This is a genomic window from Sphingomonas agri, assembly GCF_038148795.1.
Lineage (GTDB): Bacteria > Pseudomonadota > Alphaproteobacteria > Sphingomonadales > Sphingomonadaceae > Sphingomicrobium > Sphingomicrobium agri.
Genome location: NZ_JBAPEU010000001.1, coordinates 820,723 through 933,673 on the forward strand (window position 1 = coordinate 820,723; position 112,951 = coordinate 933,673).

General features: G+C 62.6%; 108 protein-coding genes, 1 tRNA gene and 1 pseudogene (2 of these 110 running past the window's edge). 37 read left to right on the forward strand and 73 right to left on the reverse strand.

Annotated elements, in window-relative coordinates:
• From V8192_RS04060 to V8192_RS04080, 5 genes are all read right to left on the reverse strand, one after another.
• Positions 1-491 carry the start of an efflux RND transporter periplasmic adaptor subunit gene (locus V8192_RS04060; protein ID WP_341631764.1) on the reverse strand. Its footprint begins 655 nt before the window's first position, so only the first 491 of its 1,146 coding nucleotides appear in the window; the start codon lies at positions 489-491; the stop codon falls past the left edge of the window.
• Positions 481-1,971: an efflux transporter outer membrane subunit gene (locus tag V8192_RS04065; RefSeq protein ID WP_341631765.1), complete on the reverse strand. Its 1,491-nt coding sequence runs from the start codon at positions 1,969-1,971 to the stop codon at positions 481-483. Before V8192_RS04065 ends, V8192_RS04060 begins: the two co-directional genes overlap by 11 nt.
• A gap of 274 nt (positions 1,972-2,245) precedes the next feature.
• Positions 2,246-2,839: a cytochrome b gene (locus V8192_RS04070; RefSeq protein WP_341631766.1), complete on the reverse strand. Its 594-nt coding sequence runs from the start codon at positions 2,837-2,839 to the stop codon at positions 2,246-2,248.
• A gap of 103 nt (positions 2,840-2,942) precedes the next feature.
• Positions 2,943-3,884 (reverse strand): CHAD domain-containing protein, encoded by a 942-nt coding sequence (locus tag V8192_RS04075; protein ID WP_341631767.1) that lies wholly within the window; start codon positions 3,882-3,884, stop codon positions 2,943-2,945.
• 135 nt (positions 3,885-4,019) lie between these two features.
• A complete protein-coding gene (locus tag V8192_RS04080; protein ID WP_341631768.1) occupies positions 4,020-4,772 on the reverse strand; it encodes a proteasome-type protease in 753 nt (250 codons plus the stop codon).
• 135 nt (positions 4,773-4,907) lie between these two features.
• Here V8192_RS04080 and V8192_RS04085 point away from each other — a divergent pair, with 135 nt between their 5' ends.
• Positions 4,908-5,066 carry a hypothetical protein gene (locus V8192_RS04085; RefSeq protein ID WP_341631769.1) on the forward strand — a complete coding sequence of 53 codons (159 nt, stop codon included), beginning with the start codon at positions 4,908-4,910 and terminating at the stop codon, positions 5,064-5,066.
• 86 nt (positions 5,067-5,152) lie between these two features.
• Here the strand turns inward: V8192_RS04085 and V8192_RS04090 are convergent, their stop codons facing one another.
• The 4 genes from V8192_RS04090 to lptF form a co-directional block, all read right to left on the reverse strand.
• Positions 5,153-5,581: a hypothetical protein gene (locus V8192_RS04090; protein ID WP_341631770.1), complete on the reverse strand. Its 429-nt coding sequence runs from the start codon at positions 5,579-5,581 to the stop codon at positions 5,153-5,155.
• A 239-nt stretch (positions 5,582-5,820) separates the two neighbouring features.
• On the reverse strand, positions 5,821-5,976 hold the full coding sequence (locus V8192_RS04095; RefSeq protein ID WP_341631771.1) for a hypothetical protein: 156 nt from the start codon (positions 5,974-5,976) through the stop codon (positions 5,821-5,823).
• Positions 5,977-6,094: 118 nt separating this feature from the next.
• A complete protein-coding gene (gene lptG, locus V8192_RS04100) occupies positions 6,095-7,192 on the reverse strand; it encodes an LPS export ABC transporter permease LptG (RefSeq protein ID WP_341631772.1) in 1,098 nt (365 codons plus the stop codon).
• Complete coding sequence (gene lptF, locus V8192_RS04105; protein ID WP_341631773.1) at positions 7,189-8,412, reverse strand: LPS export ABC transporter permease LptF; 1,224 nt, start codon at positions 8,410-8,412, stop codon at positions 7,189-7,191. Before lptF ends, lptG begins: the two co-directional genes overlap by 4 nt.
• Positions 8,413-8,526: 114 nt before the next feature.
• Here lptF and V8192_RS04110 point away from each other — a divergent pair, with 114 nt between their 5' ends.
• Entirely contained in the window at positions 8,527-9,582 is a 1,056-nt protein-coding gene (locus V8192_RS04110; RefSeq protein ID WP_341631774.1) for a diacylglycerol/lipid kinase family protein, read from the forward strand.
• Between the two features lie 223 nt (positions 9,583-9,805).
• Positions 9,806-10,666 (forward strand): hypothetical protein, encoded by an 861-nt coding sequence (locus V8192_RS04115; RefSeq protein WP_341631775.1) that lies wholly within the window; start codon positions 9,806-9,808, stop codon positions 10,664-10,666.
• Here the strand turns inward: V8192_RS04115 and V8192_RS04120 are convergent.
• From V8192_RS04120 to V8192_RS04180, 13 genes are all read right to left on the reverse strand, one after another.
• The gene (locus tag V8192_RS04120; RefSeq protein WP_341631776.1) at positions 10,623-12,602 is read right to left on the reverse strand and encodes an ATP-binding protein; all 1,980 of its coding nucleotides are present in this window, start codon (positions 12,600-12,602) and stop codon (positions 10,623-10,625) included. The two genes, V8192_RS04115 and V8192_RS04120, sit on opposite strands and share 44 nt — an antisense overlap.
• A 67-nt stretch (positions 12,603-12,669) precedes the next feature.
• Complete coding sequence (spt, locus tag V8192_RS04125; protein ID WP_341631777.1) at positions 12,670-13,872, reverse strand: serine palmitoyltransferase; 1,203 nt, start codon at positions 13,870-13,872, stop codon at positions 12,670-12,672.
• Entirely contained in the window at positions 13,869-14,111 is a 243-nt protein-coding gene (locus tag V8192_RS04130) for an acyl carrier protein (RefSeq protein WP_341631778.1), read from the reverse strand. Before V8192_RS04130 ends, spt begins: the two co-directional genes overlap by 4 nt.
• 179 nt (positions 14,112-14,290) lie before the next feature.
• Positions 14,291-14,536, reverse strand: coding sequence for a hypothetical protein (locus tag V8192_RS04135; RefSeq protein WP_341631779.1), 246 nt, complete (start codon positions 14,534-14,536; stop codon positions 14,291-14,293).
• Positions 14,537-14,604: 68 nt separating this feature from the next.
• The gene (gene cyoD, locus V8192_RS04140; protein ID WP_341631780.1) at positions 14,605-14,994 is read right to left on the reverse strand and encodes a cytochrome o ubiquinol oxidase subunit IV; all 390 of its coding nucleotides are present in this window, start codon (positions 14,992-14,994) and stop codon (positions 14,605-14,607) included.
• Positions 14,991-15,629, reverse strand: a complete 639-nt coding sequence (gene cyoC / locus V8192_RS04145; RefSeq protein WP_341631781.1) for a cytochrome o ubiquinol oxidase subunit III — start codon at positions 15,627-15,629, stop codon at positions 14,991-14,993. Before cyoC ends, cyoD begins: the two co-directional genes overlap by 4 nt.
• Positions 15,626-17,632, reverse strand: coding sequence for a cytochrome o ubiquinol oxidase subunit I (cyoB, locus tag V8192_RS04150; RefSeq protein ID WP_373276313.1), 2,007 nt, complete (start codon positions 17,630-17,632; stop codon positions 15,626-15,628). The genes cyoC and cyoB overlap by 4 nt, the downstream gene beginning before the upstream one ends.
• A 2-nt stretch (positions 17,633-17,634) precedes the next feature.
• On the reverse strand, positions 17,635-18,528 hold the full coding sequence (gene cyoA, locus V8192_RS04155; protein WP_341631782.1) for a ubiquinol oxidase subunit II: 894 nt from the start codon (positions 18,526-18,528) through the stop codon (positions 17,635-17,637).
• A 136-nt stretch (positions 18,529-18,664) separates the two neighbouring features.
• Positions 18,665-19,570, reverse strand: coding sequence for an NAD-dependent epimerase/dehydratase family protein (locus tag V8192_RS04160; protein ID WP_341631783.1), 906 nt, complete (start codon positions 19,568-19,570; stop codon positions 18,665-18,667).
• A gap of 13 nt (positions 19,571-19,583) precedes the next feature.
• Positions 19,584-20,624 (reverse strand): GTPase ObgE, encoded by a 1,041-nt coding sequence (gene obgE / locus V8192_RS04165; RefSeq protein WP_341631784.1) that lies wholly within the window; start codon positions 20,622-20,624, stop codon positions 19,584-19,586.
• A gap of 89 nt (positions 20,625-20,713) precedes the next feature.
• A complete protein-coding gene (locus V8192_RS04170) occupies positions 20,714-21,046 on the reverse strand; it encodes a VOC family protein (RefSeq protein ID WP_341631785.1) in 333 nt (110 codons plus the stop codon).
• Between the two features lie 36 nt (positions 21,047-21,082).
• Positions 21,083-21,730 (reverse strand): hypothetical protein, encoded by a 648-nt coding sequence (locus V8192_RS04175; protein WP_341631786.1) that lies wholly within the window; start codon positions 21,728-21,730, stop codon positions 21,083-21,085.
• 302 nt (positions 21,731-22,032) lie between these two features.
• A complete protein-coding gene (locus V8192_RS04180; protein WP_341631787.1) occupies positions 22,033-22,650 on the reverse strand; it encodes a retropepsin-like aspartic protease family protein in 618 nt (205 codons plus the stop codon).
• A gap of 125 nt (positions 22,651-22,775) precedes the next feature.
• Here V8192_RS04180 and V8192_RS04185 point away from each other — a divergent pair, with 125 nt between their 5' ends.
• The gene (locus V8192_RS04185; protein WP_341631788.1) at positions 22,776-22,952 is read left to right on the forward strand and encodes a hypothetical protein; all 177 of its coding nucleotides are present in this window, start codon (positions 22,776-22,778) and stop codon (positions 22,950-22,952) included.
• On the opposite strand, the gene V8192_RS04190 is transcribed toward V8192_RS04185, so the two are convergent.
• A complete protein-coding gene (locus V8192_RS04190; protein ID WP_341631789.1) occupies positions 22,953-23,366 on the reverse strand; it encodes a low affinity iron permease family protein in 414 nt (137 codons plus the stop codon).
• 45 nt (positions 23,367-23,411) lie between these two features.
• Entirely contained in the window at positions 23,412-23,999 is a 588-nt protein-coding gene (locus V8192_RS04195) for a TetR family transcriptional regulator (protein ID WP_341631790.1), read from the reverse strand.
• Positions 24,000-24,027: 28 nt separating this feature from the next.
• On the opposite strand from V8192_RS04195, the gene V8192_RS04200 reads away from it, so the two are divergent.
• Positions 24,028-24,900: a metal-dependent hydrolase gene (locus V8192_RS04200; protein ID WP_341631791.1), complete on the forward strand. Its 873-nt coding sequence runs from the start codon at positions 24,028-24,030 to the stop codon at positions 24,898-24,900.
• On the opposite strand, the gene V8192_RS04205 is transcribed toward V8192_RS04200, so the two are convergent.
• From V8192_RS04205 to rplU, 3 genes and pseudogenes are all read right to left on the reverse strand, one after another.
• Positions 24,897-25,454, reverse strand: a complete 558-nt coding sequence (locus V8192_RS04205; protein ID WP_341631792.1) for a GNAT family N-acetyltransferase — start codon at positions 25,452-25,454, stop codon at positions 24,897-24,899. The genes V8192_RS04200 and V8192_RS04205 overlap by 4 nt on opposite strands.
• Before the next feature lie 172 nt (positions 25,455-25,626).
• Positions 25,627-25,896, reverse strand: coding sequence for a 50S ribosomal protein L27 (gene rpmA / locus V8192_RS04210; protein WP_341631793.1), 270 nt, complete (start codon positions 25,894-25,896; stop codon positions 25,627-25,629).
• A gap of 309 nt (positions 25,897-26,205) precedes the next feature.
• Positions 26,206-26,538, reverse strand: a pseudogene (gene rplU, locus V8192_RS04215) (50S ribosomal protein L21); the annotation flags it as partial.
• A 260-nt stretch (positions 26,539-26,798) separates the two neighbouring features.
• Here rplU and V8192_RS04220 point away from each other — a divergent pair.
• On the forward strand, positions 26,799-29,645 hold the full coding sequence (locus V8192_RS04220) for a TonB-dependent receptor plug domain-containing protein (protein WP_341631794.1): 2,847 nt from the start codon (positions 26,799-26,801) through the stop codon (positions 29,643-29,645).
• 45 nt (positions 29,646-29,690) lie between these two features.
• Here the strand turns inward: V8192_RS04220 and hspQ are convergent, their stop codons facing one another.
• Positions 29,691-30,029 carry a heat shock protein HspQ gene (gene hspQ / locus V8192_RS04225; protein WP_341631795.1) on the reverse strand — a complete coding sequence of 113 codons (339 nt, stop codon included), beginning with the start codon at positions 30,027-30,029 and terminating at the stop codon, positions 29,691-29,693.
• Positions 30,030-30,166: 137 nt separating this feature from the next.
• On the opposite strand from hspQ, the gene V8192_RS04230 reads away from it, so the two are divergent.
• Positions 30,167-30,256 (forward strand) — tRNA-Ser (locus V8192_RS04230).
• A gap of 320 nt (positions 30,257-30,576) precedes the next feature.
• Here the strand turns inward: V8192_RS04230 and V8192_RS04235 are convergent.
• From V8192_RS04235 to V8192_RS04250, 4 genes are all read right to left on the reverse strand, one after another.
• Entirely contained in the window at positions 30,577-32,709 is a 2,133-nt protein-coding gene (locus tag V8192_RS04235; RefSeq protein WP_341631796.1) for a peptidase domain-containing ABC transporter, read from the reverse strand.
• Positions 32,710-32,711: 2 nt separating this feature from the next.
• Positions 32,712-33,512, reverse strand: a complete 801-nt coding sequence (locus tag V8192_RS04240; protein WP_341631797.1) for a hypothetical protein — start codon at positions 33,510-33,512, stop codon at positions 32,712-32,714.
• A gap of 82 nt (positions 33,513-33,594) precedes the next feature.
• Positions 33,595-34,194, reverse strand: a complete 600-nt coding sequence (locus tag V8192_RS04245) for a hypothetical protein (RefSeq protein WP_341631798.1) — start codon at positions 34,192-34,194, stop codon at positions 33,595-33,597.
• Between the two features lie 81 nt (positions 34,195-34,275).
• A complete protein-coding gene (locus tag V8192_RS04250; RefSeq protein WP_341631799.1) occupies positions 34,276-35,529 on the reverse strand; it encodes an HlyD family secretion protein in 1,254 nt (417 codons plus the stop codon).
• A 1,065-nt stretch (positions 35,530-36,594) separates the two neighbouring features.
• Between V8192_RS04250 and V8192_RS04255 the strand changes: the two genes are divergently transcribed.
• Positions 36,595-37,608 (forward strand): medium chain dehydrogenase/reductase family protein, encoded by a 1,014-nt coding sequence (locus V8192_RS04255; RefSeq protein ID WP_341631800.1) that lies wholly within the window; start codon positions 36,595-36,597, stop codon positions 37,606-37,608.
• 72 nt (positions 37,609-37,680) lie between these two features.
• Here V8192_RS04255 and pdxR read toward each other — a convergent pair whose 3' ends face one another.
• The gene (gene pdxR, locus V8192_RS04260; RefSeq protein WP_341631801.1) at positions 37,681-39,162 is read right to left on the reverse strand and encodes a MocR-like pyridoxine biosynthesis transcription factor PdxR; all 1,482 of its coding nucleotides are present in this window, start codon (positions 39,160-39,162) and stop codon (positions 37,681-37,683) included.
• Between the two features lie 112 nt (positions 39,163-39,274).
• Between pdxR and V8192_RS04265 the strand changes: the two genes are divergently transcribed.
• A complete protein-coding gene (locus V8192_RS04265) occupies positions 39,275-39,820 on the forward strand; it encodes a hypothetical protein (protein ID WP_341631802.1) in 546 nt (181 codons plus the stop codon).
• 392 nt (positions 39,821-40,212) lie between these two features.
• Positions 40,213-41,223 (forward strand): aldo/keto reductase, encoded by a 1,011-nt coding sequence (locus tag V8192_RS04270; protein WP_341631803.1) that lies wholly within the window; start codon positions 40,213-40,215, stop codon positions 41,221-41,223.
• A 141-nt stretch (positions 41,224-41,364) separates the two neighbouring features.
• Here the strand turns inward: V8192_RS04270 and V8192_RS04275 are convergent, their stop codons facing one another.
• The 5 genes from V8192_RS04275 to V8192_RS04295 all read right to left on the reverse strand — a co-directional run bounded on the left by V8192_RS04275 (position 41,365) and on the right by V8192_RS04295 (position 45,726).
• Positions 41,365-42,309 (reverse strand): hypothetical protein, encoded by a 945-nt coding sequence (locus tag V8192_RS04275; protein ID WP_341631804.1) that lies wholly within the window; start codon positions 42,307-42,309, stop codon positions 41,365-41,367.
• 203 nt (positions 42,310-42,512) lie between these two features.
• A complete protein-coding gene (locus V8192_RS04280; RefSeq protein WP_341631805.1) occupies positions 42,513-43,121 on the reverse strand; it encodes a hypothetical protein in 609 nt (202 codons plus the stop codon).
• 438 nt (positions 43,122-43,559) lie between these two features.
• The gene (locus V8192_RS04285; protein WP_341631806.1) at positions 43,560-44,174 is read right to left on the reverse strand and encodes a response regulator transcription factor; all 615 of its coding nucleotides are present in this window, start codon (positions 44,172-44,174) and stop codon (positions 43,560-43,562) included.
• Positions 44,164-45,327, reverse strand: coding sequence for a two-component system sensor histidine kinase NtrB (locus V8192_RS04290; protein ID WP_341631807.1), 1,164 nt, complete (start codon positions 45,325-45,327; stop codon positions 44,164-44,166). The genes V8192_RS04285 and V8192_RS04290 overlap by 11 nt, the downstream gene beginning before the upstream one ends.
• Positions 45,328-45,375: 48 nt before the next feature.
• On the reverse strand, positions 45,376-45,726 hold the full coding sequence (locus tag V8192_RS04295; RefSeq protein ID WP_341631808.1) for a hypothetical protein: 351 nt from the start codon (positions 45,724-45,726) through the stop codon (positions 45,376-45,378).
• A 352-nt stretch (positions 45,727-46,078) separates the two neighbouring features.
• On the opposite strand from V8192_RS04295, the gene V8192_RS04300 reads away from it, so the two are divergent.
• The 10 genes from V8192_RS04300 (at position 46,079) to V8192_RS04345 (ending at position 57,993) form a co-directional block, all read left to right on the forward strand.
• A complete protein-coding gene (locus V8192_RS04300; RefSeq protein ID WP_341631809.1) occupies positions 46,079-48,016 on the forward strand; it encodes a methyl-accepting chemotaxis protein in 1,938 nt (645 codons plus the stop codon).
• Positions 48,003-49,445: a chemotaxis protein CheW gene (locus V8192_RS04305; protein WP_341631810.1), complete on the forward strand. Its 1,443-nt coding sequence runs from the start codon at positions 48,003-48,005 to the stop codon at positions 49,443-49,445. Before V8192_RS04300 ends, V8192_RS04305 begins: the two co-directional genes overlap by 14 nt.
• The gene (gene cheB / locus V8192_RS04310; protein WP_341631811.1) at positions 49,442-50,542 is read left to right on the forward strand and encodes a chemotaxis-specific protein-glutamate methyltransferase CheB; all 1,101 of its coding nucleotides are present in this window, start codon (positions 49,442-49,444) and stop codon (positions 50,540-50,542) included. The genes V8192_RS04305 and cheB overlap by 4 nt, the downstream gene beginning before the upstream one ends.
• The gene (locus tag V8192_RS04315) at positions 50,533-51,381 is read left to right on the forward strand and encodes a CheR family methyltransferase (protein WP_341631812.1); all 849 of its coding nucleotides are present in this window, start codon (positions 50,533-50,535) and stop codon (positions 51,379-51,381) included. The genes cheB and V8192_RS04315 overlap by 10 nt, the downstream gene beginning before the upstream one ends.
• Complete coding sequence (locus V8192_RS04320) at positions 51,381-53,342, forward strand: chemotaxis protein CheA (protein WP_341631813.1); 1,962 nt, start codon at positions 51,381-51,383, stop codon at positions 53,340-53,342. The genes V8192_RS04315 and V8192_RS04320 overlap by 1 nt, the downstream gene beginning before the upstream one ends.
• Positions 53,339-53,581, forward strand: coding sequence for a hypothetical protein (locus tag V8192_RS04325; protein ID WP_341631814.1), 243 nt, complete (start codon positions 53,339-53,341; stop codon positions 53,579-53,581). The genes V8192_RS04320 and V8192_RS04325 overlap by 4 nt, the downstream gene beginning before the upstream one ends.
• A gap of 94 nt (positions 53,582-53,675) precedes the next feature.
• Positions 53,676-54,056: a response regulator transcription factor gene (locus tag V8192_RS04330; RefSeq protein WP_341631815.1), complete on the forward strand. Its 381-nt coding sequence runs from the start codon at positions 53,676-53,678 to the stop codon at positions 54,054-54,056.
• Positions 54,056-54,694, forward strand: coding sequence for a chemotaxis protein CheX (locus V8192_RS04335; RefSeq protein WP_341631816.1), 639 nt, complete (start codon positions 54,056-54,058; stop codon positions 54,692-54,694). Before V8192_RS04330 ends, V8192_RS04335 begins: the two co-directional genes overlap by 1 nt.
• Before the next feature lie 46 nt (positions 54,695-54,740).
• Positions 54,741-56,774 carry an ATP-binding protein gene (locus V8192_RS04340; RefSeq protein ID WP_341631817.1) on the forward strand — a complete coding sequence of 678 codons (2,034 nt, stop codon included), beginning with the start codon at positions 54,741-54,743 and terminating at the stop codon, positions 56,772-56,774.
• Positions 56,775-56,940: 166 nt separating this feature from the next.
• A complete protein-coding gene (locus tag V8192_RS04345) occupies positions 56,941-57,993 on the forward strand; it encodes an extracellular catalytic domain type 1 short-chain-length polyhydroxyalkanoate depolymerase (protein ID WP_444529431.1) in 1,053 nt (350 codons plus the stop codon).
• A 19-nt stretch (positions 57,994-58,012) separates the two neighbouring features.
• Here V8192_RS04345 and V8192_RS04350 read toward each other — a convergent pair whose 3' ends face one another.
• The 7 genes from V8192_RS04350 to V8192_RS04380 form a co-directional block, all read right to left on the reverse strand.
• Positions 58,013-58,555, reverse strand: coding sequence for a DUF1003 domain-containing protein (locus tag V8192_RS04350; RefSeq protein WP_341631819.1), 543 nt, complete (start codon positions 58,553-58,555; stop codon positions 58,013-58,015).
• A 191-nt stretch (positions 58,556-58,746) separates the two neighbouring features.
• Positions 58,747-59,529, reverse strand: a complete 783-nt coding sequence (locus tag V8192_RS04355) for an SIMPL domain-containing protein (RefSeq protein WP_341631820.1) — start codon at positions 59,527-59,529, stop codon at positions 58,747-58,749.
• A gap of 206 nt (positions 59,530-59,735) precedes the next feature.
• The gene (locus tag V8192_RS04360) at positions 59,736-60,623 is read right to left on the reverse strand and encodes a c-type cytochrome (protein ID WP_341631821.1); all 888 of its coding nucleotides are present in this window, start codon (positions 60,621-60,623) and stop codon (positions 59,736-59,738) included.
• Position 60,624: 1 nt separating this feature from the next.
• Positions 60,625-62,301, reverse strand: coding sequence for a cbb3-type cytochrome c oxidase subunit I (locus V8192_RS04365; protein ID WP_341631822.1), 1,677 nt, complete (start codon positions 62,299-62,301; stop codon positions 60,625-60,627).
• On the reverse strand, positions 62,285-62,830 hold the full coding sequence (locus tag V8192_RS04370) for a cupredoxin domain-containing protein (protein WP_341631823.1): 546 nt from the start codon (positions 62,828-62,830) through the stop codon (positions 62,285-62,287). The genes V8192_RS04365 and V8192_RS04370 overlap by 17 nt, the downstream gene beginning before the upstream one ends.
• Positions 62,830-63,024, reverse strand: coding sequence for a cytochrome c oxidase subunit 2A (locus tag V8192_RS04375; protein ID WP_341631824.1), 195 nt, complete (start codon positions 63,022-63,024; stop codon positions 62,830-62,832). The genes V8192_RS04370 and V8192_RS04375 overlap by 1 nt, the downstream gene beginning before the upstream one ends.
• A gap of 36 nt (positions 63,025-63,060) precedes the next feature.
• On the reverse strand, positions 63,061-64,446 hold the full coding sequence (locus V8192_RS04380; protein WP_341631825.1) for a hypothetical protein: 1,386 nt from the start codon (positions 64,444-64,446) through the stop codon (positions 63,061-63,063).
• Positions 64,447-64,573: 127 nt separating this feature from the next.
• Between V8192_RS04380 and V8192_RS04385 the strand changes: the two genes are divergently transcribed.
• A complete protein-coding gene (locus tag V8192_RS04385) occupies positions 64,574-64,849 on the forward strand; it encodes a high-potential iron-sulfur protein (protein WP_341631826.1) in 276 nt (91 codons plus the stop codon).
• A gap of 145 nt (positions 64,850-64,994) precedes the next feature.
• Here the strand turns inward: V8192_RS04385 and V8192_RS04390 are convergent, their stop codons facing one another.
• The 6 genes from V8192_RS04390 to infA form a co-directional block, all read right to left on the reverse strand.
• Positions 64,995-65,621, reverse strand: a complete 627-nt coding sequence (locus tag V8192_RS04390; RefSeq protein ID WP_341631827.1) for a TMEM175 family protein — start codon at positions 65,619-65,621, stop codon at positions 64,995-64,997.
• Entirely contained in the window at positions 65,618-66,007 is a 390-nt protein-coding gene (locus V8192_RS04395) for a cupin domain-containing protein (RefSeq protein ID WP_341631828.1), read from the reverse strand. Before V8192_RS04395 ends, V8192_RS04390 begins: the two co-directional genes overlap by 4 nt.
• A gap of 12 nt (positions 66,008-66,019) precedes the next feature.
• Entirely contained in the window at positions 66,020-67,285 is a 1,266-nt protein-coding gene (locus V8192_RS04400) for an epoxide hydrolase family protein (protein ID WP_341631829.1), read from the reverse strand.
• Between the two features lie 61 nt (positions 67,286-67,346).
• Positions 67,347-68,633: an epoxide hydrolase family protein gene (locus V8192_RS04405; RefSeq protein WP_341631830.1), complete on the reverse strand. Its 1,287-nt coding sequence runs from the start codon at positions 68,631-68,633 to the stop codon at positions 67,347-67,349.
• Between the two features lie 150 nt (positions 68,634-68,783).
• On the reverse strand, positions 68,784-69,845 hold the full coding sequence (locus V8192_RS04410; RefSeq protein ID WP_341631831.1) for a fatty acid desaturase family protein: 1,062 nt from the start codon (positions 69,843-69,845) through the stop codon (positions 68,784-68,786).
• A gap of 71 nt (positions 69,846-69,916) precedes the next feature.
• On the reverse strand, positions 69,917-70,180 hold the full coding sequence (infA, locus tag V8192_RS04415; protein ID WP_341631832.1) for a translation initiation factor IF-1: 264 nt from the start codon (positions 70,178-70,180) through the stop codon (positions 69,917-69,919).
• A gap of 306 nt (positions 70,181-70,486) precedes the next feature.
• Between infA and V8192_RS04420 the strand changes: the two genes are divergently transcribed.
• The 4 genes from V8192_RS04420 (at position 70,487) to V8192_RS04435 (ending at position 73,785) form a co-directional block, all read left to right on the forward strand.
• A complete protein-coding gene (locus tag V8192_RS04420; protein WP_341631833.1) occupies positions 70,487-71,479 on the forward strand; it encodes a YncE family protein in 993 nt (330 codons plus the stop codon).
• A gap of 112 nt (positions 71,480-71,591) precedes the next feature.
• On the forward strand, positions 71,592-72,128 hold the full coding sequence (moaB, locus tag V8192_RS04425) for a molybdenum cofactor biosynthesis protein B (protein WP_341631834.1): 537 nt from the start codon (positions 71,592-71,594) through the stop codon (positions 72,126-72,128).
• Entirely contained in the window at positions 72,125-72,601 is a 477-nt protein-coding gene (gene moaC / locus V8192_RS04430) for a cyclic pyranopterin monophosphate synthase MoaC (protein WP_341631835.1), read from the forward strand. Before moaB ends, moaC begins: the two co-directional genes overlap by 4 nt.
• Entirely contained in the window at positions 72,598-73,785 is a 1,188-nt protein-coding gene (locus V8192_RS04435; RefSeq protein ID WP_341631836.1) for a molybdopterin molybdotransferase MoeA, read from the forward strand. The genes moaC and V8192_RS04435 overlap by 4 nt, the downstream gene beginning before the upstream one ends.
• 51 nt (positions 73,786-73,836) lie before the next feature.
• Here the strand turns inward: V8192_RS04435 and V8192_RS04440 are convergent, their stop codons facing one another.
• From V8192_RS04440 to V8192_RS04455, 4 genes are all read right to left on the reverse strand, one after another.
• A complete protein-coding gene (locus V8192_RS04440; protein WP_341631837.1) occupies positions 73,837-74,577 on the reverse strand; it encodes a sulfite exporter TauE/SafE family protein in 741 nt (246 codons plus the stop codon).
• 46 nt (positions 74,578-74,623) lie between these two features.
• A complete protein-coding gene (moaA, locus tag V8192_RS04445; RefSeq protein WP_341631838.1) occupies positions 74,624-75,634 on the reverse strand; it encodes a GTP 3',8-cyclase MoaA in 1,011 nt (336 codons plus the stop codon).
• 174 nt (positions 75,635-75,808) lie between these two features.
• Positions 75,809-76,303, reverse strand: a complete 495-nt coding sequence (locus V8192_RS04450; protein WP_341631839.1) for a Pycsar system effector family protein — start codon at positions 76,301-76,303, stop codon at positions 75,809-75,811.
• A 123-nt stretch (positions 76,304-76,426) separates the two neighbouring features.
• Positions 76,427-76,855 carry a PilZ domain-containing protein gene (locus tag V8192_RS04455; RefSeq protein ID WP_341631840.1) on the reverse strand — a complete coding sequence of 143 codons (429 nt, stop codon included), beginning with the start codon at positions 76,853-76,855 and terminating at the stop codon, positions 76,427-76,429.
• Between the two features lie 272 nt (positions 76,856-77,127).
• Between V8192_RS04455 and V8192_RS04460 the strand changes: the two genes are divergently transcribed.
• Positions 77,128-77,376, forward strand: a complete 249-nt coding sequence (locus V8192_RS04460) for a hypothetical protein (RefSeq protein WP_341631841.1) — start codon at positions 77,128-77,130, stop codon at positions 77,374-77,376.
• Between the two features lie 3 nt (positions 77,377-77,379).
• On the opposite strand, the gene V8192_RS04465 is transcribed toward V8192_RS04460, so the two are convergent.
• The 3 genes from V8192_RS04465 to V8192_RS04475 are packed head-to-tail and all read right to left on the reverse strand — an operon-like array spanning position 77,380 to position 83,146.
• Positions 77,380-78,432, reverse strand: a complete 1,053-nt coding sequence (locus V8192_RS04465) for a PrsW family glutamic-type intramembrane protease (protein WP_341631842.1) — start codon at positions 78,430-78,432, stop codon at positions 77,380-77,382.
• A 4-nt stretch (positions 78,433-78,436) separates the two neighbouring features.
• The gene (locus tag V8192_RS04470; protein WP_341631843.1) at positions 78,437-81,598 is read right to left on the reverse strand and encodes a WD40 repeat domain-containing protein; all 3,162 of its coding nucleotides are present in this window, start codon (positions 81,596-81,598) and stop codon (positions 78,437-78,439) included.
• Positions 81,599-81,616: 18 nt separating this feature from the next.
• The gene (locus V8192_RS04475) at positions 81,617-83,146 is read right to left on the reverse strand and encodes a hypothetical protein (protein WP_341631844.1); all 1,530 of its coding nucleotides are present in this window, start codon (positions 83,144-83,146) and stop codon (positions 81,617-81,619) included.
• A gap of 270 nt (positions 83,147-83,416) precedes the next feature.
• On the opposite strand from V8192_RS04475, the gene V8192_RS04480 reads away from it, so the two are divergent.
• Positions 83,417-83,677, forward strand: coding sequence for a hypothetical protein (locus V8192_RS04480; protein ID WP_341631845.1), 261 nt, complete (start codon positions 83,417-83,419; stop codon positions 83,675-83,677).
• A gap of 9 nt (positions 83,678-83,686) precedes the next feature.
• Here the strand turns inward: V8192_RS04480 and V8192_RS04485 are convergent, their stop codons facing one another.
• From V8192_RS04485 to V8192_RS04495, 3 genes are read right to left on the reverse strand one after another with little or no spacing between them, the layout of a single operon-like run.
• Positions 83,687-86,773 (reverse strand): CHAT domain-containing protein, encoded by a 3,087-nt coding sequence (locus V8192_RS04485; protein ID WP_341631846.1) that lies wholly within the window; start codon positions 86,771-86,773, stop codon positions 83,687-83,689.
• A 12-nt stretch (positions 86,774-86,785) separates the two neighbouring features.
• Positions 86,786-90,181, reverse strand: a complete 3,396-nt coding sequence (locus V8192_RS04490; protein ID WP_341631847.1) for a DVUA0089 family protein — start codon at positions 90,179-90,181, stop codon at positions 86,786-86,788.
• Positions 90,181-91,983, reverse strand: a complete 1,803-nt coding sequence (locus tag V8192_RS04495) for a ShlB/FhaC/HecB family hemolysin secretion/activation protein (RefSeq protein ID WP_341631848.1) — start codon at positions 91,981-91,983, stop codon at positions 90,181-90,183. Before V8192_RS04495 ends, V8192_RS04490 begins: the two co-directional genes overlap by 1 nt.
• 310 nt (positions 91,984-92,293) lie before the next feature.
• On the opposite strand from V8192_RS04495, the gene V8192_RS04500 reads away from it, so the two are divergent.
• From V8192_RS04500 to V8192_RS04510, 3 genes are read left to right on the forward strand one after another with little or no spacing between them, the layout of a single operon-like run.
• Positions 92,294-94,291, forward strand: coding sequence for a TonB-dependent receptor (locus V8192_RS04500; RefSeq protein ID WP_341631849.1), 1,998 nt, complete (start codon positions 92,294-92,296; stop codon positions 94,289-94,291).
• A 10-nt stretch (positions 94,292-94,301) separates the two neighbouring features.
• Positions 94,302-95,126, forward strand: a complete 825-nt coding sequence (locus tag V8192_RS04505; RefSeq protein WP_341631850.1) for a COG4705 family protein — start codon at positions 94,302-94,304, stop codon at positions 95,124-95,126.
• Positions 95,123-95,851: a hypothetical protein gene (locus V8192_RS04510; protein WP_341631851.1), complete on the forward strand. Its 729-nt coding sequence runs from the start codon at positions 95,123-95,125 to the stop codon at positions 95,849-95,851. Before V8192_RS04505 ends, V8192_RS04510 begins: the two co-directional genes overlap by 4 nt.
• Positions 95,852-95,856: 5 nt before the next feature.
• On the opposite strand, the gene V8192_RS04515 is transcribed toward V8192_RS04510, so the two are convergent.
• The 8 genes from V8192_RS04515 to V8192_RS04550 are packed head-to-tail and all read right to left on the reverse strand — an operon-like array spanning position 95,857 to position 103,440.
• Entirely contained in the window at positions 95,857-96,273 is a 417-nt protein-coding gene (locus tag V8192_RS04515) for a c-type cytochrome (RefSeq protein ID WP_341631852.1), read from the reverse strand.
• Positions 96,254-97,135, reverse strand: coding sequence for a cytochrome c oxidase assembly protein (locus tag V8192_RS04520; protein WP_341631853.1), 882 nt, complete (start codon positions 97,133-97,135; stop codon positions 96,254-96,256). The genes V8192_RS04515 and V8192_RS04520 overlap by 20 nt, the downstream gene beginning before the upstream one ends.
• The gene (locus V8192_RS04525; RefSeq protein ID WP_341631854.1) at positions 97,123-97,455 is read right to left on the reverse strand and encodes a hypothetical protein; all 333 of its coding nucleotides are present in this window, start codon (positions 97,453-97,455) and stop codon (positions 97,123-97,125) included. The genes V8192_RS04520 and V8192_RS04525 overlap by 13 nt, the downstream gene beginning before the upstream one ends.
• Positions 97,452-98,063, reverse strand: a complete 612-nt coding sequence (locus V8192_RS04530; RefSeq protein WP_341631855.1) for a cytochrome c oxidase subunit 3 — start codon at positions 98,061-98,063, stop codon at positions 97,452-97,454. Before V8192_RS04530 ends, V8192_RS04525 begins: the two co-directional genes overlap by 4 nt.
• Positions 98,060-100,024, reverse strand: coding sequence for a cytochrome c oxidase subunit I (ctaD, locus tag V8192_RS04535; protein ID WP_341631856.1), 1,965 nt, complete (start codon positions 100,022-100,024; stop codon positions 98,060-98,062). The genes V8192_RS04530 and ctaD overlap by 4 nt, the downstream gene beginning before the upstream one ends.
• Positions 100,021-101,046, reverse strand: coding sequence for a cytochrome c oxidase subunit II (coxB, locus tag V8192_RS04540; RefSeq protein WP_341631857.1), 1,026 nt, complete (start codon positions 101,044-101,046; stop codon positions 100,021-100,023). The genes ctaD and coxB overlap by 4 nt, the downstream gene beginning before the upstream one ends.
• Positions 101,043-101,606 (reverse strand): c-type cytochrome, encoded by a 564-nt coding sequence (locus V8192_RS04545; protein WP_341631858.1) that lies wholly within the window; start codon positions 101,604-101,606, stop codon positions 101,043-101,045. Before V8192_RS04545 ends, coxB begins: the two co-directional genes overlap by 4 nt.
• The gene (locus tag V8192_RS04550) at positions 101,584-103,440 is read right to left on the reverse strand and encodes a methanol/ethanol family PQQ-dependent dehydrogenase (protein ID WP_341631859.1); all 1,857 of its coding nucleotides are present in this window, start codon (positions 103,438-103,440) and stop codon (positions 101,584-101,586) included. The genes V8192_RS04545 and V8192_RS04550 overlap by 23 nt, the downstream gene beginning before the upstream one ends.
• A gap of 195 nt (positions 103,441-103,635) precedes the next feature.
• Here V8192_RS04550 and V8192_RS04555 point away from each other — a divergent pair, with 195 nt between their 5' ends.
• The 3 genes from V8192_RS04555 to pgl all read left to right on the forward strand — a co-directional run bounded on the left by V8192_RS04555 (position 103,636) and on the right by pgl (position 105,349).
• Entirely contained in the window at positions 103,636-103,764 is a 129-nt protein-coding gene (locus V8192_RS04555; RefSeq protein WP_341631860.1) for a KGG domain-containing protein, read from the forward strand.
• A gap of 123 nt (positions 103,765-103,887) precedes the next feature.
• On the forward strand, positions 103,888-104,622 hold the full coding sequence (locus tag V8192_RS04560; protein ID WP_341631861.1) for a hypothetical protein: 735 nt from the start codon (positions 103,888-103,890) through the stop codon (positions 104,620-104,622).
• Positions 104,623-104,638: 16 nt separating this feature from the next.
• A complete protein-coding gene (pgl, locus tag V8192_RS04565) occupies positions 104,639-105,349 on the forward strand; it encodes a 6-phosphogluconolactonase (RefSeq protein WP_341631862.1) in 711 nt (236 codons plus the stop codon).
• On the opposite strand, the gene V8192_RS04570 is transcribed toward pgl, so the two are convergent.
• The gene (locus V8192_RS04570) at positions 105,346-107,001 is read right to left on the reverse strand and encodes an MFS transporter (RefSeq protein WP_341631863.1); all 1,656 of its coding nucleotides are present in this window, start codon (positions 106,999-107,001) and stop codon (positions 105,346-105,348) included. The two genes, pgl and V8192_RS04570, sit on opposite strands and share 4 nt — an antisense overlap.
• Positions 107,002-107,144: 143 nt before the next feature.
• Between V8192_RS04570 and V8192_RS04575 the strand changes: the two genes are divergently transcribed.
• From V8192_RS04575 to V8192_RS04590, 4 genes are read left to right on the forward strand one after another with little or no spacing between them, the layout of a single operon-like run.
• Positions 107,145-108,080, forward strand: a complete 936-nt coding sequence (locus V8192_RS04575; RefSeq protein ID WP_341631864.1) for a metallophosphoesterase family protein — start codon at positions 107,145-107,147, stop codon at positions 108,078-108,080.
• 23 nt (positions 108,081-108,103) lie between these two features.
• The gene (locus V8192_RS04580) at positions 108,104-108,466 is read left to right on the forward strand and encodes a cupredoxin domain-containing protein (RefSeq protein ID WP_341631865.1); all 363 of its coding nucleotides are present in this window, start codon (positions 108,104-108,106) and stop codon (positions 108,464-108,466) included.
• A 28-nt stretch (positions 108,467-108,494) separates the two neighbouring features.
• A complete protein-coding gene (locus V8192_RS04585) occupies positions 108,495-109,127 on the forward strand; it encodes a sigma-70 family RNA polymerase sigma factor (protein WP_341631866.1) in 633 nt (210 codons plus the stop codon).
• Between the two features lies 1 nt (position 109,128).
• On the forward strand, positions 109,129-109,869 hold the full coding sequence (locus V8192_RS04590) for an anti-sigma factor family protein (RefSeq protein ID WP_341631867.1): 741 nt from the start codon (positions 109,129-109,131) through the stop codon (positions 109,867-109,869).
• 8 nt (positions 109,870-109,877) lie between these two features.
• Here V8192_RS04590 and V8192_RS04595 read toward each other — a convergent pair whose 3' ends face one another.
• The 3 genes in view from V8192_RS04595 to V8192_RS04605 are tightly spaced (each overlapping or abutting the next) and all read right to left on the reverse strand, a layout consistent with a single transcriptional unit that may run on beyond the window.
• Positions 109,878-110,366 (reverse strand): DUF3833 family protein, encoded by a 489-nt coding sequence (locus V8192_RS04595; RefSeq protein ID WP_341631868.1) that lies wholly within the window; start codon positions 110,364-110,366, stop codon positions 109,878-109,880.
• Positions 110,363-112,279: an acetate--CoA ligase gene (acs, locus tag V8192_RS04600; protein ID WP_341631869.1), complete on the reverse strand. Its 1,917-nt coding sequence runs from the start codon at positions 112,277-112,279 to the stop codon at positions 110,363-110,365. The genes V8192_RS04595 and acs overlap by 4 nt, the downstream gene beginning before the upstream one ends.
• Positions 112,276-112,951, reverse strand: partial view of an NAD(P)-dependent alcohol dehydrogenase gene (locus V8192_RS04605; protein WP_341631870.1) — the 3' portion only. It continues 425 nt past the right edge of the window; 676 of the gene's 1,101 nt are visible here — the last part of the coding sequence; its start codon lies beyond the right edge, outside the window; its stop codon occupies positions 112,276-112,278. The genes acs and V8192_RS04605 overlap by 4 nt, the downstream gene beginning before the upstream one ends.

The window sequence follows — 112,951 nt, forward strand, 5'->3', positions numbered from 1 at the left end:
TCGGCCTCGGCATTTGCGGCGTCGGTCCGGGCCTGAGCGGCCTCGCGCTCGGAAATGCCGTTGTGCGCGGCAAGGTCCCGGTCGGCCGCTGCAAGCCGCCGAGCGTTGGCGGACGTGACGACGGCCTTCCTATAGGCCGCGACCGCCGCCGCGTAGTCGGCCGACTGGACCGCAGCGAGCGGCTGGCCCTTGGAGACGGGCTGGCCGAGCGCCACGAAGATATGGGTGACGGGGCCTGTGAAGGGCGAAACGACGGCAGTCGACTGATCGTTGTCGAAGTCGACCACGCCCGGGGCATCGATGGTCTGCCGATAGGCAACCGGAACGACCGTGTAGAGGTGAATATGCGCCCGCTGCGCTTTCGTGAGGCGGACATTGCTGACCGCGGCGGCAGCAGTGCCATTGTCGTCGGGCGAGGACGAACAGCCGCACAGGCTCGCGAGCGCAAGCGCCAGAATAGCCAGCGCCGGGTAAGCCGGCCTAGCGCGCACTTGCCTCGACCATGAGTTCAGGCCGGTGCCACCAGCCGCCACCAAGGGCCTGGAAGAGAGCAGCGGTGTCAGTAAAGCGTGACGCCTGTGCCTGGACAAGGCTCAGCCTCGCCTGCTGGTAGGCCTGGTCGGCGTTGAGGACGGCAAGGTAGCTCGAATATCCGTCCCGGTACTGAAGACGCGCAAGATCGAGGCTGGTTTTTGCCGCATCGGCTGCCGCGGCAGTGGCCTTGAGCGTTTCCGCATCATGCTCGAGTGCCGCGAGGGTATCGGCGACGTTCTGGAAAGCCGTCAGGACCGTACCGCGGTATTGGGCGGCTGTTTGCTGGTAGGCCGCCCGGGCACCCCGTTCCTGGTGAAGCCGCGTTCCGCCGTCGAAAATGGGGGCGAGGAGGGCCGCTCCGATACTCCAGAAACCGGTCCCCGCACCAAAGATCTGGCCGATCGCAAGAGCGTTGCTGCCGGCGTTTGCAGTGAGTGTGATGTTCGGGAGCCGGTTTGCCGCCGCCACTCCGATTTGCGCGCTAGCCGCGTGCATGTTGGCTTCGGCCTGAAGGACGTCGGGCCGCTGTTCGACGAGCAGCGAGGGAAGGCTGAGCGGCAATTGCGAGGGCAGGGTCAAGCTCGCGAGGGTGAACCTCTGGTTGGGGGTCTGGTTCGGATATCGGCCGGTGAGGACGGCGATGAGGTCATTCTGCTGATCCCGCTGCTTGAGCAGCGGGGGAAGCGAGGCTTCGAGCTGGGCAAGCTGCGTCTGCTGCGCAGCGATGTCCGTCCCGGCCACATATCCCTTCGATTTCTGGTATTGGAGGAGGCTGAGGATCTGCCGGTTGATGCCGATGAGCTCGGTCGTCGTCGCGATCTGGTCTTCGAGTGAGGCTTCCTGGACGGCGGCCTGGACGACGTTCGACGTCAAGGTGATATCGACCGCGATCATCTGGTAGCGGCTGGCCTGCTCCTGCGCCGCTGCAGCTTCCACGGTCCGCTTGTTCAGGCCGAAAACGTCAGGAACGTAGGAAAGACTAAGCTGGGGCGTGATGAGGGTATAGCTCGAAGCATTGTTCGCGGGCACAGGAGCGAGCGTCGCGGACGGATCCTTCTGGCGGGTGATGCTTGCTCCGGCGCTGAGCTGCGGGGCGTAGGCGCCGCGCTGCGCCCTTACATTTTCGTGCGCGACAAGCAGCGCCGCCTGCGCCGCCTTGAGGTCAGGACTGTTGGCGAGCGCCTGCTCGATGAGTGCGTTCAGCGATCTTGAATGAAACAGCGTCCACCAGTCGGCGGGAATGTCTGCGCCGCTGAAGAAATGCTGCGCTTCGCCTGCGTGAACGTCCGGAGTTGCAGCGGTCGTCGAAGGTGCCTTCTGCGTGTATCGGGAGACGGGAGGCGGAGCAGGAGACTTGAAATTCGGGCCAACGACGCAGCCGCTGGCCAGAATTGCCAACCCCAATACCGCGAGCCGATGCGAGGGCACGAAATCCATTCTCCCAACAGCGCTTGAGGCGATGAAACGCCCCGGACGACCTGTTCGGGGCGCGATAGTATCACATCACAAGGCTGGTTGCGGCTTCAAGCGAAACTCGGCGCGGGGCAAATTACATCTGGGTAATACTTGGCGGGCCAAGGACGCGGAACGCCGCTGAAGGCGGCTCCACGTCGTTTGGCTTCCAGCGTTTCCTGTCCGCGAGCGGGACGCTCTTCCTTCCCGTAGAGACTCTGGCGAACAGTCCTGACCTCGTCTCCGTTGCAACCTAGACCTACCTGATGGCTGCAGACTCCTCCGTGCGGGGCTGGAAAGGTGGCATTCGGTAGGCAACGCCGGCCCTCGCTGCGAACTGCTCGTACAACGCCGCGCTGACATGAAGGACGAGAAGGGTAATCGTCGTCCAGACAAGAACGACGTGAATGTCACCCGAGACCTCACCGCCATGCTCCGTCACTCCAGGCACCGTCGGTAGCGGAACGCCACCTACGAGCGGTGTGGTTGCGTGACCGCTGCCCGAGACCGCCACAAGGCCCGTCAGCGGAAGGGCGATGAGGAAGAAGTACAGGAACCGGTGGGTCCACACGGCCGCATTGCGGCGCCACTCGGGCATCTCGCGGGGATAGGGGGGCGGCGGATTCGTCAGGCGATAAGCGAGCCGGATGAGCGTCAGCACGAGAATCGTCGCGCCGACCGTCTTGTGCCAGGTGAAGAAGTCGGTGCGGTGAGGGCCTTTTGGCATATCGGCGAAGGTGAAGCCGAGCCAGACTTGAACGAGCAGCAGCACAACGATCAGCCAGTGAAGCGTCACTGCAACGTTGGAGTATCTGAGCGGCTCTCGAACGCTGCCGGCAGTTTCTATTGCCATCGACACTCCTCCCGCGAGATTGGTTCAGGGACAACGGAGAACTTCCGACTTCTGCATTGGATGCAGGTGACGCGCATTGGTTCCGCGGTCAGCAGCTGAGTGCTCATGCACGCTGACGCCTTTTTTCATGCCAGTAGGGACCGGTTTTACGAAGATGGGAGATGGCACGGTCTGCGTCGCGGACCAAGTGTTTCTGCTGCCTTGCCGAGGGCTGCTTGGTGGCGAGGCATGGGTTCAGAATCATCATCGAACCTGCGGTGACGATGTCTTGCAAGGCGCCGAGCGACTGCTGCGCCTCCCTCAGCGCCTTGCCGACCCTTCTCTTGCGGCGAGGTCGACGAGAGTGCAGCCCTTCGGTGAACTCCAGCGCATAGCGCAGCTTCTTCACCCGGATCCTCAGGTGGTGACGACGATGGTCGTTCATTCGTGAAATGGTCCCTGAACCTAAAACCTTCTCCCAAAGGCGATCGATGCGGCGGTCGATGAACGGGTCAAGCATCTTGCGCGCGTTCGAACCGGTGCGCCACTTGCCCTCTCGCATCCAAGCAAGGAGATCGAGGAAGAGCAGCCGAGATCTCAACGACGTGATTGCCTCTGCGGCTCGATCATAGGCATCCTCGCGGCGCTCCTGTGCGAAGCAGCGCTGGTCCTCCAAGAGATCGCGTTCAAGATAAACGTCGAAGTCTCTTGCATCGCCAAACTCGCTGACGAGCCAGCGCAGCTCGTTCTTGATCGGAGTGAGCTGTCGGCCCGCCGTCAGCGGCGCGAACATTGCCAGCGCTGATCGGAGGCGCCGTATTGCGACGCGTGCCTGATGGAGCGCCTCCGCGTTTCTCCGATCAACGACCAGGGCCAGATTAAGTTGAAGATGGCAAAGGCACGAGGCGATGATTGCCTCAAATCCCTGTACGATGGTGAGGCCTCTGTGCAGTCCGACGGGCCCGGCCCTGGCCGGAACCTGGTTCTTGCGGTGAGGTGCAGGAGAACGCCGCCGATGGATCCGGGGCGCTTCTGCTTCGCCGATGAGCCCGGCCTTGCCGCTCATTGAGGTGCTCTATCGCAATTGTCGCACCCCGGCGAACATTCTTGCTGCCCTGTCCGTTCCCTTCGGGGAGCATGACTTAACAGCAGCGAGAAGAGGGGGGCCGCAAGGTCGCGCCCGCGGAATTCCCGGCTAGCCTTAAGGCAACTGGGTCAGCCAGGGAGGGTCAGGAAGGCTGGTCACGCCGTCGTTGAGGATCCTTGCCCATCTTCGCTTTGTCTCGAGGAAATAGGAATCCTCTTCCTCGATCCGGTGTTTGAACGACGATTTGGCAGGATCCTTCGGCATCACGATGAGATCGATCGGCTGAGCAACGCCAAGGTTCGATTCCATCGTGCTGTCGAACGACAGGAGCCCGATCTTGGCTGCCTCGGCAAGGGATGTGCCGTAACCAAGCGCGCGGTCGAGGATCGGCCGCCCGTATTTGGTCTCCCCGATCTGGAGGAACGGCACGTCCGGCGTGCATTCGATGAAATTGCCGATCGTGTAGACGAGAAAGAGCTTGATCGGTCCGTCTCCGATGCGGCCCCCAACGAGCATCTCGATGGAATTATCGATATGTTCGCGCGCGAGTGCTGCTCCGATCGTTGCGCCGACCTTTTCGACCGTTTCGCCGACGATTTGCGCGACGCGGAACATGTTTTCGGCCTTGTCGAGGCTGCGGCTGTTCGCCGCGCTTCCCCTTTGGCGCTTGCGTTCGTTGAGGAAGCCGATCGCCGACTGGCTGAGCGAAAGATTGCCCGCCGTCGCCGCATAGACTTCTCTGCCGGGCTCATCGAGGAGCACGTGCAGCTTCCTGAAGGTCGAGAAGTTGTCCACGCCCGCATTGGTCCGCGTGTCCGCCATGAGGACAAGCCCGGCATCCAGCAGCATCCCAAGACAATAGGTCACGTTCCTCGCTCGCCGTTGACAGCTCGACTGGTCGCTTCAGCAGGGCATGCCGCCCCCAACGAAGAAACAGCGAATGCCGCCAACCGTTCCTATCGAGTGTGCTCGGATGAGCGCGCGAGTTCAGGAGGTTCCAAAATGAAAGACCGTAAGAGCAACAATCGCCAGCAGGGCGACACCGGCCGCCAGAACCAGTGGCAGCAGTCCCAGGAGCTGACCCGGGACGATCGCAAGCACAAGTCAAGCGAGCGAACACACAAGAGCCAGACCGGTCCGCACCGGACTCAGCAGCGCTGAATTTTCTCCCGATCAATTCAGCCCGGGGCCACCAACGTTGGTGGCCCCTTTTTTGTGACCCGAAGAGCTGACCGGCCCGTCCTCAACTAGCGTCGATAGCGAAGACCATCGCCGCGGGCCTCGCCGCCACCCTGCGCATGTTTTTGCTGGTGCTCGACCGACGCTGCGGAACGACTGCCATGCCAACCCGTCTTGACGAACTTATAGCCCGGGTTCGCATTGATGAGGACTCCGATATAGTCCTCGGCAAAGAAGCGCGTCTCCTGCTTGTTGCAGTCGAGGACTGCCGCGTGAGAGTCGAGCGAGGACTGGACGAACTGCCGGAAGCCGCTGCCGAAGGCGCCGGCTCTGAACGCCCGGAAAGCATCGGGTCCGTCGTCGATCTCGACGATGTCGCTGAGATAATTCTGGTACTTGTCGCCGTTCACCTGGCACCAGGCGAAGCTCTTCGCTTGCGCTGCACCGGCGAGCGGCAACAGCAGAGTGAGCGCGGCTACGCACTTTGCTGCGTTCATAACTTCCCTTCCCTCGGGGGCCGAGATTCAACGAACTACGGCCGCCGTGCAACGGGAGAGGGGCGAGGGCGCCGATGTTCACGGCGAGCCGAGTCATAATGTCGACGAATTGACAGGGGGTCGCGAAACGGCAGGTTCACCCTTCCGCTTCGCTCAGCCTCGCAAAGGACTGCGACTTGATACGTGCAGGACCCGCTGCGCCCTCATTAGCCGTGAGCGCCGACGGGGAACGATGGTCCTCAGGGCTGGGTTGCCGCCTGCATCGCCTCCGCGCGCTGGCGATAATCTTCGGCAAGTGCGAGATGGCGGGCCCTTGCAGCCTCCGTCAGCGCACGCATCGCGGCAAGCTTTTCGCGCGCGGCCTGTCGCGTAAAGAAATGAATGCTGGGGTACACCCTCGACCTCCCCGGTAGCCCGGCACCAATCGACTCCTAAACGGGCTATCATGCAAGCTTTATTGTGAGTTGAATCCCGGCCGGAAAATCCTCCGTAAATGAACTGCTTAGCGCCTGGTCATTCCTCGGTCCGAATGAGGACCGTCTCGCCGATTAGCAGGAACAGAAGGAAGGGCGCCCAGGCCGCGATAAGCGGGGGATAGGTCCCGGCATTGCCCATCGCGAGGCTGAAATTGTCCACCATGAAATAGGCAAATCCGAGCGCCATCCCGATGACCGCGCGCAGGAGCACCTGACCCGAGCGGGCGAGTCCGAATGCGGCCACGGCCGCGAGCAGAGGCATGAGCAGGATCGAGAGAGGCTGCGAAATCTTGTGGGCAAGGCCCGCACGCGCTTCGTCTACGGGACGTCCGGCGGCTTCGAGTTCGGCGGTGCGGCGCCGGAGGGTCCAATAGTCGAGCTCTGTGGGATCGACCTTGGCAAGTGTCAGCTGGGTTGGCGTGACACCTTGCATGCCGGCCATCTCGGGAACACGTCGGACGACGTTCATGTTGGCATTGTAGATGCGGACGTCCTGAAGCACCCAGTCGCCCTGGGCCGGCCGCGGCAATGCGCGCGCCGCACTGATCTCGCGCTGGAGGATCCCGCCGGAGCGGTCGAAGATCGTCACTCCATGCGCCGTAAAGGGCCTGCCGCCGACCGTGCTCGCGCGGATCAGGTCGTCGCCGTCCAGAACCCAGACGTTGCCGAGGATCCCGCTCGCGGGGGGCACTGGCTTATAATCATTGTCGGTCCATGCGCTGACCCTGCGGGTCGAATTGACGACCACGCCCTCGTTGAAGGCAAATAAGGCGGCGGCGATCGCGATACTCGCCACGATGAGTGGAGCAAGGATCTGGTGCGCCGACAGGCCCGCAGCCTTCATCGCGACGACTTCGCTGTTCTGGTTGAGCCCCACGAACGCGATCAGGGTCCCGAGAAGCACCGAAAAAGGGAGGAAGCGGGAGATGAGGATCGGCACCCGAAGCACGACATATTGCCAAAGGTCCGCATCGCTGTTGCCCGGAACAGCGAGGATCTTCCCGGATTCTCCCAGGAGATCGAGCGTCATCAAAATGAGGACGAGAGCGACAAGCACCGCAAGGCTGCGCGTCAGGAACAGCCGCACCATGTAGAGAGCGAGACGCCTCGAGGGAAAGAAGCCGAGGTTGATCATGCTTCACGAGGCTTTGGAAAAAGACCGCGGATCCACTTGGCGGCGAGCGCGAAGAACCGTTCGAGGGCGCCGATCGGCTGCCCCCCGGGCCGGTCGGCAAGCACGTGGTACATCCACAGGATCAGAACGCACAGCAGCGCGAAGGGCAGCCATAGCCCGAGGGTAGGATCGATGTCGCCGCGCGTCGCAGCCGCGGCGGCATATTGGTTTATCTTGTGATAGGCGACCACGACCAGGATGGAAACGAAGATGCCGAGGCTCGATGAGCTGCGCTTCGGCGGCACCGCAAGCGCCACTGCGAGCAGCGGAAGCATCAGCATCATCAGCACTTCGACCATCCGGAAGTTGAAGTCGGCCTTCGCCGCGATCTGGTCCGCGTGCGTCTTGGCAGCCCCGCCGTAGCCAAGGCGCCAGAGCTCATGGAGGTAGAGCTCGTCGGTCTCGCCTGCTGCCCGCCCCCGGAACTGCCCGATGATCGGCAGGCTGACCGGAAGATCGTAGGTGTCGAAGGCGAGCGTCCTTGGCGTCGGGAAGCGCGGGCTGTCCTGGACCAGCCGGCCCTTGGTCAGCCGGAACAGGATCTTGTCGGGATCGTCGGTCGCAAGGAACCGGCCCTGCTGCGCGGTCGCCGCGATCGTCATTCCCTTGCCGTCATCGCTGTGAACGAAAATACCGTGCAGCTGCGTGCCCTTCTTCTCGCTGCGGTCGATCCGAAGGGTTAGCCGACGCCCAAGCTGGTTGAACTCGCCGACCTTGATGGCAGCGCCGAGCGCGCCGGACTTGAGGTCGAAGCGAAGGCCCTCGTAGCGATAATGGGTGTAGGGCTCGAGATATCCAACGATGAAGAGATTGATGAGAGCGAGCGGGATTGCATAGGAATAGGGTATGCGCAGCAACCGCGTGTAGCCGATGCCGATCCCTCGAAGCGCATCCAGCTCGGACGAGAGGGCAAGCTTCCTGAAGGCCAGCAGGATGCCCATCATGAGGCCGATCGGAATGCCCAGGGACAGATATTCGGGAAGAAGATTGGCAAGCATTCGCCAGACAACGCTGACCGGGCCGCCGGCATCGACGACATATTGGAAGAGCCGCAGCATCTTGTCGAGGACGAGGAGCATCGCTGCGAGAATCAGCGATCCCACCAGCGGGACCGCGATGGAACGCGCAAGATAGCGATCAATCAGTCCAACTCGGGGCAAATTTGGTCGTCCCAGCACCATGATTTGGCCGCAAAGGCAGCCGAGATTCCATCGTGGATGGGTGAACCCGCACTTCGGGAGCCTCCATCCGCTTTGAGGCCCTATAGCGAAACGGTCAGCGGATTCATGCCGGAAATGCTGCGACAAGCCGATGATGCTGCCGCCCCGGTGGGGGAGGAGAGCTCATGCGCGTCCGCGGCATGCCCCAACAGGTCCCGAGTCAGGATCGCGCTGCTCTCCAATCCCAGGTCGACAGGCAATATCGCGCAGTTGCCGAGAATCCGCGAATATTGCGCGGACCACCCGGACGTCTTCCACTATGAGGTCGAGCACGCCCACCAGATCGGCGAGGCGATGAAGTCGATCGCCAGGGTCCGGCCCAAGGTGCTCGCCATCAATGGGGGCGATGGCACTGTCCAGGCAGTGTTGACGGAACTCACCAACGGTGGTCATTTTGGCGATAGTCCGCCCCCGGTCGCGGTCCTTCCGAGCGGCAAGACCAATCTCATTGCCCTTGATCTTGGCGCCCGCGGTGATCCGGTGACGACGCTCGAGCGCTTGATCGCGCTCGCGCGAACCGAGGATCTTCCTGACTATACCGTGGCGCGCGAGCTGATCGCGCTTCGCAGGCCCGGCGGGGAAGACCGGCCCGTCATCGGCATGTTCCTGGGAGGTGCAGGCCTTGCCGATACGATGCTTTACTGCCGCGACAAGATCTATCCTCTGGGACTGCCCAACGGACTTTCTCACGGGATCACGGCCTTTGCGCTGCTGCTGAAAACGATGCTGAAGATGAAGGCAGGTTTCCTGCCGCCCGATCCGCAGCCACTAAGCGTGTCGCTTAGGGAAGAGGGCCACAACATCACCGGGCGTTTTTCGCTGCTCGCTGTTACGACGCTCGAGAGGCTTCTCCTTGCAAGCGAACTTGGCGGACGCCGCTCGGGAGTCCTGAAGCTTCTCGCCGTCGAAGAACGGCCAAGTTCGATCCTGCGTGGTATCGTAGCGAGCCTGCTCGGCAAGCTCGGGCGTGAGAAAGTGCGCGGGGTTCATTTCGAAGAGGCAAAGGAGATCACCATCGAAGGCGAGAATTCGAACATTATCCTCGATGGCGAGACATTCCGCGCAGAGCGCGGCAGCCCGATCAACCTCAGGCCAGCCCAGCCCCTCGCGTTTGTAAAGCTGGCCGCCTAACCTCCCGCCACTCTTCTGCAGCCTCTGAGGCAAGACGGTAAACCTTCCAGAAAGTTCTGGTGGACAATCGCTTCCGCCGGATTCACCACTTCCCTCGAGGAGCGCCATTGCGGCAGGAATTTCGGGATATGCTTCAGTCTGGCGATCAAATGCTGCTCGGTCCTGTCCGGGGCACCCGCAGACAGCGAGTGCGCGCATGTCGCAGACGATAGAAAATTAGCCCGTGTCTGACTTGCAGGCCCTCGTTGCTGAGGAACTCAACCTTCCCGTCGATCCGCGCGTCAGCGCGCTCGCCGCGGGCATCGCGCAAAAGCATGGCGCGGCATCGCGCGCCGTTCTCTTCTACGGCTCATGCCTGCGCGAGAAGCAGCTCGCCGGGCTGATGCTCGATTTCTACCTCATCGTCTCGGATTATCGTTCGGCTTATGGGAAGCACTGGCTTGCTGCCGCCAACCGTCTGATCCCGCCCAACGTCTTCTATTTCGAATATGACGGGCTGGTCGCGAAATATGCGGTGCTGAGCGAACCGGACTTTGCGCGTCTGGTAGGTCCCGAAACCCGCAACGTCTCGGTCTGGGCACGCTTTTCCCAGCCCTCGCGTCTCGTCTGGGCATCGAGCCTCGAGGCGGGCGAACGTGCGATCGAAGCTGTTGCCCGCGCTGCTCCAACCCTTCTTGCCGCTGCGCGAGCCAAGTCCTCCGAAAAGCCGCTGGCGCTTTGGCGCCGCGCCTTCGCCCTCACCTACGGCGCCGAGCTTCGGGCGGAGCGAAAGGCTCGCGCATCGTCGGTAGTCGAGCTCGATCCAGAGCGTTACCTGCGCTTCACCGGGCCTGCCCTCGAGGCCGCGCGATCGTTGCGGCCCAGCGGGAGCTGGACCCGGCGCCGCATCGAGGGGAAGGCGCTGTCGATCCTTCGCCTTGCCAAGGCCAGCCTCACCTTCGCCGGAGGCGCCGATTATATCGCCTGGAAGATCAACCGGCATGCCGGTACCGATATCCGGCTCAAGCCTTGGCAGCGACGGCACCCGCTCCTTGCCGGGCTCAGCCTCTTGCCCCGCCTGCTGAAGAGCGGGGCGGTTCGCTAGTTCGTGCAAGCGCCGAGGCGACGGCGCTCGCGAGGGCACCCACGGTGAACGGCTTGCGCAGCAGCTCATAGCCGCGCAGGTCGTCGGTCTCGCCTTCGCCGACATAGCCGGTCACGAACAGCACGGCGAAATCCCGGTCTTCATTCGCCTTGAGAAAACGGATCAGCTCGGGGCCGGTCATTTCCGGCATGATGACGTCGGTGATGACGAGGTCGAATTGCTGAGCTCTGAAGATCTCGATCGCCTCGGCTCCGCTGCTGCAGGAGACCGGGTCGTAATCGAGGTCTTCGAGTGCGTCGACGGTTGCAGTCCGCACTCTGGGATCGTCCTCGACGAGAAGGATGCGTGCACCTGGAACATGAACGTCCTCCGACCGCTGGAGCGCCGGGTGAAGCCGTACGGTCTCGGCGACTTCGGTTCGCGGGAGATAAATCGAGACGACCGTTCCTTTGCCTACCTCGCTCTCGATCCCCACTTCTCCGCCCGACTGGTGGGCAAAGCCGAAGATCTGGCTAAGTCCAAGGCCGGTGCCCTTGCCCACGGGCTTGGTCGTGAAAAAGGGCTCGAACGCGCGCTCGAGCACCTCCGCCGACATTCCGCATCCAGTATCGGAGACGCTGATCCTCACATATTCGCCCGCGCGGACATCCCCGACCTCGTTTGCGCCAAGGGTCGCATTTTCCGTCGCGATGCGCATCTGCCCGTCCCCTTCCATCGCGTCGCGCGCGTTGACTGCGAGGTTGACGATCGCGTTCTCGAGCTGGTGGGGGTCAACGTAGATCGGCCAGCTGCCGGCAGCGACGTCGACGTCGATCCGGATTCGCTCGCCGAGCGTGCGGTCGAGAAGGTCGGACATGCCCTCGATCAGCCCCGCAGGATCCACCCGTTCGGGGAGAAGGGGTTCCGACCTCGCAAAGGATAGAAGACGGCGGGTGAGGGCGGCTGCCCGAGTTGCGCCTTCCATCGCGTTGTTGAGGTGCATCATCACCTCGCGGCGCGGCCCGTTCAGACGGCGCAGCGCGAGATCGATGCCGCCCACGACGACGGCGAGCATATTGTTGAAATCGTGGGCGATACCCCCGGTGAGCTGACCCACCGCCTCCATCTTCTGTACCTGTCGAAGCTGGGCTTCGGCGGCCTCGCGCTCGAAGGCCTCGGCCTTCAGTGCCTGGTTGGTATCCCAGAGTTCCTGCGTGCGGTCACGGACCGCCTGTTCGAGCTGCTCGGCCCGTTCGGCCTCGCTTGCTGCCTCGCGCCTCGCCTGCGCGTTCTGGCGAAGCGCTTGGAAGGCGAACACGCCGAGGAAAATCGCTCCGATACCGACCAGCAGTCCAAGCCAGCTGAGATAATCGGTGAACTGATCCGCCTGGGCGGAGAAGATCTGACTTTGCTGTATCCGGTCGGCCTGCGACTGCCGCTCGGCACGAATGATCTCTTCAAGCTTGTCGTCGAGAGCCTTGCCCGTGCCGGTCGTTGCCGCCCTGTAGAAATAGCTGATGCCGGTGTCGCCCTGCTTCGCGAGGGCGGCCTGGGCCGCAAGGGCGAGTTCGCCGCCGCGCTTGTCGTAGAGCCGCTCGACGTCGGCGACGCGTCCGCGCTGTTCGGGGTTGCTCCGCTCGAGAGCCTTCAGCTGGCCGATCTGGTAGCCGGCGAGTTGCCAGTCACTTGCATAGACGTTGCCACTGGTTTCGACCTTTTCATCGAGGACGAAGCGCGCGAGTGCAGCTTCGGCGCGCGAGACATTGGCGCTGACGTTGCGAACGACGAGCGCGACCTGATTGGACTGCCGTTCGGCCGAAAGGGCCTGTTCGCGAGCGTCGTTGGCGAACTTGACCGCGAAGACCATGACCAAAAGGACGAGGGCCGCAACGAGGCCGACGGCCGCAGCACCGCCACGACCCCAGTCGAACCGGACGTCCTCCCCGTCGCCCATCATCCCGGCAATGTAATCGTGTTAACTTTTGGGGGAAACCCACGAAAGACTGCGGTTCCGCGCGGATTCCTCAGCTGATGCAACCTGTTGCACGGCCCGCCGCAGCAAACATGCCGAGGATCTCGCCGACCTGCTCGTCGGAGTGGAGAGCGCATAGCGAGCAGCGCAGCAAAGTCATGCCGGCAGGCGTTGCGGGCGGCCGTGCGAGATTGACGTACAGGCCCTCGTTGAGAAGCGCCTCCCACATTGCGGCCCCTTTTTCGAGGTCGGGCATGATAACGGCGATGATCGCCGACTGTGGCTCCTGGGTGCCGAGGGTGAAACCGAGCTGGCGAAGGCCGGCGTGGAGGCGCTTGGAATTCTCCCACAGGTGAGCGCGCTTGCCCGCGCTGTCCATTAGCTTGCGTATCGAGGTTGCAGCAGTGGCAACGACGCTGGGCGGGAGCGAAGCGGTAAAGACATAGGGCCGGCAGACCAGCCGCAGGATTTCGAATTTGGGATGGTTGGACACGCAAAAGCCGCCGACGGTGCCGACCGACTTGGAAAAGGTGCCGATGATGAAATCGACGTCGTCGATGACGCCTTGTGCCTCGGCCACGCCCCGCCCATGCTCGCCGATGAAACCCATGGAATGCGCTTCGTCGACGAGGACCATAGCCCCGTTTTCCTTGGAAACAGCGACCATTTCCCTGAGCGGTGCGACATCGCCCAGCATCGAATAGACGCCTTCGAGAACAACCAGTTTGCCGGCGCCTTCAGGAATGCGCTTCAGGCGCTTCTCGAGCGCTTCGATGTCATTGTGGCGGAAGGGTACGATCTGCGCATTTCCCATTGCGCAGCCGTCATAGATCGAGGCGTGGCTGTCGATGTCGAGGACGATGTAATCGTCCTTGCCGGCGATGGTGGAAATGACGCCCAGGTTCGCCTGGTAGCCGGTCGAGAAGACCATGGCATGGTCCATGGCGTAAAAATCCATGAGCGCCTGCTCGACGGCCTTGTGCCCGGCGTAAGTGCCGTTGAGGACACGGCTTCCTGTCGTCCCCGACCCGAACTCCCGAAGCGCCTTCTCGCCGGCAGCGATCACGTCCGGATCGAAGGTCATGCCCATGTAATTATAGGTGCCAAGGAGGATCGTCCGGCGGCCATTGCAAATGGCGACCGTGGGACTTTCGACACTTTCCATCGTGAGATTGAAGGGGTCGGTCACCCCGCCCGCGAGGAGTTCTTCGCGCTGCTTTATCAGCGGATCAAACTTGGAGAAGAGGTCCGTCACGCCTTGAGCTTCTCCAGTGCATCGGCCAGCTGGCCGACAGTTTCGATCTCGGCCTGCATATTCATCGAGATGATGACGTCGAACTCGTCCTCGACGTTGGCCACGAAATCGAGGACCGTCAGGCTGTCCCACTCGAGGTCCTGGGCGAAGCGGGTGCTCTCCGTCACTGGAATAGCCTTCTTGTTGAAGGGCTCGATCAGCTCGAGAATTTTGGCGAGGGTTTGCTGGCGGTTGGACATGGCGGGCTCGTTAGTCGGCGACCGGCGGTTTCGCAACGCAATGGGGCGCGAATGCGGCGCTGATCCGACACGGAAGCGACGGCGCTCCCGATCGTTCGGGATCCGGCGCCGGTGGACATGCCGCTCGAGCGGCGATGCCGATCAGTCACCTTGGCGGGAGATCGGGCTCGCGCCTCAATTCATTGCTGGGCGTCGAGCACGTCGTCGTTTGCCGTGGGCCAGCCCTCGAAGAGCGATGCGCGGTTGAGCTTGATGAGGCGCTTCATTTCCCTGCCGCAGGCGTCGAGATCGTCCTTTAGCAACTGGATCGCGCCGTCGACTTCATCGTCGTCCTCGCAATTGGCGGTGAGCTGGTGGGTCCTGGTGAGGACCCGCACGCCGTGAATGCCATGTTCAACGTGGAACTTGTCGAGAATGCCGGTCATGCCCGCCTCCATGTCTGCGCGGGAGCATAACATGGTTAACGCCGTCCCCAAACCGGGCGCCTGCCAAGTCAGCCGCGCTGCGTCGCGAGGTTCATCATGTCGGGCGAAACGGTCATGTTCGCGTTCATGTGCGCCATGATCCAGATGGTACCGATCATTACGAGGAAGACGATGAGCACACCAAAGGCCAGGGCAAGGACGTTGTTGGTATTGTCGGGCCCGGTCGTGATGTGGAGGAAAAAGACGAGGTGGATCCCCATCTGGGCGATCGCGAGAACGACAAGGCCGGTTGCAACGCCCGGTCCCCAGAGAACCGCGGTCGAAGCCACCCAGAACGATATTCCGGTAAGGATCAGTGCAAGCCCAAGACCGATGACGTAAGCGATGGTCTCGCTAAGGATATTGCTGTGAGGTTGGCCTGGCGCGACGTCCAGCAGTTCGCTTTCGTCTTCGGTCATGGCAGTGTTCCGATCAGATAGACGATCGTGAAGATCGCGACCCAGATGATGTCGAGCGCGTGCCAGAAGATGCTGAAGCACAGGAGGCGCCGCATGATGTGCGGCTGGAAGCCCTTGGTCCAGATCTGCGCCATCATCGTGCCGAGCCACAGGAGGCCGGCCGTGACATGCCCGCCGTGGCACCCGACGAGCGTGAAAAATGAGGAGAGGTACGCGCTGCGGCGGGGACCTGCTCCTTCCGCGATCATGTTCGCAAATTCGCTGAGCTCGATTGCCAGAAATACGAGGCCCAGCAATCCCGTGAGCACCAGCCAGATCTGCACCAATGGCATGTTGCGCCGCTTGGCGGCGATCATTGCTAGCCCGCACACGAAGCTGGAAAGCAGGAGCGCCACTGTTTCGATCGCGACGAGGGTTCGATTGTAGAGCTCGTTTGTCGACGGCCCACCGTCCGTCGCGTGAACGAGCGTCGCATAAGTGGCAAACAGCGCCGAGAACAGCACCATGTCGGAGAGGACGAAGAGCCAGAATCCATAGGGGACGACGATGCTCTTTGACTGAGGCCCCCGTTGCCCAAGGCCCGTATCCTCGGAGCCCCCGTGGGTGAGGCCGATTGCTGCCGCTTCGGTGGTCATGTGGACTGGCTCAGCTTGTGGAGATGTTCCTTGCGGATGCGGCGCCGCTCGCGTGCGTTCGCTCTCACCTCCTCGACGGGTATGATATGTTCATTCTCGTCGCGCCAGGCATACCAGACGAAGATTGCAAAAGCGCCGATCAGACCCAGGATTGCCAGCCACCATATGTACCAGATGATCGCAAAGCCGCAGAGGGAGGCGAAGAAGGCGACAATCACTCCCGTGGGAGTGTTCACGGGCATCTCGATCGGCTGATAGTCTGGTTCCTTGATGAGCTCGTCCATCTTGATCGCCGTCTGCTTGCGCGTCCAATAGGCCTCTTCGCCATGGACGTCGGGAAGCACGGCGAAATTATAGTGCGGCGGGGGCGACAGGGTCAGCCACTCGAGCGTTCTGCCGTCCCAGGGATCGCCGGTCACGTCGCGGCGCTGGTCGCGCGTCCTGATTGAATAAAGGAGCTGCACGACCGTCAGCACGATCCCAAGGCCGATGATCACGGCGCCCACGAACGCGACATTGAGCAGCGGAGCCCATGTGGGATCCGGGATGTGCTGCATCCGCCGCGTCGCTCCCCAGAACCCGAGCACGTAGAGCGGCATGAAGGCAAGGTGAAAGCCGATGAACCAGCACCAGAAGACGGCCTTGCCGAGGCGCTCGTCGAGCGTGAAGCCGAAGGCCTTGGGAAACCAGTAGGTGTAGCCCGCCATGATCGCGAACACGACGCCGCCGATGATCACCTGATGGAAGTGAGCAACGAGAAACAGGCTGTTGTGCACCACGAAATCAACGGGCGGAATGGCGAGCAGGACCCCGGTCAATCCCCCGATCATGAACGTGAGCATGAACCCGATCAGGTAATAAATGGGCACGTTGAAACGGACGCGACCCCCATACATGGTGAAGAGCCAGTTGTAGATCTTCACGCCCGTCGGGATGCCGATGATCATGCTGGCGATGCCGAATACGGCATTGACGTCCGCACCTGCCCCCATGGTGAAGAAATGGTGCAGCCAGACGCAGAACGAGATGATGCAGATGGCGAGCGTCGCGAACACCATCGACCGGTAGCCAAAGAGCGGCTTGCCCGAGAAGGTCGATGCCACCTCCGAATAAATGCCGAACGCCGGCAGGACGAGGATGTAGACTTCGGGATGCCCCCAAACCCAGATGAGGTTCATGTAGAGCATCGAATTTCCGCCACCGTCATTGGTGAAGAAATGAAAGCCGAGGTAACGGTCGAGCATCAACAGCGCCAGGGTCACCGTCAGCACCGGGAATGCCGCGATGATTAGGAGGTTGGAGGCAAGGGCGGTCCAGCAGAAGACCGGCATCCGCAAATAGCTCATCCCGGGTGCCCGGATCTTGAGGATCGTCGTCACGAAATTGACGCCTGTAAGCAGAGTCCCGACGCCTGATATCTGGAGTGCGACCAAGTAATAATCGACGCCGACGCCGGGCGAGAACGCCTTTTCGCTCAAAGGCGGAAAACCCAGCCATCCAGTGCGAGCAAATTCGCCGAGGAAGAGGCTGAGATTGACGAGCAGGGCACCCGATGCGGTGAGCCAGAAACTCACATTGTTGAGCGTCGGAAAGGCAACGTCGCGTACGCCCAGCTGAAGCGGCACCACGAAATTCATGAAGCCGATGACGAGCGGCATCGCCACGAAGAAGATCATGATCGTGCCGTGCGCCGAGAAGATCTGGTTGTAATGCTCGGGCGGAAGATAGCCCTGCGAGCTTCCGATCGCGAGTGACTGCTGAGCGCGCATCATGATCGCGTCGGCAAAGCCACGAACAAGCATGACCAGGCCCAGGACGATGTACATGACGCCGATGCGTTTATGGTCCGGCGAGGTGATGTACTCGTTCCAGAGATAGGGCCACCAGCCGTTTTTCGTGATCCAAATCGCGATTGCCGCCACCGCTAGCAGCACCACGAGCGAAGTGATGAGCGGGATGGGCTGGTTGAAGGGGATCGCTTCCCACGTCAGTCTTCCCAGCATCGTCAGGCCCTCGAACCCGGAACCGGTTGGTTATGGACCGGTACCGGGACCGGATTGGGCGGCGCGCGGTCGGCAACGATGGCGTCGAACAGGCCGGGCACGACCGTTCCATAGGTCATGGGGTTCACGTAGCTGCTGGGCTTGGAGAGCTGCTGGTAGCCACTGGCATCAAGAGCAGCGCCGCTCCCCCGTGCCGATTGGGCCCACATTGCGAACTGATCGGGCGGAAGCGAGTGAACCTGGAACTGCATTCCAGGGAAGCCGTCGCCGCTGAAGTGCGAAGAGAGGCCGGGGAACGTTCCCTGCCTGTCAGCCTGAAGGTTCAGGCGCGTTGTCATCCGGGGCATGGTGTAGATCATCGTTCCCATCTGCGGCACGAAGAAGCTGTTCCACACGGTCGCCGAAGTCAGCCGGAAGCTGACCGGGGTCCCTGCAGGAACGACAAGCTGGTTGACCGTGGCGATGCCCTGGTCCGGGTAGATGAAGAGCCATTTCCAATCGAGCGAGACGACTTCGACCTTAAGCGGCGGGACGGAGGATTTGAGCGGCTTGCTCGGCTCAAGGTCGTGGCTTCCGATCCAGGCAATGCCGCCAAGAAGCATGATGGTGAGTGCCGGGATCGACCAGACGACGAGCTCGACGGCACCGGAATATTCCCAGTCGGGACGATAATCAGCCTTGGCATTGCCGCGCCTGAACCACCAGGCGAACGCGATCGTCGCGATCATGGTGGGAATGATGATGGCGAGCATGATCGCGGTCGAATTGATGAGAATGGTCTTTTCGGCGGCGCCAACCGGCCCGACCGGATCGAGAATGCCGCGATTGCAGCCAGCGAGGAGGACGAGAGGTGCAAGGAGGACCGCCTGCACCCGGCGGGAGCAGCCCTGGTCCACGTCCCCTTTCCAGCGGATTGAGTTCACGCGCCCCCGTTCGAGTCGAGTCCCCAGAAGGAAAGCGCTTACGCCCGTTGAGGTTCCAACAACAGGCTGGGGATTTCACATTCTAAAGGAAGCGCGGCTCTGCAGTGGATCAAAGCCAACCCTGCGCACGGTACCAGGCGGCAGTTTCCACGAGGCCTTGGGACGTATCGACTTGCGGTCGCCACAGGGCCCTTGGTGCCGAGCGCTTCGGTTCGACCACCCAGTTGCGGTGCGAGAAATAGGCGGCGCGGTCGATCGTGAGCTTGGCCTTTTCGCCGCGCAGCAGCTGGTCGGCCCGGGCAGCCAGGCGAAGGAGGAGCCCCGGCGAGGAAATGACTGCGGCCTTGGTTCCAACGGCGTGGGCAAGAGCGCGCGCGAACTCGCGGTGCGTCCAGCCGCCGGGTTTGCCGTCGTCAGGCTCGATGAGGCAGCTCGTAGGCGCTTGGGGGCTCGTCAGTGCGAGGAGCAGCCGCGCAAGATCGCTGACGTGGATCACCGACACCCTTCCCTTGGGCGGCATCAGCATCAGTCCGATCTTTGCCATCCGAAAGAGCTCGAGCGTCTCCTTGTCTCCCGGCCCATAGACCGCGGGAGGGCGAACGATCGCCCAATCGAGGCCGGAACCATGGACCAGCTCCTCCGCGCGCGCTTTTGAGCCTCCGTAGAGCGAAAGCTTGGGTTCTCGCGCAGCGAGCGATGAGACGTGGACGAAGCGATGGATGCCGCCCGCGGTTGCTGCCGCGAGCATTGCGAGCGTCCCCGCAACGTTGCCGATCTCGAAGGCTGCCGCGCTCTGTCCGCTGATTGTCCCTGCGACGTGAATGACGGCGTCCACTCCGTCCACCAGCTTCTCGAGCGCATCGCGGCTGGAAAGATCGCCCGAGATCCAGGTGAGCCCTTCCCTTTCCGGCTGGTCCCGTCGCGTCAGAGCATTGATCTGATAACCGGCGGCAAGTGCGGCATTGAGGAGGTGAGAACCGACGAAGCCGGTGCCGCCGGTGACCGCCAGTCTCATCGCAGCGCAATCTTCAAAGAGGTGACCATGACCGCTCGTCCACGGCATCATCTGGCCCTCTGGCGCTGGTGCCGAGCCGTTCGATGATGGTGTCGAGAAGCGGATCCATGCCTTCCTCAAGCGGTGCAGAGATCGGGAATACCTTCGAGCCGGTCTCCTTCTCCAGCGCCTTGACCATCTTCTCCCGTTTCTTTTCGTCGATGAGATCAGCCTTGGTGAGCGCGATCACCTCGCTCTTGTCGGCCAGTCCCGCGCCATATTCGTCGAGTTCCCCACGCACGATCCGCCAGTTCTCGATGGGATCGCTGCCGGAAGCATCGATCAAATGAAGCAGCAGCCGCGTGCGCTCGACGTGGCCGAGGAAGCGATCACCGATCCCGGCTCCATCCGCTGCGCCTTCGATCAGTCCCGGGATGTCGGCCACGACGAATTCGCGGCCCTTGTGGCGGACGACGCCGAGTTGGGGGCGCAACGTCGTGAATGGATAGTCACCGACCTTTGCAGAGGCGTTGCTGACGGAGTTGAGGAAGGTCGACTTACCGGCATTGGGAAGACCCAGGAGGCCAACATCGGCCAGAAGCTTGAGGCGCAGCCAGACCCACATTTCCCCGCCTGCTTCCCCTGTCTGGTGCTGGCGCGGGGCGCGGTTGGTCGAGGTCTTGTAACTGGCGTTGCCGCGGCCCCCCATGCCTCCCTTGAGGAATGCGACGCGCTGCCCGACCTTCGTGAGGTCGGCAAGAAGCGTACGCTCTTCGTCGTCGGCAAGGATCTGCGTGCCGACGGGAACCTTGACCACCAGGTCGCTGCCGCCGGCACCGGTCTTGTTGGAGCCCGCTCCCCCCTTGCCCCGCGGCGCACGGAAGTGCTGGGTGTAACGAAAGTCGATGAGGGTGTTGAGGCCGGGCACGGCTTCGAAGACGATATCTCCGCCCTTTCCGCCGTCGCCGCCATCGGGCCCGCCGAACTCGACGAACTTCTCGCGGCGGAAGCTTACTGCTCCCGGGCCGCCAGCGCCCGAGCGCACGAAGATTTTGGCCTGGTCCAGAAAATGCATGACGGTGTCGCCCGTTAGGCGATGGCGGCGGCGAGAGAAAGCCCGCCCCGGGCGGAACTCTCGGCCGGTCCCTGTCTATGAACCGGCTGCTAGATGCCGCTCACGGAGATTTCGGCGCCATCGACGTCCCGGAGACGGGCAACGCGCGTCCCGTGGATGTCGGTGGGCGGGCTGGTGAAGACCAGCCCCTCCGCCTGGCCGGAAGCATAGAAATTGTCGATGTCGGTCGTCCCGAGGCCGAGCTGCACGCTGCCTGCCGGGTTCTCCTCCGATGCCGGATGAAGGGCGAGCGTCGTCTCGCCCGTCTCGAATTCACTCCAGAAGGGCGACTGAAAACGGGGGGTCAGACCGAGGGCGTCCCGGTAGAAGGCAATCGCCTCTTCCATGTCGCTGACGAACTTGATTGCATAGTTGAGGCGCATTGGCTCATCTCCGCTTGAGGCGGGGAAAAGGGCGGATCAGCACTGACCCACGCCTTCGCCTTTGCACCGCGTCTGCTGCGCCCTCTCAACTTCCTCACGATTGCGTCGCCGCTGCTCGGCCCATTCCGCGCGGGTCATGCAGACCCGCTTGGCGGAAAGCCTCGTGCCGATGTCCTCGACCTTCTCGCAAATGGTCTGCGTAGGATCGCTTGCAGCACTGGCGACGGCGGCATTGGGCGGCCGCGCAATGCCGGGGTCGCGCGCTGAGTCGCCCGCAAAGCTGAACGCGAGGCCGCCCTTGTACCAGCCCGCCGGGCTCTTTCCGTTGGGCGAATAGTCGCCCCCCTGCATCATCTCGAGCACTGCGCCTCCAACGATGCTCTCGGCTTCCGCACAATTGAGCTGGGGGAGCACGATGCGCTGCAGCGAGCCGTCGGGCGCATATTGGGTGGCGAAGGTCAGGTTGAAGTCGAGGCGCCCCTGCCTGAGCACGAATGATGGGCAGTGCTGGGACTGGGCGATCTCGAAGAGCTTCGCCTGCATCTTCTCGTTCAAGTGGTTGTAGCCGCGCTGGCTGAGATTGGGGAGATTGCTCCAGTCACCGTTGGCGGTTTCGACGGTCACTGCAAAAGCAGGGACGGAAATCGCTGCAAGCAGCAATGCGGCAGTGGATAGACGCACCATCTTCATCTCCCTGTTGAAATTCGGCAGGAATTGTCACCCCTGTTCTTTGTCCAGGGTATGGCCGCAGGCTTGCTCCCCACTTCATGTGGGTGACGGGCCGGGTCCGCCCTCAACCGACGTGGTCGATTTTTCCGCAAATGAGGCGGTTCGAATGGCCGGCTGTGCTGGAGGCTATGGTTCCGGCCGGCACCCAAGGGGCTGCTCGCAGGCAAAGCAACGGTAGAAAGACGCATCACGTTCGCTTCCCGCTCCAATGCCTCCAAGATTACTCCTGGTGCCGGATCGAGTCCACGAGCGGCGGGTCAGCGGTGTTCTAAAGGATGATGGGGAACGAGGATCAGCGTACGATCCTCGACGCGCCAGGACTGAAGCTTCGAGAGGAAGTTCATGCCGAGCACGTCGAGGCGCCCAAGGCCCTGCGAACTGACGACGCGGAGATTTCGTGCAACGATGTTGCCGACCTTGAGCTCATCGATCTTGCCGGTCTTCGCGCGCGCCGTCCCATTGGCCGTCTGGAGGACGACGGGGACAAGGCCGGTTCCCGTTTGAATTCCGGCTTCTTGCGCCGTCGATGGAGCAAGCGCCGTCAGCGTCGCGCCGCTATCGACAAGCATTCGGCGAGGAACGCCATTGATCGAGGCGGTGACCCAAAAATGCCCATCCGGGGCCATGGCCACGCGAAGCTCCTTGCCCGCGACCTGCTGGTCATCAAGACCCAGCTTGTCGGTGAGACGGGCAAGCTCGGGCTGGTAGGGCGCCTGGCTCAACACAAGGAAGATGAGGAAGGCGAGGAGACCAAGCGAAAAGGCGAAGCGGACAATGCGACCCACGAAAGGGATCCGCTGGAGGAACATGATGAAAAGTGCCGCGCCGAGGGCAATAAGGCCCAGATGCTGCCATTCAGAAACGGTCGCTGGCATGGGCCGGATGTCGGTCCGAACAGCCACCCGTTCAAGCAGCAGAACGATTCTCAGGTGAAACGCTAGGCACTTCGGCCAAAGGCAAGCGTTCTCTAACTCAAATCAGGCTTGCGGAGCGCAGGAACATGCAGGAGCGCATCGTGGCCGTTGGCTTGCTCACCGGACACGACCTTAGTCTACTTGGCCCAACGTTCGACAGGGCATGGCCCGTCGAGGAAGCGCCGGCGTTCAATGAACTGCTGCGCGCGATCGACGAGGCTGACAGGAGGCTGGAGCAGGCCGACGGTCGTCGCGAACATTGATCAGAAGCGGTCGAGGAGGCGGTCAACCGTGTCCCCGGCCGTTTTCTGCTTGGAATCGCTGATCTGCTTGGCATGGCGCTCCAGAGCAGTGCGGACGAGCTCGATCTGCGCGTCGGTGAGATGCTCGATCCCGATGAACTGTTCGCGTGCCTTGTCTACGGCCCGCAGGAGCTCGTCGAGTTTCGCCTGCATCGCGGCCCCGTCGCGGTTCTGGCTGTTCTGAATGAGGAAGACCATCAGGAAGGTAACGATGGTCGTCCCGGTATTGATCACCAGCTGCCACGTGTCGGAATAATGAAAAAGGGGCCCCGTTAGAGCCCAGAGGGCAACGATGCCCACCGCGGCACTGAAGGTCAGCGGGTGGCCAGCTCCGGCCGAGGTCTTGGTGGCGCACCAGTTGAAAAAACGTCGCATGTGCCCGTAACGCGCGTGCAATCATGTGGTGCCGAACAGCGGCGATCAGCCCTTTGGATGCTCAGCTTCGAAGCGGTGCCGCAGTCGCTGTGCAGCGAGTTCGCGCGCAGCATCGCGGGGAAGTCCCAAGGCCTCGACTATGGGCAGGCCAAGGAGCGAATCCCCGAGCGCGTTGAGGACCAGGGAGAGCGTGCTCTCCGCGACGTGATGCGGATCATGGCCAAGGGACAGCTGGGCGACGAGCGACCGGATCGAATCGAGGATCGGGTTCAGGGCATCGCGATTGCCGCTGAGAATCATCCATGCGGCAAGCGCCCCGGCTCCTTCCTTCCCGAAGGCGTCGAAACATTGGTCAACGATGACCCGCGCATCCGTTTCACCGGCGCGGGCGCGATCGACGGCCTCGGCGATACTGCCGTTGACCGAGTCGGCGATGGACTTTGCAAGTTCGCCCTGGAGGCCCGCCGCCGAGCCGAAATGGTGAAGCAGGTTGGCGTGAGTGCGGCCGATTTCTGCAGCCACTGCCTTGAGGGTCACGGCCTGGGGGCCTTGCTCGATCAGCAATCTGCGCGCCGCGGCAAGCGCGGCGGAACGGCTTTCTTCGGGGGTGAGGCGCGTTCGTCTTATTGACACAACTGTAAGTTAAGCTATCTTTCGTTCCATGGCCGCAAGCACGCTACCTACTCCGACAGATCTCAGCATCACGCCGCGAGACCGCCGCTTCGGCCGCGAGACAGCGGCGCGCCGCTTGTGGCACGGCGGACGCGTCGAAGCGACCGCTATTTACAACGCGTTATCGAGCACCTTTCCAATCGGCGAGGCATATTTCGTCGAGAGCGTTCGCGCCTTCCGCGCCGGAACACCGCCCAAGCTTTCTGCGGAAATCCAGGCCTTCACTACCCAGGAGGCAATTCACAGCCGCGAGCATGATGCCTTCAACAAGGCCGCCGACCGCGCCGGCTACGATCTTTCAAAGCTCGAGGCGCAGGTCGAGAAGCGTCTTGCGATCACGCGATCACGGCCCCCGATCGTCAATGTCGCCGCGACCATGGCCCTTGAGCATTTTACCGCGATCCTCGCGCACGAGCTCTTGAAGGATCCGAGGCATCTTGAGGGCGCCGATCCCGAAGCCGCGAACCTCTGGCGCTGGCACTCGGTCGAGGAGATCGAGCACAAGGGCGTTGCTTACGATACCTGGCTGTTCGCGACGCGCGAATGGCCGCGCTGGAAGCGCTGGAAGGTCAAGGCGAAGGTGATGCTTTACGTCACCCGCAATTTCCTCGTCGACCGTACTGCAGGAGCGCTCGAGCTCATGCGGCAGGACGGGGTAGAGGGCCTTCGCGCGTGGACGCTCCTCTTGTGGTACCTGTGGATCAGGCCCGGGATGTTTCGCCGAATAGCTGGCGCATGGCTGAAGTTCTTCCTTCCGGGCTTTCACCCGTGGAACGAGGATGATCGCCACCTTCTTCGCGCCTATGAAGCGAGCGTCGGGGAGGTCCCGCCGCCCGCCCGGAAGGTGAGGCGCGCCGTCTAGGCGGCGAGCGCCTCGTCCTCCTCGCCCTCAGCGAAGGTCTCACGTCTCAGCTCCAGCCGCATCAGGCGCGCCGGCACTTCCTCGCCCCTTGCGCAGCACATCCTGGGGGCGAGAATACCGAGCGTTTCAAAGCCGAGCTTGTCGAGAACGCGGGCGGACGCGGGGTTGTCGATGAAGTGCGAACCTTCAAGACTTGGAAGGCCCAGGACACGCGCGATCTCCACGAGCGCCCTGCACGCCTCTGTCGCATAGCCTCGGCCCCAGAAGGGCCGAGCGATCCAGTAGCCCATCTCGACCGATCCCGACGGCCTCCTCCCAAGGCCGCAGGCGCCTGCGAGCTGCGGCGCTTTTTCGCCTCGCTCGAAAATGAGGAGCGAAGGGAGCACGGGGTCGCGCGGGCTTGCAAGAAAGGCCTCGGCGTCGCGCATCGAATAGGGCCACGGAACATTGGCAAGGTTGCGCGCAATCCCCTGGTCGGCAAGCGCCGTCGCAAGCGCCGGCGCGTCCTCCGGGAAGCCTGGCCTCAGCAGCAATCTTGGCGTTCTCGCGAACATCACCCTTCTCCTCGTCGAGGCGCCTAGCGGCACCCCGTGACAGTTTCGGGAGAAGGCAAAGAAAAAGGGGAGACCCCTTCCGGGGCTCCCCTTCTCCCTTTTCGTGGTCTCGATCTCTTCTAGATCTCGTCCGGGCCGCCCCTTCGTGGGAACGGTCCCTTTCTGACCGTTCCTATGAACTCGCTTCGCTAATCGGCATGACATGCACGTATTTGCGGCCGAGCTTGCCGTCGCGAAACGCGACGGCGCCGTCCGTAAGCGCAAACAAGGTATGATCCTTGCCCAGGCCCACGTTCTGGCCAGGATGCCACTTGGTGCCGCGTTGGCGCACGATGATGTTGCCGGCGAGGACAGCCTCTCCGCCGAACTTCTTCACGCCGAGGCGCTTGCTTTCACTGTCGCGGCCGTTGCGGGACGAGCCGCCTGCCTTCTTGTGTGCCATGACGAATTTTAGTCCTGATTACTTGCCCTTGGGGGCCTTCTTCGCGGCGCCCTTAGCAGGTGCAGCATTTTGTGTCGAGGCGGCGGCAGGCGTTTCATCGCCCGATGTGCCCTTCTTGCCACCGGCAGCCTTCTTGGCTTTCTCGCCGCCAGCGGCCTTCTCGTTGTTGGGCGCAGGATTTTCTGTCGGCGTTCCAGCAATGTCGCTGGAACGCTGCTGATCGGCAGTCGCCTTCTTGGTTTCGTCCGCGCGGGCAGCAGCAGACTTGCCGGCATTCCCCTTGGGGGCCTCGCTGCCCTTGGAAGCGGTCTCGGCCTTGGCAGGAGCCTTCTTCTGCTCCTTCTGATCGCCGATCGCCACGATCTTCAGGATCGTGTGCTGCTGGCGGTGGCCCTTCTTGCGGCGATAATTGTGACGGCGCCGCTTCTTGAAAACCGTCACCTTGTCGGCCTTGGCCTGGGCGACGATCTCGGCCGCGACCGTGAGGCCGTCGGTCGACTTGAGGTTTCCACCATCGCCGGCGAGCACGACATCGCCCAATGTAACGCGGTCGCCCGCATTGCCCTCGAGCTTCTCGACGACGATCTTGTCTCCCGGGGCGACGCGATATTGCTTGCCGCCCGTGCGCACGACTGCGAACATTGCTCTTCTCTTCCAATTAGAATTTCGGCCCCGCGCGCGCGTGGGCGCAAAAAGCGTCGGACTAGCGCGGGAAGGCGAGGCGCCTATGGCAGGGGGCCGACGCTGTCAACCGTGTGGGACCGCCAGGATCGGTGTTGCGATGCGGCAACAGCGATGAGCGAGTTTCATGACAGCCGGAAGCAACTTCTTGCCAATGCGACGATTCCGCCGTTCCTTGAGCGCGAGCCGGCTTGTGTATCCGGTAAGTCAGGGGGATTTTCATGACGCATCCGAACCGAGCATATTTGCTCGCCAGTCTCAGCAGCCTTGCAATGGCCGCGCCCGCGGCAGCCGCACAGACCAGTCCCGCGGCACAGCAGAATGCGCAGGCGCAGGCGCAGGCGCGGGTGAATGCCCAGGGCCAGAACCCGGTTAGCAACGAGCAGACGATCGTCATCACGGGTACGCGCGCTGCCAATCGTACGGTCGCGAACAGCCCGGTCCCCGTCGATGTCATCGGCGCCGACCAGATCAAGAACACGGGCCAGACCGAGACCAACAAGATTCTCAACCAGCTGGTGCCCTCGTTCAACTTCCCGCAGCCCTCGATCGCCGACGGGTCCGATGCTGTGCGTCCCGCGACATTGCGCGGGCTTAGTCCCGACCAGACCCTCGTACTCGTCAACGGCAAGCGCCGGCACTTGTCTGCGCTGCTCAACGTCAACGGCACAGTCGGCCGCGGAAGCGCTGCAGTGGATCTCAATCTCATTCCGGGCCTTGCGATCGGACGCGTCGAGGTGCTCCGCGACGGCGCGGCCGCCCAATATGGTTCCGACGCCATCGCGGGCGTCATCAATGTCCAGCTGAAAAACTCGAACCACGGGGGCACCGCCAGCGTCACCTGGGGCGAGTATCTGACGACCGTCAACGACGTCGCAAGAGTCACGGGACTTCAGACGAATGCATCGGGGCAGCCAATCCTGGATCCGACCGATAACCGCTATTTCCTCGCGAACACCAACGGCGACCGAAAGGTGCAGGACGGTGCCCAGATCACGACCGGCGTCAACGTCGGTGTTCCTCTTGGCGCTCACGGCTTCGTCAATCTAACCGGCGAATATCATTTGCGGCAGGAGGTGAACCGCGCCGGCTATGACCTGCGGCCGAACTTCACGCTGCCCAATCCCACCAGTCCTGCATTCACTCCGGGCATGACCTTCGATCAGCGGGAACTGGGCTTCGACCGGCTCGAGTTCCGCTTCGGCGATCCCCGGTCACATGACTACAGCCTGGTCCTCAATAGCGGTTTCGAGTTCACCCCTGGCTGGGAGGTCTACGCCTTCGGCACGTACGGCCATCGCAATGCGCTCAGCGCGGCCAACTGGCGCCAGTACAATAATACGTCGGTCAACCGTGACTGGAGCACGCTGCTGCCCAATCAGGCTCCGAATAACGCCAATTTCGTTCCACTGACGCCGCAGGGCTTCCTGCCGTACATCGACACGCACCTGCGCGACTATGCGGGGACGATCGGCGTGCGCGGTGACTTCTCCGGCTGGCACCTTGATCTCTCGGTCGGCCGCGGCAAGGACAAGTTTGATTACGCGGTCCACAATACGCTGAACACGTCGTTCGGCCCTCAAAGCCAGCATGATTTCGATGCCGGCGGCCTCCGCTACGCACAGAACATCGCCAACCTTGACCTCACCCGCGACTTCGCGGTCGGCTTCGCCAAGCCGCTGACGTTCGCGGCCGGTCTTGAATATCGCCATGAGCAATTTGAAGAGCGGCCAGGCGATCACCAGTCGTGGGCGATCGGCCCTTATTTCCGCCCGGCGCTCACCGGCACGACGCTTGCAAACTGCAATACACAGCAAGGCGTCTTCGATTCGACCACCAACAAGTGCACGTTCCCGGGCCGCGCTGCGCCGGCGGGCGCCCAGGGCTTTCCGGGTATTCCCGATATCAGCCGGACCAACGCCAAGCGGCACAGCTATGCAGCTTACGCGGAGCTCGACACGGACCCGGTCGAAGGGCTGACGACGACCGTCGCCGGGCGCTACGAGCATTTCTCGGATTTTGGCTCGACCTGGAACGGCAAGATCGCCGCTCGCTACGAGTTCATTCGCGGCTATGCGGTCCGCGGTGCCATCTCCAATGGCTTCCGAGCTCCTTCACTTCATCAGCAGTTCTTCACGACGACGTCGACCAACTTCATCGGCGGCGTTCCGGTCGACATTGCGACCCTTGCGGTGAATGCGCCGGCTGCAGTTGCGCTTGGCGCGCAGCCGCTAAAGCCCGAGAAATCGGTTAACCTCAGCTTGGGCGCGACGGCCAATCCGTTCCGCGGACTGACCTTCACCGCCGACTATTACCATATCAAGATCAAGAACCGGATCGTCCTTACAGAGACGCTTGGAACCGGCGGAACGGGTAACAACTCGACCGTCCAGGCTGCCGTCACGGCCAAACTTGCCCAGCTCGGCTTCCCGCAGGTCGCTGCTGCGCGCTTCTTTATCAACGGCCTCGATACGACCACCCAGGGCCTCGACCTTGTCGCCGCGTATCGACTTGGCCTCGGGCAATATGGCCGCTGGAACCTGACGGCGGCCTACAACCACAACAAGACGAAGATCGACAAGCGCCTCAACGCTGTGGGCCCGCTCGCGCAGATCCCGGGCATTGTTCTGTTCGGCCGCGTCGAGGGTATTCGCTTCACCGACGGGCAGCCCCATGACAAGGTGGTCCTCAGTGCGGACGGCGACGTCGGCAAGTTCGGCTTCACCGCTCGCACGACGCGGTATGGCAAGGTCATCTCGCCGGGTGCTGCCAATCCGGTATCCAACTCAGCGAGCCTCACCGCCCTGGGGCCCGATGACATATTGCTGAGCGCAAAGTGGATTACGGACGCCGAGGTCCGGCTCCACGGCGGGCATGGCGTCGAATTCGCGATCGGCGCGAACAACATCTTCGACGTTTATCCGGATCGCTCGCCGTTCGGGCCGCGGCCAGCCTCTGCCGGCGGCGGTTTCTATCCGGCGAACCAGATTTACACGACTTACTCGATCTTCTCGCCATTCGGCTTCGACGGACGCTTCGTCTACGGCCGCGTGTCGGTGAATTTCTAGGGTTCAACAGGGGGCGAGGGGAGGGCGTTCGCGCCCTCCCTTCGGTCAATTGGTGAGATCTGGCCGAAGCCTGTATCGGCCGTCCTGGCGGTCGAACATCGTGGCGATCGCCGGATGATCGACCGGCTCCTCGCTTTCGTCAGCAATAAGGTTCTGCTGGCTCACATAAGCGACGTAGCTTGTCTCGGCATTCTCGGCGAGCAGGTGATAGTAAGGCTGCTCCTTCGAGGGCCGCAGCGGCTCGGGGATTGCCTGATACCATTCCTCGCTGTTGGAGAATTGCGGGTCGACGTCGAAAATGACACCGCGAAAATCGAACAGGCGATGCCGGACGACCTCGCCAAGGGCGAAGCGCGCAAGCGGAATGTCGATCTTCTGTGCCATTTCAGGTCCTCGACGACCTGAACGTTCGAAAGTTTCAAAAGGGGTCATCGCCCCTATCTAGGCAAGGTGAAAGCGCGCTGCTAGAGCGCCGCCTCCGACCGGCCGGCGACCTGCCCGGCGAGCGTTTGCCTTGATGCGGAGAGGTGGCTGAGTGGTCGAAAGCACCGCACTCGAAATGCGGCGTGCGGGCAACCGTACCGTGGGTTCGAATCCCACCCTCTCCGCCATACTCAAGTATTTGACTTCATTACACTTTTCATTCTGGCCCAGCGCCGGCGGAAGTGCGCCACTGTCTCCTAGGCGGGCGACTGGAGAGGTGCCTCGCGGCTCGAACATTGGCGGCAATCAGCGGCGAATTCTCTGGCGACAATTCGGGCAGTACGGTTTGAGTTCGTCCCTTCTGGATTGGAGCCCTTCCGGATTTAAAGTGGATGCTCAATCCAACAGGTGGGCATTCATTGAGTCCGAGCTCCAGTGTCCGCTTTGCGTTGGAGACGGGCATTCGCATCGCTCTGCCACATCGATACCCTTCAACGCTGGCCCTTGACTAGGCTGCTGTGGTCTCAGGCTCGAGCAACGATATCTCACGGACGGATGCCCGAGCCACCAGGAAGGTCCGACCTGCTTGCAGGATCGCGCCCGGCCGATGCGCACTGATGACCCGGGTTGCGTCCGTGGCTGCAAGTACGGTCATGAGCTTACGCTCGGAGTCCACATCAAGATGAGCGGTGCCCTCATCGATGAAGAGCGCTTTGGGTTGCCGGTAGAGCGCTCGAGCGAAAAGGATCCTCTGCTTCTGCCCGCCTGAGAGCGCTGACCCCATGTCTCCGACCAAAGTATCATAGCGCATCGGCATGCTCTCAATTTCCGAATGGATGCCCGCAGCTTTCGCGCATTGAACTACTCGTTCCATGACTATTCCAGGGTCGAAGAAGGCGATGTTCTCCCCCAAAGATCCGGCGAACAGTAAGTCGTCCTGAGCGATGGATCCGCAGGCCCGACGCCAAGCTCGCTTGTTCGTCGCGGTTAGTGGCTGACCATCGATCAATACCTGCCCGTCGCTCGGTTCGATAAGTCCCATCATGATCTTTAGTAGCGTGGTTTTGCCGCCCCCCGACGGACCGATCAGCGCGATGATTTCGCCCGGTTCGATCTTCAGGTTCACGCTCTGTAGAACGTCAGAGTCACCCGTTCCGTATCGGAAGCTGACGTTGCGCAGCTCAATCCCGCCGCGGATCGCCTCTGCCGTGACGGGTGCAGGAGCGGCGGGAAGCTCAGGTCGCGAGAGAGCAATGTCCGCGATCCGAGTGAGATGAACGTCCAACAATCTCCAGCGAACGGAGAAGTCGAACAGTCGGGTCGTGGCATCGATAAATTGTTGCTTGTACGCCTGGAACGCGAAGATCATCCCGACGGTGAATTCACCTGCCATGGCCATCGACACGGCAAGAAAGACAAAGAGCACTCTTTCGATCGCCAACACCAATTGGGCGGCTGCATCGAAGTAGCTGGTCATGCGCCCGAGACGCACTTGGGCGTTCACGGCATCCGATTTCAGATTCTGCCAGATGCGTTGCCGATTGCCTTCCTCTCCGAAGGCTTTGATCGCGGCAATGCCTCGGACGGTCTCGATGAAGCCTGAGTTCTCTCGCGCTTGGGCGGTGATCGTTCCCATGTTCCGCACGCGGAGCATGAAGTAGGACGTAGATTTGAGGCCCCCGTATAGAAGCGATCCAACCAACGCCAACACGCCTAACTTGACTGAGTAGATGAACATGAGGGTGAGCGTGAGGACGGCCATCGCGCCGTCGATCACTGCAGCAATCAGCCCTTGGCTCAAAAGATCGGAAATCGACTGCGACGAGCCGAACCGCGAGACGATGTCCCCGACGTGGCGTTTCTCGAACCAGTCTAGCGGTAACCGCATCAGGTGCCGGAACAGGTTGACGACCAGCTGGAAAGCCAAGGAGTTTCCGAGGGAGACCAGAACGAGCGATCGAAGCAGTGAAGTCAGTGCATTGATGACCGCGAGCCCGCCGAATCCGACGGCAAGCATAACTAGCAAATCCCTGTCAAAGGAGGGAAGCACCGTGTCGATAGCGATCTGCAGATAGAATGGCGCGGCAAGGGCAATCAGCTGCAAGACGAGCGAGAGGGCCAGCAGAATCCCAACCGAGCTCCGGATGCCCCGCATCCGTGACCAAAGTTGCGAAATCTGCAGTGGCGCCGCCTCGCGCCTGGGGAGGAAACTAGCGGCCTTCTCCAAGTCGAGAAGAACGCCGGTGAAGTGACGCGACAGTTCCGCTTCAGATAGGTTCAAGGATCCTCTTGCGGGATCATTGACTCGATATCGGCGGCCGCGCGGTGTCTTCCTGACGCTAGTAAGGACGACGAAATGATTCAGGTCCCAGTGCAGGATCGCAGGAAGAGCGACTTCATCCAGGTCCGCTATCTCGCCTCTCAGCGCCAGCGCGTTGAAACCAATCTGCTCCGAGATCTCAATGAGGGATTGAAGGGTGGCGCCCTTCAGCGACATGCTGAACCGCCGACGGAGCGCGGGAAGGTCCACTTGCAAGCCGTGGCAACAGGCGACCATGGCGATGCACGCTAGTCCGCATTCACTCGCCTCAGATTGCCTGATGACTGGACAGTGGCCGCTGGCGGGTTGCAAGCCGATCATGTCTAGAGCCGATCGCCGGACAGCTGCCGTCGCGTCGCCTTACCGCATTCAGGCAGCCGGAGCGCGGCAAACTGACGATCGATTTGCGCGTCCGCGGGAACCTCAGTTGCATGGTCTAGGACGATTGAGAATCTTGCATGGAGCTTGGCCTCCAAGTCCGACGCTTTCTGCAGGCGTTCAGCATCGGACATCTCTCGTCCGGCAACGGGCATTCCGAAGCGTCGCATCGTCGCCAGCGTTGGCATGTACGCGGTTCGCCGCATGACCCAGGACGCGAGCGGTTGCGGGCCCGACGTGTTCACTTGCGTGAAGCACATCGGCTCGCGGCGGAGTTCAGCAAGCTTGAAAAACACGGGGTTGATCCCGCGCTCGTGGTAGATCTCAGCTTCGCGCTGGCTATCGGCTTGTTCGACCGGCGACCAGGCGAGGTCATCCGGATTAATTGCTGCTCTTGCCAGCTGCATCTTGGCGAGATCGGTGCCATGGAAGACGACCACAGCTCCGTCTTCCACTGCTCTGTTCTTCGCCGCAGCGAAAAGGATGCTGGCGCAGGCGGAGAGACAATAGTCGCGCACAACCACATCATATCTGCCGACGCCGAGCGTATTCACCATGCGGATGGCGTCGGAAGTCTGACCTCCGGAGCTCGTGACGACTAAGGTGCGGATAGGCTCATGACCCATCCGCTGAAGAGCCCCAACCAGACGATCATCAATGTTGCCGTTCAATGTCAGGACGCCGTCGGAATAGGACAGGGCTGCGGAACTGGCCGGCCTCGCGCAGGCGACGAGGAGCACGGCCAAGAGAAGGATGAAACTGCATTTAGCGGTCAAGCAGGTTAACCTCTTTCAAAGATGCCGGGCCTTTCGGCCCGGCACCTCGTGATTACTGATAAGACGATTGCTGGAAGGTCCGCTCTTGGTAATCGCCGCACGTCGTGGGATCGCCATAGATATAGCAGGCGGCGTCAGGGCTGGTTGCAGTGATCCAAGCCTGAAGCGCTTCGCCGAGCGTCTGGGTTGCCGCCTGTTGGACAGTGCCTGCCGTCTGGTCGATGGTCTGACCGCTGATCTGGTAAGTTACACTGTCCGGGCCGACGTCCCAACCGTTCATGTGAGCGCCATCGATCGCGTCGATTGCAGGCCGGGCTTCCGGGTCTGCGACCAGCCCAACCGACAGGGCCCAATCGCCACCGTCGGCCGCGGTCCCACCGCATACGGCTCCTGTGACAAAGCCGCCGCTCGCACCGACGCAGATGTTGACCGCATCGAAATGGTCCAGCGTCTCAGTCGCGCGATCATAATGATCCATCGACCCATCACTGAAATTGTAGTCGGATCCGGTGTAGTTCCCCGCATCGTCGAAGTAATCGGTGACTTCCGTACTGCCGTTCATGTAGGTTTCGGAGCTGCCTCCGCCACTGACGAGGCGGATCTCGCCGGCCGTTAGGGCCCGAAGCGAACTGGTTTCAACTCGTTGTCCCATTCCATACTCCTGGAAGAGGTCCCGATTGTAGCGCTACGACGACGGGGGACCTTGGCCGTTCGCCATAGTGTCAGGGTTCGCTCATCCGGTTCGTTTGAGTACCGCATGAAGTGGCTCCAGGAGCCACTCGCTGAAGGGTCGTCGGTCGAGAATTAGGTTGGCATTCAGCGTCATTCCCGACTGAAGCGGGAGCTTCGCTCCGTAGGCAGACACGGACTGGCCTGTAATCGCCACGTCGATCCGGAAGACGGGCTCGTCGCTCTTGATCGGTGCCGCGATTTCGCGAGGATCAAGAACGGTTCGGGACACGGCTGTCACATGCCCCGCGAAACTCCCGAAGCGCTGATAAGGGAAAGCATCGTAAAGCAGCCTGACTTCTTGACCTGGCCGCACAAAACCCACCGAGCGCGAGGGAGCATAGATCTCGGCATGCAGCCGCGAGCCGTCAGGAACGATCTCCATCAGCGGCATGACGCCATCGATCGTTTTGCCCAGTGCGGCTTGAAGGGCGGTCACCCGTCCGGCAACCGGGGCCACGATCTCATAGGCTTGCTGCGAAAGGGCTTCTGCTCGCTGACCCGCATAGCCAGCGGCAGCAGTTTCTGCGGTCAAGAACTGTGAATGACTATCCGTCGTAACGCGGGCGAGGTCCGCACGGGCCTTTGCCTCTTCTGCGTCCAAGTTTGATGATTGCTGCACCATTTGGGCCAGCTGTTCGCGTGCCGTGAGCCACGCTTGCTTGCGGCTTTCATATTCTATCCGGCTCACGAACCCCCGACTCATGACTGGCTCGATCCCGTCCAGCGTCGCTCGCATGGAAGCAACCGTCTGCCTCTGAAGAGCGATCTGCTGGAGCACCTGTGCTTTCTGCTCACCGTAGCTCGCTAAAGCCGCCAAGAGGCCGGCTCGATCTGTTCTTGAGCGTTGCAGCGCAATGGCGCCCTGCTGCTCCGAAAGCTTCCGCTGCATTTCCAGAGCCTGCAGACTTGCGGCGGACGTATCTACGCCGGTGCCAGCGGGCTGCGTGACGATGACAGTCGCCAAACGTTGCCCCGCCCTGACGATGTCTCCATCACGAACTGCGAGGTCTGCAATTCGGCCAGCGCGAGTCGCAATGATCTTCGTCGCCGGGACGTCGGTCACGAGAATGCCGGGTGCCGTCTCGCTTCTCGTGTAAGTACCTGCTGCAATCCAGATACTCAGGCCGAGGATGATGATCAGTATGAGCGCAGTAACCGAAACAATGGTTACAGGCTGCGAAAGCAGTATGCCTCCTTCTAGCCTGTAACGCTTCTCCTCGCTGACTTCGCGTCTGAAGAGTAAGTCGTGCTTCATTACGCGCGGTTACCGGCCCCTGGGCATATCCGCGATTCGGCAGGTTGCAGAAACGCCCGCAGTAGCATCGGGTCAAATTAACTTATTTTAATGACGGTGATGCAATGGCTACTTTAATTATCAATCATGTGAGCGAGTGGCATTTCTGAAGTGCCATGATCGGTGTTATGAACGACGGAGGCGGTGCTTCACGCCCGACTTGCCGCCCGGGTCAAGGATACGCTCTAGCTTCCGATCCGGTTTCTAAAGCACTCAGGCACACCGCTGCCGCGCACGTTGATCTTTGCATTACCGTAGTGAACCGCATGCGCCGAATATCGCCCCTCGCACCGTGGGCGGCTTATATTCCGGGTCAGGATTGCTCCGATCACTACGAAGAAAACGAGTGCCAAGGTAACGGTGAACAATACCAACCTTCTGGGAACGGCGGCTCGCGGTTCACTCATGGAACACGACCGTCTCTGCACGCGAGGCTCGTCTCCGGACATTTTGTTTTCCGTGAGCAGTTAACATTAGTTGGAATGGTCGGATCGCCTCGAGAATGGACATAGGGGATTCTCATCACAGCCGCCACCGGAGCGCAGATGTCGTGGGGAGGAAGGCGACGCGCGCCCAAATACGACAAGCCTGCTCGCTCACATAGTTGATCTTTGTTGTTGCCGAGTCGATCACGGGGAGCAAGCCAGTAATGCCAAGCGACCGACGCAAACACCGCGCAAGGATCACGCGACGAAGCGCAATCGCCCCGTGTTCGTTCGCAGAATGAACTCATACCGCAGCGTCTCTCGCGTACCGTTCGGGGTTAAAGAACGGCTGGTTTCTGCGACTTCCTGAGTCGATGTTGGAGACCCATACCATCGTTTCGAATACTAGTTGGTCCGCCACGCAGTCTCAGCCATCGTAGAAAAAGAAAGAAAGGCAATGGCGCCGAACTGCGCGCTCATGCCGTGTGGCCCGCAAAACTCGGGTAAAGGGACGCGGGGCGCGCCCGAACTCTTAGGTAAGAATACGGATTCTGCGCGACTGTGCTCTCGACTAACGGCCGCCATGCGAAAGGCGCGGCAAATGGCGAAAGCGCTCAACCGGGTCGCTCAGCTGACCGAATATGGTGGTCCGGAAAACATTCGGATCGTGAATCTTCCCAAGCCGACCGCAGAGGCCGGCGAGGTGCGAGTGCGAGTCCTCGCCTCCAGCATCAATTATACTGAGACCTTGATCCGGCGGCATCTTTACCCGCAGACGGCAGCATATAAGGCGCCGTTCATCCTGGGCTACGATGTCGTGGGGGAGATCGATCAGCTCGGCCCCCGGGTAAGCGGATTCAAGATCGGCGACCGGGTTGCGGACATGACCGTCACCGGATCGGATGCGACGTATCGAACGCTGAAGGCGAAGGACTTAACAAGGGTGCCCAGAGAGGTGGATCCCGCGGAAGCGGCGACCCTCATCCTCAGCTGGACGACCGCCTATCAGCTCCTTCACCGCGCAGCCAAGGTCCGGCGCGGTCAGCGAATCCTCGTTCACGGTGCCGGGGGAGCGGTTGGGCAGGCGCTACTTTCACTGGCCAAGCTTGCCGGCGTGGAGGCCTGGGGAGGCGCCCACGCCAGGCACGGCCCAGCGATCCGCGATCTCGGGGCACATCCGATCGACTATGACCGCGAGGACTTTACGCGCGTCTTGCCCGGAGGCTTCGATGTGGTTTTCGATGGCATCGGCGAGGATGGCTACCGTCGCTCCCTTGCCGCGCTAAAGCCCGGCGGGCTGCTTGTTGCTATTGGCTACTCCGCGGGAGCCCAGGCGGGGCAAGGGATGGTACGCGCGCTCGCGAATATCGCTCGGCTGTATCTTTGGGGCTGGATGCCGCGCGGAAAACATACGCGCTTCTTTTCGATTAACGTGATGCGAGCCCGGCACCCGGACTGGTTCAAGCATGACCTCGCTTATTTGTTCGAGTTGCTGAAACAAGGCTCGATCAGGCCGAGCATCGCCGAGCGCATCTCATTTGACGAAGTCGCTGATGCTCATCGGCGGCTGGATGCAGGCGGCGTGGAGGGCAAGATCGTACTCTGTCCTGTCTGACGATTGCCGACGTTTCTTCTTTGGCTTGAAAGCGGACTTTCGTCCGCCTCCGGGCGCTGTTGCGTATGCCCGTCAAGCGAGTTTTCTGGCGAGCGCCTCGACCGCGATCCGGAGTGAATCGAAGTCAGCTGCGGCATACCCCAATATGATGCCGCTGCGCGTTTGGGGCCCCAAGAAATAGCGAGAAAGACCGTGAACCATGACCCCGCTTCTCGCGAGATCTTTGCTGACGGCCTCGCAGTCGATTCCGTCGCGAGTAATCGCCGTGAGGTGCATGCCGTAGAAGGATGGCACGACACTCAGTCTGTCACCCAGGCGCTGCTCAAGGAGCGTCAGCAGCAAATCTCGACGATCGCGATAAATGCGGCGTACGCGGCGTATATGGCGCGTGAGATGCCCGTCGCGGATGAATTCGGCGAGGGCAGCTTGGATGGGAATGGAGCAGTGCCAATCAGTCGAATTCTTTGCAGCAACCAATGCGAGTAGCGCCCATTCTGGCGCCACGATGAAGCCCAACCGGATCGCCGGGAACATGCATTTGGAGAAGGAGCCGACATAGAAGACGTGGCTAGCGGAGGTGATACCCCGCAACGCCTCTAGCGGGCTCCCGTCATATCGGAATTCACCGTCGTAATCGTCCTCCACGATGACGGCCCCGTTGTGCCGGGCGAAGCGGAGCAGCGCTTCCCGACGCCGGGGCGACATCGGCATTCCGAGCGGAAATTGATGGGATGGACAAACGCAGATGATCTTCGCATCTGCCGGGATCTCATCGACGACGATGCCCTCGCTATCGACCGGCACCGGCTCGAGGCGCGCTCCGGCCGCCGCAAACGGAACCCGCATCGGGGGATAACCGGGGTCTTCAACCGCGACGACTGTCTCACCCGCAATAACCAGTGCGCGGGCAACGAGGTCGAACGCCTGCTGCGCACCGGATGTGACGAGTACGTCATCCGGCAAACAGGCGACCGCGCGGGTGAGGCCGACATGTTCCGCGATCCCCCGCCGAAGCTGGCTATTTCCCTGGTTGTGTTGGGGGCTTCGGGACGCGGCGGGGCTGGTTTCCAGCCGCCGCAACTGGCGGGCCATTACCTGACGGAAGGTCGCGTGCGGGAATAACCGCTGATCAACAAGGGCTGGCCGCATGTCGGCGACAGGCGGCGACTTGGCGCCGGAGCTCTGGCGTTCGTGCCAGAACCCAATCCACGAGGCGACATCGGGGCGTTCCCAGAACGGGTTCATGCTCCCTTGACGTTCCTCGGCCTGCGCAGCCTGGCTTGCGATCGTCTCGGGACGAGCGTCGCGGACGAAAGTGCCGGACCCGTGCCTCGTCGAAAGCAGTCCTTCCTGGGCGAGGCGGTCGTAGACATCCTGCGCAGTGTTACGGGAAACGCCGAATATCCGTTGCGCATCGCGGGTGGACGGCAACCGCGAGCCTGGCGGCAGCCGCTTGTCCAGGATTGCATTCTTGAGCTGACGGAAGAGATGGCTCGCGACTTCGCGCGAGCCGGCTGGGGCGGTCGTAATCCTGAGTTCGAAAAGTGGCTCCATCAACTCATTGGGCCACTTTCAACGCACGTGCCAAGATTTTTCCGCGAATTGGCGCTCAACAGATGTGCTGCAGCGAGCCTAGCTTAATGTTTCAGACTTGAGAGGCCAATCCATGCGTTTTCTATCCCTTGCCGCTTACCTCGCTATGGCGATCGCCCAGCCTTCCTTTGCACAGGTTCCGACGGAGGTCCGCGACGGCTCCCATGACTTCGACTTTTCGCTCGGGAACTGGACGACCGAAGTGACGATCATCAAGGACCCATTCGACAGGCCGAACGAGCAGATCCATTTGCGCGGAACGAAGGTCGCGCGGCCGGTTTGGGGTGGAAAGGCCTGGCTGGAGGAGATCGCCGCTGACGGGCCGAGCAGCCACTGGCAGGCTGCCAATCTCTTCCTTTACGACCCGGTCGCGGGTCAGTGGAGCGAGAATTACGTCGACAGCTCGGTAGGCCGGATGGAGAGCCCGAGCATCGGCGGCTATCGCGACGGAAAGCTTGAATTCTACTCGCAGGAGGCCGTTGGCGGCCGGTCGATGCTGATACGGGGCACATGGACGATCATGTCGAAAGACCTGCACAGCTATGAAGTTGCGCGCTCGAACGACGGTGGGCGGTCCTGGCATACCTCGTTCATCGCACGGGTCAGCCGCGCGAAATGAGTCGTGCTGAGGGCCCGCGACCGCGCCCTTTCCGCACTATTTGAGACCGAAAAAAAGAGACTGGGCGGGACCTGACCACTTCTGGGCCGCCGGGCTGGTGCTGGAGTGCAAAACGATGTCCGGATCGGGAGATGAGCAGACCTTAGTCGATAATTGTCGGGCAGGCAGGCGATTACCAGACCGTCGATCGCCCTACGCAGTGCGAGTTCAGCGGACGGACTGCGATTTCGATTTCATCGAAATGGGGACCAATTGATCCGAGCAGGCGTTTCCCGAGTTATCGGCGGACGATCTGCGCGAACTCGACCAGGCAATTTCAGAGATCAAGATCGAAGGCACTCGCCCGCCCGAAGCAGTGCTCGCGCTCACCGACAAGTAAGAAAGGATCGACAATGCAGACGCGTGAACTGGGTCGCAGCGGCCTCGATGTCTCGGCGATTGGCCTTGGATGCATGGGCATCAGCTTCGGTTATGCCGAGAAGCTTTCGAAGGACGATGGGGTCAAGCTCATCCGTGAAGCCGTCGAGCGCGGAGTGACCTTCTTCGATACAGCCGAAGTATACGGGCCGTTCGAGAACGAGGAAATCGTCGGCGAGGCACTTAGGCCGTTCCGTGACGAGGTCGTGATCGCGACGAAATTCGGGTTCAATTTCGTCGACGGCAAGCAAGAGGCGGGAATGAACAGCAGGCCTGAATGCATTCGCGACGCGGTCGACGGATCGCTGAGGCGCCTGGGAATCGAAACGATCGACCTTCTCTATCAGCATCGCGTCGATCCAGACGTGCCGATCGAGGACGTGGCGGGCACCGTTCGCGACCTCATTGACGAGGGGAAGGTGAAGCAATTCGGCCTTTCGGAACCGGGCGTGCAGACTCTTCGGCGCGCCCATGCGGTGCAGCCGATCGCCGCGATCCAGAACGAATATTCCTTGTGGTGGCGGGCAGTCGAGAAAAACGGGATCCTCAAGGCCTGTGACGAGCTGGGGATCGGTTTCGTGCCCTACAGCCCGCTAGGAAAAGGTTTTCTGACCGGCACGATCAAGAACAAGCTGCCGGACGGAGACTTCCGCGCGAGCACCCCACGCTTCCAGCCCGAAGCGATGGCGAAAAACGAGGCTTTCGTCGACCTGCTGAAGCGGGTGGCGGTCGAGAAGGGCGCAACGCCGGCACAGATCGCTCTAGCATGGCTGCTTGCGCAGCGACCGTACATCGTGCCGATCCCTGGGACGACCAAGCTCCACCGGCTGGAGGAAAATATCGCCGCCGCCGCCGTGCAGCTAACGGAAGCCGATCTTCGCGAGATCGACGAGGGCGCATCGCAGCTCCAGGCAGAAGGCGAGCGCTATGCTCCTGCCCAAATGGCGATGGTCGGGCGTGAAGCCCCCGTGAAGGAAGAAGCATAAGATGCGCGCAGCTGTCATGTAGACGGCGCACTCACGATCGAGACGAGCCCGACGCCGTCGTGGAGCTGTTTGTTGTCAACTTGCGGACAGCTGAAGTTTTTGACTGTCCTGGCCCCGCGGCGGGAAAACTCGGTCCGAAGTTTAAAAACTGGCTCGTTGGGACTCGAATGCAGAGCTTTCCCGACTAACGGCCGCGCGCAAGCTCGCGGTGCTCGTCGAGTAAGCGGCCAATGCGCTGGTTAGACGGGTGCAGGTCAGTCGGCGATCGGTCTGGCACTCTCCAACCAACTGGTTGGCATGGCTCACATCGCCAACGTTCGACCCCTCGATGTCGCGGGCGGCGGCCTGGGCCTCCGAATGGGCACTGGCGATCATGTCACGATTGGCATTCAGCCGCCAACGAATGTCATCAGCGCGGCCACTAACGTCATTGCGAGGGTCCACGCCCTTCGCGGCGGCTCGCAGCTGGGCGGCGCGCGCAGCAAACCGCGGATAGCCAGCGATGACGTTCTCGACCTGTCGGCTCTTGTCATTAGCTGACTGAGAGTCACCGAACAAACGATCGGCTGTCGCATCGATAGTCCGCTGCACACTCGCAAGCGCGTTGGTATGTTCCACTTCAATTGCTGCTGCCGCCTTGTTCTGGCGCGCTTGCGCAGCCTGGGTCCGGACTTCCGCTACAATATTGTCGAACTCAGCTGGATCGCCGCGTTTGAAGAGCAGGCGCATGGACTGTCCGTTACCGAGGAGCGTCAGCTGCAGCCCGGCGGGCACGACGGTTCCGGTGGCCATGCCTAAGTCCATTCCATTTTCAATGGAGAGGTTCAGCGCTTTGCCATCAATGGTCCCGGAAAGGGGCGTTCGTCTGGAAAAAATCTGTCCTTTCGAGTCGGTGCCCACGATCGAGATCGTGCCGTTCACGTTGCGATCGTGCACGTCGTCGATCTGGACGAGAAGTGCGCCATTGCTGTCGTCGTGATTGATGTAGCTGCCGCGGATTCCTGACTGGCCAGAGCATCCGGCCAATATCGCAAATGACGCGGCCAGAAAGAGGGGTCCTGCAATGACGTTCGAAGTCCGGTCCATGCCCGGCCTATGCACGCAACTGCGTTCAAGAAGGCTTAAAACCTCACTGGTTCTTAAAGGCTACGTCGTGCGCACGGATCGGAAGGTGTCGCGCATATCCTCGGTCAGAAGCTGCGGCTGCTCCCAGGCCGCGAAATGCGTACCGATCGGGTGCGCCTTACGACTGCAATCGGCCGAAGCAAGCCTCGGGCCTTGGCGAACGGTTACAGTGGGTCGTACGTCCGGTCTAAGAATTGCGGGATCGCGCCGTTATCCCAGTAATTGAAGAGCAAGAGCAAAATGAGCAGCGTCAACCAAGCGATGTTGGCGCGCTTGCCCTTTGCCAGCAGGGCCGCGACGTACGCCACCTTCTGCACCACGTGAAACGGCAAATAGAAATAGAAGAAGGAAGGCGTTCGTTCCTGGTAGCCCTCAATCATCTGCGGCAGAAAGGTGAAGGTGACGAGCAGCTCGGCAGCAATCAGAAGGGCGATCACCAGCTTCTTGTGTTGCATGTAATAATCGTCGAGCCGCTCAAGATCGACGGATCGCGACGGGAATACGAGAATGGCTGCGAGATAGTAGACTGTCGAAGTCAGGATCGGCACGCCGAGGCTTTCAACGTTTAGATCGACCGATCGCAACGCAGTGAAGGCGTCGATCCAAGTCGCGGTGATCGCAAAGAACGTGAAGATTGCCAGCAGTGTGGTTTGCCAGCCGAGTTTGTGAAGTGAGTGGGCTCGGACGAAATGCCCGAACCCCTTCAGGATCTCAGTGATCGCAAGGCCCAGGATGAGGCTGTAGAAAGCAAAAAATAAGCTGAATTTGTCCAACCCTGGCCCCTCCCCGTCGAAACTATAGGCTCGATAGGGACGAACCCGCCAGCACTGTTCCCCTTCGATACTTCGCGGCATGGTGGTGGGGTTTAGGGATTGGCTTTTGCCGGCTCGATGGGCTGGATCAGCCGGCTCCCTTCGGCGTCAAGGTATGAAGACATGAGCCGATATCGAGGACTGCGCGGTGTGTGCCAACATCGGCGTTACTGCCACAAGGCAAACCCCTCATCTTGAGACCTTATGGTCGGCGAACATCGCCATCGCCACCCGACTGGTTGACAGCCGATGTTGCTGAAGTACGTCCAGCCCAGGACCCAAGGTTGCTCATCGCCTATCGCTTCATCCTCGACCAAGCCGATGATGCCTATGACGTGTTCGGCCGTGCCGCCGACATGAAAGCGCTCAAGGTGATCATCGAAATCGAGCTTGGCCTGTTCATCCGTCTCCAGCCGCGAAGGCAATCCGCAACGCTTCCGACAGGCTGCGGGCGCCTAGCTTGGTCATCAAGTTCGCGCGGTGGATCTCGACCGTCCGGGGGCTGATGCCAAGGTCGTAGGCAATGGTCTTGTTGGGCATTCCCTGGGCCAGTCCATCGAGCACGTCGAGTTCGCGCGCCGTGAGCGCCTGGAGCTTGACCTCGGCATCTTTTCTGCGCTCGCCCGTCACTTGTTCTTGGAAGAGTCTGCTGAAACCTTCGTCGAGCGACGAGAACAACGTGTCCTTCTCGAACGGTTTCTCGATAAAGTCGACCGCACCGGCCTTCATCGCCCTCACCGCCAGTCCAACGTCTCCGTGACCCGTCATGATGATCACCGGCAATCGGATGCCTTTTTCCTGCAGTCTCTGCTGGACCTCCAGGCCGTCCATGCCCGGCATGCGGATGTCGAGGAGGATGCAGCCCTGTTCCAGCTGGGCACTGTTTTTGAGCAGGTCCGCTCCGGACTCGTAATTTTGCACCTGGTGTCCTGCGGTCTTGAGCATGAACCCGACCGACCGGCGAACCGAAGCGTCGTCGTCTACCAGATGCACCACTCGCTCTTCAGAGCCCATCTTTCGCCCCTCCATCAGCTTGAGCGCTCGGCAGCGTAAAGTGAAAGACCGTACCGCGGTCGTGCCCGGGCTCGCACCAGATCCGGCCGCCATGCGCTTCCACGATCGTCCGGCAGATCGACAGCCCGATGCCCATGCCGGTCTGCTTCGACGTGACGAAAGGCTGGAACAACTGCGGAGCAATCGTCTTGCTGATGCCGGACCCGGTGTCCTCAACGGTGACCGTGACGAATCCGGCAGGACCGGCGTTGCTCGAGATGTTGAGCGACCGTGCGGGGCTGTCGATCATCGCTTCGATCGCGTTCCGGATGAGGTTCAGGAGCACCTGCTGGACCTGCACCCGATCGACGAAAACCTGTTCTGCTGCTGGGTCGAGCCTCACCTGAACGTCTATTCCGTGCTCGCGCGAGCCGACGAGCGCCAGTGCGTTGGCCTCGGTGATAAGCTGAGGCAGGTTCTCGACCTTGTGCTCAGTGTGGCCGTGGCTCATGAAATCGCGCATTCGCCGAACGATCTGTCCGGCTCGGATAGCCTCGGCCGAGACCTCCTTCAGGGTCTCGCGCGCAAGCGCGGCCTTGTCGGAATCGAGGTCGCCGGCGAGCAGCTCGGCGATGCCTTCACTATAGCTGGCGATCGCAGTCAGCGGCTGATTGAGCTCATGTGCAAGTGATGAAGCAAGAGTTCCCATTTCGCTTACGCGGCCAACGTGAGCGAGCTCCGACTGAAGATCCTGGAGCGTCAGTTGAACCTGTTGCCGCTGGGTGATGTCGTGAACAAACCCCGTGAAAATCCGCTTTCCGTCGACCCAGGCTTCGCCGACCGACAATTCCATCGGAAATGTGTTCCCATCCCGGCGTCGCCCGGTGGTTACGCGGCCGATCCCGATAATCTTCCGGACGCCCGTCTGCAGATAGTTGCGGAGATAGCCATCGTGCCGTTCGCGGTCGGGAGAGGGCATCAGCATCGACACATTCTCGCCGACGACTTCGCTCTCGGCATAGCCGAACATCTTCTCCGCGGCGGCGCTGAAAGAGAGGATCACGCCCTCTTCGTCGATGATGACCATGGCGTCCGGAACCGTGGCAAGGATCGAGCGCAGGTGTGCTTCGGTCCCGACGGCAAGCCAGACATTCTGGTCGAAAGGCTGGTCCACGATAGGTATTCATACCAGCAGCGCGGCTTGGCGCGCCACACCTCTCCGTCAGCGGATGCCCGCTACCCGGAACGGAAGAGACGCACCATGCTGCTCCATTACTGAGACTTGCTGGCCAACCCGGATGGGCCGGCCATTCAGCTCGAGATGGCGGTCCGCCGTGCCATTGCAGCGCATGGCCCATTCACCGTTCACGGGAAGAAGGAGTCCGGCCTCGTCCGGCTCAGTCGACCAGTAGCGCCGGACTATCGCCCGGTGAGGGTTGCGGGCGAACGCATCCTGGTCGACGAGGTCGTCGTCATTGAGGGGAAGCTGGATCAGATATCCGCGGCTCACCGAGCCGGCCGGGAATTCCCCGGTGCGGTCAAGCTCGAGGCGAATGGTCTTCCAATTATTCATGGCCTGAGGATGACGAACGGCGGGCGAGGCCGCCATACGCAATCATACGAGGTCTCTCTACGCTCTCTTGATATTCCGGGGGCCTCGAACGGCGTCGAGCCTTGATCACTGCTGTCGTACTGAACATGTCGTTGCCGTCCGGCTCGGAGCCGGTGCTCACCTGCACCACGGCAGGGGCTTCGAACTTTGTCTGGTTCGCTATCGGTGGAGGCATTTTAGGCAGTTTCGCCTTGAAGCAGGCGGGATCCACGCAGCCCTTTCGCGTTGCGCCACAGACTCATGCGACCTAGGAGACCCCGGGGCGATCCGGCCTCCTCAGGCGCGTTGAGCTTGTGATTTGGAGGAGAAGGCCGTGGCACTGGTAAAGACGACCGCCGTCACGGGGCGCAGCAAGCGCAAGCGCCGTCCCAAGCCGGCCGAACCGGAACGCACGGCTGCCGTCCCTAAAACCAGTCTTGCTCGCATTCCACTGAACTCGCAGGACCGGCGCCAACGGGCGGCCGAGCGGATCGGAGCGGCAAGCGAGGAACTGGCAAGCGGTCTTGTCCAGGCCTCATCGGCAGCCGAAGAGCTGCGCCAGGCGATGGAGCAGATCGCCAGCGGTGCCGAAGAAGCGGCGGGCGCTGCACAACAGTCGCTGGCTGCCGTGTCACAGCTCAACAACAGCTTTGCCGATGCTCGCGCAAAGGCCGAAAGCACCCAGCGGACTTCGGAAATACTTCAGACCAATCTCGCCGAAAGCTCGGCGGTGATTGTCGCCTCGGTCGCCTCGGTCGAGGCGGGCGCCTCCCGCCAACTTGCCGCGGTCGCTCTCGTCGAGAGGCTCGAGGAACAGACCGGCAAGATTCGCGAGATCACCCAGGCCGTGGGCGAAATCTCCGACCAGACCAACCTCTTGGCGCTTAACGCGGCGATCGAGGCGGCTCGGGCCGGCGAGAAAGGCAGCGGGTTCGCGGTAGTCGCCGATGAGGTCCGGGCGCTTGCGGAGAATTCGGAAATGAGTGCCGGCGAGATCCGGACGGTCGCTGACAGGATCGGTACCGAGGTCCGCGCGATTGCGGAGCGCAGCCGAACTGCCTCGAGCAACGCAGCGGCGGAGGCCGCCAGGGGCCGCGAGGCCGCCGAGCGGCTTGCTTCGCTCCGCGCAGAAATGGCTGACCTCGCCGCCGGGGCGCAGGCCATCCTGATTTCCTCGATCGAGGCGGAGGCCGCGGCGCGCGAAGCCCAGCGGGCGGCGGAACAGGTTGCCAGCGCCGCCGAGGAACAGGCCTCGGCAGCAGCCGAGGCCCAGCGCGGAATCGATCAGCAGACCCAATCGCTCGAGCAAAGCCAGCAGGCCGCACAGGCGCTGGCGAAGATCGCCGCGGACCTGCAGTCCAAGAGCGTTGCGTCCTCGTCTGTCGAACAGGTCGCATCCTCGGCGGAAGAATTGTCTGCGACGGTCCAGGAATTATCGGGCGCGGCCACCGAAATCATGGCGGCGATCGATCAGATCAGTCGCGGAGCCGAGATGCAGGCGGCATCCACCCTTCAGTCGAACAGCGCGATGACTGAGATCGAACGCTCGGCGCACGCGAGCCGCGAGCGCGCCGGCGAGGCCCTCGAGCGCGCGGCCTCGATGATCGAGCAGCTCGAGGAGAACCGGGCCGCAGTCGCGACGATGACGGAAGGCGTTGCAGCCGCACTCGAAGAGACCCGCGCCTTGAGCGAGCTCGTTGAGAAGATCGACGAATCCTGCCGAACCGTAGCAAAGATGGTGGATGGCGTTGCGCTGATCGCGGTTCAGACCAACATGCTCGCTGTCAGCGGCTCGGTCGAAGCCGCGCGCGCCGGCGCGAGCGGCCGCGGGTTCGCGATCGTCTCGGGCGACATTCGAAAGCTTGCCCGGGAATCGGCCCTGAATGCCGAGCAGGCCAAGGACGTCGTCGAGGGAATGCGCGGCCAAGTTGCTCTGGTTCGCCGCGACCTTGAGCAGATTGTGATGACCGCCGACGTCGAAGTGGGCCGCAACCGGACAATTTCGGTTCGGCTGCAAGGGATCGCGACGCAGGTCGAGGAACTGCGCGCAGGCAATGGCCAGATCGCCGAAGGGGCCGAAACGATCCTTGCCGCGGTTCAGGAAGTGACCAAGGGAACCCAGCAGGTCGCGTCGGTTGCAGAGGAAGCCTCGACCGCCGCTGCCGAGGCCGCGAGCGCTGCCAATCAGCAGGCTCAGGGCGCCGAAGATCTTGCAGCGGCAATCGAAGAAATCGCTTCCCTCGCAGGCGAGCTCGAACGTGCCGAAAGCTGAGCGCCCGAAAGCCAAGGACCAAGCTTTCCAGGCTCTGACGATCGCGGTTGCCGGCGAACGGATGGCAATTCCTGCCAATGACGTTGCCGAAGTCATCCGCAATCCCGTGGTCACCCGGATTCCGCTGAGCCCGCCCGGTCTTGTCGGCGTCGCCAACCTGCGCGGAAGGGTAATCCCGATCGTCTCCCTGGCGGTGCTCCTCGGAAAGGAGCCGGACGCTTCTGCTGCTCGCCGGGTGGTGGTCGTCGGCGACTCCGTGCCTGTCGGGCTGACGGTCGATGAAGCGTCGGCGCTCCAGCGATCCGACAAGCTCAGGTCCGGAAAGGATCCTGTCCGCTTGATCGACGTCGACGCGCTCCTGAACCAGCAGTTCGGCGCCATGTCGAAGCCTGCCTTGGCTGCCAGTTCGGCGCTGACGGGGGCGACGGAAGTGGACAGCTCGGCCGCGGCACCGACCGAGGCCTTTTTTAGTTTCGAGATCGCCGGCCAGGAATTCGCGCTGCCGCTCGCCCATGTCCAGGAAGTGCTCGCCGTTCCCGCGACCGTCGCCGTCGTTCCGAAAACCGACGACGCGATGCTGGGTGCAGTCACCCTTCGTAACCGACTTTTGCCCCTCGTCTCGCTTGCAACCCTGCTTGGCTTTGGAGCCGGAAAGGCGGGATCGGCAGCCAGAATCGTCGTCGCCTCGATCGGCGGTGTCCGCGTCGGGTTGGTGGTCGATTCCCTCAAAGCCATCGTGCGCGCGACCGCGGACCAGATCGATCCCGTTCCCCTGGTACTGACCCGCGGGAAACAGGAGGCGCATATCCAGGCGATCTGCCGCCTTGAGGAAGGCCGCCGGCTGATGTCGATCCTGTCCACCGATCATCTGCTTGAAGACGGCCTTGCCGAGCGGCTGGCCGCCCAGAGCGACAACGAGGAAGAGCTAATGGCGGACGGCGCGGCCCCTGCCGGTACGGAACAATTCGTGATTTTCCAGCTCGGCGACGAACATTACGGCCTGCCGATCGCCTGTGTATCGGAAGTCGTCGCGCTGCCCGACAAGCTGACCAGATTGCCCAAGACACCCAAATTCGTCGAAGGGGTCATGAACCTTCGCGGGCAGATCGTGCCCGTCATCGATCAGCGCCGCCGCTTCGAGGCGCCGACCGGCGGCAATGCCAGAAAGTCCCGGGTCGTCGTCGTTCGCATCGGCAAGAGCCTCGCCGGCTTCGTCGTCGACAGCGTTTCGGAGGTCCTCAGCGTCGCCGCCGACCAGCTCCGACCTTCTCCCGAACTGACGTCCAAGCGAAGCAAGGTGATCGAACGCATTGCCAACCTCGAGCGGGACGGCCGGATGATCCTTCTGATCGATCCGCAAGAGCTGCTCGACCGGGCCGAGCAGGACCTGATCGACGCCATGCGGGGGACTGCGTCGGCTCCTTCATGATCCGTTTGCTCGTGGTCGACGATTCGCCGCTGATGCGGCGGCTGCTCGGCACCATCTTCGAGGCTGAGAGTGACTTCACCGTCGAGTTCGCGCGGGACGGCGCCGAGGCGATCGACAAGCTGCATGCCTTCGAACCCGACGTGGTTACGCTCGATATTCACATGCCGCGGATGGACGGGATTGCCTGTCTCGACCGGATCATGGTCGAGCGGCCTTGTCCCGTAGTGATGCTCGCGCAGCGAACGAAGGCCGGGGCGGATGAGACGCTCGAAGCACTTGGGCTTGGCGCGGTCGATTTCATACCCAAGCCCGAGGGCGCTGTTTCGCTCGAGATCGAGGCGCTTGCACCGCGCCTCATCGAAACGGTCCGCGGGGCAGCCGCGGCACGGATCAAGCCGACGCTCCGGCTGGCAGAAAGGATTCGCGCGCAAAGAGGTCTGACCAGCCCCAGGCCGCGCAACCGCCGGGCCTTTGCGAGAGCCCCCACGCCCGCCATCCCGGCGATCGGCGAGGTCGAAGGCGAGGGGCTGGTGCTGGTCGGTTCCTCGACCGGTGGCCCGCAGGCCCTCGATGCCCTCCTGACCCCTCTCCCAGCACACTTTCCCTGGCCAGTGCTTGTCGCCCAGCACATGCCCGCTTCGTTCACCGGCGCGCTCGCGCGCCGGCTCGATAAGGCGTGCGCGCTGAAGGTTGTTGAAGTCGCGGCGCCGACGCCGGTCGTAACGGGCACCGTCTATATCGGAAAAGGCGATGCTGACGTGGTGGTCCGCCGGCAGCGCGGTGCATTGGTTGCGGCGGCAGCGCCGTCAGCGCCGAGGTTTCGCTGGCATCCAAGCGTCGACCGGCTCGTTCAGAGCGCCATGGACATTGTCACCCCCGAACGGCTTATCGGAGTTCTGATGACCGGAATGGGCAATGACGGGGCAACGGCCATGGCCGAGCTCCGTCGGCGCGGCGGCCACACGATCGCCGAGGCCGAGGAAAGCGCGGTCGTCTGGGGGATGCCCGGCGAGCTGGTGAAGGCCGGAGGCGCCGAAGTGGTGGCCCCGCTCGAACGCATCGCCGCCTCCCTGATGGAGACCTTGCAATGCCGGTAACTCCTGCCGGCGAAGAACGCGGGGCGCTGACCGCCGACGAACTCAGCCGCCTCAGCGCCTTCGTCTATCGGCGGACCGGAATGCTCTTCGAAGAGAAAAAGCGTTACTACATCGACCGCCGCGTTGCCGAGCGGATCAATGTCACCGGCAGCAGAACTTTCGCGGATTATTACGGACTCCTGCGCGACGACGAGAAGGAAGCGCAGGAACTCATCAACAGCTTCACCGTCAACGAAACCTATTTCTACCGCGAGGAGCACCAGCTCCGCTGCCTTAGCCGGTCGCTGCTCCCCCAGATCGTCAAAAGCCGCGGCCCCGGCGATCATGTCCGCATCTGGTCAATCCCGTGTTCGACCGGCGAGGAAGCCTATTCGATTGCTTTGTGGCTGCTGGAAAACTGGGCGATGGTCGACGTCTACAATATCGAGATCGTCGGATCGGATATTGATACCTTGGCCATCGAGGCGGCGCTCGAGGGTGAGTACGGCCCGCGCGCACTCGCCAAGCTGCCCAAGGCTGTTCTCGAGACCTATTTCGAGGATGAGCATGATGGCGCGCGGATGATCATCCAGGATATCAAGGAATCCGTGAAGTTCACGCAAACCAACCTCATCGACAAGGCATCGGTTGCTGCGCAGGGCCGCTTCGACATCATCTTCTGCCGCAACCTCCTCATTTATTTCGACGAGAGTTCGCGCGAGGCCGCAGCTGCAAATCTGTACGATTCCCTTTTGCCGGGCGGGTTCCTGTGCCTTGGGCACACCGAATCGATGAGCCGTATCTCGAGCAGGTTCGCGACCCGGCGCTTCGAGGATGCGATCGTTTACGAGCGCGCCTGATGGACGAACTGTTCGAGCAATTCCTGATCGAGGGCCGGGAGCTGATCTCCAAGGCGACCGACGATCTGATGGCGCTCGAGGAGGACCTGTCGGCGCCCGGTCGCATCGACAGTGCATTTCGCGCGGTGCACACGCTCAAGGGGTCCGTCGCCATCTTCGACCTGTCGCCAATGGGCGCGGCGCTGCACGCGGCGGAAGATCTATTGGGCAATGTGCGCTCGGCCGACTTGCCGATGAGCCCCCCGGTTGCCCAGGCCCTGCTCGCCTGCCTCGATCAATGCGACCGCTGGATGGACGTCGTCGAGACCAGCGGCAATCTGCCGCTCGACGCACCCAAGGAAGCGCTCAGGATTGCGACGGGACTGCTCGCCCTGACCGGCGCGCCGCAGGACTTGGCGGGTCCTGGCCAACCGGCCGATCAGTCCTGGGTTTCTGACCTCCTTCGCCGTCAGTCGGCCCGGCTCGACCAGGTCCGCGAGGCCGACCAGACCTTGGTCGCCGTCCGCTACCGCCCGCCCGCCGATTGTTTTTTCAGCGGCGATGATCCCATGAGCTTCATCGGCGCGGTGCCGCAACTCCTGGCCCTTGAGCTTGCCGGAATCACGCCCTGGCCGCCGCTCGGGGAAATCGATCCCTATCAGTGCAATCTCCTGATCGAACTGATCAGTGCAGCAAGCGAAGCAGAGCTGTCCCAGCTGTTTCGGTTCATTCCGGACCAGGTCGAGATCGTCTCCGTCGGGGGTCTCGCCCCAACCGGCGGCACGGGGTCCGCGGCTGCGGCCGGGGTCGATGCCCAACGAACGATCAGGGTGGATTCCACCGAGATCGATCGACTGCTCGACCTCGTCGGCGAGTTGGTCGTCACCAAGAACAGCTTTGCCTATCTCGCCGCCAACGCCGAGGCCGGGATGGACGCAAGGGCCATTGCCGCTTCGATCCGTGCCGCGCAGGCGACCACGGACCGCGTCGTTGCCGAATTGCACCGGGCCGTCATGAATGTGCGAATGGTCCCGCTGGACCGCGTGTTCCGGCGCCTCAATCGCCTGGTCCGCGAGCTTGCGCAGCGGCTCGATCGCAATATCGCCTTTGAGATCCGCGGCGAAGATACTCGCGTCGACAAGGCCGTTGCTGACGCCTTGTTCGAGCCGCTCCTTCATCTCGTTCGCAATGCCGTCGATCATGGCATCGAGCGGCCGGATGCAAGAATTGCGGCAGGCAAGCCGGCGCAGGGCCGTCTGACCTTGAGTGCACGAACGCTCGGCGACCAGATTCTGATCGAGATCAGCGACGACGGCGCAGGCATCGATCCGGCACGCATCAGGCAAGCGGCGGTCGATCGACAGATCCTCGTGCCCGAACAAGTCGAGGGAATGGACGATGCGGCGGCTCTTCAGCTGATCTTTGCGCCCGGGTTTTCGACAGTGACGGCGATCAGCGACATCTCGGGACGCGGCGTCGGCATGGACGCAATCAGGACGGCGATCGAGCAGCTTGGCGGACGCGTCTCGCTGGCGAGTAAGACAGGCGAGGGCACGAGCGTCAGTCTGCGCCTGCCCGCAACGGCCGCGCTGACCACCGTGCTCATCGTCCGGGTTGGTGACGAGCGCTTCGCAATTCCCCTCGACACGGTAGTGGAAAGCGTCCGCATCCCGAGGACAAGCATCGTGCCCGTGGGATTGGGGAAGGCATTCGTCCTTCGCAGCCGCACCATTCCGATGATCGAGCTTGCAGCCCTGCTCGGCATCTCCGCGGCGAATGCCGCCTCGGACGCCAGGATCCTGGTGGTCGACGGCGGACATGGACGGGTCGGGATCGCGGTCGACGATTTTTCAGAGCGGCTCGACGTCATGTTGCGACCGATGACTGGGTTCCTGGCGCACATCCCGGGTGTCTCGGGCACCACTCTGCTTGGTGACGGCAGCGTGCTCCTCATCCTCAATCTCAGCGAGATCATCGGATGAGCGTCGCTGTGGACGGAAAGACCGTCCGGCTGTCCGGAACCTGCACGGCAGAGGATGCGGAAACCTTGCTGGCGCTTTTGGTTTCGGGTGTCCGCGCCGTCGACCTCTCGGATTGCGACTATCTCCACGGCGCCGTCGTACAACTGTTGATGGCGGGGCGGGTGGATATCATCGGCGAACCGGCCGGCTTCCTTGGAGACTGGGTCATCCCCTTGATCCGCAAGCAGGATTCGCCTTGAGTGGATGGCTGTCCTAGAAAGTCGTTTCACAACCGCGATCGATCGCTTAGTCACCCATCAGCCGCCTTCACTTCCAAGGCCCCAGGGAATTTTAATGACCGTTACCGTACTCGTCGTCGACGACAGCAAGCTGGCCCGCATCAACGCCGGCAAGGCCCTCAACCAGCTTCAGCCCGACTGGCACCGCGTTGAGGCGGCAAGCGCTGCAGAGGCGCTCGAGGTGATTGAACGGGAACCGGTCGATGTCGCGCTGGTTGACTTCAACATGGAAGAGAAAGACGGGCTCGCGCTCGCCGCAGAGATCCGTGAAGCTCATCCCGTGATGCCGATCGCGATCATTACGGCAAATATCCAGGACGAGATCATCTCCCGGGCGCGCGAGATCAACGCCTCGTTCGTCGCCAAGCCGCTGACCGCGGAAGGGCTTCAGGGGTTCGTCTCCGGCGCGGCGCTTCGCTTGCGCGCGCAATCCTGATGGTGGTCAACGCCATCGAGCTCACCGAACTTGAGCAGGATGCCCTTACCGAAGTCGTGAACATTGGCGTCAGCCGGGCCGCCGCCTCACTTCGCAAGATGGTCGGCCATCAAGTCCTGCTATCGGTCCCGGCAGTCGAAATCGTTACTCGCCAGAAAGCCGGAACCTTGCTCGGCGAGCGCGAGAGTAACGGTCTGGTCGCAGTCGAGCAGAGCTTTTCCGGAGCCTTTGCCGGGCGCGCGATGCTCATCTTCCCGCAGGCTCACAGTCTCGCGCTCGCCCGGGCGGTCGCGGGCGATGACATTTCCAACGAGGATCTTGCAGATCTCGAGCAGGAAGCGCTCGCGGAAACCGGCAACGTGATCCTCAACTCCTGCCTCGCCACGATGGCGAACATGCTGAAGCGTCCGCTGACGATGTCGATCCCGACAGTGAACAAAGGCGATGCCTCGAGCCTGTTTCGCGAACCGGTCAAGGATGATGAAGGCGGGCTGGTGCTGTTTCTCTACATCAATTTCTCGATCCATCAGCGCGACCTGCGCGGCTATATCGCAATGATGATGGACATGCCCTCGATGCATTCGCTCAAGGAGCTTCTTGGCGAATTCATCCAGCAGGTGGTCGGCGAGCAGGAGTAACGCCTGGCGTGTTCGGCAGTTTCGCAGTCATGAGCGGCCGCCCGCTGTGAAACGGGAAGCAACGACGATTCCTCGGTCATCCGGAGAGAATCCCTCCCTCGTCGAACAGCTGCGCGAGCGCCTCAATATCTCGCTGCTCGCGGCCGGCGCCGCAGGAAGCTGGGACTGGGATATCAAGCAGGGCCTGCTCTACTTCGACGACCGGATGGCAGCGCTTTACGGGATCGAGCCCGCCGCTGCCCATGGCGGCCTTCCGACCAGTACCTTCTTTCAGGCCATTTATCCGGGCGACGCGGATCGTATCCGGATCGCCGTCGCCGGCCTGCTCCACGGTGCAGAGCTTTTCTTTAAAACCTATCGGATCATCACCCCTGACGGCCAGGTATGCTGGGTCGAGGCCCACGGCCGTTGCCATTTTGACGAAGTGGCGCAGCCGGAGCGATTTTCGGGCATCCTCGTCGACGTCACTGAGCGGAGACGGGTCGAGGAGCGGCTCCGAATTGCCCAGAGCGCGGGCGGGATCGGCACGTTTGAGCATGTTCCGGGTTATGCGACGGCCATGGTGTCCGAGCAGTTTTGCCGGTTGCTCGGGCTCAATCTTGCCGATGTGCTTCCGGTCGCGACCATCAATCGTCTGGTGAGGGAGGGATGTGCGCCGCTTCTCGAGATGGCCTCGCAGCCGGCTGAGGATCTCCCTTATACCGAGATTGCCGTGACCCGCGCCGACAATGGGCAGGAACGCTGGCTCGCGCGCCGCGGTGAGGCGGTTCGCGATGTCGCGGGAGGCGGAATACGCCACATCGGGGTCATCTACGACGTTACGGAATCGAAGCGGGTCGAGGATGCGCTGCGGCATTTGAACGACACGCTCGAGCAACGTGTCGAACGCGAGATCGCCGAGCGCCTCCAGATCGAGGAGGCGCTTCGCCAGGCGCAGAAGATGGAAGCCGTGGGTCAGCTGACCGGTGGCATCGCTCACGACTTCAACAATCTGCTGACTGTTATCCTCGGCAACGTCGACATGGCGCGCAGCCGCCTAGGCAGTGGCGGCGACGAGAGGATCGAACGCGCGCTTGCAAACGCCCAAAAAGGGGCAGAGCGGGCCTCGGCGCTGACCCAGCGCCTGCTCGCTTTCTCGCGGCGCCAGCCGCTGGCGCCCAAGCAGATTGCAGTGACGCGGCTGCTCCAGGGCATGGCGGAGTTGATTTCGAGATCGCTTGGCGAAACGATCGTCCTCAAGACCGAAACGAGCGATGATTTGTGGAATGTCGAAGTCGACCCCAACCAGCTCGAGAATGCCATTCTCAATCTCGCCGTAAACGGACGGGATGCAATGGATGGCAGCGGAACGCTGACCCTGAGGGCAGCCAATGTCCCCTCCGGCGTTGCTTTGCCGTCGGGTGCGCCGGCGCCCCGCGACTATCTGATGCTATCGGTTGCCGACACCGGCAGCGGAATGTCCGAGGAAGCGATCGAGCGTGCCTTCGAGCCGTTTTTCACAACCAAGGAAGTCGGCAAGGGCACCGGGCTCGGGCTGTCGATGGTCTATGGCTTCGTCAAGCAGTCGGGAGGAGACATCCATATCAGCTCCCACGTGGGCGCGGGCACGACGGTTTGCCTTTATCTGCCGCGCGCCGTCGCTGACCCGCTGGAAGCGGGCGATCTGACCATTTTGGAAGCCGAGCAGCAGAATCTCGATGAGACGATCCTGGTCGTTGAGGACGACGAGGACGTCCGTCAATTCACCGTCGATTGCTTGAGGGAGCTTGGCTACGAGGTTCTCGAGGCGGCGGGCGGCTCGGCGGCGCTCATGCTGCTTCGCGACCAACGCGACAAGGTCGAACTCCTGGTGACCGACGTCGTGATGCCCGAGCTGTCCGGCCGCCAGCTGGCCGAGGCCGCGCACCAGCTCAAACCGGACCTGCCAGTCCTTTATATCTCGGGCTATCCGCGCGACGTGATCCTACAGGACGGGCGGGTCAAGGAAGGCGTGGAGCTCCTCTCCAAACCCTTCACGCAGCAGGGGTTGGCCGCGAAGGTCCGGGAATTGCTCGACCAGGCCGTCGCTGTCGAGGGCTGACCGGTAAGCCCGGTCTCGAGCTCCAAATCAGTTATTGTGCGATGCAGCAATTCATTGTGCATTGCAGCAAAAGACCTATCTATGTCCCGCCGGCTCTCCGGCGAGGAGATCAGGCATCCCAAATCTTCACGATACCATCACCCGCCTCGCGGCTCTGCGCTCTCAGTTGGCCGAGCCGGGCCGATTCGACGGCCGGCTGTCGCCTCTTGAGGACTTTGGGCCAAATCCCGGTGCCTTGGCGGCGAAATTCTACCGCCCTCAAATGCTCGCCGAGGGGGCGCCTCTGGTCGTCGTACTCCACGGCTGCACCCAAAATCCGGAAGGATATGATCGGGGCGCAGGCTGGTCGAAGGCGGCCGACGAGCATGGATTTGCTCTGCTTTTCCCCGAACAGCAGCGATCCAATAATCCCAACCTCTGCTTCAACTGGTTCTCTCCTGCCGATACGGAACGCGGATCGGGCGAAGCGCAATCGATCCGCGCGATGGTCGATGCGATGCAGGCGCAATTCGGGACCGATCCCAAGCGCGTTTTCGTCACCGGCCTCTCAGCCGGGGGCGCCATGGCAGCCGTCATGCTTGCAACCTACCCCGAGGTGTTCGCCGGCGGGGGAATCATCGCCGGCCTTCCGTTCGGGAGCGCTCAGTCCATCCCCGAAGCCTTCGACCGCATGCGCGGTCACGGCCGGCCAGGCACGGCGAGGCTTTCCGAACTGGTACGCTCGGCCTCCAACCACCAAGGTCCCTGGCCGATCCTGTCCATCTGGCACGGAAGCGGCGATCATATTGTCGATCCCGCGAACGCAGGAGACCTGGTCGACCAGTGGCGGGACTTTCATGGCGCTGCCAAAGATCCGAGCCGGACGGACGAAGTCGAGGGCTACCCCCACCGGGTATGGTGCGATCCAGAGGGACGCGAGGTCATCGAGGAATATTCCATCACTGGAATGGCTCACGGAACGCCGCTTGACCCCTCGGACCCGGTGCGCGGCGAGATTGCCGGCGCGCACATGCTCGACGCCGGCATTTCCTCGACCCAGCATCTGCTCCGATTCTGGGGCCTGAGCCCTACTGTCGCCAAATCAGGGCATGACACCCTGACGGTCCCACGGCGCGCTCCGGCGCGCTCCGAGAGCCAGCCGCGCGCCAATCCAATCGCAGGCGGCTTCGTCGAACGGACAATCGTCGAAGCGCTGAGGAGCGCGGGTTTGCTTCGTTAATCCGCGACCGTTTGCCCGATCAGGGTTCGCGCGCCTGACGCTCCTGATCGTCTTTGAGCGCATCAAGCACCTTGCCGGGGTCGGTCGGCGTCGACAGTTTGTGAGCATCATCGTCCGGTCGGTTGGCGATCCCTGGAGCGTCACGCCGAAGCTCTTCCAAAAGCGCGATGATCTTGGCCGATTTCTGTTCGCCCAGGATGGCGATCTCGAGGGTCAGCTGATCGCGAAGTGCCGACAGCTTGTCGTCGCGAAGCTGGGTCGTGAGGATCAAAATGACGATATAAAGGGAGGCGAGCGTGAGCGCGCCCTCAAGCCAGGGGAAGGGCGCTGCGTCGAGTGACCGGTACCCGGCCATGGACAACGCGGTATTCGACCCGATCCAAGACAGGACCAAGACCGACAGGACGACAAGGAACGCCGGCGTTCCGGCCTTCCGGGTCAAGCGCTCGATCCAGAGTTGCGGCGCGCTCGCCTCCGCAGCATGAGCTGCGTGGAGCCGAGCGATGGCCCTGACGCTATCGTTCTCCTGGACCGGTGAAGAGAGTTCGTCGCGCTCGACCATTTGCGCTCCTTTTCAAGTCGCTCTGGGGAATAAGACTAAGGATAACGCGCACCGCGCCGTCTGGGGACAGATCTGCATGCGCAGACCGATAAAAGCCGGCTGCAGAGGCATCTCGGGACTGCTCCTTAGGCCCGGACGATCAGCGGGCGGAAATCCATCGCCGGACGATCGGGAACATACGCGTCGCGTCGTCAGCGTTCCATCCGGTAGAGGAGGTTCAGCGATACGCCGGTTTCCAGCTGGCCTGGAGCGACGATACCGCCGTCACGTTCCGGAGCAGGCGGCGGGGGCGGCGGAGGCGCGGCCACGGGACTGATCCGCGAGCCGGTAATGATCACGTCCGTACCGCGGTAGGAAGTTCCTTCCTCCACAGAGAGCAGGCGTACCTTGCTGTAGCCGTTGTTCCGGGCATATTCCGTGGCTTCGGCCTGGCCGCGCGCCATCGCGCGGACGCGTGCCTCCCGACGCAGCGGTGCCGGATCGGAAATCGCGAAATTGGGTCCGTAGACCGAGTCTGCACCCGCCGTCGTCAGCGCATCGAGCAGGGCCGTCAGCTTGTCGATGTCATGGGTTTTGACCTGGACCGAGTTATTGGCGACGTAACCGATGAGTGTCTGGTGTCCCGGGCCGCCGGGCTCGTTGTCCCAGCGGTAATCCGGCTGCAGCTGGATGCCCTGTGTCTGGATATCGCGCTCGCGGATGCCGGCCGCGCGGATGCTCGCAAGCAGCTTCTCCGTCTTTGTCTTGTTCGCAGCAACGGCCTGGGTCGCCGTGGAAGCCCTGGCCTGCGTCCCGACGGTCATGGTCGCTTCGTCGGGCGGGGTTCTGAGCGATTCCGCGATGTTGACCCGTACCAGAGGCGTGCTCGCCATTTCCGAAATGCTGGCAGTGGGCGCCTGCTGCGCAGAAACGATCGCGGGATGAAGGGTCGCGGCCGACAAAGCCAGGATCGCGAACGATTTTCGAATGCTCATGAAGATTGTCCTTTCAACTCGCGCGACACGTTCCCTGATGGCCAGTCAGCGGCATCTGGGCCTGCGGTGCAACCCGGCACCACGATGAACGTCACATCGGAGTTGCGGATCGCTGGTGGTGTCGCGGCTTTCCGTGACTTTCATCAATGCGGAAACACGACACAAATGAACGCGTTGCGTGCTTGAACGGCCGACGAAGCAATTTTCTAGAGCGTACCTTCAAAATAACGCGCAATCGCGGCGCGCTCTTCGGGTTTCAGCTTCCGGGCCACGTCTCGCATGCGGCCATAGACATCGTTCTTGCGCTGTCCCGTCGCGAACGCGTTGAGCTGGGTCATGAGGTAATCCGAGGATTGCCCGGTGATCACCGGTGTCTCGATCGGTCCGCCTGCATTGTTCACGTGGCATGCGAGACAGGCCGGAATCCGACGGCCGCTGTCGCCGTCGGTCGCGAGCTTGTCGATTTCAGGAGAATCGCCGATCATCTGGCGCCCACCGAGCGCCGAATATTCCCTCGAGGCCGCCGAGTAGTATGCTGCCACCGCAGCAAGATCTGCGGCGGCGAGCGTCTGCGCAACCGGGCTCATCATCGGGTTGACGCGGGCGCCGCTCTGAAAGTCGTGAAGCTGCTTGTAGATCGCATACGGACTCTGCCCCGCAAGGCTGGGGAAGATCGGTCCGGGTGCCACGCTTTGCGACAATCCCTTGTCGCCGTGGCAGGCAGCGCAGGTCTGCGCGGCGATCGACGCCCCCCGCCGCGTATCGCCGGACGCCAGGATCGCCATGATCTGCGGATTCCAGCTCACGGTGCTGACCGGGATCGGGCTGGCCGTGTTAATCGGCTGCGGTACGGCGGGTGACCCGGGCGCGAGGCCCGCGGCGCGGGCCATCGCGTGGCCCATGGTAAGGTGTGCGCCGCTCTTCTGAGCGGCCGGGATCAGCACGAAAGCGATGAGACCGCCGATAAGCACCGCGGAACCGACCGCAGTGGCAGCCCAGGCCCTCCAGCGACGATCTACCGCCTTCTGCTCCGCGGCTGCTCCGGCCGGGCTTTGGCCGTGAGGCTGACGCGGCTTTGTCGGTTCGCGCGCCATCTCAGCCGAGCCTGTGCACGACCGCCTGGGGTGGCGGGTTGACGAAGAATTGGGCGATCGGCCAGCCGTAGGCGAGGAGCATCAGCACTGCGACGATGATGTTCCAAAGGCCAAATCCATTGAGTGACGCCGGCACCCGCTCCGGCGGGTGGACAGCTTGCGCATAGTCGATCTCCGTCGGCGCGCCGGGGATACCCCAACGATGCAGCGACGCCAGGTTGAACAGAAAGAGGGCTGCGCTCAGAGCAAGGATGATCCCGCCGATGAGCGAGACATCCACCCATGGCCCCCAGCCGTGAATGATCGGATTCGAATAATCGAACGCGGCGACGCGCCGCCACTGTCCCTGCAGCCCGAGCCAGTGCCAGGGCAGGGTCATCACCATCATTCCGATGAACCACAGCCACAGCTGCAACCGCAGCGGCTTCAGATCCCTGAAGTCGCGGCCCGTCATGCTCGGCCAGATCGAATAGCAGATCGCCTGATACATGATGACGACCGTGCCGCCGAAGATGAGATGAAAGTGCGCGGTGACCCAGCTTGTGTTGTGGATCATCGCGTTCATTCCGTAGCTCATGTTGATGAGGCCGCCGCCGCCGCCCCAGAAGAGCATGATGAAGGCGAGCCCGGTGGCGAGGACCATCGGGCGGTTCCAGGGCAGGGCCCCGATCCATCCGAACAGGCCGTTGCCGCCGCGCATGCGGCCGGCGATCTCGGCGGAGGCGCTGATCGTGAAGATGGTGAGAAGTGTGGGCACCGACACGAGCGCGGTCAGGAACATCTGAAGGAACTTGAACCCGTTCGAATGCTCCGGGTCCATGAACAGGTGATGCAGTCCGACGGGCAGGGAATAGATGATGAACAGGATGAACGCGAGGCGGCCCAGAGTATCCGAATAGAGACGACCGCCGGCGGCGCGCGGGAACATCGTGTAGAAAGCGATGTAGCTCGGGAACAGCCAGAAATAGACGATCGCGTGGAGGGTCCAGGAGAAAAGCGTTCGCGAGAGGCCGACGTCGAGGGTCTGGCTCCAGCCGAATGCTGCCGGGATCACCTGGAAAAGCAGCTCGGCGGCAACCCCAACCGTGGTCCAGAGCCACATGACCGCGTTTGCAACCGTCGCGAACATCGCGAGCGGGACAGGCTCGCCCGGGTTGGCCGCCTTCCACGCGCGCATGGCGACGATCATCTGCGCACACCATAGCCATGATGCGACCACCACGAGCACGAGGCCGATGTAGAACCAGGGCGTCGCCGTGAGCGGCGGGTAGAAGGTGAAGAGCACCGAGGCGTTGCCGCTGGTCACCGACAATACGGCCATCAGCGTTCCGAGGATCCCGAGCCAGAAGCCGCCCCATGCGAGGGTAATGCTCGGGAGCGGTCGTTTGAGCGCGGTTTCCGCGACATAATAACCAAAGCCCATGATGAAGAAGGTCGTGAGCACGTAGCCCATCGACACTCCGTGAAGGGTCACGGACCGGAAGTAATTGGCTGCAGTATGGTAGGGCGCGTTGAGGGGGCTTCGCGCCCACATCTGCCAGACGCCGAGGAGGCAAGCGACGCCAAAGACTGCGATGGCGACCCAGATGTGGGCCATGACCACCCGGCTGGTCTGCAGGCCGGCAAGATCCGTCCTCTGCGGCTCCGCAGACGATGCCGTCCTAGCGACGGTTGCCACAAGCAATCCTTCCATCACCGCCGGGTCGGAACTGCTCGGGCGGTACCACGCGCACGGTCGCCATCATCTGGCTGTGTCCGAGGCCGCAGAATTCATGACAGGGCATCAACAGGTCGCCTGTCTTCTGGAAGACGGTATGCACCTGCGATACCCATCCGGGGACGATCATCGTGTTGACGTTGGTGCCGGTGATCAAAATCCCGTGGATCACGTCAGGGGTGGTCAGTCGGATCGTAACCTCGCGGTTTGCCGGAAGGACAAGGCAGTTGGGAACGAACTCGAACTGCGTCGCGATCACCCGCGCAACGACGCGCCCGTCGGGATCGACGCGCGTGCCGAGATTGGATTCGGTGAATTCTGCCGAAAGGTGGAGCGTCTTGGGATCGATATATTCAGCATTGCTCGGCGGGTTCACGTGCATCGCGATCGCCGCGTACAGGATCGCGATCATGATGATTCCGACGATTGCCGCGACGATCGCCGCCCAGCGCAGCTCCGACTTGAGGATGGCTTCTTCGTTCCAGGCCATCAGCCGATGCTGCCGCGCGGAAGGAAGACCAGGAAATAAAGTCCAAGCCAGCCGACAAGGAGGAGACCCACGGCGATCAGGGAAACCGCGAGCGCGCCACGGGGGGTGTCTTCCATTGCGCTCTCGAGCCTCTCGAGCTCCTCTTCGTCGCTCGAAAGATCGTGCAAGCCAGCCGGATAGGACGGTTCAGCCATACGCCCCCGCTCGAAACAGCAATATACGCGCCACGATCAGAACGCCACCCACGTGAAGATTCTCAGCGCGTTGTTGTCAGAAGCATTGGCGCCGGCCAGGTCAAAATTGTGCCTCCGGCCATTGAACTTGCCGTAGACCGTGTACTGGACGCCGAGGCGCGCATTGAATCTCGGCCCGAGCGGTGATTTGCCCGCGCCCCAAGGCGTGAAGTCGATCTGGCCCATGACGCCGTTACTGTCGGGACTTCCGCTATCGTAGAGATTGTCGTTGTGGGATCCGGTGATGCCGAACGGCGACAGCGTGAAACCGACCTTCTCGTGCCAGGTGTACCGCACTGCGGCACGCCACTCGTTCAAGTGGTAGCGGGCGCAGTCCACATCGCTGCCGTCACCGATCAGGCCCAGCGCGCAGCTTGCCCGAAGATTGCCGGTCTCGTGTTCGAAACGCACATTTGCGGTCAGCGAATCGCTCTTGCCCATGGTCTTCAGCCAGGAGCTGTCGAGGCCCCAATCCGTATAGCGGTCCGCGAAACCGCTCGAGCGGTCGCGTTCGGGAAAGATCGCGGCCTTGAGTACGTTGCCGCCGACTTCGAAGGTGCCACCGGCAAGGTCGGTCTGGTAGGCGATGCGTCCGTAAGGGGCCATGCCATGAAGCGACCCCGGATCCGTCGGATCCATGCCGACGAAGTTGAGGAAGCCGCGGGACGGGCTCGAGTAAGCGCCGCCCTCGATATATAATTTGTGTCCGAGCCACCCGTATCCGGTGAGGCCGATCACATTCCCGGCGAGCGGGTCGTCGATGAGCAAGCCGGCATCGGGCGTCGGCGAGACCGCCGTGTCGGTGAACGGGAAGCCCCAGGCGGGAAGCGTGTTCCAAGGGTCCTGCACCGTGGGGTTGTTGTTGAGCGTCAGCCCCAGGATTGAATCCGCGCCGAAGACCTTGGCGCTGGTGACAGCCCGAAGGTCGATATTGTCCCATGACCAGGCGCGCCCGACGCCGTCATAGGTGACGAGCTGGGCAAAGCCGCCGAAATGATCACCGATGCCGCCGGCGACGAACAGGCTCGCCTGGTCGAGCACCAGATTGTCGTTGCGATTGAGATGCTCGGGCGGCGGCACCTGATCCTTTTTGGTGTGGGTCCATGAGGCGATCGCCATGGCAGACAGGGGCACCGCGGCGTGCGTCCGGAGCGTATAGCCGCCGAGCTTGAACTCGCGGCCGAAGGGGGTCAGCTCGGGCCCGAAGCCGCCGACGTGGCACGCCTTGCAAGGCTGCCCCGTCTGTTCCGCAAAGGCGGGAACTGCGCGCGCCGCGTGGGGAGTGATGAAGGTCGCACCTCCGATCAGTGCGGCGCCGATGACCGAAAGACCGCCAACGAGTTTGAGCGTCAGCGAACGTTCGTCGGAAACGGAGTTGCGCATTGCCTTACTCCCCCTTTGTTAGTGCCTATTGTTGTTTAGATGCGCAGCTGCCGAAATGCGGTAATCTACGTATTTCGCGGCAGGAGCTGCAGGCGCACTCAGGGTCAACCCGAGTGGGAGACTTGCAATGTCGGAAGACCCGTCCTTCAGCCCGCGCCTATCCCGGCGCGATTTCCTGTTTGCAGCCGCCGTCGGAAGCAGCGCGCTGGTGGGGGCAAGCCTCACGAGCACTCCCGCGCGCGCCGCCGGGAAGATCCCCCAGAAAGCCGTCAGCTATCAGTCCGCGCCCAAAGGGGACCAGCGCTGCGACAATTGTGCGCTGTGGCAGCAGCCTTCGTCCTGCAAGTTGGTGGACGGCACCATCGCACCGTCGGGTTGGTGCACGCTCTACAAGAAGAAATAATCCGGGACCGTTGGTCCGCGGGTTTCGTTTTTCAATCCGCACCAAAGAGAGTCGCCGGCCGTTCGCACGCTGCTTTCCGCGACCAGCGTTCGGTTGCTGCGCTCTGCCGAGGGCCGTGGGGGCAACCCCAATGGCTTACTGCGCTTCACGCTCGATCTCGGGCAAGCTTCGATTTTACCCGAACGATCGGCAGAAAGAACATCGCCGGGAGGATGATCAGAAGTGCCCAGCTCAGCTTAACATTGACGAAAGCGAGCGGGATCGCCGCGGCATAGGCTGCGATCGCAATCCAGACTTTCCGGAATACTCGGCGATGAAGCGCGCGGTGGAACCGATTGGCAGTCGCCCGCGATGCATGGCTTCGCAGCAGCGTCAGTGCAACGGTGCACATCATCACGACAAAAGCGTAGGCGGCGGTTGCCCGAGCTGAGGTGGGGTGCAGGCCGAAAAACCGGGCCACGACCGGCACCATCGTGACCCAGAAGAGCACATGGTTATTGAGCCACAGCGTAGCTCGGTCCGTGTCGGACAGAGTGAGGATCAGGTAATGGTGGTTGGCCCATAGGATCCCGACCACGACAAAGCTCAGCGCGTAAATCGCGAACAGTGTGAGAAATTGTTGCAACCCCGCTGCATCATTCGCGAAAGCGAGGCTGTCGGGAACGCGAACTTCAAGCACAATGATGGTGACGGCAACCGCGAACACGCCGTCCGAAAAGCCTTCAATCCGCCGGTTGCTCGGGTGAAGTTCGGTATCCTGCACGCGCTTCACGGTACCGGGACAACGAGGGGTTTTCCCTTCTCGACCACATAGGTCGCCAATTCTGTTGCGGGCTCTTGCCCGACGTTCACCGCCGAGTGCGGCTTGCCGTACGGAACGAACAGGACCTGGCCCGCGCCAAGAGTGATCGGGCCCTGTCCCTCGACGAGATATTGGAGCCTGCCCTTGAGGACGTAGATGATTTCCTCACCCGGGTGCTTGTGTTTCGCTGCGACGGCATGCGGGGCGAAATCGACCCTGGTCTGGACCGTCTGCCAGCCGGAGAGACTGAGGTCGTGCCGCTGCAGATCGGTTCGTGAGATGCCGGGCGGCGGCGCCGAGGGAGCGGTTGACGACTGGAATAGCGCCAGCATCGAAAGAGCGGTCCAAATCGGCATTCCTTCATCTCCCTAGCGCAGCGATCGGAACGCGGCCCGGAGCTCGTCGGCGAAGAGTTCAGGCTGCTCCCAGGCGGCGAAATGGCCACCGCGGTCTACCTCATGGAAATAGAAAAGCTTCGGATAGGCTCGCCGCGCCCAGCTCTCGGGCGCCGGATAGCTCTCAAAGGGAAAGACGGTGACTGCTACCGGAACCTTGATCTGGTCGGTCTTCAATGCCGTAGCGAAGACCGGACTTCGGCCCTGATTTTCCCAGTACAGACGGTTTGCCGACGCGCCGGTATCGGTCAGCCAGTACAAGGTGAAGTCGTCGAGCACGTCGTCCGTGCTCAGTGGGCTTTGCGGCGTTCCGCCGAACTTCCATCTGGAAAATCCGCCATGCACGAGGAGGAAGGCCGCAAGTGCCGCCGGGGAATCGCTCATGGCGTAGCCGATCGACTGGGGCCTTGCTGTCAGCATGTCGAAATAGGCGGTCCCACGCGCCTTCCTGCCCGCGACGAGCGCGTTGAACGCGGCAAGCTCCTTGTCGCTGAGCCCCGCGGGCGCAATTCCCGTGCCGAGTGCCGCGGCGATATCCTGGGGGACTGTCGCTGGAAGGTTGACGTGGATTCCAAGCAGTCCGGGCGGCGCCTGCTCGCCCATCAGCTCGGTGACAACAGCGCCCCAGTCCCCGCCCTGCGCGACGTAGCGGGTGTAACCAAGGCGTTTCATCAAGATGTCCCAGGCCCTGGCGATGTGCTCCGGGTTCCAGCCCGTCTCGCGCGGCCTGTCGGAAAAGCCGTAACCTGGCATTGACGGGATGACGACGTCGAAGGAATCCGCCGCCTTGCCGCCATGCGCAGTCGGATTGGCGAGTGGATCGATGGCCTTCATCAGCTCGAATACCGAGCCCGGCCAGCCGTGAGTCATGATGAGGGGCAGCGCGTTCGGGTTCTTCGACCTGACTTGGATGAAGTAGATGTCGAGCCCATCGATATTCGTCTTGAACTGCGGCAAGGCGTTGAGCTTGGCCTCCGCTTTTCGCCAGTCGTAAGCCGTGCCCCAATAATGCAGAAGCTGCTGGAGGTCTCCCAGCTGGAAGCCTTGGGACCGGTCGCTGACCGTCTCCTTGTCGGGCCAGCGGGTCATTGCGATCCGCCGCTTCAAATCTGCGATCTGCGCCTGCGGGACATGAACTTGATATGCGCGGATGGAGCCATTTTGTGACGTGGTGGCCGCCGAGCTCGGCGGAGGTGCCAGCATCGTGGCAAGGAGCATCGCGGCTGCGGTCAGCGGCATCATACACCTCACTTGAGGAACCGGGGTGGGCAGCGTTTTCGGCGCCGCCCACCCGGTTAGCTCAACGCAACGAGCTGAAGCCCTTGCGCAAATCGTCTACAATCGCCTGCGGTTGCTCCCAGGCAGCGAAATGCCCGCCTTTCGGGTGATCCCCGAAATAGGCGAGATTGGAGTAAGCCTGCTCGGCCCAGGTCTGAGGGACCGCGTAGATCTCGGTCGGGAAGGAGCTGACCACGACGGGGACGGATTGTCCCAGCGGCGCGAAGAAGGGCAGCTTGTTTTCCCAGTAGAGCCTCGAGGAGGATACTCCTGTCCTTGTCAGCCAGTAGAGCGTGATGTTGTCGCAGATATCATCGCGCGAGAGTCCCTCCTCGACCCCTTCGAAGATCCGGGTGATCATCTTGTAGCTGTCAATATCGTGGTCGATGATCCAGGCAGCGAGCCCGACGGGACTGTCGTCGAGGCCGTACATCGTCTGGGGCCGGCTCCCCATCTCGACTGCGTAACCAAGCCCCTTGGTGAAGAAATAGACGAGCTGGTCGTAGGCAGTCTTTTCGCGTTCAGAGAGGCCAGAAGGCGGCGGGGCTCCAGCGGCCGCTCCTTTGGCGACATCGGGCGGCATGGCAAACGCGAGGTTGGTCTGGATGCCGATCACCTGCGTCGGCGCCTGAAGCGCAATCTCCTCGGTGACCGGGGCACCCCAATCGCCGCCCGACGCGAAGAAGCGATCGTAGCCGAGCCGGTTCATCAAGCTGATCCAGGCGCGCGCGATGCGCTGCGGGTTCCATCCGAGCTCGGTCGGCTTGCCCGAGAATCCATAGCCCGGCATCGACGGGATCACGACGTCGAAGGCATCTTCGGCTTTGCCTCCATGCTGGGTAGGGTCGGTCAGGGGAGCGATGATCTTCAGATTCTCGATGATGGATCCGGGCCAGCCATGCGTGATGACAATCGGCTTTGCATCCGGATGCCTCGACTTCACATGGATGAAGTGGATATCGACGCCATCGACGCTGGTGATGAAGTTCGGGTAGCTGAAGATTCTCGTCTCGACCTTTCGCCAGTCGTGCTCGTTCAACCAATAATTGGCGAGGTTCCGGAGCGTCGCGAGCTGCACACCCTGGGTGGCGTCATTCACCAGTTCACGGGTGGGCCATCGCGTCGCCGCAATGCGGCTCTTGAGATCGGCCAGCTCTTCATCGCTCGCGCGATAAGTGAACGGCCGGATCGCTTCGTCGGCCGATTGGGCGAGAATAATCGTTTCTTTCGGCCGGGCTTCCTGCCGGGAAGCGGGTTGGGTCGGCGCAAGGGTGTCCGCACCGCCTGAACGCGATGTCGTTTCGGCCATGATCTCCTCCTGGTGTGGATGGGAAGAAAACGCCTTACCGCACTCGAGTGCTGGGTCGCGGATATGCCGGTGCGCTACGCACAAGCGGCCGTAGTCGCACTGCGCTTCATCATTGAGTCGGTCAATCCGCGATGCGCGAGGCGCAGCCTGTTAGAGAACCTGCGACATGTGAGTAGCGTCCTCCCGGCACGGCGCGGTGCTTGGCTTCCCAAGCGCCTGCAACAAGGCAAAATGCTGGCCGAACGCTGAGGAAGTGCTGCCAAGATCGTGGTACTGAACGCCGTGCCTTTGCGCGATTGCGCAGACGATTGGCCGCAGTTTTGAATAATGGGTGTGCGCCACGTTCGGGAAGAGATGATGCTCGACCTGGTGGTTGAGGCCCCCTGTGAACCAGGTAGCGAAGCGCGATCCGGTCGCGAAGTCCGCAGTTGTCCGGAGCTGGTGCATTGCCCAATCGTCTCCAGCGCGAACGCCGTCGAACTCCATGTCAGGCGTCAGATGTGCAAGCTGAAAGACGATTGCGAGGACCCAGCTGAGGACAAAATGAAAAAGGATGAATGCAGCGGCCGCCCACAGGAACGGCAATAGGAAGAACGGCGGCAGAACGAAGAGCAGAACGTATGAGCCTTTGGACAAGAGAAGTTCGGCACGCTCCCGCTTGCCAAGTTCAACTGCATGCCATTTGTTCAGGCGACCGCCAACGAGGCATCGCAGGTCCTTCCAGAACAGCCATTCGGCCGTGTTGAGGCCATAATAGAGCAGAGCCTTCAGCTCCTGCCGCCGATAGCGCGGTTCCCACGCGCAGGCCGGCGAGAGGCGAAGGCGCCCGCGCGTCTCGAGGTCATCGTCCCAGCCGAAGACGTTGGGCTGGCGGTGATGCAGCCCCTGATGTTTGTGCACCCAGAAGTGACGGGAAGGGCCGAGCAGGACCGAGCAGAACCGTGCTGCCCTGAGGTTTGACGCCGGGCGCTGGAAGAGCGTGCCGTGATTGGCGTCGTGGAAAACTCCAAAGCCCAGGGCCGAGGCGGCGAACGCAAGTGAGAGCGCGGCAAGCATGACCGCTGCAAATGTCGGAGCGACAAGCAGGGCGCCGTAGGAGAGGGCGAACCAGAGCACGATCACCGCGGCCTTCCGCTGCAGGCGCGGGTCACCGACCGATCGCCGTCCCCGGCTCGCCTCAACGGCGAGATGATCCGTTGCGGCTGCCTTCAACTCCTTCCAGAACGCAGACTTCGCAGAGAAGCTCGGCCTCTGGCCCGGGGGTAGTAGCGCGCGTGCTGATCTCACCGTCGAAACCCTCTTCGTCTCGGTCCTGCGGAGGGTCCGGAGAGCTTTTCACGAAAGACGATCCGGCCTTTGGAAAGATCATAGGGAGTCATTTCAACGTGCACGCGATCGCCCACGATGGATCGAATGCGATACCGCCGCATCTTGCCGGCCGTGTAGGCAATGATCTTGCACTGGTTGTCGAGCAGCACCCGGAACCGACCGTCCGGCAAAATCTCGTCGACAACACCTTCGATCGTAAGCAGCTCTTCTTTGGCCATGCGTGTCTCATCCTTCTTCGCCGGGGTGCCCTTGAGCGGACAACTCGTCGCTAGCTGGCGTTAAGGATGGAGTGCGCGCGGAAGCGCCTGAAACCCTCGATATCGGCTGATAGCAATTTGCCTGATAGGCTCATCTTCGACGAAAAGATATGCCGCCGGATACTGCGGGCCCGTGTCCCTCCGGCTAAATGTCATTCAGATCTTTGCAGAAATCTCTCCGCCCCCGGGGGGCCATGCCGATGGAACTCACCGCGCACGTCCTGTAAGCGGGCTCCCAAGTGCCACAATGGCCGGCGGTATTTTCCAATGGGCGCGCAGCGCGTTTCCTGGCGATCTCTTTCGCTCAGCCTCTTGTTGCTGGCGGCGACCAGTTGCTCGGTCAATGCCCGGTCGTTTGACCCCCGCGATCCGCATTCTCCGCTGGAGCTCGTCCGAACCATCGCGCTGCCCGACGTCCGCGGGCGGATCGATCATCTGGCGTTGGATCCCACGTCGAACCACCTGTTCGTCGCAGAGATCGGAAACGGCACGGTCGATGACGTGGATCTTGCATCGGGCAAGGTCGCAGCGCGCTTCTCAAATCTCCATGAACCCCAGGGCGTTGCCTGGCTTTCGCGGCAGAACGAGCTGGCGGTGGCGTGCGGCGACGGGTCAGTACACTTCTACCGGTGGCCCGATCGCCCAGAAGTCGCTCGAATTTTGCTGGGCGATGATGCCGATAATGTTCGAATGGACAGCCGAAATGGCGAGCTCGTCGTCGGCTACGGATCAGGCGCGCTCGCAGTCATCGATCCGGCGAGCCACAGGGTCGTCCGCCAAATAAACCTGCCGGCGCATCCGGAGGGCTTTGAGCTGATAGGACCGCGGGTGTTCGTCAACGTGCCCGGTGACCACAAGATCCTGATCGGCGACCTTGATCGGGCGAAGTTGGCCGAGACGCTCGGTACAGGGCTGATGCTTGGCAACTATCCCATGGCGTCCAACGCCGCCGATTCGCGCATCGCAGTCGCGTACCGGATGCCCGGCAGGGTGTCCGTCATGGATGCAAGCTCGGCTGCAACCATTTTCTCAACACGCGCCTGCGGCGATGCTGACGATCTCTACTTCCACGCCAATCAACTGGTTGTCCTATGCGGGAGCGGAAGCGTTGAACTCATCGAGGAAGCTGGACCCCACCGGAAAGTGGACATCACCACGAAGCGGGGCGCGAGAACGGGCATTCTTGCGGGCAACAAGCTGTTCGTGGCGGTCCCTAATGGGGAGACAGCCGCAGCAATCTGGGAATTTTCCTTTCGGTGAGCCGGACGGCGCGGGCTTCTCGAGCAATCGCCCACATTGGCTTGCGAAGCGGCCGCGTTTCTTTGAAGACCGGACGCGCTGTATCTTCTGGACGAAAAGGATGGCCTCGGCGGTGGCGGGAATTGATCAAAGCCTCACGTTCTACCCGCTTCGCATTGCGGTCCTGACTGTCTCGGACAGCCGGACGGACGAGACCGATGCATCAGGATCTCTCCTGTCGGACCGGCTGACCGCCGCCGGGCACGAGCTAGCCGGCAAGGCGATCGTCAGCGACGATGTCGAGGCGATCCGGGCCAAGGTTGGAGCCTGGGTCGAGGATGAGGACGTCGACGTCATCATCTCGACCGGAGGAACGGGCTTTGCTTGGCGAGACGTGACTCCGGAGGCGCTGAAACCCCTGTTCCGGCGGGAGATGGACGGCTTTTCAGTGCTGTTCCACCAGGCAAGCTTCGGGACCGTCGGCTTTTCCACGATGCAGTCGCGGGCCTTTGCCGGACAGATCGACGAGACATTCGTCTTCTGCCTGCCGGGATCCACCGGCGCCTGCCGCGACGGGTGGGACTTGATCCTCCAATATGAGCTCGACAGCCGCTATCTTCCCTGCTCGCTTGCAAGTCAGGTCCCCCGGTTGAAAAATCTCCACACATGAGCCGGCTTTCCCATCTCGACGAAAGCGGCCGCGCCCGCATGGTCGATGTTTCGGACAAGAGAGTCACCGTGCGCGTTGCAAAAGCGGAGGGATTTTTGGCCTGCAAGGCCGCGACGCTCGAGCAGGTCCGTTCGGGAACGGCGCCCAAAGGATCGGTCATCGAGACCGCCGAGATTGCGGGGATCATGGCGGCGAAGCGAACTGCCGAGCTCGTTCCGCTCTGCCATCCTCTTTCTCTCGCGAAGATTGACGTCCGCATCGAAGCGGATGAGCGCCTTCCCGGCTTTCGGGTCTTTTCGGAGGTTGCGGCAAATGCTGTGACGGGCGTCGAGATGGAAGCGCTGACTGCAGTGGCCGTGGCGAGCCTGACCTTGTTTGACATGCTCAAGTCGATCGACCGGTCGATGGTCATTGGCGGTATCGAGGTGACCAGCAAGACGGGCGGCAAGTCAGGCGACTGGCACCGGGGATGATCAGTTTCGAGGAAGCGGTCGAACTCGTCCGTTCTGCTGGAGAACCGCTCGGCACCGAGGATGTCGCTTTGGCCGAAGCGGCCGGCAGGGTGCTCGCGGAGCCGGTGGTCGCCCTGATCGACGCTCCCCGCTCGAACGTCTCCTCGATGGACGGTTATGCCGTCTGCGATGAAGACTTGAACGTGCTTCCAGTCGAGCTCGAGGTACGCGGGAAGTCGTTTGCCGGTTCGTCCCCGGGTCGCCCGGTCGAGCCGGGTACGTGTGTCCGCATCTTCACCGGGGCGCCCGTTCCTGCGGGGGCCGATCGCATCGTCATGCAGGAATATGTTCGCTCCCATGGCAATCGAGCGATCATCGAGGAGGCTCCAGGCCCGAGCCGCTACATTCGCGTTCGCGGATCCGACTTTGAAGCGGGTGAAGAGCTGTTGGCCGCGGGCCGCCTCCTCGATGCTCGGGCAATCGTTGCCTCGGGCGCCGCGGACCTTGCGCACCTCAAAGTCTATCGCAGACCTCGTCTCTCCATCCTCAGTACGGGCGATGAACTCGTCGAACCGGGCACCGCCCGCGAGCGCGGCGATGCGGTTCCGGAAAGCGTCTCGGCAGGCGTTGCGGTATTGGCGAGCGAGTGGGGCTGCGAAGTCTCGGCAAGAAAGCGGCTTTCGGACGATCTCGACGGACTGCAGCGCGCCGCCAAGGCTGCTGCTGGCGAGTCCGATATCGTCCTCGTCACGGGCGGCGCGTCGGTAGGGGAAAGGGATTTCGCCAGGAGGATGTTCGAGCCGCTCGGTCTTGAACTTATCTTCTCGACCGTCGCGATGAAGCCGGGGAAACCGGTGTGGCTCGGACGCAGCAGGAATGCGCTCGTGATGGGGCTTCCGGGCAATCCGACTTCGGCGATGGTGACGGCACGGCTGCTGCTCGCGCCCCTGGCAGCGGCAATGACGGGCCGGCCGATCGATCATGCTCTTGCCTGGAGATCGCTCCCGCTAGCATCGCCGCTCGGCCCTTGCGGCTCACGCGAGACCTTTCACCGTGCGCGTTTGCTCCGCGAGAGTGCCGATATCCTGCCCTTCCAGGATTCAGGCGCGCAGCGGACGCTTGCACAGGCCGACCTTCTCGTCCGCCAGGCCGCGGGTGCGCCAGCGCTCGAGGAGGGCGCACTGGTCCAGGTTCTGGAATTCTGAGTGCAATCGGGATTGGCCGGGGTGCGGTCACAACCTCTGCGAACCGCCGCCTCAGGTGAACAGTAATTTGGCGCCGGCCACAAGCAGGACAAGGCCGAGCATCCTTAGTAACCAAGGCCGTGGCAGTCGCTCGACGCCGAGCCATGTACCGAGCAGAGCGCCGGCCATTACCGAAGCGAGAAAGATCGGCAGCTGAGGCGGCAAATGCCCTACCGCGGCCGCATTACCGGCAAGACCGGCTGCCGAATTCAGAAAGATGAAGGCTGCAACGATGCCCGACGTCCGGCGCGGCTCCTCCCAGGCGTTGAGAATGATGAGGGGACTAAGAAAGATTCCTCCGCCGGTTCCGGTCACTCCCGCAAGGAGGCCCAGGACGGCGCCAGTGGGAAGCGTAACGAGGAGCGAGGGCTCGTGAACCGGCCGCTGCGCAAGCCATGTCGGTTGCCATAGAAGTCTGGCGGCGGCCGCCCAGAGAAGGATGCCGACCAGCGGCTTGTAATAGATGGCCGGAAGATGGAGCCCCCCTCCGATAAAAGCTGCTGGCGTTGCCGTAAGCGCAAAGGCCAGCACCAATTTCCAGTTCGTGAGACCTCGCCGCCAGTAACGCCAGGCGCCGAACCCGGCGACGAGGAGGTTGAGCGCGAGCGCCGTGGGCTTCATCGTCTCGGGCGCCACCGAAAAGAGCGCCATTGCAGCGATGTAGGCCGAAGCGCCGCCATGGCCGACGCTCGAATAGAGCGCCGCACCCAATGCGAACAGGATCGCCAGCACTACAAGGGTCGTCGGGTCCACCGGCCGCGCCTAATGCTGTTCCGGCCGAATGCCCAAGGTGAGGACGCTACCCGCCCGTCAGGCTCATGTGCCGTTCGACCGCCGGATGCGTCGCCCCAATTCTGAAACGATGCCGTTCCGGCTTGCCGGCAAGGAGCTCTTCTAGGGCTTGCATGACCGCATCCCGGCCTCCGGTTCGAAGCAGATCACGCAGCTCCACCTTCTGGTCATGCCCAAGGCAGCCGTAGACGGTTCCGGTCGCAGCGAGGCGGATTCGGTTGCAGCCACTGCAGAAATTGTGCGTGAGCGGGGTGATCAGGCCCAGGCGCAGGCCCAGTTCCTCGACTTCGTAGTAACGCGCGGGACCGGCGGTGCGCACAGCCGAGGGCCTGAGCGTGAATTCTCGCTCGAGCCGGGAACGGACTTTCGTAAGCGGCAGGTACAGTCCGGTCCGGTCCTCGACTTCGCCAAGCGGCATGGTTTCGATGAGCGAGAGGTCGTGCCCCTCCCTCCCGCACCACTCGAGCATCGAGGAGATCTCTTCCTCGTTCAGCCCCTTCAGCGCGACCATGTTGATCTTCACCTTAAGACCCGTCGCTGCGGCCGCATCGATGCCGGAAAGCACCTGCCCGAGTTCGCCGCCCCGGGTTATGTGCCGGAACCGCACAGGATCCCGGCTATCGAGGCTCACATTGATGCGCCGGATTCCAGAGTCGAAAAGCATCGAGGCGTACCGGGCGAGCTGCGTGCCATTGGTCGTCATCGTCAGCTCATCAAGTCCGCGGCCGATCTGTTGTCCAAGCTTGCCCACGAGCTGCTCGATCCCCTTGCGCACCAGGGGCTCACCGCCGGTAAGGCGGATCGACCTTACTCCGCGCTCGATGAAGATGTCTGCGAGCTGCCCCATTTCCTCGAGGCTGAGGACGTCCTTCCTTGGAAGGAACGTCATCCTCTCAGCCATGCAGTAACGGCATCTAAGATCGCAGCGATCGGTGACCGACATGCGCACATAGGTGATGACCCGGCCGAAGCCGTCGATCATCGGCCTTGGCGTGGCAACCACCTCGTCCAGGCGCATTCCTGTCGAGCCTCCAATCGGGACTTGCAGTCACGTTGCTTACAGGACGGCCCCGATGTCCTCAAACGCGCATTCGATGGGAGGCGATGAAGCGATGGCGCTGTTCGCCGCCGTTCGTCCGCCTCGCCGGGATTGCGGAGGAGGCCGAGGCGTCGGGCACGCCACGTTCGTCGTTCAGTCGAACGTCGAGGCAATCAGCAGTGCAGCCCAGGGGATCAGCGAGAGCATGGCGGCCATTGTCGCTTGCTTCAGATAGGCGAACTTCTTTGCCGCGATGCACGATGTCTGCCAGGTTTGCCGGGCAAAGTCGCACTTCAATTCCTCTTCGCTCGCGCTCGTGAATCGCTTCACGAACACTTCGCGGTCAAGGTCGATGATCTCGTTGAAATAGATGAGAGAGTCGGGACTTCGCTTCAGCGTCGGGAATGTGCAGCGATACAGGTTGTAGACCGTCCAGCCGACTGCCCCGAGAAAGAGGAAGCCAGGGGCGAGCATCCACCATCGATGGAGATTCTTGAGCGAGATGAACGAGGCGACGGCCATTTCGCCCGACGCGATCGCAAAAATCGACGAGACCTTGGAATCGATCCGCGGGAAGAAAGCCTGGATCCGGTCGAACTGCCGTTCGGCCGCTTCGAGCGAGACTGGGCTTGGTGCTCGTTGCGTCATGGTTTCCCCCAGTCCCGCAGATGCTGACAGCCACGCTCAGCGGCAATGAGGATTGTGAGACACTAGCCTTTGCAAGTCAAAAACGAGGGCCCCTGCGAAAGAGCGTGCGCAAGACGCGCGAGGCTACCTCCGGTTGAGCCTCTGGATCGCGCTCTCCATTTTGAGTGCGAGCCGCTCGACCTCGAGGTTCAGCTCTTTAAGCTCGGCCAGGGGATCGGATGGCACGTCCCGCGACGCGTCAACCGGCGTGCTCTGAAGCTGGGCGGCGCTCAGAGCCGCGGGTGAAACCGGCAGGCAGAACTGGCAGCCATAATATTCGCCGCTGCTCCAGACGATTTCAGCCTCGATCCGGCCCGCTTGCGGAAGCTCGACCTCGATCATCGCGCCGACCAGCATCGGGACCGAAGTCTCGAGCAGGGCACCCGTTAGCGACAGGTCATGGATCGTCACGAGGTCGCTGCCCTCACCGCCGCCGAGGCGAAGCGAGCGACGCGGCGAGCGACGGCGGTCGCTCTTGGGTGGGATTTCCGTGAAATAGGCAAGCATGGTCATAGCAAATTCGGGGGATTGCATCCGGAGTGCGCGGCAGATGGTTAAGAAAGGGTAACTGTTGGGCCTCCGCGAGCAGCCTGAACGGCTCGTGCGTGCCCCAGAACGGACAGGCCGTTGGCCCCGGAGGGCTATTGGAGTAACAAGTCGGAATGCGTGCTTGGATAGTCTCGATGGCTCTGCTGCTCGCGTCCTGTGCTGCCCCGCCGCGGGGCGAGCGCGCGATGGCGGCAAGTGAGCTTGCGGGACGGACTCCAGGACGCCCTGAGCGGTGCGTGTCCCTAAGCCCTGCAAATTCCCTTCGTCCGTCGGACGCCGATCGCCACACCCTCATCTATGACAGCGGCGCGACGGTCTGGGCCAACCGGCTTGGACAATGCGCCTTCGACAACGACGACGTGCTCGTCACCGAACCGACCGGCTCTTATTATTGCAAGGGAGACCTCGTGCGCTCGTTCGACCGGACATCGCACATTCCGGGTCCGACCTGCGTGCTCGGCGAGTTCATACCCTATCGTCGGTGACTATCAGCGGTGAATCCGCTGGCGCAGTTCTGAAACTTCCCAAAGATCATTGCGGCTGAAGGGCAGCATGGCGGAGAGCGCCGCGAAGGTGCTCCGCCCAAGCGCACGGCGAAGTCCTTCAAGTTCCTCGAAGGCGGCGCGAACCTGTCCCGCGTCATATTCGGCGTCACCTTCGGCTTCTTCAATCATTGTCTCTTCCGCCTCGGCGACAAGCCAGGCCTGAAGCTCCCAGTAGCGGCGAATCCGGCGAGCCGATTCAGGATCGACGCGCTCTGTGAGCGCTGCGATCTTCTTGCCCGAAGGACCCGGCGGCCAGCGTCCGGCACGAAGCGCTTCTACCTGGTCGCGATGCTCGGCGCACTCGGCTGCAAGCCAGCGCTGCGCTTCCGCGCTTCCCATATGGAGGACTCCGATGAGCGCGATTGGGCCGACGATCGCCGCCGCGACCATGGCGATCAGCGGACGGTCGGGGAACTGGTTGAAGGCCGTGTGCAAGGCGACGGCGACGCCGAAGCCAGGAACGAACCACATCAGACTGAAATCAAAATCGCCCGCCGCTTCTCGGGTTTCGCGCTCCGCAAACTCGTGAGCAATTGCAGCGAGCACGGCAAGCGTCGTTCCGTGCATGATCGCCGTGCCGAAGCCGCGCACCAGCCAGGTGCCGGTGCCGTAATCCGGAAAGCGAACGAGATAGATCATGTTTTCGACGACCGAGAAGCCCGCGCCAATCGCGAAACCCGAGATGACCGCGTCGAGCTTGTAGCCGATGCGGTTCATTCGAAAGAGGATGATGATGCTAGCCGCCTTTATCGCTTCCTCGATCCAGGGCGCGACGAAACGGCTGTAATTGGAATAGCCGATCGGGAGCGTGTCGAGGAAACGGCCGGCGACGGGCCACGCGAGGACGGCTCCGACTGCACCAGCCAAAAGCAGGACGGTAATCTCCTTGAAGTTCATCAGCTCGAATGCGTCGAGCCAGATGAACACCGCCAGCAGGGCGAGTACCGGAAGAAGGGCGAGGCCCCAATGCGCGGCCTCGGTCAACAGGAACAGCATGGTGCTACATGATCTTCAAGGAAGCGAGCCATTCGGTCTTTCGATAGTGCCCGTCGGCCCACCCTCCGGCCGCTCCGACAGAGAAGACCATTGGAAGGCGAAGCGCAATCGTGAAATTCAGATCGAGCTGCGCTCCCATATCATAATAGCGGTGACTGCTCCGGTCCGGAGCCTCGGTCGCCATTGCCCCCGCGAAGAATGCCGGGCGAATGTAGCTTAGATAGAAAGCGGGGGTGCCAACCTCGGCAAACCGGACGGGCGGCAGGTTGACCTCTCCGGTCAGCCTGGCAAAGCGCCTGGCCTCGATCTCGTCGATTCCAAAGCCGGGAAAGCTCTCCATTTCCCGGTATCGCTTCTCCGGGCGGTTATCGACGTAATTGTTGCGGAACGAGCCGAAGTAGAAGGCTGCAAGCGGGCTCGACCGTTCGCCGCCCACCATCCCGGCATGGGCGTAGAGCCACACCGAGCCGTTGGAGAAAGGAAGCGGCAGGCCGTAATCGACGCCGCCGTAGATTTTCGGGAAGGCGTGGCCCTGCGCCTGGTCGGCCCCGACGGCGATGCGCGCCTGGACCCCTTTTTCATGGTCCACGCCGCCCAGCGCCTTGGTGGTGTTGGTGTAGCGAAGACCGACCTCGCCCGAGCGGATTTCCTTGGGGCTCGGGATATTCTGGGCGCCCGGCAGCTGGTTGAGCCCGAAATATGCTGCGGCCGAGCCGAACAGGTCGAGCTGGCGCGGGGGGTCGTAGATGAGGGGCTTGGTATAATCGACGATAAAGGCATCGCCCTTTCGGCTTCGAAGCACCGGTCCGAACAGATCGTAGAAATCGGCAAGATTGTGCCAGTAGGTCAGTTTCCAGTTCGGCGTCTGATATTCGAGGTTGAGATGAAGACGCTGGCCGCCATGGACGTGATAGGGCGAGATCGCAGCCTCGGCACTGAACTGGCGGAATTGCAGCGGATCGGCGACGTGGAGGAAATAACCGAAAGCGGGCTTTCGGTCGTATCCGGAGATGATCGGATAATGGGCATCGATGCGCATCCGGTCGAAAGGATCATAGGTGCCGCGGTTGGTGACGAGCTCGTCCAGCGGGATCCTGGCGGGTGATCCAACGCCCCAGGTCTTGAGCACCGGATTGGCCTTGACCACTTCGTTGCCAAGGAAGCGGACGCTTGCAAGATCCTCGCGGACCTGCGGCTGGATGATCGAGGGATTAAAGCCGTCGCCCGTATAGTCATAGACAAGGAGGCTGCCGTCGGGCCGCAGCTGCGGCCGGAAGAACCCCGTCGCGGCATTGGTGAGGACGTCATGTTTGCCGGTCGCGACATCGAGGCGGAAGACGTTCGAGACGCCGGTATAGTAGGAATTTCCCAGCAGTGATTTGCCATCGGGCGTGAAGGTGAAATTCTCCGGCACCGAGGGCGGAAGCGAGAGCGTCGCGACGGGCTGGTCCGCATCGCCTCCCTCAAGGTCCGACATTCGCCATACCCGGACCGACTGCTTTCCATCGACGCCTCCGTAGGATGCCGAAATGAGCTGGCCGTCCGGTGAGATGTCGAGGTCGAAGACGATCTCGCCGTAGCGGAAGGTCTTGACCTGATTGAAGCTTGTATAGGGCGGCGGGATCCGCACCATGGTAACGAAGCCGTTCTGGTGGCGGATGCCCCAGAGGCTCTTGTCGACAGGATCGAATGCGAGATCGCCGATCCTTGCATCCGTCAGAAGGCGGCGCTTCCTGCCTGTATCGACATTGATCGCGTTGATGTCGCGGTAGGCGTAGTTCTGGTTGGTATAAAAGGCCGTCCGGCTTGCCGGGTCGAAGGCGAGACTGGTCACCTTGTAGAGCATCATCCCATCGAGATCGGTGAGCGGCGTCACCTTGCCGGTTGCAAGATCCATTCGCCCGAGAAACCCGATGCGCCCCGGCCAGCGGAAGGCGGCGATGAGGCTGTTGGTTTTCTCGTCGACGAAGCCCCGGGACATCGATCCAAGGCCTTTGGGACTGAGGTGCCTGGGCTCGGTCAGCGGATATTGCGCGAGGGCAGCGAGATTCTGTTCTTGGAACTTGTGCTCGAAGGTGATCCAGTCGGCCCAAATTGAGTTGAGCGAGCGGCCGAAAACATGGTGAAACTGGCTCGAATAGAAACCCTTGGAATCCTCGGACCGACGCAGCCAGTCCATCGTCTTTTCGACGCCATAGGTGAGCGCGAGGTAAGAGAAGAAGCGGGTGCCGTAGAGATAGGAATTGGCGCCTACCTGGAAATCGATCTGCGTGCCCTCGCTCTCAAGACCGAGCGGCGAGAAGAAGCGCTTGTTGTCGTGAACCTTGGCGCGGAAGACCATCTCGTCATAACCGCCTTGCGCACGGCCAAGACCCCCCGCCATCCAGGTTTCCATGAAGACGGCGCTGCCCTCCATATAGTAGCGGGGCGTGAGGTTTCTGGGGCTGGTTAGGAAGTTGTAGAGGATTGATTCCGGGTGCTTCTGAAGCGGTACGGGCTTACCGCCGAGGAAGTGGCGCCAGAACGCGTCCTTGCTGTTCCAGACGTCGATCGTGCCGACGTGCGTCAGCTCGTGGTTCATCAGCGTGAAGAAGCGCTCGCCCGGCGAGAAGGTCTCCATCGATAGCGAGAGGGGCGCAACGTCGAGCAGCACCATGTTGCTTGGTGAGCCGAGCGCCGCGGCATTGCCATAATCGGCAAAGTCCTTGAGCAGGATGGTCGTCGGCTCCCATGGCTTCCAGCGCAGGTTCCTTTCGTGGAAGGCCGCCGAATTCTCGTAGGCCCGCGCAATGTAGGGCGTGAGATATGTCTGGATGGGATCGATGTAGAGGAGGGTGAGATCCCTCGTTTCAAGCGCAGATAGGTGAAATCCGGACGCGTCCTGCGGGACATGGGCCGGGCCCTTTTCCTCAGGCTCCTTTGGCTTGGCGGGCGCCGGCGCATTGGGCTTGATGGGCGAGGGCGTTACCGGCTCGCTAGGCGGCGTTCCCTCCGGCTGCGGGGGTACGACGTCAGGCTTTTCGACGACAGTGGTCGTATCGGCGGGCGGCGGGGGTGGCGGCTGCTTCGTCGCGGACTGCCCTGAGGCCGAAGTCGCGGACGCAAACAGGGCGAGCGCCGCCGTACAGGATGCAAGACGACGCCCGTTGATACGCTCGACCCCCATCGACCCCCCGGCTGTGCGTCAGTCGCTATGGGACTGAGACACCCCAGCCTGGTTGAGCGCCGCGGAGAAGCTCGGATTGGCCATCAGCGCCGCGACATTGGGTTGCGCCGATAGTGCTTGCAACGCCTTCGGATTTGCAGCGAGCGTTGCCATTGCCGCCGAGTTCCTGCTGACGGCCGAGAAGGCCTGCGGGTTGCCGAGCATCGCCGAGAACGCCTGCGGGTTGGCCTGGATGGCCTGCGAAACCCCAGCGTTCAGCTGGCCCGCTGCCGCCGCCGAAGCCATCACCGACTGCGCGTCGAACGCCTGGAGCGCCTTCGACGCAGCGCTCAGCTGGCCGGCATTACTGGCAAGATTGCCGAACGCCGACGCGCTGTTGCCGATGGCCGACATCAATTGCGGCCCCATGAGGTGGGCGCTGTTGGCAAGGCCCGCGAAGGCGAGCGAATTGCTGCCGATGGCGGAGAAGACCCGCGGATCGGCAGAAATGGCCTTCATCGCGGCATTGTCTGCAGCAAGCTGCTTGAAGGCAACCGCGCTGCTTGCCATGCGCGCATCATCCGTAGCCTTGGAAGCCGCGTCCCTGAACGCGTTCGCATTATTGGCGAAGCTGCTGAAGGCCGATCCCTTGGAAAGGATTGCCGAGAACGCCTGCGGATGACCTGCGAGCGCGGCGAATGCGGCCGAGTGGCCCGCAATCGCCTGCAACGCCTTGGGTTGGCCCGCAAGTAGCGCGAAAGCCGACGGATTACCCGCAAGCCCAGCGATTGCAGCGTTGGACAGCCCTGCCGACTGGAGCTCTTCGGCCGCAGCTGCAGCGCTGTTGACCAGACCGGCGAGCGACTGCGGTTGGCCCGACAGGCCCTTGAAGGCCCCGGCATTGGCTGCGAGCGAGCTGAACACCGAAGGATCGGCATTGATCGCCTTCATCGCGGCATTGTCGCTTGCAAGCCTCCCAAAGGCTGCCGCGCTGCTTGCCATGCGAGCATCGCTCGCCGCTTTGAGAGCGGCATTCTGGAACGAATTTGCGTTGTTCGCGAAATTGGCGAATGCCGTTGCATTCCTGCTGATCGAGGCGAGCACTTCAGGCTGCGAGGCGAGTGCCTTCATCGCCGCGGAGTGGCCCGAGATCGTTCCCATGATGGCCGCGTTCGCCTCATGCGACTTGGGCGCCCAGGACGATGCGCTCTGAGCAGCCTTGATTAGGCCGTCGAAAGCCTGGGGATTGCCTGCAAGCCCGCTCCACGCCTTGGGGTTGGCCATGATTGCGGCCATCACCTGCGGCTGGCCCGCGAGGGCCTTGAAGCCGGGACTGGCGGCGAGCGCGCGGAAATTGGGATCGTGCACCATCAGCTCGAACGCGTCGGTCTGCATGAGCTCGGGCACCGAGGTGTCTCCGAGCGTCACATCCTTGTCGCTGACCTGGCTGGAAACATAACGCTCCGCCGGTGCGATCGTCCCTGAACTGGGTCCGAGCGGCGGGTAGACGCGCCCGAGACCATAAGCACCCAGTCCGACCGCGAGGATCGCGGCGCTGGTCAGAATCATCCTGCGACTGTGTTGAGTAGAAACCGTCGTTGCCATTGATTGCCCCCTTGACAGAGTCAAGGAGGCCAATGTGCCCATTCGTTAACGGAAAGTCAACGAGTGTCAGCAGCCGGACACAATTTCAGGTGAGCTGTTATATCATTGAAAAACCGAATGTTTTTTCGGGCACGAAGACGGCGATGCCCGATTCCTGCAATGGTTTTAACCATTTAGCGAAAGGTGATGGAAAGGATGTTTTCCTAATCCTCTCCCGAGTTGAGGGAGAAAGCCATGCGCCTGCACATGACTTTGCTTGCTGGTGTGAGCATGATTGCAAGCTCTGCGTTGGGACAGCCTGCCAGACGCGACGTGCCCAAGACTGCGCCGGCGGCCGTCAAGCATGCCGACGTCGTCCTCGCATCAGCCGATACCGCTCATCCTGGAAATCCGGCGCTCGCGCAGCCTTCGGCCGAGCCCAAGCGGCCCGCGCCCCGGATTACTCACTGTCGCTGCGGCGATCCGCAGCCGGGCGACGACACGCCCGAGCAGTAGACCCAAAGGCTATTTCGCCGCCTGGGCGATCTGCGGCTTCACCGCTCGGATCACCGGGATGTCTCCGTCGCCGACCGCTGCAAAGGCCGCCCAGTAAAATGGATGGGAGGTGTTCGCATCATCCATCAGCTGCCGCTGCGACAAGCGCAGCGCAGTAACGGTGGGTGTCCCGGGCGCAGCGGAGAAAAGGCCCGTGATCAGTCGTTCGGTCGCATTATAGTCATCAGGGACCGGCCAGTGACTGGCGATGACCAGACGTCCACCGGCGCCCACGAATGCGCGAACCAGTCCGTCGAGTGCGACGTCGCCCCCGCCTGAGACGCCCGCCTGCTGGGTCGCCGCTGCGGTGGCCTTGCCGGCAGTATCGCAGGCCGAGAGGATCACGAGGTCCGCATCAAGGTGGAGGTCGAAGATCTCGCGGAAAGTGAGAAGCCCGTCCGACCCGCTGCCACCGAAACTCGTCAGCAATGCAGGCTGCGCTGCGCACTTGGCCGCGCGGGCAGTGACGACCCCGTGGGTGGCGAAATGAAGGATCCGGTATTGGGCAAGGTCGCTCCGGCTCTCGAGACCGGTGTCCGTGAAATTGTCCTTGGTCACGATGTCCACGCCGGTGGGATCGAACTTTCGCAGGATCGCGCCGGCGACCTCGAGCTCACGCGCCGAAATCGGATGGCTCCAGGACGAAAGCGGGAGCAGGCAATCACGATCGGCCGCGGCCGGGATCACGGCTTCGGTCCCGGCGCCCGGTGGGGTGTTCTCGCCAAGGCCAAGATATTCCTTGCGGCCCGCCGAGGGCGGCGCGCTTCGAAGTTGAGCGAACGAGCGGGGGCTCACTGCCGTACTGATGTCGCGGTCGCGCCCGAGCCAGGCAATGCCCCTGAAGTCGTAGGCCGCCTGTTCGCCCGCCTTGGCCCGTTGCTGATAGGCATCCACAGAGGCCCGATCCGTGACGAGGAGGCTCACCGGGAGCCGCAGCATTGGGCCATCGGGCTCGAAAATCAGATGCTTTGACGAAAGGAGCGCTGCGTCGAACGGCGCGAACAGCTCGGCATAGAGCTGGTGCGACAAGGCGACGTCGAAGGGATAGGTCGTGCGCTGGCCGTTCTCGACCTTGGAGATGGTGTCGCGCAGCGCATCGACCTGCTCATTGAGCTGTTTGGAGTTTGCAGCGAGCTTCACGGCATGCGCCGAAGTGGGCGTGATCAGCATCGCGTAAACGTGATCGCCAACGATCGTCATCCGATAATAGGCTTCTCCTGGGCGAAGGATCTTCTGGAGATCAGGAAGCGAGATCGTGTCGCTGGAAACGGCGCGGTAGCGCGGGAAGCCGGACAACGCGGCCTGCGTCGTCAGCTGTTCCTTCTGCGAGCTGTCCAGCGAGGCTCGAAGAACGCGCGCCCTGACCGCCTCCTGGGGCGTCGGCTTGGGCAGGTCCTGGAGCCGTGCGAGCTCAATCCGGGCGCGCTCGACCTGGCGGGTCAGCGTCACCGACTGGCGAAACAGGCGCGAGGCTTCGTCGGTGCCCCCGGTGAGCTCGCGGGCAAGGACGGCCTGGGTCTGTGCAAGGCCCGGCCGGACCATGAGCTGGGTCGCTGCGAAAATCTCGGCCTCGGCCTTTGGATCTTCGCCCTTCCGGAGAAGCAGGTCGACATAAGGCCGCAACACATTGGCAAAGCTCGGCGGAAGGTTGCTGGTGTCTGGCTGCGAGTGGACGATGTTGCTGAACATCGCCTCGGCGGTGGCAAGCTGGCCGGTGCGTGCAAGATATCCGGCAAACCGTGCCTTCGCGTTCAGCAGCACGGCCGATCCCGGGTAGTTCGTTTCCATGAGGCTTACCGCCTGCCGGTACAGCCTGTCAGCTTCGTCCCGGTCGCCGGTCTCTTCGGAAATCGCGGCGAGGTCGCCGAAGATCTGGGCACGCATCCAGAGGATCGAGGCGACCTTGCCGCCCCGGATCGACATCAGCTGCTGATCGGCGCGGTTAAGCGCAATGCGAGCCCCAGCGCGATCGCCGGTCAGACGCAGCGAAGTGCCACGAAGCTGCAGTGCCTGACTGTCGAGGATCGCCGCCTTTTCCGCGGGCAGAAGCTCGTCGGACTGGTTGCCGAGCTGTTGTCCGATACGGGCGTCGGCGTTGAGACGGCGGGCCATTGCAGTATCGATTTCGAGCTTGCCGACATCGCTCGTCTCATTGTCGACGACGGCCTTTGGAAGGGGTTTCTCGAGCTCGGCGAGGGCCGCCTTGGGATCGCCCTGGTTGAGGTCGTGGATCGCGCGGTAGTTGCGCAGCCGGCGGGCAACGATCGGGTCCGACCCGACCGTTTCGGCGGCACGGGCGAACAGCGAATCGGCTTCGGCAAAGCGTCCGAGGTTTGATTTCTGGAGCGCTTCGTTGACCAGCGCCTCGGAACGGTTGAGCGGCGCATCCCCAGAGTTGCTGCTTGCGGCAGCAAAGAATTCGGCGGCCTCCGCATAGCTTCCGGCATTGTTGCGCCGATAGGCTTCCGCGAGCGCCTTGTCGGGCGCGAGAGTTCCTGCCTGCACACGGGCAAAGGCCGCGGGATCGCCCACTCCGGTGGTCGCGATCGAGATTTCGCCGCTGACGGGCTGGTCGGCAACGAGGCCTCGAAGGCCAAGCTGCAAGGCGCTGTCGTAGCCCGCAAGGCCGGCCGCTGCGTAACGAAGGGTGCCCCGGCGAAGCTCATATCCGCGATAGGTGACGTTCGCGTCCCTGAGCTTGCAATCGATGATATCGACGGTTCCAAGACCCGTCACCGTACCCCGATGAGCCGGCTCACAGATCGCGCGGTCTGCCCTGTCGGCAGCGATGCGCGCGGCGGCGGTCGCCGATTCCTTCAGCTTGTAGAGCTTGCCGACGGGGAGCGCCGCGTCCCTGCAGGTAATCGCGTAACCGGCGTCGAACATGCCGGTCAGCGCCTTGTCGCTGGTGAGGCTCTGCGCCGAACAGAAGCTTGTCCCGCTGGTTCCTATTCTCCAGCTGTCACGGACACTGAGCGGCGTTGCAGCCCAGGACGAGGCCGTGTTGGCGGCTGCGAGAGCGATGGTTCCTGCAATCGCAAATGCTGTCCTGCCCATCAGAACTTCCAATCAGTTTGAGGTGCCCGGATTGTCGATCATCGTATCCATGCCGCCGCTCGTGACCGGCTGCTCAAGATCGGTCTTGAGCTGCACCGGGTCCGAATTGATGAGGCCGAGCGAGGGATTGTTGCTGCCGTCATCATCCTTATCCTTTTTGTCCGATTCCTTCTCGCTCTTTTGCTGCTCGGACTCGCTCGGGTCGGTCGAGGCGAGTTCGCTCGGGCTTCCCAACTGCTGGATTGGCCCGAGAATCGATTCTGACGCCTGTGTCTGTGGAGGAGGAGGAGGCGGCGGCGGCGGAGGAGGCGGGGGAGGCGGCGGAGGCGGAGGCGGCGGCGGAGGCGGCGGAGGCGGGGGAGGCGGCGGCGGCGGCGGAGGCGGCGGCGGTGGCGGCGGCGGTGGCGGCGGTGGCGGTGGCGGTGGCGGTGGCGGGGGCGGGGGCGGGGGCGGCGGAGTTACGCCGATCGCGATGCCATTGAGGGTCGAACCTTGCGCGTAAGTGACCCCGGAATTGAGGCCGAAGTTCACTTGGTTGAAGAAATCCTGTCCGCTGGTGAAGCCGCCGTCCGCGTTCTGCCGCCGCCCGTAGGCGATCACGTTGAGAGCACCGGTGGCGCCCGGTCCCGTGGCCGTATTGGCGCCGAGGACGTCGAAGGCGAAATTGGGCGAGCGCCCGTTGAAATTGCCGCTGTTGCGGAAGCCGTTGGAGAGGTTGGGTCCGATAGCGAAGTTGCTGTAGGCCATGACCGTCACCGTATAGGTGCCAGCCGGCAGCAGCGAGGTGAGGAACGTGTCGTAGTGTGCCCCGGTATTGGGATCGGCGGGCACGTTGATGCCGCCGTCGTCGTTCTGGTTGATGAGCGTGCCCGCGGCGTTGAACAGCGCGAGGATTGGGTCAAAACCGCCCGAGGGGATCACTTGTCCCTGCGAGTTCGTGCCTCCCGCGTAGGAATAAGTGCGAAGGGTGATCTGCGACTGCACCGTTACTGTGAAATCGAAGCGCAGCACGTCGTTGGCCGTGGTCAGCGTACCGACGAAGGAGAAGCCCGGAGCGCCGCTCGGCGTCGTGATCGGCTGATAGCGGCCGATCAGAAGACCGCCGCCTCCGACCGTCAGTCCGGCAAAATCGGTGGCGGTGCCGGTATTCTGAATGAAGATGTTGCTGCCCGCGAGCAGCTGGATCCCGCCGGCTTGGAGATATCCCGCGGGGTTCACCGGCCCGTTGTTGGTTGCGAGTGCCTGCGCGCGTCCATCGAAATTGGCATTGGCCGAAAGCTGGCTTGCGAGCGCGCTGTCGCTCGCAACGATCGTATCCGATTTGAGCGTCAGCGCTCCCGATGGCGCGGTTCCGTTGATCATGCGGATGCCGCCGCCGGGCGTGATCACCTCGATGCGTTGCCCCGCCGAAAGGAGCAGGCTGTCGGTTGAAGCGGCGTTGACGAAGTCAATTCCGCCCTCGACGCGGATTGTCCCGTTGGTGTTGACGGTCGCATGAGCAAGGCCGCCGCCCGGCGTCTGGCTTCCATCGATGTGCACGTTTCCGATGATGACTTCGGGACCGGAAGCCTGGGCCGCCTGCGCAACCGCCTGGCTGCTCACTGCCTGGGGGAAGGCGGCATTGATGACCACGTTGGCCGAGTGAATGTCGCCGTCCTCGTCAAGAACGTAGGATCCCGCCGGAGCCGAGGCATTGGCACCGATGTAAATCGGGTTGGAGCTGACAGCGTTCAGCGTCAGGAGGTTGGTGACGCCGGAAACGCCGAGCGCCGCGCCCTGCGTGATACTGATGTCTCCCGACGTGACAGTGATTGTTGGCGAACGGACGGTGCCCAGGAAGCTCGCCGTGCCCGTCGCCTCGAAACTGGCCGTCGCTGCAGCCGCGTCGTGGACTGCAAGGTTGCCGCCGGCAACAATCGTCAGTGCCGTTCCGGCCGACAGATTCCCCGCGGCGAGATTTCCATCGGTGGTGAGCGAGAGAAAGCCAGGGACCGAGATATCGCCGAAGTCGAAGTTGCCCGAGGTTCCAACAGAAAGGTTGGTGATGGTCGGGTGAGCGTTGTTCGTAACGCTCCTGCCGGACAGGAAAAGCGTCGGCACGGTGATCCTTCCCGTCCCCTCGCCGTCCGATAGGGACAGTGTGGAGCCGGACACCGCATTGAGGCTCGTGGAAACCGTGATGCTGCCGCCGCTGCCGGTATTGATGCCGACATTGTCGTGGCCATCGAGCACCGCGCTCCGGCCGACGGTGAGACCATGTCCGCCCGTCGCGGTGAGCGTGATGCCCGCGCCCGCAGCGGAAGCGTTCGTGAGCGAGAGGTCGCGGCTGAAGGCCGTATTCCCGTTCGTCGCCTCGATGAGCATCGGCCCGTCCGACTGGCCGAGAACGGTCGAGGAGAAGGATGCCGGACCTTGCGAGCCGATCGTGATGCCGCCCTCTGTCCCGCTCGAACCGAAGCCTGAACGAAGTACGATCTGGCCGTTCTCGACAGATGCGCCTTGTGCCGCCGGAGCAAAGCCGACCGAACCGTCGAGGAGCATGGTCAGCGCCTCGTTCTTGGGTACTGCCACCATGTAGATGCTGTGGTGATCGCTGGCGGACTGGTTCGCCGCACCGCCCGTTGTACCCGTGTGAACAATGCCGTTGCTGTCCGAGGTGCCGCTGCCGACCGGTACGGCGATGTCGAACAACCCCTGGTTCAAGGTCATGGTGAGCCCGTCCGCCGCCGCAAAGGCGGCTGAGCCGTTCACGGCGACATTCCCGCCCTGTTCGATGCGCGGCGCGACCATGGCAACATAGGCACTGCGCGCGTTGATCTGGGCCCCTGGCAGTATCTGGATCTTTCCCGCGGCGTCCTGGCTCTTGGAGAAATTGGCCGTGAACCCGCTTGCGCTCGTCGTGAAGCCGCTGGGGAGATCGATCGTGCTGAGGAGCAGTCCGCCGACGTCGATGATCGCGTTTTGACCGACGATGATCCCGCCCGGGCTGTAGAACCAGATGTTTCCGCCTGTCGTATTGTCGGCGAGCTTCCCAAGAACTGTGCCGTTCAGCTCGATCGCGCGCGTGGCGAGCGTCGGCACGATGCGGTTGAGAACGGTAAATCCCGAGACGCCCTGTGCTGCCTGGTAGGTCGCCGTATTGCCGCTCGGCAGGAAATTGATGTTGCCTGTTCCTTGGGCATCGCTCGGGGTCCAGTTGATCGTTGCCGTAGTGCTGCCCACCGTCACGGTTTCGGTGCCGGGCGTCGATCGGGTGTAGGTGACCGTTCCGCTCGCCGTCTGCGGATTGCCCTGGAAGGCCTGCGCCCTTGCTTCTGATGGAGTCAGGGCCGCGATCGCGAGCGCCGCCGTAGCGCAGGAGATCAGGAATTTTCCCCGGCACTGCCGAGAGGAAGCATACGCGGACATTAGTACCTCCAGGGCCACAACCTGGTCGTTAGAGAGATGAGGAAACGTGTCGGCGGCTTGCGGTCGAGCGCCCCGATGCGGGTGAGCGGAAAGGCAAGGCCTGCATCGAGGACGAAGCGGTCCCAGTTCACTCGGGCACCGCCACCAACTGAATCGAGACGCTCGCGCCCGACGATGATCGGGCTGTCGCGGTGACCGACGGCCGCGTGGTCCCAGAAGGCATAACCCTCGATTGCAGGCTTCTTCGCGCTCAACGGAATCCGGCTTCCGTAGCGGATCTCGGCCTGCGTCCCGACGCCGCGGTCACCAAGGATGGCGCCCGGGTCGTAGCCGCGGCCGACGGTGTAATTGCCTGCCGAGAATTCCTCGAAGCTAAGGACGGGTTTCCAGGCATATTGGGCCCGAAGCCCGAGGGCGAAGGTGAGCTTGGGCACCGGGCGCACCTCGCCATAGCCCGTGTACCTTAGGACCGTCGCGTCGGACCGGCCTTCGATCCGGCTCGGCGGGAGGTCGCCAGGACCAAGGCAATTGACGCCCGCCGGTCCGCAATCGTGGCTGGCGCCCAGGGCATGAAGCCCCTGGCGCAGTTCGATGAGGCTGGTGAAATGCCAGGGCGGTTCGGCCGCCGAGAAACCGTTCTTGTAGTCGGTAGAAATGGCGTCGATGCCGAGACGCAGGAACGCGACGCGCAGGCGGTCCCGGCTGATCTTGGCATGGTCGAGCCAGACGTCCTGGTTGACGATGTCCATGCCGGCCGAACCCCGGACGGTGGCCGATTGGCGGCGAACGAACGGGTAGCCGACTTCAATCGTGCCAAGCAGGGTCTTTGAAAGGATGTTGGCGTCCGGGACGTGGGGCCGCGCCCAGGCATAGGTGAACGCGCCGGAAAGGCTGAGGCCCTCACCGCCAAGCCGCATGTCGTGCGCGAGCTGGATCGTCTGCTGTTCGTGGAGGTCGGACGTGCTGAAGACCGACACCGATGTCCTGTCCCCAAGGCCGGTGAGCCCGAACACCTGGCCCCGGAGCAATCCGCCCCAGCGCCCGAGCGCTCTGCTGCCGCCGTTCTGGATGATGAAGTCGGCGTAGGCGGGTAGGCGCTGAACGGTGACGTCGCCGATGACGTCGCCCGGCGCCGTCCCTGCAGGCCGCAACGTCAGGCGGACGGTATAGCCTGGCAGGTCGCTTGCGAGGAGCAGGTAACGCTCGGCCTCGTACCGGTTGAACAGCGGCCGCTTGGTCAGCTGGTTGAGATAGGCGGCAAGCACGGTCTCCGCGCCCGTTGCCTCGCCGCGCACGCGCACCTGCGTCAAATGCGCCATCAGCACCTGGAAGCGGATGACTCCGCCCTCGATCCTTTGCTCCGGGACCTGGACCGCCGCGATATAGCCGGCATTGCGCAGAATCGTCGCTGCCCGGTCGCGGACTTCGCAGACCGTCGAGATCGGTACGTCGCGGCCCATGTACTGGGCATAGGTGGAGGCAAGATCTGCTCTTGTGAGACCTTGCAACCCGTCGAACTCGGCACCCCTGAAAACGAAGTGGATCGACTTGAATTCAGGCCCGTCCAGGGCGCACGGGGATCGCTCGATCCCACCCTCGATCTGAAGGCGGCTCTGGGGCTGCGGCGGCTGACTGATGATCGGGCGGGTGACTTCCTCGCGCGTTGGCGGGACCACCTGTGCCGCGGACTGCGCGCCTGCGGAGGTCGCCCACGCGGCGAGGGTTAGAGAGGCGAGAATCGGCGCTACGCGGCTTAACGCCGCGCCGAACCTCCCCGCAGTTTCGTCGCGTTTCAGCTTCATCCGGGGCGCCCCTTTCCCCGTTGGAATTGCTCCGAGTCGCCCCGAAGATCTCACGAAACTAGACCAATTTACCTCCAGCTCAGCAACTATTTTTTAACAACAATTATATTTGCGCTGTCGATTCTCCCGCCCTTGCCGGGAATTCACTCGACGGAACCGGAGGCCCGGCGCAGAATTTGGACGTGATGGTGAAGCCCGATGCGACCCAAAAATTGTCCTGGCCTTGGTGGGCCCCCTGGGCCCTCCTGGGCGTTGCTGCGACCTCCCTCCTGACCGTCGCGGCCACCCTTTACGACATCCTGTAGAGGTAGTGATCGAGGCACTGCCTTCAGCCCCGCCGGCCATCGTCATCACCGGGAGGGCGCTTCCTGACCCGCGGGCCGAGCGCGTGTATTCGACTGATCGGATCACTGCACGGCAGATCGACCAGTCGCCGAGCCGTGCCCTCGACCAGCTCTTGAAGGATGTTCCCGGCGTCCAATTGTTCCGCCGCTCGGACGCGCGCAGCGGTCATCCGACCAGCCAGGGAGTGACCCTTCGGGCGTTGGGCGGAAACGCCTCGAGCCGCGCCCTCCTTGTTCTTGACGGCGTGCCGCAGACGGATCCGTTCGGCGGGTGGATCAACTGGCCGGCGTACGATCCCATGACCTTGTCGGATATCCGTGTCGTGCGCGGCGGCGGAAGCGTCGGCTACGGACCTGGAGCGCTTGCCGGCACGATCGAGATGACGAGCCGCACGGATGATGCTGTTGCCGGTGACATCGATGCCGGCAGCCGCAATTCGTTCGATGCTAGTGGACGCATCGGTCTGGCCACGGGCGGCGGGCACCTCGCCGCCTTCGCGCGCGCCGAGCGGAGCGATGGCTTTGTTCCGATCACGGCTGCAACGCGGGGCCCCGCCGACAGGGCGGCACCCTATCGCGACTGGAGCGCGCGCGGACGCTGGGTCATGCCGCTCGGCAGCGCGACCGAACTTCAGACAAGTGTCTCCGCCTTCCACGACTGGCGCAATCGCGGCACCGATTTCAGCTCCGACCGGACCAATGGGGCCGAAGGCTCGATCCGTCTCGTTGGGCACGACAACTGGCAGTGGAGCGCGCTTGGCTATTGGCAATCGCGCGACCTTCGGAGCAGCACCGCGAGCCTGGATCCGGCACGCAGGGTCGCCACCAGGGTACTTCTGCAGCATTCGGTTCCGTCCTACGGGCTTGGCGGAAGCATCGAAGTTCGTCCGCCGATGCCGCTCGGGATCGAACTTCGCCTCGGCGCTGACGCGCGGCGGACCCGTGGGGAAACGCGGGAGCTCTCCAATTTTGTCGCTGCAAGCCCGACGCGCCGCCGGCGCGCCGGCGGCGAGACGCTGACTGCCGGGGGTTTCGCAGAAGCATCGGCAATCCTTGCCGGGATCACTCTTACTGCCGGTGCACGGCTCGATCATTGGGAGGTTTCGAGCGGGCACCTCTTTGAACAGACGATCGCGACGGGCGGCGTCCTTCGCGACCAGCGGGATCCAAGGCGAAGTGGATGGCTTCCGACGGCCCGCGGCGGGATCCTTGCGCCGCTTGGCGGAGGCTTAAGCTTCCGCTCGGCAGCTTATCTTGGCTGGCGGATGCCGACGCTCAACGAATTGTTCCGGCCCTTTCGTGCCGGAAGCGATGCGACTGCTGCGAACCCTGACCTCGACCCCGAGCGCCTCGCCGGTCTCGAAGCCGGTGTCGAATATCAAAAGGGGTCCTGGCGAGCGTCTGTCACGGGGTTCGTCAACCGGCTTCACGATGCCATCGCAAACGTGACCCTCGCGCAGGGGCCGGGCACCTTTCCGGAGGTCGGGTTCGTGGGCGCGGGCGGGGCCTTCCGGCAACGGGAGAATATCGATGCGGTCAAGGTGCGCGGGATCGAGGCATCGGCCGGCTGGTCGCATGGCCCGTGGACCCTGAGCGCAGGCGCAAGCTTCAGCCACGCCCGCATCGAGGCAGGCGGCGCTGCAGCAGCGCTCAGCGGCCTCCGGCCGGCCGAGACGCCCGAGTTCGCCGCGACCCTGTCGGGAAGCTGGGAGGAAGGAGGCAGGAGCCTCGTGATCGTGCTGAGAAGGGTCGGAGGGCAGTATGAGGACGACCTCAATACCCGCCTGCTCAAGGCCGCGACGACAGTCGATGCGTCTGCAACATGGCCGCTCGCGGGCCGCTTGCTGCTTGTGGCCCGCGCTGAAAATGTGACGAATGCCCTCGTGATGGCGGCATTCAACGGCGATGGATCCATTGAACGGGCAACGCCGCGGACGCTGTGGATCGGACTGCGGCTGCGATAGGAAAAAGCGAGTGACCGAACGAGAAGAAATCTTGAGCAAGGTCCCGGCAATCACGCTCGGTTTCTGGATCATCAAGATTCTCGCGACGACGCTCGGCGAGACCGGCGGCGATACCGTCAGCATGACCTGGCTTGGAGAAACGACGCCGGAGGCCGGCCAGTCGGCTCTGAACGGCTATCTGGTCGGAACGGCGATGTTCGGCATTGCGCTCGTGCTGTTCGTCTGGCTCCAGATACGCGCGCGCGGGTTCAACCCATGGCTGTACTGGGCGACGATCATCGCCTCGACGACCTGCGGGACGACGCTGGCCGATTTTGCCGACCGGTCCCTTGGCATTGGCTATCCGGGCGGCTCATTACTGCTTTTGAGCTGCGTGTTTCTGACGCTGTTCGCGTGGCACCGGTCGCTCGGCACCGTCAATGTGAACACGATCACGACGTCAAAGGCGGAGGCCTTCTACTGGCTTACCATCACCTTCTCGCAGACACTCGGCACGGCGCTTGGCGACTGGGCCGCGGATGACGTCGGGGAAGGCGGCTGGGGCCTTGGATATTCGGGCGCAGCCCTCGTTTTCGGCGGTGCGCTTGCAGTCCTTGCCATCCTTTACTTCGCGACCAAGGTGAACCGCGTTGTCTTGTTCTGGGCAGCGTTCATCCTCACTCGGCCCCTCGGGGCAACAGTTGGCGACTTCCTCGACAAGCCAGTCGCCAGGGGAGGCTTGGAACTCAGCCGGCCGGTTGCCTCGGTGGTGCTGGCGGTCGCGATCATCATGCTCATTCTGCTGCTGCCGCAACGGGCAGGGAGCCACCCGCAGACGGCCGAAGCAAGGACGTGAAGAGCATTTGCCGGCTTGCCGCGCTCATCCTTGCGGGCGTGGCAGCCCCTGTGATTGCAGGTCCTCCCTATCTTACCGACGACCCCGTCCCGACGGATACGGGTCATTGGGAAATCTATGCGTTCAGCGCGGGCCAAGGGCATCGCTCGAGTATCGAGGAGGATGTCGGCCTCGACCTCAACTACGGAGCCGCCCAGGGCATTCAGCTGACGGCCACGCTCCCCTTGAGCTTCTCCCACGCGCGACTCGAGGGATGGAAGGGTGGAACCGGCGATGTCGAGGTCGGGATCAAATATCGCTTCTTTCACGACGAGAAGGCCGGCCTTTCCGCGGCGATTTTTCCGCGGGCGATCCTTCCGACCGCGAGCCACTCTCCGGGCGAAAAGACGAGGTTTCTCCTGCCCTTGTGGCTCGGCAAGGATTTCAAGGGCGGGACCAGTCTGTTCGGAGGGGGCGGCTACGAGATCAATCCGGGAGCGGGCAATCGCGATTTCTGGCAGGCTGCGATTGCCCTGACGCAGGACCTTGGCGAAACCGTCTCCGTCGGCGCCGAGATCACCCGGCAAGGGCCCGATACCGTTGGCGGATCGGATCAGACGCGGGCGGGCGCCGGCTCGGTCATCAGGCTCTCCAAACACGATAACCTGCTTGTGTCGGGCGGGCCGACCTGGGCCGACCACCGGACCGGCTACCATTTCTATGCGGCGCTCGGCCTCAACTTCTGAGAGGCCTATCTGGCGCGGGTGTAGAGGAAGGCGGTGATGTCGCGCGCATCGCCGTGGCCGACCCCAAGGTCGGGCATCGCGGTCCCTGGCGATACGTGCTGCGGATCGCGGATCCATTTTTCCATGTTGGCCGGAGTATTTGCAAGATGTCCGCCAACGATGACGCGGATCGCGATTCCGTCGAGCGGCGGACCGACTCTGCCGGTGGCATCGCGGACGCTCTTCAGTTCATGGCAGCTGCCGCAGCCATATTGGATGAACATGGCCTCGCCGCGGATAGGGTCGCCGCCGGTTTCGAGGGCAGCGTGAACGCGCATCCGATCCCGCTGCTCGAAGTATTTGTAGACGATGCCGGCGACCGCCACCGCAAAGACGATGCCCGCGAGAATGCCAAAGAAGGTTTTAGTGGACAGGGAGCGCATTGCCGCCTCCCTCCGAGGCCCGGAGCCACTTGTAGAACAGGGCGAGTGCTGCCGCGCCATGGACGAGGCCTCCCGGAATCCACATGATGAGCCCAGCCAGTCGCTGATCGTCGACCGGATCGAGGCCGATCCCGGTCATGCCCAGGGCTGCATAATCGGCATACCAGGGGCTCGAGGACAGGCTCATCAGCGCGCCCAGCGCGCCGCCAATGAGCGAGGTCGCGAACAGGCAGGCGGCCGAGGTCCCATACCCGGCCGGCCCCCTTCGGGGGTGAAGCATCGCCCACCAGAAAAGGAGCGAACTCAGGAGGAAGCACGCGTGCTGGGCGATGTGCCAGGAAAAACTGTCGAGCGCCGCATCGAACAGCAGGGGGGCGTGCCATACCCACATCACGGCCCCCTGAAGGGCAGTTGCAGTGACAGGCTCGGTAAGGCGGCGCCACAAGCTCTGAAGCGGCGCTTTCCAGCTTCCGCCAAGCGCATGGCGCAGTGGCCGCGGAAGGCCCCAGGCGAGGACCGCGCCCGAAGATGAGGAAGCAAGGAGGAGGGTGGAGACGAGCATGATGAGCTCATGCTCGATCATGTGCATGGTAAAACTCATTTCTCCCGCCTGATGCAGCGGCGAGGTAAGCGAAAGCGCCAGGACCAGCCAGCCGGCGAGGAACAGGCCGGGACGTACCGGAACGGAGGCGCGGGCCGACAGGCGGCGCCAGCCGATGAGATAAACGAGCAGCGGAAGAAGGAGAGGTGCCGTCAGGAGCGGGTCGAGGGTCCAGCCGGGAGGGCCCGAATGGCCGCCATGCGCAAGTGCAGGCGCTGCAACGCACGCGAGCGCAAGGGCAATGAGCCTCAGGCCCAGCATCTTGGGATCACCAGCGCAGCGATGGAAGGAAGGATGACGCCGATCGTGAAGAGGGCGCAGGCGAGAAGGCCGACCGTTGCAACGAGCCGCCTTGCGGGCGTCTCGCCTTCGCCGGCATAGACTCTCCACGAGCCGAGCGCTCCAAGGGCAATGACCACGAGCCCGAGCAATGTCGCGAGGATGACGATCCAGGGACTGGAGAAGCGGCAATCCTGAAAGGTCGAATCCGATCCAATCTGGTGGGTGAGGAAATAGCCGAGCGTACCGAGCGCAAGGCCGGCCCAGGGCATGAATGCATCGCTGATGCCCTTTGCCTTCATAGCCGCGGCACCCAGTAGATCATGGCGTAGATCGGAAGCCACAACAGCCAGACGTATCGCCAGTAGAGGCTGTTCTCGTCGGTATCGACGAGCCGGCGGCCCTCCCAGCCGACGTCGGTCATCATCAGCGCCCAAAGGACGATCGTATCCGCCCAGTCGGTAAGGAGGTGGGTGGTGTGGAGGAAGAGGATGGCCCAGATGATCGAGCTATAGGCATCGTCGGTCCACCGGCAGTTCAAATTGTTGAACTCGAAGCCCCGGATGATGACCAGCAGGATGCCGACGCCGATCATCACCGGCATGAGCGCGCGGATCGTTGGGACGTCCCGCTCGCGCGCCGCTTTCTTGATCATCGAGTTGGGAATTTCGCTTAAGAGTATGACGATCGTGAACAGGGTGCCGAAAAGCAGTTCGGGCGCCCTGCGGCCTTCGGGCGGCCAGCCTTGTTCATGGCCCATGATGAAGAAATAGGCTGCAAAGGCGAGCGCGAAGCCGGCGCCTTCGATCACCATGAAGCCGATAATTCCCCACCACGTGAGGCTGCTCGGGCCGAACTTGGAGGTCGGGAGGTCGGCGACGGAGTTGGTGAAGCGCGGCGCCCGGCTCATATGATCACCGGCTCCGGTTCCCGCTTCAGCTCCTTGGGCCAGAACCAGGCGGTAAGGGCGATCGCCACCGGAATTGCGCCGAACGGCACTGCCCAGGGCGAGAAGATCGAGGAAACGAAGAAGATGCCGACGGCGCAGGATGCGATGAACGGCCAGAGGCTGGGTTGTGGCACCGGTTCGCGAAGATCGGGGGTCGCGGCGACGACGGTTGTCAGCAGCATTTCCTTTTCATCGACGCGAAGGCCGGTAACGACAGGAAGTTCCTTGCCGAGATCCCACATCGGAGTCCTGCTCTCGCACACCGGAACGTGCGCGAAATTGTAGACGGGAGGAGGCGAATTCGTCGCCCATTCGAGGCTCGATCCGCCCCAGGGATCGGCAGGTGCCGGCCGGCCCCGATAAATGGACAGGATCCCGTTGACGACGAAAATCAGGACTGCTCCTGCAACGACGAACGCGCCGATGCTCGAGAGAAGATTCGGAAGTTCGAGGCCCAGGCCCGCGGGATAGGTGTAAACGCGCCTCGGCATCCCCAGCAGGCCCGCAAAGTGCATCGGGAAGAAAGCGAGCTGGAAGCCCAGGAACACCATCCAGAAGCTGATCCTGCCGAGCGTGTCGCTCATCATTTTGCCCGTGATCTTGGGATACCAATAGGTGAGGATCCCGAGCAGCGGGAAGACGGCGCCGCCGATCAACACGTAATGGAAGTGGGCGACGATGAAATAGGTGTCGTGAAGCTGGAGATCGAGCGGGACGGCAGCGATGATCACGCCGGTGAGCCCGCCGATCACGAAGGTGATGATGAAGGCGACGACATAGAGCATCGGTACTTCGAAACGGGGGCGACCCTCCCACATGGTCGCGAGCCAGCAGAAGATCTGGAGGCCGGTCGGAATCGCGACCGTCATGCTCGCTGCCGTGTAGAAGCTGTAGCCGACGCGCGGCAGGCCGGTTGCGAACATGTGGTGGACCCAAAGGCCAAAGGCGAGGATTCCCGTCGAGACGAGCGCGAGGACTACGACCGGATAGGCAAAGACCGGTCGGCGGCAGAACGTCTCGGTAATGACGCTGACGAACCCGGTCGCTGGAAGGAAGATAATGTAGACCTCGGGATGCCCGAAGAACCAGAAGAGGTGCTGCCAAAGGAGGGCATCGCCATGCTCGTAGGCATTGTAGAAATTGGTGCCGATCAGGCGGTCCGAGATCAGCATCCCTGAGCACAGAGCAATCGCCGGCATTGCAAATAGGATCATCACCGCCTGCACCAGCATCGCCCAGGCAAACAGCGGCATGCGCGCGAGCGTCATGCCGGGCGCTCGCGCTTTGAGGATCGTGCAGATGAGCACGACTGCTGCAGCGAGCGCGGAGACTTCCGTGAACGTGATCATCTGCGCCCAGACGTCGGCGCGCTTCCCGGGCGAGAATTGCGGGCCCGAGAGGGGAGTGTAGGCGAACCAGCCGATGTCGGGCCCGATGTTGAGCACGAACGCGATCCACAGCATGAGGCCGCCGAACAGGTACATGAAGTAACTGAAGGCGTTGAGGCGCGGGAAGGTGGTCGAGCGCGTGCCGATCATCAGGGGAATGATGAAGACGGCAACGCCCTCCATCACAGGCACGGCGAACAGGAACATCATCGTCGAGCCGTGCATCGTGAACAGTTCGTTGTAGCGCTGGGCGCTGATGAGGTTGCTGTCGGGCCGGGCAAGCTGGAGGCGCATCGCAAGCGCGAGCACTCCGCCGAGCGCGAGGAAGACGAGCGCGGTGATGATGTAGCGGCGGCCGATTTCCTTGTGGTCGACCGTTGCGAGCCAGCCGAGGATTCCCGGTGGCCGCCGCCACGCGCGCTCGAGGCGTTGCTCGAGCTCCGGCCCGCTGAGGTCCGGTCCGTCGCGGGCGATCTTCTGGCGTTCCCTTGCGAGCCGCTCGTCTTCCTTTCTGACACGCTCGGGAAGGTTCATTTGAGAGTCTCGAGATAGGCGACGACCGCGTGAAGCTCGTCGGGCTCGAGGCCAATCGTCGGCATGTGGTTCCCGGGTTTGATCGACTGTGGATCTTCGACCCACCCGTAAAGATTGCCCTCGCTCATCGGCATCGTTCCTGCCGCAATGCTGCGCCGGCTTGCGAAATGGGTGAGGTCCGGGCCGAGCGTGCCGCCCGCGGGTGTCCCGGCGATCGAGTGGCAGGCGCTGCAGTTGCGGCTGGTCACGAATTTGTAGCCGGCAAGAACGAGCGGCGTTCTTGGCTGCGGGGCCGTCCGCAGCTGGTGCTCCCACCACTTTATGAACTCAGGGTAGCTCTCGACATCAACGACGAGCGCCATGTGCGCGTGCTGCGCACCGCAGAACTCGGCGCATTGTCCGCGGTAGATGCCGATCTTCGTGGGCGTGATCGTGATGTCGTTCTGTCGGCCCGGGATAAGGTCCTGCTTGCCTGCAAGACTTGGCACCCAGAAGCTGTGAATGACGTCATTCGAATTCAGGAAGATGCGCACCGGCACGCCGACGGGCAGGTGAAGTTCGTTTGCCGTGCGCAGGGTCTTCGAGGCGTCCGCCGCATTATAGCTGATGTCCCACCACCATTGATTTCCCGTGACGGTGATCGAGAGTTTCTCGCGTCCGGCCGCGCTTGCCATCGAGCGGTCGGCGATGAAGCTGAAGACCGCGAGGATAAAGAGCCCCGTTGCAACGAGCGCGCCCCAGATGAGGAAGCCGGTTCGCATCACCGCGTCGGAGTGGTGGTGCCGCCCCTCTTCGACCACGTTGGCAGCCCCGCTACGGCGCCCTCGGAGGGTCGCGGCAAAAAGGAAGGCGATCACCAGCAGGTACATGACCCCGCAGACCGCAAGGAAGATGAGGAACAGCGTATTGAACTGCCGGGTTTCGGCTGCCGCGTTGCCGTAGACGCTCTGGTAATGCTGATAGTCGCATGCACCGGGCAGGAGCAGCGCGGGCAGAGATGGCGCCCGTGCACGCATGCTCATTGCTCGGCTGTATCCGAGGTATGCGCGGGCTCGCGAGGCGTTAGCGAGCCGGGCGTCGTGCTGCTCATGGATTCCGACCGGCTACCGACGACGTCCTTGCTTGGCTGGCCGGACAGCGTCCGGACGTAGGCGGCGAGCTTCCAGATCTGGTCGTCGGTGAGCTTGCCCCTCCACGCGGGCATCCCGTTGGGTCGGCCGACCGCGATGCTGGCTGCAATCTGGTCGATCCGCCCGCCGTATCGCCATTCGTCGTCCATCAATGGCGGACCCATGCCGCCGCCCCCATGGAAGTGGCAGCCGACGCAGTTCATCTGCATATAGAGAGCCTGCCCTTCGGCGATGGCGGGGGCATTGTTGTCATAGATCTTGGCGCGGGCATCGAGCGGTGGCGGCGTTGTCCCGCCCGGCCAGATCGTATCGGGGCTCTGGCCTTCAGGAACCGTCTCTCCGATCGGTTTGGCCCGGCTGTGACGTTCCTGGCTGTCGCACGCGCCAAGGCTGAGGGCGCCGAGCGCAAGGAGGCCAATGCCGGGAAGGCTAGCGCGGAAGCGTGAAGACATAGAGCATGCCTCCGGCCGTGGTTTTCATCGGCAGGTCCTTCATCGCGTTGGTGAAGCCCAGCGCACCTGTTGGATCGCGGGTGTCGAGCTTGGCCGAGACGACGGCGCCCGCCCACCCGCCGACGCCGGCCACGACCGCGACATACTGCCTTCCATCGGGGCCCCGGTAGCTGATCGGCTGGCCGATGATCCCGCTGCCTGCCTTGAAGCGCCACAGCTGCTTTCCGGTCCTGGCGTCGACGGCTTTGAACCATCCGTCCATCGTTCCGTAAAAGACGACCCCGCCGGCCGTAACGAGCGCGGGACTCCAGACCGGCAGGTCTTCGGGAATTTCCCAGACCTTGCGGTGATTGATGGGATCCCAGGCCGTGAAGACGCCGCGGTTCCCGCCCGGTCCGGGGTACATTTTGACGTCGGCGCCGACATAGGGCGTTCCAGCGATGTAGTTTGCCTCCATCGCCCCGAAGTCCATGCAGATATTGTTGTGGGGGATGTAGACGAGGCCGGTGACGGGACTGAATGCCGACGGGTTCCAGTCCTTGAGACCGGGAGCGGCCGGGCAAATGTCGCGCACGACCCGGCCCACCTTGGGGTCCTTTTCGTGATTGGGAATGATCATTCCCGTTTTGAGGTCGACGCCCTTGTAGGCGTTCACATAGCCATAAGGAGTCGCCGAGAGCAGTTCGCCGGTGCGCCGGTCCTGCACGTAGAAAAAGCCCGCCCGTGCAGGATGGAAGAGCACGGGACGCCGGCCGCTGCCCCAGGGGATGTCGGCAAGGATGATCTCGTTGATGTCGTCGTGATCGAACAGGTCGTGGGGCGTCGTCTGATAGTACCAGACGGCTTCGCCGCTGCTGACGTCGCGCGCAAAGACGCCGGTCGTCCACTTGTTGGCGCCGGGGCGCTGGTCGGGGTTCCAGGGGCCGGGGTTACCGACGCCATAATAGATGAGCTTCGTTTCGGGATCGTAGCTTAGCCATCCCCAGACCGTTCCGCCGCCGATCTTCCAGGCTTCCGGCGGCCACGACTTGACCCCTAGGTCCTTGCCGCGGTCCATCGCGTAGAAGGGCCTGAACCGGGGTCCGATGAGAACGTCCTTGTCGGGCCCCGTGTTAAAGGCGCGCCAGGCAAGCTTTCCGCTTCCCTCGTCGAGCGCTGCAAGCCAGCCGCGCACGCCCATTTCGCCGCCCGAATTTCCGACCAGCACTTTGCCGCCCGCGACCAGCGGGGCCATGGTGATCGTCTCGCCTTTCTGGATATCGGCGAGCTGCGCCCGCCAGACCTGCTGGCCGCTTTTGGCATCGACGGCGATCGTCTGCCCATCGAGCGTGTTGAAGAAGATCTTGCCGGCGTCATAGACCGCACCCCGGTTGACGGTGTCGCAGCAGGCGACGCCCTGGCTCGCTGCCAGGGGCTTGGGCTTGAACACCCATTTGGTCGGCGCGCCGGGCTTGGTGAGGTCGAGCGCATAGAGGTAATTGGGAAAGGGCGTGATGAGGTACATCACGTTGTTCACGACGAGTGGCGGAGCCTCGTATCCGTGGGTCGTCGCAGTCGAGAAAGTGAAGCTCAGTGCGAGCTTGGAGACGTTCCCCGGAATGATCTGGTCGAGCCCTGAAAAGCGTGTCGAGGCATAATCCTTGGACGGCATCGTCCAGTTGCCGTCATCGGCAGGAGAGGCGGCGGCGGGGGCTATCGCATGGTTGCTCGAAGGAACGCCGGAATAGACTTTCGCCGAGCCCAGCTGCTGGTTCTCCTGGGAGCGGTCGCAAGCCCCAAGGCTCATGACCGCTGCGATCATGCTGAAGAGAGTTGCGGTTGGAACGCGCCGCATTACGCCCCCAGTCCAGTGTCGTTTCCGGCAAGAAACCCTGCCTTTACCCTTGGTTCCTACCGTTGTTTCAATTCTTGGCCTTCACCCCTCATGTACCCTCATGAAACGGCAGTGCGCTAACCTCGATCAGCATTGTGAACTGCTGAAGGCCGCGTCGCGTTGCCGAGCTGCCACCATCAAGAAGGGAGAAGTCACATGGCAGCAGCGAAGAGTGGTGCTTCCAAGCGGGGCTTTGCCGCGATGGATCCCGCAAAACAGCGCGAGATAGCCAGCAAGGGAGGGAAGGCGAGCCACGGCGGCGGCCGCAAGGCAAGCGCCCGCTAGGGTAGTTCCAGCAATCGTTCCCCAATGAAAAGCGCCGGGCGGCTTAAGGAGCGCGCGGCGCTTTCTCTTTTGCCAAAAAGGGGCATTCGCAACAGGGCGCGATCCTTCGGCGTTTGAGAATGCGTGGCTTACAGGAGCAATATCAGCAGGCGAGACCGGGGCGGTGCGATCGCTGCAGTGGTCGGGGTGCATGCAGCGCTTCTATTCGCCTTCCTCCACCTGTCGGGGAAGATCGATCTTAGTGATCCGCAGGAGACCTTGAGCCTGTTCGACTTTGCCGACAAGCCGCCGGTTCCTCCGCGCGAGCTGCCTCAGCAGCCCAAGCCAAGGCTCAAGGAAGGCTCTTCGGCGCCGATTAACATCAGAAGCAAAGCGACGCCTGTCGCAGCTCCGAGGCCCAGGATTGAAACACCGCCCATCCAGCAAATTGCCGCAAGCGACACGCCGCGGCAGGGCGCTCAACGGACGCAGGGCGCATCGAACCTTGCAGGACCGGGTACGGGCGCTGGCGGCGCCGGAACCGGGGAGGGAAGCGGCAACGGCGGCAACGGTCCAGGCGGCGGGGCAGGCGGCGTTGCTGATCCGCCTCACCTCGTCAGCCCGGTGATGAGCGGGCGTGATTTCCCGCGCGAGCTTCTCGATGCCTGGCCGCCGCGCTCGACCGTTTTTTTGAGGCTGCGCGTCGATGCGCGCGGCTACGTCGCCGAATGTATGGTCGACCGCGGTACCGGGGTCGCGGGCATCGATTCGGTGATTTGCAACCTTGCCCACGAGCGGCTTCGTTTCCGTCCGGCCCTCAATCGAAGCGGAGAGGCGGTTGCAGGATGGTTCGGATACGCGCAACCAGCGCCCCGGTAAGAACAGAAGGAATCGCATGATTGAAGCCGAATGGTGGGAATATGATTCCCTGGATGAACTTGCAGACGCCGTCGCGGGCGACGTGGGGTTCATCATCGAAAGCGCTGTGGAGGCCCGCGGCACGTCCCTCATCGCCGTGCCGGGCGGAAGCACGGGACCTTTGATCTATCCCAGGCTCGCTGCACAGAAGCTGCCATGGAAGAAGGTCACGATCATTCCGACCGACGATCGCATCGTGCCGATCGACAGCGAGCTTGCGAACGTCCGCGCTATGGCCAAGGCCTTCCTTCCTGTTGGCGCGCGCGTGATCCCGATCGTCAGCGAGGCGGCCCAGGACTATCGCCTCGCGGGTAATGCAGCGGATGCCCGGCTGCAGGATTTTCCCTGGCCGCCCGACCTCGTGTGGCTGGGCATGGGCGAGGACGGGCATACGGCCTCGATCTTTGCCGGACCCGACCTTCAGTCGGCTCTCGATGCGCCAAAGGCACGGCGGGCGATCGGAGTGATGCCCGATCCGCTTCCCGCCGACGCTCCGGTCGCGCGGGTGACATTGACGCGCGCGGCAATCCTCTCTGCCCGCACGGTGCTGATTGCAATCACCGGCTCGAGGAAACGCGAGCTACTCGAGCAGGCGATTGCCGACGGGCAGAGTTCGAAGCTGCCGATTGGCCGGGTGCTTGCCGAGGCCGACCAGCCGATCGACATTCACTGGTGTCCCTCGAGCTAGATTTCCTGGAGGTGGCGTCCCGATGTTTCCTTGAGAAACAGTATCGAGACGATGACCGAAATGCCGGTGAAGAGCACCGAGTACCAGAGGCCTGAATAGATGTTGCCGGTGATCGCGACGATCGCAAAGCTGGTCACCGGCAGGAACCCGCCAACCCAGCCGGTACCGACGTGATAGGGCAGAGACATGGCCGTGTAGCGGACCCGCGTCGGGAACATCTCGACGAGGGCCGCGGCCTGGGGTCCGTAGAGCGCGGTCGAGGCGATGACCAACACGATGAGGATGACGATGAGAAGCGTCAGGTTCGCATGCGCAGGATCAGCGAACTTGGGATAGCCCGCCTCCTGAAGCTCCCCGCCGATCGCTTCTGCCGTCCCAAGCTTCAGGACCTTGAGGTCGGCCCCTCCGAGGCGCTCGCCGCCTGAAACCGGCACGCGCTCGGTTCCAACGATCACGTAGGTCCTGCCATCGGAAGAGCGCCGCGTCGTGAAGTTGATGCCCTTGGTGACAAGGCTGCTCTTGGCGATGTCGCAGGCGCTTACGAAGCGTGCCGTGCCGACCGGATCGAACTGCACCGAGCAGGTGGAAGGATCGGTATCGACGAAGATGGGCGTCGAGGCCTGCGCTGCAACGAGCTGGGGGTTGGCCGCGACCGCGATCCAGTGCGAGGCCGGGAAATAAAGAACAAGCGCGATCAGCATGCCGCCGATCATCACGGGCTTGCGCCCGATGCGGTCGCTGAGCCAGCCGAAATAGACATAGAGCGGCGCGCTTACGACCGTCATGACGATGAGCAGGAGGTCCTTGGTCTGGCTGGGCACGCCGAGCGACTTCTCGAGGAACACCTGCATGTAGAAAAAGGTGAAGTACCAGACGGCGCCCTGCGCACACATGATGCCGAAGAAGGCAATGAGAACGCGCCTCAGGTTACGCCATTTGCCGAACGCTTCCCGCAGGGGTGCCTTTGAGACGTCCCCTTCCTCGCGAATTCTGGCGAACTCCGGGCTTTCTGAAAGCTTAGCGCGCATCCAGACCGAGATTGCAAGAAGAACGACGGAAACGAGGAACGGTACCCGCCACCCCCAGGCCGCGAACGCATCCTCGCCGATCGCGCTGCGGGTTGCGACGATGATGATGAGCGCCGCCAGCAATCCGAACGAGGCAGTCGATTGAATCCAGCCGGTGGATGCACCGCGCTTGCTCGCTGGTGAATGCTCGGCGACGTAGATGGCGGCCCCGCCATATTCCCCGCCAAGGGCAATGCCCTGGAGGATGCGAAGGATGACTAGGGCTATGGGCCCGGTCGTACCTGCCTGCGCGTAGGTCGGGACAAGGCCGATGAGGAAGGTCGAGCTCCCCATCAGGGTGACGGTAACGAGGAAGGCGTTCTTGCGGCCGAGCTTGTCGCCGACGACGCCGAAGATGAGCGCTCCAAGGGGACGGAAGGCAAAACCTGCAGCGAAGAGTGCAAGGGCCGCGATCAGGGCCTGTGTCGGTTCGAGTCCTGCGAAGAACACCTTCGAGATGACGGGCGCGAGACTGCCGAAAATGAAGAAGTCGTACCATTCGAAGGCGGTGCCGGCCGAGGACGCGATGATGACGCGCGCCATCGACCAGGGCTTGTGCTCGTGCTTTTCGGCAATGGTCGCCATTCGTCACTTCCCCCTGGCTGGCACGGTAGCGCGGAATTGCCTCCCCGCAAGGGCGCGAAAAAAAGTGCGTGCGAGGCGGGAATAATCCGCGCCCAGAGCCAGTCATCACGTCCAAGCGCCTCGAAAAAAAGGACTTGGCCAGGATGTTCGACGACTTGGACGGCGACCGCCGCGGATTCCTAAAATGCATGGCCTGGGCCGGGACCGGCTCGCTCTTTGCCTTCTCGGGCGGGATCGGAAGCTCGATCGGTCTCGATGCGGCGCTCGCCGCTCCCCGGCGGACGGCGGCTGCGCCATTCACCTTCGTCCAGCTGAGCGACAGCCACATCGGATTCAACAAGCCGCCCAACGCCGATGCAAGGGCGACCTTCAGGGAGGCCATCGCAAAGGTAAAGGCACTCCCCCACCAGCCCGACTTCATCATCCACACCGGTGACGTCTCCCAGCTCTCGCGCGACGATGAGTTCGACGATGCCGAGCAGATGCTGAAGGAGACGGGGTTACCCGTGTTCTTCGTCCCGGGCGAACATGACATGCTCGACCCCGACGGCGGCAAGGCCTTCCTCGGCCGTTTCGGCAAGGGCAGCAAGGGAGCTGGCTGGTACAGCTTCGATCACCGCGGCGTGCACTTCGTCGCGCTCGTTAATGTCGCAGACCTGAAGCCCGGCGGCATGGGCAACCTTGGGTCGGAGCAGCTCAAGTGGCTTAGAGCCGACCTTGAAGGCCGGTCCTCCTCGATGCCGATCGTGGTCTTTGCCCATATCCCGCTCTGGACGGTCTATGCCGACTGGGGCTGGGGGACGGACGACGCGGCCGAGGCGCTGCAGCTCCTCGCGCGCTTCGGGTCGGTGACGATCCTGAACGGCCACATCCATCAAATCGCCCAGAAGGTCGAAGGGAGGATTGCCTTCCATACCGCCCGCTCGACGGCTTTCCCCCAGCCTGCGCCCGGCACTGCGCAATCACCCGGCCCACTCAAGGTCGAGCCCGACCGCCTCCACGACATGCTCGGCATCACCGATGCGATGTTCGTGCGCGGCCACGACCGGATCGCACTCATTGATTCCACCCTCTCATGACGATCCCAGCAAGGAAAAATCACATGAATCGCGGATTGAAGATGCTGACCTTCCAGGCTGCGGCGCTGGTCTCGAGCGCGCTCATGCTCTCGGGCGTTGCAGCGATGAGCAGGGCCGCCCCCGCACCCGCGCCCGCCCCAGCGGCGGTTCAGATCGGCAATTTCACCTTCAACAGCAAGCTCGTGACGGTGAAGGCGGGAACGACGGTCACGTGGACCAATGCCGACGACATCCCGCACACGGTCGTTTCCAAGGACGGTCTTTTCAAGTCGAAAGTGCTCGACACGGGCGACCGTTTCTCCTTCACCTTCGCCAAGGCGGGCCAATTCGGCTATTTCTGTTCTCTGCACCCGCACATGACGGGCACCATCGTCGTCAGGGCGTGAGGCAGTGAGGCAGTGAGGCCGTGAGCTCGTGAAGACCTCCAATTCTGAAGGCGCTTCGCCCCGGCTCGTCGGGAGGTCGCCGGCGGCCTTTTCGGGTGCAGCACAGCTGCAGGAATTCAACCGCCTCATCCTGCCCCATCTCGACGGCGCCTATAATCTTGCGCGCTATCTCACTCGCGACGCGGTCCTTAGCGACGACGTCGTGCAGGACGCGATGGTCCGCGCCTTCCGCGCGTTTGCGCAGTTCCGCGGCGGTTCGCCCCGGGCCTGGCTGTTCGCGATCGTCCGTAACTGCTGCCGGACCGCCCAAGCGGGGACCGCTGGAAGGATCGCGCTCGTCATCCATGAAAGCGCCCTCAGCGCGGAGGCGGCGGCGGAGCTTGCAAGCCATGCCGATCCTTCCCCAAGCCCTGAAGAAGAAGTTTTCAGGAGCGCCGAGGTCAACCGCCTGAGGCAAGCGATCGAGGCCATTCCCGAGCCCTTTCGGGAAGCCGTCGTGCTTCGCGATCTCGAGGACCTCTCCTATGCCGAGATCGCGGAAGTGACCGGGGTGCCGGTCGGAACGGTGATGTCGCGCCTGTCGCGAGGCCGAGCGATGCTTGCCAAGGAATTGCAGCCCGCGCGAGCGGCGGGCGATGAACAGTCAAGGAGTATTAGTTAGGATGGCTGCGTGCGTTGATCAGGAGCTGCTGTTGGGCGGGCTCGTCGACGGCGAGCTCGATGCTGCGAACGTCGCGATGGTAGAGGCTCATGCCGCGCGCTGCGAAGGCTGCCGCGAGGAGCTCGACCGGCTGCAGGCGCTGCGCAATCTCCTTAAAAGTGACGCCGTTCGTCACCGCGCGCCCGAAGCTTTGAGGCAGCGCATCGCGGCGCTTCCTGAGTTCAAGGAGCGGCGAGCGGTCAGCCAGTGGCTTCCTGGCTGGCTTGCACCGGGGCTTGTCGGCGCACTTGCAGCCTCGCTCGCCTTCGTTGCCTTTCTTCCTCCGGGAAGCGAGCCGGTCATCGACGAGGAGGTCGTCTCGAGCCACGTGCGCTCGCTTCAGCCGGGTCATCTTACCGACGTACAGACCACCAACCAGCATATCGTGAAACCCTGGTTCAACGGCCGCATCGACTTTTCGCCGCCGGTTCCCGAACTTGCCGACCATGGCTTTCCGCTTGCCGGGGGACGGCTGGATTCGATAGATGGGAAGACCGTTGCCGCCATCGTCTATCACCGGAGGCTGCACACCGTGAACCTGTTCGTATGGCCTGCCAGAGACGGAGCGGAGCGCTCGTTCGTGAAGGACGGTTTTGCGGTCGTTGAATGGAGCAGGAACGGCCTTCGCTTTGCGGCGGTATCCGACATCCCGCCGGGCGAACTTCGCCAGTTCGCTGATCTATTCGTAGCCAAGTCGAGCTGACCGTAGCTTCAGTCGAGCTTGCGGATCGTCCCGTCGACGTGGGCGAAGGTGATGCCGAGCTTCTTTGCAACGACGTGGTTGGAGAGGGTCTTGCCGTCACCCTGGAGCTGGACCTGCTGGACGATCTTGAGGCCGCCGTCCCTCATCGTGTAGCGAATTGTCGCGGTATCGCCGCTGACGACCACGTCGACCGGCCCGCTCGCATCGCTGAGATAGCCCGTGAAATGGTCATCGCTCGCGGGCTTCATGACCCAGCTTCGCTTGCGGACCGGCTTTCCTTCCTCCTGGACGGTATCGATGAGCACGAAGTCGCCTTCCCGGTTCCGTCCGCCGACGCTGTCGACGATCAGCTTGTGGGGACCGTGAAGCGCGATCTTGATGACGTTTTCCGCATGGCTCTTGCCTGAAAAGAAGCTGGTCATGTCGAGCCGGGGCCTGTCGGACGGTGCCGGCGCTGCAGCGATAACGCCAAGCAATGCGGCGGCAGCAAGCTTCATTTGCGGCCTGCCACGAGGGCATCGACGATGGTCGGGTCGGCAAGCGTCGAAATGTCGCCGAAGCCGCTCGTCTCGCCTTCCGCGATCTTGCGCAGGATGCGGCGCATGATCTTGCCCGAACGGGTTTTTGGAAGTGCCGGCGTGAAGTGGATTTTCTCAGGCGCGGCCAGCGCTCCGATATCGCGGCGGACTTCCTGGTTCAGTTCTTTGCTGAGCTCTTCGCTTCCTTCCTCGCCCGCGTTCAGTGTCACGAACGCGTAGATTGCCTGGCCCTTGATTTCGTGGGGGTAGGCGACGACCGCGGCTTCGGCGACCTTGGCGTGGGAGACCAGCGAGCTTTCGACCTCGGCCGTGCCGATCCGATGGCCCGAGACATTGATGACGTCGTCGACCCGGCCCGTGATCCAGTAATATCCGTCCTCGTCGCGGCGGCAGCCGTCTCCCGTGAAATAGAGGCCTGGATAGGTCTTGAAATAGGTTTCGAAAAAGCGCCCGTGATCGTTCCAGACGGTGCGCATCTGGCCCGGCCAGGATGCGCTGATGCACAGGTTCCCGCTGGCGGGACCTTCGAGGACCTTATGGTTGGCATCGACGAGAAGCGGCTGCACTCCCGGTAGTGCCTTCGTCGCACTGCCCGGTTTCATTTCGGTGGCGCCGGGGAAGGGCGAGATGAGGATTCCCCCAGTTTCGGTCTGCCACCACGTATCGACGACAGGGCAGCGTCCATCGCCGACCACGCGCCAGTACCATTCCCAGGCCTCGGGGTTGATGGGCTCCCCGACGGTGCCGAGCAGCCTCAGCGACTGGCGTTGATAGCGTTTCACGGGCTCGTCGCCCTCGCGCATCAACGCCCGGATCGCCGTCGGGGCCGTATAGAATATGGTCACCCCGAGCCGGTCGACCGTTTCCCAAAAACGGCCGAAGTCGGGGTAGTTTGGCACGCCGTCGAACATGACGCTCGTCGCGCCGCAGGCGAGCGGGCCATAGACGACATAGCTGTGACCGGTGATCCAGCCGATGTCGGCGGTGCACCAGAAGATGTCGTCGGGCCTGTGATCGAAAATCCAGTCGAAGGTTGTGGCGGCCCAGGTCGCATAGCCTCCCGTGGTGTGAACAACGCCCTTGGGCTTCCCGGTGGACCCGGAGGTATAGAGAATGAACAGCGGGTCTTCCGCGTTCATGATCTCGGGATTGCACTCGGTAGGAAGTCCGCTGCGCACATAGCGGATATCGCGGCCCTCCTTCATGGGGACATCCGAGCCGGTTCGAGTGACGACGATGACGGTCCCGACGTCCCGGTTCTCGAGCGCCGTGTCGACATTGGCCTTCAACGGGATTTTCTTGCCGCCGCGGACCCCCTCGTCAGCGGTGATGACGGCGCATGCGTCGCAGTCGGCGATGCGTCCCGCAAGACTTTCCGGGGAGAAGCCGCCGAAGACGACCGAGTGGACTGCGCCGATCCTCGCGCAGGCTAGCATTGCAGCTGCTGCCTCCGGCATCATCGGCATGTAGATCATCACGCGGTCGCCGCGCTTGATCCCGTGCTGTTTGAGGAGATTGGCGAAGCGGCAGGTCTCTTCGTAAAGCTCGCGGTAGGTGAGGGTGTGGCCCTGGCCCGGCTCGTCGGCCTCGAAGATGAGGGCGGTCCGGTCGCCGTGTTCTGCAAGGTGGCGGTCAAGACAATTGACGGAGAGATTGAGTTCGCCGTCACCGTACCAGGATATGTGAAAGTCGGCTTCGCTGAACGACCAGTCTCCGGCGCGCGTCGGAAACTTGTTCCAGGTGAGGCGCCGGGCCTGGTCGAGCCAGAAGCGGTCGGGGTCTGAATTTGCAAGATCGTGGAGCTCGGCAAGCTCGGTTGGCCCGATGCGTGCATCAAAGCCATCGGGCACGGGATGAACGGCTGAGCTCATAGGCCTTTGCTCATGTCGACCACGAAGCGGTAACGCACGTCGTTCCTGAGCAGCCGCTCGTACGCCTCGTTGATCTTATTCATCTCGATGAACTCGACGTCCGGGTAAATTTTCTTGGCCGCGCAGAAGTCGAGCATTTCCTGTGTCTCGGGGATGCCGCCGATCGCCGAACCGCCAACCGCCCGGTTCCACCAGATGAGGCTCGCTCCGACAAAGCCCGGCATCGGCGTCAATGCGCCGACGATCACCATTCTTCCAGATCGGCCGAGCAGCTGCAGATAGCCGTCGATCTCATGACTGACGGGGATCGTGTTGAGGATGAAATCGAAGCGGGTGGCGGCATCCGCCATCTGCTTGGCGTCGGTCGAGATGATGACGTCGTGCGCGCCGAGTTCGCGAGCATCCTTGCCTTTGCTCGGCGTCGTCGTGATCATGGTCACGTGAGCGCCCATTGCGGCGCCGAGCTTGACGCCCATGTGGCCAAGTCCGCCCAGACCCACGACCGCCATTTTCGTAGTGGGGCCCACATCGTATTGGCGAAGCGGCGAATAAGTGGTGATCCCGGCGCAAAGAAGCGGCGCGACGCGGCTCGTGTCCATGCCTTGCGGCACCTTCAGGACGAAATGGTCGCGAACGACGATATGATCGGTATAGCCGCCCTTGCTGATCGTG

Excerpts from the sequence above, each read along its gene's own strand:
- V8192_RS04065 (WP_341631765.1), bottom strand. The coding sequence starts at position 1,971 with ATGGATTTCGTGCCCTCGCATCGGCTCGCGGTATTGGGGTTGGCAATT.
- V8192_RS04070 (WP_341631766.1), bottom strand. The coding sequence starts at position 2,839 with ATGGCAATAGAAACTGCCGGCAGCGTTCGAGAGCCGCTCAGATACTCC.
- V8192_RS04075 (WP_341631767.1), bottom strand. The coding sequence starts at position 3,884 with ATGAGCGGCAAGGCCGGGCTCATCGGCGAAGCAGAAGCGCCCCGGATC.
- V8192_RS04085 (WP_341631769.1), top strand. The coding sequence starts at position 4,908 with ATGAAAGACCGTAAGAGCAACAATCGCCAGCAGGGCGACACCGGCCGC.
- V8192_RS04090 (WP_341631770.1), bottom strand. The coding sequence starts at position 5,581 with ATGAACGCAGCAAAGTGCGTAGCCGCGCTCACTCTGCTGTTGCCGCTC.
- lptG (WP_341631772.1), bottom strand. The coding sequence starts at position 7,192 with ATGATCAACCTCGGCTTCTTTCCCTCGAGGCGTCTCGCTCTCTACATG.
- lptF (WP_341631773.1), bottom strand. The coding sequence starts at position 8,412 with ATGGTGCTGGGACGACCAAATTTGCCCCGAGTTGGACTGATTGATCGC.
- V8192_RS04110 (WP_341631774.1), top strand. The coding sequence starts at position 8,527 with ATGCTGCGACAAGCCGATGATGCTGCCGCCCCGGTGGGGGAGGAGAGC.
- V8192_RS04120 (WP_341631776.1), bottom strand. The coding sequence starts at position 12,602 with ATGATGGGCGACGGGGAGGACGTCCGGTTCGACTGGGGTCGTGGCGGT.
- V8192_RS04130 (WP_341631778.1), bottom strand. The coding sequence starts at position 14,111 with ATGTCCAACCGCCAGCAAACCCTCGCCAAAATTCTCGAGCTGATCGAG.
- V8192_RS04135 (WP_341631779.1), bottom strand. The coding sequence starts at position 14,536 with ATGACCGGCATTCTCGACAAGTTCCACGTTGAACATGGCATTCACGGC.
- cyoD (WP_341631780.1), bottom strand. The coding sequence starts at position 14,994 with ATGACCGAAGACGAAAGCGAACTGCTGGACGTCGCGCCAGGCCAACCT.
- cyoC (WP_341631781.1), bottom strand. The coding sequence starts at position 15,629 with ATGACCACCGAAGCGGCAGCAATCGGCCTCACCCACGGGGGCTCCGAG.
- cyoB (WP_373276313.1), bottom strand. The coding sequence starts at position 17,632 with ATGCTGGGAAGACTGACGTGGGAAGCGATCCCCTTCAACCAGCCCATC.
- V8192_RS04160 (WP_341631783.1), bottom strand. The coding sequence starts at position 19,570 with ATGAGACTGGCGGTCACCGGCGGCACCGGCTTCGTCGGTTCTCACCTC.
- obgE (WP_341631784.1), bottom strand. The coding sequence starts at position 20,624 with ATGCATTTTCTGGACCAGGCCAAAATCTTCGTGCGCTCGGGCGCTGGC.
- V8192_RS04170 (WP_341631785.1), bottom strand. The coding sequence starts at position 21,046 with ATGCGCCTCAACTATGCAATCAAGTTCGTCAGCGACATGGAAGAGGCG.
- V8192_RS04175 (WP_341631786.1), bottom strand. The coding sequence starts at position 21,730 with ATGGTGCGTCTATCCACTGCCGCATTGCTGCTTGCAGCGATTTCCGTC.
- V8192_RS04180 (WP_341631787.1), bottom strand. The coding sequence starts at position 22,650 with ATGCCAGCGACCGTTTCTGAATGGCAGCATCTGGGCCTTATTGCCCTC.
- V8192_RS04185 (WP_341631788.1), top strand. The coding sequence starts at position 22,776 with ATGCAGGAGCGCATCGTGGCCGTTGGCTTGCTCACCGGACACGACCTT.
- V8192_RS04190 (WP_341631789.1), bottom strand. The coding sequence starts at position 23,366 with ATGCGACGTTTTTTCAACTGGTGCGCCACCAAGACCTCGGCCGGAGCT.
- V8192_RS04200 (WP_341631791.1), top strand. The coding sequence starts at position 24,028 with ATGGCCGCAAGCACGCTACCTACTCCGACAGATCTCAGCATCACGCCG.
- V8192_RS04205 (WP_341631792.1), bottom strand. The coding sequence starts at position 25,454 with ATGTTCGCGAGAACGCCAAGATTGCTGCTGAGGCCAGGCTTCCCGGAG.
- rpmA (WP_341631793.1), bottom strand. The coding sequence starts at position 25,896 with ATGGCACACAAGAAGGCAGGCGGCTCGTCCCGCAACGGCCGCGACAGT.
- V8192_RS04220 (WP_341631794.1), top strand. The coding sequence starts at position 26,799 with ATGACGCATCCGAACCGAGCATATTTGCTCGCCAGTCTCAGCAGCCTT.
- hspQ (WP_341631795.1), bottom strand. The coding sequence starts at position 30,029 with ATGGCACAGAAGATCGACATTCCGCTTGCGCGCTTCGCCCTTGGCGAG.
- V8192_RS04235 (WP_341631796.1), bottom strand. The coding sequence starts at position 32,709 with ATGATCGGCTTGCAACCCGCCAGCGGCCACTGTCCAGTCATCAGGCAA.
- V8192_RS04245 (WP_341631798.1), bottom strand. The coding sequence starts at position 34,194 with ATGGGACAACGAGTTGAAACCAGTTCGCTTCGGGCCCTAACGGCCGGC.
- V8192_RS04250 (WP_341631799.1), bottom strand. The coding sequence starts at position 35,529 with ATGAAGCACGACTTACTCTTCAGACGCGAAGTCAGCGAGGAGAAGCGT.
- V8192_RS04255 (WP_341631800.1), top strand. The coding sequence starts at position 36,595 with ATGGCGAAAGCGCTCAACCGGGTCGCTCAGCTGACCGAATATGGTGGT.
- pdxR (WP_341631801.1), bottom strand. The coding sequence starts at position 39,162 with ATGGAGCCACTTTTCGAACTCAGGATTACGACCGCCCCAGCCGGCTCG.
- V8192_RS04265 (WP_341631802.1), top strand. The coding sequence starts at position 39,275 with ATGCGTTTTCTATCCCTTGCCGCTTACCTCGCTATGGCGATCGCCCAG.
- V8192_RS04270 (WP_341631803.1), top strand. The coding sequence starts at position 40,213 with ATGCAGACGCGTGAACTGGGTCGCAGCGGCCTCGATGTCTCGGCGATT.
- V8192_RS04275 (WP_341631804.1), bottom strand. The coding sequence starts at position 42,309 with ATGGACCGGACTTCGAACGTCATTGCAGGACCCCTCTTTCTGGCCGCG.
- V8192_RS04285 (WP_341631806.1), bottom strand. The coding sequence starts at position 44,174 with ATGGGCTCTGAAGAGCGAGTGGTGCATCTGGTAGACGACGACGCTTCG.
- V8192_RS04295 (WP_341631808.1), bottom strand. The coding sequence starts at position 45,726 with ATGAATAATTGGAAGACCATTCGCCTCGAGCTTGACCGCACCGGGGAA.
- cheB (WP_341631811.1), top strand. The coding sequence starts at position 49,442 with ATGATCCGTTTGCTCGTGGTCGACGATTCGCCGCTGATGCGGCGGCTG.
- V8192_RS04315 (WP_341631812.1), top strand. The coding sequence starts at position 50,533 with ATGCCGGTAACTCCTGCCGGCGAAGAACGCGGGGCGCTGACCGCCGAC.
- V8192_RS04320 (WP_341631813.1), top strand. The coding sequence starts at position 51,381 with ATGGACGAACTGTTCGAGCAATTCCTGATCGAGGGCCGGGAGCTGATC.
- V8192_RS04325 (WP_341631814.1), top strand. The coding sequence starts at position 53,339 with ATGAGCGTCGCTGTGGACGGAAAGACCGTCCGGCTGTCCGGAACCTGC.
- V8192_RS04330 (WP_341631815.1), top strand. The coding sequence starts at position 53,676 with ATGACCGTTACCGTACTCGTCGTCGACGACAGCAAGCTGGCCCGCATC.
- V8192_RS04335 (WP_341631816.1), top strand. The coding sequence starts at position 54,056 with ATGGTGGTCAACGCCATCGAGCTCACCGAACTTGAGCAGGATGCCCTT.
- V8192_RS04350 (WP_341631819.1), bottom strand. The coding sequence starts at position 58,555 with ATGGTCGAGCGCGACGAACTCTCTTCACCGGTCCAGGAGAACGATAGC.
- V8192_RS04355 (WP_341631820.1), bottom strand. The coding sequence starts at position 59,529 with ATGAGCATTCGAAAATCGTTCGCGATCCTGGCTTTGTCGGCCGCGACC.
- V8192_RS04360 (WP_341631821.1), bottom strand. The coding sequence starts at position 60,623 with ATGGCGCGCGAACCGACAAAGCCGCGTCAGCCTCACGGCCAAAGCCCG.
- V8192_RS04370 (WP_341631823.1), bottom strand. The coding sequence starts at position 62,830 with ATGGCCTGGAACGAAGAAGCCATCCTCAAGTCGGAGCTGCGCTGGGCG.
- V8192_RS04375 (WP_341631824.1), bottom strand. The coding sequence starts at position 63,024 with ATGGCTGAACCGTCCTATCCGGCTGGCTTGCACGATCTTTCGAGCGAC.
- V8192_RS04380 (WP_341631825.1), bottom strand. The coding sequence starts at position 64,446 with ATGCGCAACTCCGTTTCCGACGAACGTTCGCTGACGCTCAAACTCGTT.
- V8192_RS04385 (WP_341631826.1), top strand. The coding sequence starts at position 64,574 with ATGTCGGAAGACCCGTCCTTCAGCCCGCGCCTATCCCGGCGCGATTTC.
- V8192_RS04395 (WP_341631828.1), bottom strand. The coding sequence starts at position 66,007 with ATGCCGATTTGGACCGCTCTTTCGATGCTGGCGCTATTCCAGTCGTCA.
- V8192_RS04400 (WP_341631829.1), bottom strand. The coding sequence starts at position 67,285 with ATGCCGCTGACCGCAGCCGCGATGCTCCTTGCCACGATGCTGGCACCT.
- V8192_RS04405 (WP_341631830.1), bottom strand. The coding sequence starts at position 68,633 with ATGGCCGAAACGACATCGCGTTCAGGCGGTGCGGACACCCTTGCGCCG.
- infA (WP_341631832.1), bottom strand. The coding sequence starts at position 70,180 with ATGGCCAAAGAAGAGCTGCTTACGATCGAAGGTGTTGTCGACGAGATT.
- V8192_RS04420 (WP_341631833.1), top strand. The coding sequence starts at position 70,487 with ATGGGCGCGCAGCGCGTTTCCTGGCGATCTCTTTCGCTCAGCCTCTTG.
- moaC (WP_341631835.1), top strand. The coding sequence starts at position 72,125 with ATGAGCCGGCTTTCCCATCTCGACGAAAGCGGCCGCGCCCGCATGGTC.
- V8192_RS04435 (WP_341631836.1), top strand. The coding sequence starts at position 72,598 with ATGATCAGTTTCGAGGAAGCGGTCGAACTCGTCCGTTCTGCTGGAGAA.
- moaA (WP_341631838.1), bottom strand. The coding sequence starts at position 75,634 with ATGCGCCTGGACGAGGTGGTTGCCACGCCAAGGCCGATGATCGACGGC.
- V8192_RS04450 (WP_341631839.1), bottom strand. The coding sequence starts at position 76,303 with ATGACGCAACGAGCACCAAGCCCAGTCTCGCTCGAAGCGGCCGAACGG.
- V8192_RS04455 (WP_341631840.1), bottom strand. The coding sequence starts at position 76,855 with ATGACCATGCTTGCCTATTTCACGGAAATCCCACCCAAGAGCGACCGC.
- V8192_RS04465 (WP_341631842.1), bottom strand. The coding sequence starts at position 78,432 with ATGCTGTTCCTGTTGACCGAGGCCGCGCATTGGGGCCTCGCCCTTCTT.
- V8192_RS04470 (WP_341631843.1), bottom strand. The coding sequence starts at position 81,598 with ATGGGGGTCGAGCGTATCAACGGGCGTCGTCTTGCATCCTGTACGGCG.
- V8192_RS04475 (WP_341631844.1), bottom strand. The coding sequence starts at position 83,146 with ATGATTCTGACCAGCGCCGCGATCCTCGCGGTCGGACTGGGTGCTTAT.
- V8192_RS04480 (WP_341631845.1), top strand. The coding sequence starts at position 83,417 with ATGCGCCTGCACATGACTTTGCTTGCTGGTGTGAGCATGATTGCAAGC.
- V8192_RS04485 (WP_341631846.1), bottom strand. The coding sequence starts at position 86,773 with ATGGGCAGGACAGCATTTGCGATTGCAGGAACCATCGCTCTCGCAGCC.
- V8192_RS04490 (WP_341631847.1), bottom strand. The coding sequence starts at position 90,181 with ATGTCCGCGTATGCTTCCTCTCGGCAGTGCCGGGGAAAATTCCTGATC.
- V8192_RS04495 (WP_341631848.1), bottom strand. The coding sequence starts at position 91,983 with ATGAAGCTGAAACGCGACGAAACTGCGGGGAGGTTCGGCGCGGCGTTA.
- V8192_RS04515 (WP_341631852.1), bottom strand. The coding sequence starts at position 96,273 with ATGCGCTCCCTGTCCACTAAAACCTTCTTTGGCATTCTCGCGGGCATC.
- V8192_RS04520 (WP_341631853.1), bottom strand. The coding sequence starts at position 97,135 with ATGCTGGGCCTGAGGCTCATTGCCCTTGCGCTCGCGTGCGTTGCAGCG.
- V8192_RS04525 (WP_341631854.1), bottom strand. The coding sequence starts at position 97,455 with ATGAAGGCAAAGGGCATCAGCGATGCATTCATGCCCTGGGCCGGCCTT.
- V8192_RS04530 (WP_341631855.1), bottom strand. The coding sequence starts at position 98,063 with ATGAGCCGGGCGCCGCGCTTCACCAACTCCGTCGCCGACCTCCCGACC.
- ctaD (WP_341631856.1), bottom strand. The coding sequence starts at position 100,024 with ATGAACCTTCCCGAGCGTGTCAGAAAGGAAGACGAGCGGCTCGCAAGG.
- coxB (WP_341631857.1), bottom strand. The coding sequence starts at position 101,046 with ATGAGCATGCGTGCACGGGCGCCATCTCTGCCCGCGCTGCTCCTGCCC.
- V8192_RS04545 (WP_341631858.1), bottom strand. The coding sequence starts at position 101,606 with ATGTCTTCACGCTTCCGCGCTAGCCTTCCCGGCATTGGCCTCCTTGCG.
- V8192_RS04550 (WP_341631859.1), bottom strand. The coding sequence starts at position 103,440 with ATGCGGCGCGTTCCAACCGCAACTCTCTTCAGCATGATCGCAGCGGTC.
- V8192_RS04555 (WP_341631860.1), top strand. The coding sequence starts at position 103,636 with ATGGCAGCAGCGAAGAGTGGTGCTTCCAAGCGGGGCTTTGCCGCGATG.
- pgl (WP_341631862.1), top strand. The coding sequence starts at position 104,639 with ATGATTGAAGCCGAATGGTGGGAATATGATTCCCTGGATGAACTTGCA.
- V8192_RS04570 (WP_341631863.1), bottom strand. The coding sequence starts at position 107,001 with ATGGCGACCATTGCCGAAAAGCACGAGCACAAGCCCTGGTCGATGGCG.
- V8192_RS04575 (WP_341631864.1), top strand. The coding sequence starts at position 107,145 with ATGTTCGACGACTTGGACGGCGACCGCCGCGGATTCCTAAAATGCATG.
- V8192_RS04580 (WP_341631865.1), top strand. The coding sequence starts at position 108,104 with ATGAATCGCGGATTGAAGATGCTGACCTTCCAGGCTGCGGCGCTGGTC.
- V8192_RS04590 (WP_341631867.1), top strand. The coding sequence starts at position 109,129 with ATGGCTGCGTGCGTTGATCAGGAGCTGCTGTTGGGCGGGCTCGTCGAC.
- V8192_RS04595 (WP_341631868.1), bottom strand. The coding sequence starts at position 110,366 with ATGAAGCTTGCTGCCGCCGCATTGCTTGGCGTTATCGCTGCAGCGCCG.
- acs (WP_341631869.1), bottom strand. The coding sequence starts at position 112,279 with ATGAGCTCAGCCGTTCATCCCGTGCCCGATGGCTTTGATGCACGCATC.